The organism is Noviherbaspirillum suwonense (assembly GCF_900182955.1).
Classification (GTDB): Bacteria; Pseudomonadota; Gammaproteobacteria; order Burkholderiales; family Burkholderiaceae_D; genus Noviherbaspirillum_A; species Noviherbaspirillum_A suwonense.
Genome location: NZ_FXUL01000006.1, coordinates 1 through 115343 on the forward strand (window position 1 = coordinate 1; position 115343 = coordinate 115343).

96 protein-coding genes and 1 tRNA gene are annotated in these 115343 nt (G+C 62.3%); 44 read left to right on the forward strand and 53 right to left on the reverse strand.

Annotation, left to right across the window (positions count from 1 at the left end):
* Window positions 1–927 precede the first annotated feature (927 nt).
* Window positions 928–1080: a hypothetical protein gene (locus QOL82_RS10010; protein WP_283442118.1), complete on the forward strand. Its 153-nt coding sequence runs from the start codon at window positions 928–930 to the stop codon at window positions 1078–1080.
* A 3-nt stretch (window positions 1081–1083) separates the two neighbouring features.
* On the opposite strand, the gene QOL82_RS10015 is transcribed toward QOL82_RS10010, so the two are convergent.
* Window positions 1084–1818, reverse strand: coding sequence for a PulJ/GspJ family protein (locus QOL82_RS10015; RefSeq protein WP_283442119.1), 735 nt, complete (start codon window positions 1816–1818; stop codon window positions 1084–1086).
* 202 nt (window positions 1819–2020) lie between these two features.
* On the opposite strand from QOL82_RS10015, the gene QOL82_RS10020 reads away from it, so the two are divergent.
* The 3 genes from QOL82_RS10020 (at window position 2021) to QOL82_RS10030 (ending at window position 3906) form a co-directional block, all read left to right on the forward strand.
* Window positions 2021–3148 (forward strand): methyltransferase, encoded by a 1128-nt coding sequence (locus tag QOL82_RS10020; protein WP_283442120.1) that lies wholly within the window; start codon window positions 2021–2023, stop codon window positions 3146–3148.
* Between the two features lie 85 nt (window positions 3149–3233).
* Complete coding sequence (locus QOL82_RS10025; RefSeq protein ID WP_283442121.1) at window positions 3234–3449, forward strand: hypothetical protein; 216 nt, start codon at window positions 3234–3236, stop codon at window positions 3447–3449.
* 67 nt (window positions 3450–3516) lie between these two features.
* The gene (locus QOL82_RS10030) at window positions 3517–3906 is read left to right on the forward strand and encodes a hypothetical protein (RefSeq protein ID WP_283442122.1); all 390 of its coding nucleotides are present in this window, start codon (window positions 3517–3519) and stop codon (window positions 3904–3906) included.
* Window positions 3907–3930: 24 nt separating this feature from the next.
* On the opposite strand, the gene QOL82_RS10035 is transcribed toward QOL82_RS10030, so the two are convergent.
* The 4 genes from QOL82_RS10035 to QOL82_RS10050 form a co-directional block, all read right to left on the reverse strand.
* Entirely contained in the window at window positions 3931–4887 is a 957-nt protein-coding gene (locus QOL82_RS10035) for a methyltransferase (protein WP_283442123.1), read from the reverse strand.
* Between the two features lie 65 nt (window positions 4888–4952).
* The gene (locus QOL82_RS10040; protein WP_283442124.1) at window positions 4953–5642 is read right to left on the reverse strand and encodes a DUF599 domain-containing protein; all 690 of its coding nucleotides are present in this window, start codon (window positions 5640–5642) and stop codon (window positions 4953–4955) included.
* 6 nt (window positions 5643–5648) lie between these two features.
* The gene (serC, locus tag QOL82_RS10045) at window positions 5649–6728 is read right to left on the reverse strand and encodes a 3-phosphoserine/phosphohydroxythreonine transaminase (protein ID WP_283442125.1); all 1080 of its coding nucleotides are present in this window, start codon (window positions 6726–6728) and stop codon (window positions 5649–5651) included.
* Window positions 6729–6880: 152 nt separating this feature from the next.
* On the reverse strand, window positions 6881–7294 hold the full coding sequence (locus tag QOL82_RS10050; protein ID WP_283442126.1) for a hypothetical protein: 414 nt from the start codon (window positions 7292–7294) through the stop codon (window positions 6881–6883).
* 293 nt (window positions 7295–7587) lie between these two features.
* On the opposite strand from QOL82_RS10050, the gene QOL82_RS10055 reads away from it, so the two are divergent.
* Both QOL82_RS10055 and QOL82_RS10060 read left to right on the forward strand, forming a co-directional pair.
* Window positions 7588–7761 carry a CsbD family protein gene (locus tag QOL82_RS10055; protein WP_283442127.1) on the forward strand — a complete coding sequence of 58 codons (174 nt, stop codon included), beginning with the start codon at window positions 7588–7590 and terminating at the stop codon, window positions 7759–7761.
* A gap of 85 nt (window positions 7762–7846) precedes the next feature.
* Window positions 7847–8746, forward strand: a complete 900-nt coding sequence (locus QOL82_RS10060) for a YihY/virulence factor BrkB family protein (RefSeq protein WP_283442128.1) — start codon at window positions 7847–7849, stop codon at window positions 8744–8746.
* 60 nt (window positions 8747–8806) lie between these two features.
* Here QOL82_RS10060 and QOL82_RS10065 read toward each other — a convergent pair whose 3' ends face one another.
* From QOL82_RS10065 to QOL82_RS10105, 9 genes are all read right to left on the reverse strand, one after another.
* Complete coding sequence (locus QOL82_RS10065; protein ID WP_283442129.1) at window positions 8807–9385, reverse strand: nucleotidyltransferase family protein; 579 nt, start codon at window positions 9383–9385, stop codon at window positions 8807–8809.
* A gap of 26 nt (window positions 9386–9411) precedes the next feature.
* Complete coding sequence (locus tag QOL82_RS10070; RefSeq protein ID WP_283442130.1) at window positions 9412–9759, reverse strand: hypothetical protein; 348 nt, start codon at window positions 9757–9759, stop codon at window positions 9412–9414.
* Between the two features lie 87 nt (window positions 9760–9846).
* Complete coding sequence (gene phbB / locus QOL82_RS10075) at window positions 9847–10587, reverse strand: beta-ketoacyl-ACP reductase (protein ID WP_283442131.1); 741 nt, start codon at window positions 10585–10587, stop codon at window positions 9847–9849.
* A 68-nt stretch (window positions 10588–10655) separates the two neighbouring features.
* The gene (locus QOL82_RS10080; RefSeq protein WP_283442132.1) at window positions 10656–11831 is read right to left on the reverse strand and encodes an acetyl-CoA C-acetyltransferase; all 1176 of its coding nucleotides are present in this window, start codon (window positions 11829–11831) and stop codon (window positions 10656–10658) included.
* 190 nt (window positions 11832–12021) lie between these two features.
* Entirely contained in the window at window positions 12022–12900 is an 879-nt protein-coding gene (gene ypfJ / locus QOL82_RS10085) for a KPN_02809 family neutral zinc metallopeptidase (RefSeq protein ID WP_283442133.1), read from the reverse strand.
* Window positions 12901–13015: 115 nt separating this feature from the next.
* Window positions 13016–13711 (reverse strand): cysteate racemase, encoded by a 696-nt coding sequence (gene cuyB, locus QOL82_RS10090; RefSeq protein ID WP_283442134.1) that lies wholly within the window; start codon window positions 13709–13711, stop codon window positions 13016–13018.
* On the reverse strand, window positions 13708–14706 hold the full coding sequence (cuyA, locus tag QOL82_RS10095; RefSeq protein ID WP_283442135.1) for a D-cysteate sulfo-lyase: 999 nt from the start codon (window positions 14704–14706) through the stop codon (window positions 13708–13710). The genes cuyB and cuyA overlap by 4 nt, the downstream gene beginning before the upstream one ends.
* A gap of 50 nt (window positions 14707–14756) precedes the next feature.
* Window positions 14757–15386 (reverse strand): alpha-ketoglutarate-dependent dioxygenase AlkB family protein, encoded by a 630-nt coding sequence (locus QOL82_RS10100; RefSeq protein WP_283442136.1) that lies wholly within the window; start codon window positions 15384–15386, stop codon window positions 14757–14759.
* 13 nt (window positions 15387–15399) lie between these two features.
* Complete coding sequence (locus QOL82_RS10105; RefSeq protein ID WP_283442137.1) at window positions 15400–15621, reverse strand: RNA-binding S4 domain-containing protein; 222 nt, start codon at window positions 15619–15621, stop codon at window positions 15400–15402.
* Between the two features lie 191 nt (window positions 15622–15812).
* On the opposite strand from QOL82_RS10105, the gene QOL82_RS10110 reads away from it, so the two are divergent.
* On the forward strand, window positions 15813–16208 hold the full coding sequence (locus QOL82_RS10110) for a hypothetical protein (RefSeq protein WP_283442138.1): 396 nt from the start codon (window positions 15813–15815) through the stop codon (window positions 16206–16208).
* A 72-nt stretch (window positions 16209–16280) separates the two neighbouring features.
* Here QOL82_RS10110 and QOL82_RS10115 read toward each other — a convergent pair whose 3' ends face one another.
* Window positions 16281–17675, reverse strand: a complete 1395-nt coding sequence (locus QOL82_RS10115) for an LVIVD repeat-containing protein (RefSeq protein ID WP_283442139.1) — start codon at window positions 17673–17675, stop codon at window positions 16281–16283.
* A gap of 79 nt (window positions 17676–17754) precedes the next feature.
* Between QOL82_RS10115 and QOL82_RS10120 the strand changes: the two genes are divergently transcribed.
* The 3 genes from QOL82_RS10120 to QOL82_RS10130 all read left to right on the forward strand — a co-directional run bounded on the left by QOL82_RS10120 (window position 17755) and on the right by QOL82_RS10130 (window position 21449).
* The gene (locus QOL82_RS10120) at window positions 17755–19131 is read left to right on the forward strand and encodes an NTP/NDP exchange transporter (protein ID WP_283442140.1); all 1377 of its coding nucleotides are present in this window, start codon (window positions 17755–17757) and stop codon (window positions 19129–19131) included.
* A complete protein-coding gene (locus QOL82_RS10125; protein WP_283442141.1) occupies window positions 19112–20083 on the forward strand; it encodes an aldo/keto reductase in 972 nt (323 codons plus the stop codon). The genes QOL82_RS10120 and QOL82_RS10125 overlap by 20 nt, the downstream gene beginning before the upstream one ends.
* A gap of 190 nt (window positions 20084–20273) precedes the next feature.
* Complete coding sequence (locus QOL82_RS10130) at window positions 20274–21449, forward strand: YbfB/YjiJ family MFS transporter (RefSeq protein WP_283442142.1); 1176 nt, start codon at window positions 20274–20276, stop codon at window positions 21447–21449.
* Between the two features lie 306 nt (window positions 21450–21755).
* On the opposite strand, the gene QOL82_RS10135 is transcribed toward QOL82_RS10130, so the two are convergent.
* Together QOL82_RS10135 and QOL82_RS10140 are read right to left on the reverse strand one after the other, a co-directional pair.
* Window positions 21756–22793, reverse strand: a complete 1038-nt coding sequence (locus QOL82_RS10135; RefSeq protein ID WP_283442143.1) for a glycosyltransferase family 9 protein — start codon at window positions 22791–22793, stop codon at window positions 21756–21758.
* Entirely contained in the window at window positions 22783–23544 is a 762-nt protein-coding gene (locus QOL82_RS10140; protein WP_283442144.1) for a glycosyltransferase family 2 protein, read from the reverse strand. The genes QOL82_RS10135 and QOL82_RS10140 overlap by 11 nt, the downstream gene beginning before the upstream one ends.
* Window positions 23545–23680: 136 nt before the next feature.
* Here QOL82_RS10140 and msbA point away from each other — a divergent pair, with 136 nt between their 5' ends.
* Window positions 23681–25420, forward strand: coding sequence for a lipid A export permease/ATP-binding protein MsbA (gene msbA, locus QOL82_RS10145; protein ID WP_283442145.1), 1740 nt, complete (start codon window positions 23681–23683; stop codon window positions 25418–25420).
* Window positions 25417–26463 (forward strand): lipopolysaccharide heptosyltransferase II, encoded by a 1047-nt coding sequence (waaF, locus tag QOL82_RS10150; protein WP_283442146.1) that lies wholly within the window; start codon window positions 25417–25419, stop codon window positions 26461–26463. Before msbA ends, waaF begins: the two co-directional genes overlap by 4 nt.
* Before the next feature lie 60 nt (window positions 26464–26523).
* Here the strand turns inward: waaF and rng are convergent, their stop codons facing one another.
* From rng to QOL82_RS10195, 9 genes are all read right to left on the reverse strand, one after another.
* Window positions 26524–27987: a ribonuclease G gene (rng, locus tag QOL82_RS10155; protein WP_283442147.1), complete on the reverse strand. Its 1464-nt coding sequence runs from the start codon at window positions 27985–27987 to the stop codon at window positions 26524–26526.
* Window positions 27984–28604, reverse strand: a complete 621-nt coding sequence (locus QOL82_RS10160) for a Maf family protein (protein WP_283442148.1) — start codon at window positions 28602–28604, stop codon at window positions 27984–27986. The genes rng and QOL82_RS10160 overlap by 4 nt, the downstream gene beginning before the upstream one ends.
* 36 nt (window positions 28605–28640) lie before the next feature.
* Window positions 28641–29111: a 23S rRNA (pseudouridine(1915)-N(3))-methyltransferase RlmH gene (gene rlmH / locus QOL82_RS10165; protein ID WP_283442149.1), complete on the reverse strand. Its 471-nt coding sequence runs from the start codon at window positions 29109–29111 to the stop codon at window positions 28641–28643.
* Between the two features lie 12 nt (window positions 29112–29123).
* Window positions 29124–29741, reverse strand: a complete 618-nt coding sequence (gene rsfS, locus QOL82_RS10170) for a ribosome silencing factor (RefSeq protein WP_283442150.1) — start codon at window positions 29739–29741, stop codon at window positions 29124–29126.
* A complete protein-coding gene (locus QOL82_RS10175) occupies window positions 29741–30397 on the reverse strand; it encodes a nicotinate-nucleotide adenylyltransferase (RefSeq protein WP_283442324.1) in 657 nt (218 codons plus the stop codon). The genes rsfS and QOL82_RS10175 overlap by 1 nt, the downstream gene beginning before the upstream one ends.
* Window positions 30385–31299: an oxygen-dependent coproporphyrinogen oxidase gene (gene hemF / locus QOL82_RS10180; protein ID WP_283442151.1), complete on the reverse strand. Its 915-nt coding sequence runs from the start codon at window positions 31297–31299 to the stop codon at window positions 30385–30387. Before hemF ends, QOL82_RS10175 begins: the two co-directional genes overlap by 13 nt.
* A gap of 287 nt (window positions 31300–31586) precedes the next feature.
* Window positions 31587–32381 (reverse strand): ankyrin repeat domain-containing protein, encoded by a 795-nt coding sequence (locus tag QOL82_RS10185; RefSeq protein WP_283442152.1) that lies wholly within the window; start codon window positions 32379–32381, stop codon window positions 31587–31589.
* 198 nt (window positions 32382–32579) lie between these two features.
* Entirely contained in the window at window positions 32580–33854 is a 1275-nt protein-coding gene (gene purD / locus QOL82_RS10190) for a phosphoribosylamine--glycine ligase (protein ID WP_283442153.1), read from the reverse strand.
* A 93-nt stretch (window positions 33855–33947) separates the two neighbouring features.
* The gene (locus tag QOL82_RS10195; protein WP_283442154.1) at window positions 33948–34673 is read right to left on the reverse strand and encodes a YebC/PmpR family DNA-binding transcriptional regulator; all 726 of its coding nucleotides are present in this window, start codon (window positions 34671–34673) and stop codon (window positions 33948–33950) included.
* 170 nt (window positions 34674–34843) lie between these two features.
* Here QOL82_RS10195 and QOL82_RS10200 point away from each other — a divergent pair, with 170 nt between their 5' ends.
* From QOL82_RS10200 to QOL82_RS10220, 5 genes are all read left to right on the forward strand, one after another.
* The gene (locus tag QOL82_RS10200) at window positions 34844–36370 is read left to right on the forward strand and encodes a helicase HerA-like domain-containing protein (RefSeq protein ID WP_283442155.1); all 1527 of its coding nucleotides are present in this window, start codon (window positions 34844–34846) and stop codon (window positions 36368–36370) included.
* 180 nt (window positions 36371–36550) lie between these two features.
* Window positions 36551–37462: a DMT family transporter gene (locus QOL82_RS10205; protein ID WP_283442156.1), complete on the forward strand. Its 912-nt coding sequence runs from the start codon at window positions 36551–36553 to the stop codon at window positions 37460–37462.
* Between the two features lie 9 nt (window positions 37463–37471).
* Window positions 37472–38251: an SDR family oxidoreductase gene (locus QOL82_RS10210; RefSeq protein ID WP_283442157.1), complete on the forward strand. Its 780-nt coding sequence runs from the start codon at window positions 37472–37474 to the stop codon at window positions 38249–38251.
* Between the two features lie 28 nt (window positions 38252–38279).
* Window positions 38280–39254 (forward strand): quinone oxidoreductase family protein, encoded by a 975-nt coding sequence (locus QOL82_RS10215; RefSeq protein ID WP_283442158.1) that lies wholly within the window; start codon window positions 38280–38282, stop codon window positions 39252–39254.
* An 8-nt stretch (window positions 39255–39262) separates the two neighbouring features.
* Window positions 39263–39433, forward strand: a complete 171-nt coding sequence (locus tag QOL82_RS10220; protein WP_283442159.1) for a hypothetical protein — start codon at window positions 39263–39265, stop codon at window positions 39431–39433.
* 61 nt (window positions 39434–39494) lie between these two features.
* Here the strand turns inward: QOL82_RS10220 and QOL82_RS10225 are convergent, their stop codons facing one another.
* Window positions 39495–41198 carry a bifunctional protein-serine/threonine kinase/phosphatase gene (locus tag QOL82_RS10225; protein ID WP_283442160.1) on the reverse strand — a complete coding sequence of 568 codons (1704 nt, stop codon included), beginning with the start codon at window positions 41196–41198 and terminating at the stop codon, window positions 39495–39497.
* Window positions 41199–41301: 103 nt separating this feature from the next.
* The gene (locus QOL82_RS10230) at window positions 41302–42516 is read right to left on the reverse strand and encodes a nitrate/nitrite transporter (protein ID WP_283442161.1); all 1215 of its coding nucleotides are present in this window, start codon (window positions 42514–42516) and stop codon (window positions 41302–41304) included.
* A gap of 267 nt (window positions 42517–42783) precedes the next feature.
* Between QOL82_RS10230 and nirB the strand changes: the two genes are divergently transcribed.
* The 11 genes from nirB to QOL82_RS10285 all read left to right on the forward strand — a co-directional run bounded on the left by nirB (window position 42784) and on the right by QOL82_RS10285 (window position 57064).
* Window positions 42784–45222 carry a nitrite reductase large subunit NirB gene (nirB, locus tag QOL82_RS10235; RefSeq protein ID WP_283442162.1) on the forward strand — a complete coding sequence of 813 codons (2439 nt, stop codon included), beginning with the start codon at window positions 42784–42786 and terminating at the stop codon, window positions 45220–45222.
* 39 nt (window positions 45223–45261) lie between these two features.
* Window positions 45262–45609 (forward strand): nitrite reductase small subunit NirD, encoded by a 348-nt coding sequence (gene nirD / locus QOL82_RS10240; protein ID WP_283442163.1) that lies wholly within the window; start codon window positions 45262–45264, stop codon window positions 45607–45609.
* A complete protein-coding gene (locus QOL82_RS10245; RefSeq protein WP_283442164.1) occupies window positions 45606–48410 on the forward strand; it encodes a nitrate reductase in 2805 nt (934 codons plus the stop codon). The genes nirD and QOL82_RS10245 overlap by 4 nt, the downstream gene beginning before the upstream one ends.
* A gap of 68 nt (window positions 48411–48478) precedes the next feature.
* Entirely contained in the window at window positions 48479–49471 is a 993-nt protein-coding gene (gene ybiB / locus QOL82_RS10250; RefSeq protein WP_283442165.1) for a DNA-binding protein YbiB, read from the forward strand.
* Complete coding sequence (gene cobA / locus QOL82_RS10255) at window positions 49455–50210, forward strand: uroporphyrinogen-III C-methyltransferase (protein ID WP_283442166.1); 756 nt, start codon at window positions 49455–49457, stop codon at window positions 50208–50210. Before ybiB ends, cobA begins: the two co-directional genes overlap by 17 nt.
* A gap of 62 nt (window positions 50211–50272) precedes the next feature.
* Window positions 50273–51469 (forward strand): BaiN/RdsA family NAD(P)/FAD-dependent oxidoreductase, encoded by a 1197-nt coding sequence (locus QOL82_RS10260; protein ID WP_283442167.1) that lies wholly within the window; start codon window positions 50273–50275, stop codon window positions 51467–51469.
* A 93-nt stretch (window positions 51470–51562) separates the two neighbouring features.
* Entirely contained in the window at window positions 51563–51775 is a 213-nt protein-coding gene (gene rpsU / locus QOL82_RS10265) for a 30S ribosomal protein S21 (RefSeq protein ID WP_005665410.1), read from the forward strand.
* A gap of 116 nt (window positions 51776–51891) precedes the next feature.
* Window positions 51892–52341: a GatB/YqeY domain-containing protein gene (locus tag QOL82_RS10270; protein WP_283442168.1), complete on the forward strand. Its 450-nt coding sequence runs from the start codon at window positions 51892–51894 to the stop codon at window positions 52339–52341.
* A gap of 30 nt (window positions 52342–52371) precedes the next feature.
* On the forward strand, window positions 52372–54177 hold the full coding sequence (dnaG, locus tag QOL82_RS10275) for a DNA primase (protein WP_283442169.1): 1806 nt from the start codon (window positions 52372–52374) through the stop codon (window positions 54175–54177).
* Between the two features lie 178 nt (window positions 54178–54355).
* Complete coding sequence (gene rpoD / locus QOL82_RS10280) at window positions 54356–56884, forward strand: RNA polymerase sigma factor RpoD (RefSeq protein WP_283442325.1); 2529 nt, start codon at window positions 54356–54358, stop codon at window positions 56882–56884.
* 101 nt (window positions 56885–56985) lie between these two features.
* Window positions 56986–57064 (forward strand) — tRNA-Ile (locus QOL82_RS10285).
* Between the two features lie 193 nt (window positions 57065–57257).
* Here QOL82_RS10285 and QOL82_RS10290 read toward each other — a convergent pair.
* The 3 genes from QOL82_RS10290 to QOL82_RS10300 all read right to left on the reverse strand — a co-directional run bounded on the left by QOL82_RS10290 (window position 57258) and on the right by QOL82_RS10300 (window position 63962).
* Window positions 57258–59372 carry an ATP-binding protein gene (locus QOL82_RS10290; protein ID WP_283442170.1) on the reverse strand — a complete coding sequence of 705 codons (2115 nt, stop codon included), beginning with the start codon at window positions 59370–59372 and terminating at the stop codon, window positions 57258–57260.
* An 11-nt stretch (window positions 59373–59383) separates the two neighbouring features.
* Window positions 59384–60526, reverse strand: a complete 1143-nt coding sequence (locus tag QOL82_RS10295) for a hypothetical protein (RefSeq protein WP_283442171.1) — start codon at window positions 60524–60526, stop codon at window positions 59384–59386.
* 142 nt (window positions 60527–60668) lie between these two features.
* Entirely contained in the window at window positions 60669–63962 is a 3294-nt protein-coding gene (locus QOL82_RS10300; RefSeq protein ID WP_283442172.1) for a sacsin N-terminal ATP-binding-like domain-containing protein, read from the reverse strand.
* Between the two features lie 114 nt (window positions 63963–64076).
* On the opposite strand from QOL82_RS10300, the gene QOL82_RS10305 reads away from it, so the two are divergent.
* The 3 genes from QOL82_RS10305 to QOL82_RS10315 are packed head-to-tail and all read left to right on the forward strand — an operon-like array spanning window position 64077 to window position 69493.
* Window positions 64077–64289 (forward strand): helix-turn-helix transcriptional regulator, encoded by a 213-nt coding sequence (locus tag QOL82_RS10305; protein ID WP_283442173.1) that lies wholly within the window; start codon window positions 64077–64079, stop codon window positions 64287–64289.
* Window positions 64286–65215: a UvrD-helicase domain-containing protein gene (locus QOL82_RS10310; protein WP_283442174.1), complete on the forward strand. Its 930-nt coding sequence runs from the start codon at window positions 64286–64288 to the stop codon at window positions 65213–65215. The genes QOL82_RS10305 and QOL82_RS10310 overlap by 4 nt, the downstream gene beginning before the upstream one ends.
* Before the next feature lie 30 nt (window positions 65216–65245).
* Window positions 65246–69493 (forward strand): DEAD/DEAH box helicase, encoded by a 4248-nt coding sequence (locus tag QOL82_RS10315; RefSeq protein WP_283442175.1) that lies wholly within the window; start codon window positions 65246–65248, stop codon window positions 69491–69493.
* Between the two features lie 13 nt (window positions 69494–69506).
* On the opposite strand, the gene QOL82_RS10320 is transcribed toward QOL82_RS10315, so the two are convergent.
* Window positions 69507–70652 (reverse strand): DNA methyltransferase, encoded by a 1146-nt coding sequence (locus QOL82_RS10320; RefSeq protein WP_283442176.1) that lies wholly within the window; start codon window positions 70650–70652, stop codon window positions 69507–69509.
* Window positions 70653–71509: 857 nt separating this feature from the next.
* Between QOL82_RS10320 and QOL82_RS10325 the strand changes: the two genes are divergently transcribed.
* The gene (locus QOL82_RS10325) at window positions 71510–72142 is read left to right on the forward strand and encodes a hypothetical protein (RefSeq protein ID WP_283442177.1); all 633 of its coding nucleotides are present in this window, start codon (window positions 71510–71512) and stop codon (window positions 72140–72142) included.
* Between the two features lie 532 nt (window positions 72143–72674).
* Here QOL82_RS10325 and QOL82_RS10330 read toward each other — a convergent pair.
* Window positions 72675–72935, reverse strand: a complete 261-nt coding sequence (locus QOL82_RS10330; RefSeq protein ID WP_283442178.1) for a hypothetical protein — start codon at window positions 72933–72935, stop codon at window positions 72675–72677.
* Window positions 72936–73514: 579 nt separating this feature from the next.
* Between QOL82_RS10330 and QOL82_RS10335 the strand changes: the two genes are divergently transcribed.
* Together QOL82_RS10335 and QOL82_RS10340 are read left to right on the forward strand one after the other, a co-directional pair.
* Window positions 73515–77366 (forward strand): NACHT domain-containing protein, encoded by a 3852-nt coding sequence (locus tag QOL82_RS10335; protein ID WP_283442179.1) that lies wholly within the window; start codon window positions 73515–73517, stop codon window positions 77364–77366.
* Window positions 77367–79313: 1947 nt separating this feature from the next.
* Complete coding sequence (locus QOL82_RS10340; RefSeq protein WP_283442180.1) at window positions 79314–81020, forward strand: metallophosphoesterase family protein; 1707 nt, start codon at window positions 79314–79316, stop codon at window positions 81018–81020.
* A gap of 195 nt (window positions 81021–81215) precedes the next feature.
* On the opposite strand, the gene QOL82_RS10345 is transcribed toward QOL82_RS10340, so the two are convergent.
* From QOL82_RS10345 to QOL82_RS10370, 6 genes are all read right to left on the reverse strand, one after another.
* Window positions 81216–81950: a hypothetical protein gene (locus QOL82_RS10345; protein WP_283442181.1), complete on the reverse strand. Its 735-nt coding sequence runs from the start codon at window positions 81948–81950 to the stop codon at window positions 81216–81218.
* Window positions 81947–82807, reverse strand: coding sequence for a hypothetical protein (locus QOL82_RS10350; protein WP_283442182.1), 861 nt, complete (start codon window positions 82805–82807; stop codon window positions 81947–81949). The genes QOL82_RS10345 and QOL82_RS10350 overlap by 4 nt, the downstream gene beginning before the upstream one ends.
* 153 nt (window positions 82808–82960) lie before the next feature.
* Window positions 82961–83200 (reverse strand): hypothetical protein, encoded by a 240-nt coding sequence (locus tag QOL82_RS10355; RefSeq protein WP_283442183.1) that lies wholly within the window; start codon window positions 83198–83200, stop codon window positions 82961–82963.
* 128 nt (window positions 83201–83328) lie between these two features.
* Window positions 83329–83985: a hypothetical protein gene (locus QOL82_RS10360; protein WP_283442184.1), complete on the reverse strand. Its 657-nt coding sequence runs from the start codon at window positions 83983–83985 to the stop codon at window positions 83329–83331.
* Between the two features lie 139 nt (window positions 83986–84124).
* Window positions 84125–85426 (reverse strand): tyrosine-type recombinase/integrase, encoded by a 1302-nt coding sequence (locus QOL82_RS10365; protein ID WP_283442185.1) that lies wholly within the window; start codon window positions 85424–85426, stop codon window positions 84125–84127.
* Window positions 85427–85860: 434 nt separating this feature from the next.
* Window positions 85861–86730: an SDR family oxidoreductase gene (locus QOL82_RS10370; RefSeq protein ID WP_283442186.1), complete on the reverse strand. Its 870-nt coding sequence runs from the start codon at window positions 86728–86730 to the stop codon at window positions 85861–85863.
* Between the two features lie 114 nt (window positions 86731–86844).
* Between QOL82_RS10370 and QOL82_RS10375 the strand changes: the two genes are divergently transcribed.
* Entirely contained in the window at window positions 86845–87741 is an 897-nt protein-coding gene (locus QOL82_RS10375) for a LysR family transcriptional regulator (RefSeq protein ID WP_283442187.1), read from the forward strand.
* Between the two features lie 152 nt (window positions 87742–87893).
* Here the strand turns inward: QOL82_RS10375 and QOL82_RS10380 are convergent, their stop codons facing one another.
* Window positions 87894–88523 (reverse strand): hypothetical protein, encoded by a 630-nt coding sequence (locus tag QOL82_RS10380; protein WP_283442188.1) that lies wholly within the window; start codon window positions 88521–88523, stop codon window positions 87894–87896.
* 654 nt (window positions 88524–89177) lie between these two features.
* Between QOL82_RS10380 and kdpF the strand changes: the two genes are divergently transcribed.
* The 8 genes from kdpF to corA all read left to right on the forward strand — a co-directional run bounded on the left by kdpF (window position 89178) and on the right by corA (window position 99148).
* On the forward strand, window positions 89178–89267 hold the full coding sequence (gene kdpF, locus QOL82_RS10385) for a K(+)-transporting ATPase subunit F (RefSeq protein WP_283442189.1): 90 nt from the start codon (window positions 89178–89180) through the stop codon (window positions 89265–89267).
* Complete coding sequence (kdpA, locus tag QOL82_RS10390) at window positions 89267–91096, forward strand: potassium-transporting ATPase subunit KdpA (RefSeq protein WP_283442190.1); 1830 nt, start codon at window positions 89267–89269, stop codon at window positions 91094–91096. Before kdpF ends, kdpA begins: the two co-directional genes overlap by 1 nt.
* A 21-nt stretch (window positions 91097–91117) precedes the next feature.
* Entirely contained in the window at window positions 91118–93184 is a 2067-nt protein-coding gene (gene kdpB, locus QOL82_RS10395; protein ID WP_283442191.1) for a potassium-transporting ATPase subunit KdpB, read from the forward strand.
* A gap of 11 nt (window positions 93185–93195) precedes the next feature.
* Complete coding sequence (gene kdpC, locus QOL82_RS10400) at window positions 93196–93768, forward strand: potassium-transporting ATPase subunit KdpC (protein ID WP_283442192.1); 573 nt, start codon at window positions 93196–93198, stop codon at window positions 93766–93768.
* Window positions 93769–93800: 32 nt separating this feature from the next.
* Window positions 93801–96566 (forward strand): two-component system sensor histidine kinase KdpD, encoded by a 2766-nt coding sequence (gene kdpD / locus QOL82_RS10405; protein ID WP_283442193.1) that lies wholly within the window; start codon window positions 93801–93803, stop codon window positions 96564–96566.
* Entirely contained in the window at window positions 96563–97261 is a 699-nt protein-coding gene (gene kdpE, locus QOL82_RS10410; protein ID WP_283442194.1) for a two-component system response regulator KdpE, read from the forward strand. Before kdpD ends, kdpE begins: the two co-directional genes overlap by 4 nt.
* 137 nt (window positions 97262–97398) lie before the next feature.
* Entirely contained in the window at window positions 97399–98127 is a 729-nt protein-coding gene (locus QOL82_RS10415) for a TorF family putative porin (protein ID WP_283442195.1), read from the forward strand.
* A gap of 55 nt (window positions 98128–98182) precedes the next feature.
* Window positions 98183–99148 carry a magnesium/cobalt transporter CorA gene (gene corA / locus QOL82_RS10420; RefSeq protein ID WP_283442196.1) on the forward strand — a complete coding sequence of 322 codons (966 nt, stop codon included), beginning with the start codon at window positions 98183–98185 and terminating at the stop codon, window positions 99146–99148.
* On the opposite strand, the gene dapA is transcribed toward corA, so the two are convergent.
* Together dapA and QOL82_RS10430 are read right to left on the reverse strand one after the other, a co-directional pair.
* On the reverse strand, window positions 99126–100028 hold the full coding sequence (gene dapA / locus QOL82_RS10425; RefSeq protein ID WP_283442197.1) for a 4-hydroxy-tetrahydrodipicolinate synthase: 903 nt from the start codon (window positions 100026–100028) through the stop codon (window positions 99126–99128). The genes corA and dapA overlap by 23 nt on opposite strands.
* A gap of 47 nt (window positions 100029–100075) precedes the next feature.
* Window positions 100076–100540: a hypothetical protein gene (locus tag QOL82_RS10430; RefSeq protein ID WP_283442198.1), complete on the reverse strand. Its 465-nt coding sequence runs from the start codon at window positions 100538–100540 to the stop codon at window positions 100076–100078.
* A gap of 250 nt (window positions 100541–100790) precedes the next feature.
* Here QOL82_RS10430 and QOL82_RS10435 point away from each other — a divergent pair, with 250 nt between their 5' ends.
* Window positions 100791–101228 carry a universal stress protein gene (locus tag QOL82_RS10435; RefSeq protein WP_283442199.1) on the forward strand — a complete coding sequence of 146 codons (438 nt, stop codon included), beginning with the start codon at window positions 100791–100793 and terminating at the stop codon, window positions 101226–101228.
* A 109-nt stretch (window positions 101229–101337) separates the two neighbouring features.
* On the opposite strand, the gene QOL82_RS10440 is transcribed toward QOL82_RS10435, so the two are convergent.
* From QOL82_RS10440 to QOL82_RS10490, 11 genes are all read right to left on the reverse strand, one after another.
* Window positions 101338–102390: an alpha/beta hydrolase gene (locus QOL82_RS10440; RefSeq protein ID WP_283442200.1), complete on the reverse strand. Its 1053-nt coding sequence runs from the start codon at window positions 102388–102390 to the stop codon at window positions 101338–101340.
* 194 nt (window positions 102391–102584) lie between these two features.
* Window positions 102585–103583 carry a DUF2272 domain-containing protein gene (locus QOL82_RS10445; protein ID WP_283442326.1) on the reverse strand — a complete coding sequence of 333 codons (999 nt, stop codon included), beginning with the start codon at window positions 103581–103583 and terminating at the stop codon, window positions 102585–102587.
* A 124-nt stretch (window positions 103584–103707) separates the two neighbouring features.
* The gene (locus tag QOL82_RS10450; protein WP_283442201.1) at window positions 103708–104808 is read right to left on the reverse strand and encodes a purine-nucleoside phosphorylase; all 1101 of its coding nucleotides are present in this window, start codon (window positions 104806–104808) and stop codon (window positions 103708–103710) included.
* 112 nt (window positions 104809–104920) lie between these two features.
* Window positions 104921–106000 carry a purine-nucleoside phosphorylase gene (locus QOL82_RS10455; RefSeq protein WP_430438464.1) on the reverse strand — a complete coding sequence of 360 codons (1080 nt, stop codon included), beginning with the start codon at window positions 105998–106000 and terminating at the stop codon, window positions 104921–104923.
* 322 nt (window positions 106001–106322) lie between these two features.
* Window positions 106323–107165, reverse strand: a complete 843-nt coding sequence (locus QOL82_RS10460) for a carbohydrate ABC transporter permease (RefSeq protein WP_283442327.1) — start codon at window positions 107163–107165, stop codon at window positions 106323–106325.
* A gap of 86 nt (window positions 107166–107251) precedes the next feature.
* Window positions 107252–108151, reverse strand: a complete 900-nt coding sequence (locus tag QOL82_RS10465; RefSeq protein ID WP_283442202.1) for a carbohydrate ABC transporter permease — start codon at window positions 108149–108151, stop codon at window positions 107252–107254.
* A 109-nt stretch (window positions 108152–108260) separates the two neighbouring features.
* Window positions 108261–109577 (reverse strand): ABC transporter substrate-binding protein, encoded by a 1317-nt coding sequence (locus QOL82_RS10470; RefSeq protein ID WP_283442203.1) that lies wholly within the window; start codon window positions 109575–109577, stop codon window positions 108261–108263.
* A gap of 105 nt (window positions 109578–109682) precedes the next feature.
* Window positions 109683–110762: an ABC transporter ATP-binding protein gene (locus QOL82_RS10475; RefSeq protein WP_283442204.1), complete on the reverse strand. Its 1080-nt coding sequence runs from the start codon at window positions 110760–110762 to the stop codon at window positions 109683–109685.
* Window positions 110763–110813: 51 nt separating this feature from the next.
* Entirely contained in the window at window positions 110814–111779 is a 966-nt protein-coding gene (locus tag QOL82_RS10480) for a C-terminal binding protein (RefSeq protein ID WP_283442205.1), read from the reverse strand.
* Window positions 111780–111792: 13 nt separating this feature from the next.
* A complete protein-coding gene (locus QOL82_RS10485) occupies window positions 111793–113520 on the reverse strand; it encodes an IlvD/Edd family dehydratase (protein WP_283442206.1) in 1728 nt (575 codons plus the stop codon).
* Window positions 113521–113579: 59 nt separating this feature from the next.
* On the reverse strand, window positions 113580–115091 hold the full coding sequence (locus QOL82_RS10490; RefSeq protein ID WP_283442328.1) for a UxaA family hydrolase: 1512 nt from the start codon (window positions 115089–115091) through the stop codon (window positions 113580–113582).
* Between the last annotated feature and the right edge of the window lie 252 nt (window positions 115092–115343).

Below are 115343 nucleotides of genomic sequence, written 5' to 3' on the forward strand. Positions count from 1 at the left end.
CAGGACCGTGAAACGACTTAGCGCCGATGATAGTGCTGCAACCAGTGTGAAAGTAGGTCATCGTCAGGCTGTTACACCAGAAGACCCCCGTCGCCATCAGGCGCCGGGGGTCTTCGCTTTGGGGCGATGGAAAGCAGGAAATAAATCTTGTTTCCTGATTGTCGGTCCACGATCTACGTTTCGTCGGTAGTCGGTAGTCGGTAGTCGCTAGTTACTGATCGCTATTCGCTATTCGCTATTCGCTATTCGCTAGTCACTGATCGCTGATCGCCTAGCGCTCATTCAATATTATCAACGTTGGATTTTTTGCCTCGTCTATCCCATGTCAGATCGTTGGTGTCAGACGGCGATCGTTGAATAATTGCTCGAGTGGACCACCTTGCGTAGCTCATGTTAGCCAGCTGCCGTTGAACGGGGTGTCGTTGACGACGTTTATAACGCTAAAACCCGCAACACTGGTCCAGCTTCAGAACTGATGCCGCTTCCAGATAGTAGACAAAAATAAAACTTTGAGCGAACATTGAGATTGTGTAATTGGCAATGTTTTCTCTTGGAGACAATCATCCCTGGTACCCAAAGCTATTATCCATAGCCGGGTACGGTTAACTTTGCAGTTGGGATAGTGACTTAATCAGTACTGATTCCTGCTGCGAAAGAATCCTGCTGCGCAAGGTCTTTCGAATGCTGAAATTCACTCTTGCAGAATTCCAGCGCAATACGCACGGCCCTTTTTGAATACCTTGTCGAAGTACCTGCCTAAGGACCGTTCTAATAAATTCGATGTCCGCGTATTTAAAGTGTATCGAAAAGAAAACAAGATCGCGCCGCAGAGACTTTACTTTTAGAATTTTTGATAAGTTGTTGACCCGAATAAAGAAATTCTTATAATGTTTGTAGGCAAATAATTCTTAAAGGTAATAAAAAATCATGAATATGCATGAGCATTCCGGAACCAAATTTCGCCTTCAAAAAAAATCTCTGGGACTGCATTTGAATAAATTGCAGGCGTCGCTGTGCCTGGCAGCTTCAGTGGCCATCAGCGTTGGACTGATCGTCTGGGGCGCTGAAGCGTTTATTTAAGGTTCACACTGCGCCAAGCAGAAAGACTTTAATCAATGGGCTGGCCGCACTTTCGAGTTGCAGCGACACTTCCAGTCCGGTCAATGGCACCGCAGTGCTCGTAGCGGTGCCAGGCACCCTTGTCGTGGCGACGGCGGCCATTTGCGGCGCGTTGATGTCGACCGGACGCCAGGTGGTGGCATTGCTCGCCCAGACCCTGATCGTCATCGCGCTGACGCCCGCTTCAAGCGCCACTTCTTCCTTTATCAGGCTATCGTCATTGATGAGCCATGCCGCATCCAGTTCGGTCAGATCACGCGTCGGCCTGGATTCCCTGCGCGACAGCACGCCGTTGCGGACCCGGTAAGCGACAACCTGGAGGCGCACCGGCTGGTTTTCCGTAAATACCTTGCGGATCAACACGAGGCGCTGTTGTTCGGCAACCAGCGGGGGCCTGTTCGGAAACATTTCCGGGCTGATGATATTGGCGCAGTCGCGTTCCAATTGTGCGAATGCCAGCTGCACGCCACGGGTGCGCTCCATTTCCGCCGTCAGCGCTACCCGGCTGCGAACGATGCTGTCCAATCCACGCCAGCCGAGTACGGCAACCACAGCGAGAACGGTGATCGCGATGAGCAACTCGATCAACGTCAGGCCGGTTTGGCGAGGATGTCTTGAAGAACGGCGAGTAAGCATGGCCTGGGGCGCCTTACGTTGCTGGAAAAGCCAGGGAAGAAATTGACTCAGGATAAGTGTCATCCCGTGCAGTCAGGGCAGGCATTTTACCTTAAACGGTTTTTCGCTTTCCTTGCGCCAGCGTAGCGTCCGCAGGCATCCATTGACGGATGTATTTCGGCGCAATATGCGTGTCATGCGCGGAAACGGGCGCAAATCGATCCCGCAATGGCCTGGCAAGCCGGTACCATTGCCGCACGCGAAATTCGCGTTAGACCAGACCACCATGCAAACACCTTTTCCCACTATCAGCTGGAGCGAGCCCGGCTCCGAATTCAGCATGCGCTGGCGTTCCGAAAGCGGATTTCAGCCGCCGAAGAAAATCATCGTCGGCGACGACCGCCTGACTGCAGATACCGCGGTACGGCTCGCATCGGAAGGGTCGTCGATACTTTGGCGAGGCGACTATCACAATGCGCGACAGCTTTTGCAAGCGATGGCGCGTCGTTTCGACCGGAAGCCGCGCAAGCCCGCAGCGACGTTGCGCGAGGCATTCAACCTGCACCGGCAGGCGCAATCGCAGAAGGCGCGCATCCTGGGCATGCTGCTGATTCCCGTCGATGCCGGCCATGTGATTCCATTGCGTCGGGCGCCCGACGTCAGGAGCGCGTGCATCGAGGCGTATGGCCCCGCCGACGAGGGCTATGTACTGTCCCTGCGCGAGTTGCTTGGCGTAATCGGCGCACATGAATGGCGGCGTAACGGGGTGCCGATCGCCGCGCTGGGCGGCGATCGCATCCATCCGCACTATGGCGTGTTTTCCCCGGTACGCGGCGAATACCTTGAACTGGTCGAGCAGGCGCCGCTTCCGTCTGCCGAACTGGCCTTCGATATCGGCACCGGCACCGGCGTGCTCGCCGCCATCCTGGCGCGTCGCGGCGTGAAGAAGATCGTCGCGACCGATATGCAGGAAAGGGCGCTGGCCTGCGCGCAGGACAACCTGGAACGCCTGAACCTGACGCAGCAGGTGACGCTGGTGCAGGCAGACCTGTATCCGCCGGGCCGCGCCGGTCTCGTGGTCTGCAATCCGCCCTGGCTACCCGGGCGGCCCAGTTCCATCCTGGAACAGGCAGTCTATGATCCTGACAGCCGCATGTTGAAGGGTTTCCTGGATGGACTGCGCGACCATCTCCTTCCTGGTGGCGAAGGCTGGCTGATCCTGTCCGACTTCGCCGAGCTCCTCGGCCTGCGCTCGCGCGACGACCTGCTTGCGATGATCGATCGTGCCGGTCTTGTCGTTCTCGGACGCACCGATATACGTCCACGCCATCCGAAGTCGACTGACGCGTCGGACCCGCTGCACGCGGCCAGGCGGCAGGAAGTCACCTCGCTCTGGCAGTTGGCGGCGAAATAATCCGGCTGACTGCGGCTGCCTTCAAGCCTGCAAGGCCGGTGCGTCCTGCCGTATCATCTTCATTTTTCCATTTTCACTCGATCTCATGCCAGCCAAGCCCGCCCGTTTCCTTACCTTCAAATGCCGGTCATGCGAAAAGCCAGTCCAGGTTTTTCTGCAAAAAGTGTCCGCCTGTTCTCATATCCAGCCTTACCAGGGCATCTGCAAATGCGGCGAAGTCCGGCGGCATGCGACCGGCGAAAAGAATGCCGTCGAATCCTACCTGGCGGCTGGCGATGGCAACTGGTCGCATCATCACTGAATCATGGCAAAAATGTAAGCAAGCGTAAGACAAGGACACTTTTATCGAATTGCCAGTTCTAAGGGACATGGACAATTCCGTTAAAGGCGCTGCGAAACGCCTGCTATTTTCGCTGTCGGTTCTCGCCGCGCTCGGCGGTTGCGCAGTCTATGACCCTGGCTATGGCGGCTACGGCGGTTATGCGGGCGGCTACACTTATTACGACGCCCCGGCCTACCCGGTGGCGCCTGTCTATGGTTACGGCCCCGCGCCGCTTTACTCGGGACCGACCTATGTGCCAGCGCCGGTGCTGCAATTTAATTACCGGTCGGGCGGCGGTTATCGGCGCCATGACGGGCGGGGACATGGATGGCATGGCGGCGAGCGTCGTTTCCACGATCGCCCCAACTGGGGGCAGAATCGCGGGCCGGGCGGCTACCGCGGCCGGGGGCCTGGCGGCGGACGCGACAGGCATTGACGCGATCTGGTCAGGTTTGCCGTGTCAGTCCGGTTTGCGCCATGCCTCCAGGCCGATGGCGGCAATCCGGTCCACTTCGTGATAGGCGGGCTCCAGCAGCTCCTCGCCAAAGACATCCGGGTCGATCTCGTCGTAGCGCCAGTCCAGGCCAGCTCCGTCCAGGATGGGCGCCAGCTCCGCAAGCAGCGGGTCCCTTCCGTCGACGATTGCAACACCGGTATAAAACAGCAACCGGCCGCCTGGTGCGAGTCGCGTCACTGCCTGGGTCACCATGCGCAGGCCCAGCGAGCGGCCAAGGTCATCGCCGCCGTGGCGATAAGTGCGTGCTTCCTTGTCGACCAGGTAAGGCGGATTCGCAATGATCAGGTCGAACTGTCCGTCCACGACTGCCAGGCTGCCGCCCATGGCGAGCGTGGCGCGCAGCCCCAATCCCTTGGCATTGAGCCGCGAATAGCGTAGCGCCAGCGGATTGATATCGTTCAGCACAAGATCGGCTTCCTCGCATTGCCTGGCCAGCATCAGCCCGCCAGCCCCGGACCCGCAGCCGATATCGAGTATGCGTGCGCCGCTTGCCAATGGCCTGTTGGCAAGCGCCTGCCGCATGAATCGTACGAAACGGTAAGTGTCGGGACCGAAGAAGACGGCGTCCTCCTGCTCGGTCGGATACGCGGAATGCAGGAACAGCGCATCGTCGATGCTCGACACCCTTAGTTTGCTGCGCCATTGCCGGCCATCGGATTCAAGCACGGCCGAATCGACCAGCATGCTGGCTAACGCCGCCGGAAGCAGCTGCTTCCCGACGGGCAGGTTCCAGCCGAACAGATCGCGCAGGGTCGATCCGGTTTCGCTATCGCGACGCGCGAGCACATGCGCATGGCTAAGCGGCGTGATGGTCCTGAATCGATAATCCTGCGCGCGAAGATGGGCAAGCAGTTGGTTCAGCGCAGCGTCGTCGCCGGACAGGGGAGTGGAAGCGTTCATGGGCCTGGATGTGGGGGATTGCCGGCAATCATGCCAGAAGTCGGTGCGTCCATCTTGCGGTCACGCTAGCGACCGACGATGGCCTGCAGGGCGCTCGAATGAAACTCGCGGAAATACAGCACGGCTACCACCACGGTGGTGGCCACCATGAAAACGGTGGGCTGGAGGAACCAGGTCATCGCGGCAATCGCGAAGTAGTAGCCGCGCAGGCCGTCGTTGAAGCTTTCGCCGGCCAGCGCCACCAGCTTGCCGCTGCGGTCGGCGAAATCGGCCCTCGCGGCGTCGGTCCCATCCTTGTAGTCGGAGACATTGGGCGCGGCCCCGATCAGGATCGAACAGAAATTGAACTGCCTTAATGCCCAGGTGAAGCGGAAGAAAGCGAATACGAACACGCAGATCAGCACAATGATCTTCAGGTTCCATACCTGCACCGGCACGTGCGCCGAGAAGGGGATTTCCTCGACGACGTTCGCCACCTTGCTGGTGCTGCCCAGCAGCGCGAACAGGCCGCCGATGATGATGATCGTCGTCGATGCGAAGAAGGTCGGCGACGACGACAGGTTGGCCATCAGCGCGACATCCGAGATACGGTTTTCGCGGTAAGTCAGCCGCAGCATCCAGTCGCGCCGGGATTCATTGACATGACGCAGCAGGCTGCGATGCGACATCGACCAGTAGTCGGCGAAACGGTCATAGCCTATCCACATTAGCAGGAACCAGGCCACGGCGACGACGTCGATGAGCGGGAGGATCATGCGCCGCTAGCCATGCGTGCGTTCGAATTCCTTCATGTAGGCGACCAGCGCCTGCACGCCTTCGACCGGCATGGCGTTATAGATCGATGCGCGCATGCCGCCGACGACCCGGTGGCCTTTCAGCTGCACCATGTTGTTTTGCTGGGCGCCCTTGAGGAAAGCGTCGTCCAGCGCGGCGTCGGCCAGGCGGAAAGGAATGTTCATCCGCGACCGGTCGCCGCGGGCGACCGGGTTGCTGTAGAACCGGGACTGGTCCAGGTAATCGTAGAGCAGCGCAGCCTTGGCGATATTCCGCTTCTCGATCGCCTCGATGCCGCCCTGTTCCAGCAGCCATTCGAATACCAGGCCGGCGATGTAGATGCTGTAGGTCGGCGGGGTATTGAGCATGGAATCGTTGTCCGCCTGCTCCTTCCAGTTGAACGCCGACGGCGTGATCGGCAATGCATGGCCGAGCAGGTCATCGCGCACCACGACCAGCGTCAGGCCGGCCGGGCCGATGTTCTTTTGCGCGCCGCCGTAGATGACGCCGTACTTCGCTACGTCGACCGCCCGCGACAGCAGGTGGGAAGACATGTCGGCGACCAGCGGCACGCCGTGCGTGTCCGGCACCCAGTTGTACTCGACCCCGCCGATGGTCTCATTGGTGCAGATGTGGACATAGGCGGCATTGGGATCCAGCTGCCAGGTGTCCTGCGCCGGCACGTAGGTGAAATCGCGGTCGGCCGCGGTGGCCGCCACGTTCACCTTGCAATATTTGCCTGCTTCCTTGATCGACTTCTTCGACCATTCGCCGGTATTGACATAGTCGGCCGACGTTTTTTCGCCCAGCAGGTTCATCGGGATCAATGCGTTTTCCGCCATCGCGCCACCCTGCAGGAAGAGCACGCGGTAGTTGTCCGGCACGGCCAGCAGCTTGCGGAAATCGGACTCCGCCTTGCTCGCGATGCCGATGAATTCCTTGCCGCGGTGGCTCATTTCCATCACTGACATACCGCTGCCATGCCAGTCCAGCATTTCGTCGGCTGCGCGTCGCAGCACCGGTTCCGGCAGCACCGCAGGGCCGGCGCTGAAGTTAAATGTTCGCATGGGTTTCCAGACTGGTTCGATGAGGGATGTAGTCGAACATTATGACGGAACACGCTCGGCGCGTGCAAGGCTGCAAGAAACGGCGAAAGGCCGGCATCGCGCCGGCCTGTTATTGCGTGATCGCCGCCAAACGGCAGCAACCCAGTCGATGCCTACTTGGACTTGGCGTCCTTCCTGGCTTTCGTCTGCTTGTTTTCCTTGTCGAGCGCGGCGCTCTTGGACTTGGTGTCGAGCGAACGATTCTGGTGATCTTCGCTTGCATCGACCTTTTCCGGCGCCTTCTCGATGCGGGTGATGCTGTTCGGATCGACGGATACCGGGTCGCTGGCCGGGAAAGTCATCTCGACCGCATTGTCGAGCAGGCGCTCCTGCGCATTCTGCTTTTCGCTCGGCTTCTCGTTGACAGGCAGCTCCGCCACCGGGTCGCTGGCCGGGAAAGTGCCTTTCAACGCATGGTCCAGCATCTTTTCATCATGCGACTCGCTGGCGGGCGTCTTGCCTTCGTCGGCATTTTTACGATTGTTTGCCGGATGGGTATCGTCCGGCGTTTTCTTTCTGTTCGGCATGCGTGTTCTCCTTGACTGGACACAGGGTGCCAGGATCCCGATCTTACTGAAAATGGCTTGACCCCTTGCCAACGATATGCGGGCTTGTTAATCATGCACAAGCCCTTAAACAACTGACATGCGTGGGTGCGATAGCGAACAGAACTTCTGGCGACTTATGGCCTATTGTCGAGTCAGGCGGTACACGCTCTTACCTCCGTTGCGGCAGGATTACCCTGCTGCATACGAAGGAAGGATCAACGGCTCCAGCCATGGCGCCGGTACCTTTCTCGAAAATAGTAAAGGAGAATCATATGAATACCGATCAAGTCAAAGGCACTGCAAAAGACATCGCAGGCAAAGTGCAAGAAGGCGTTGGCAAGGCCATCGACAGCAAGGAACAGCAAGCCAAGGGCCTCGAGAAGCAAGTCGAAGGCAAGGGCCAGAAAACACTTGGTGATGCCAAGGAAATCGTCAAGGGCGAGTAATGCTCATAAGGCCGCCGCTGCCCAGGCGTGGCGGCCTTGCCACCCTGCGCCGGCGCATTCCTATTGAACCGGTGCGCGTGCTGGCATGAATGTCGTTTCCCCCCAGGCGCAATACGTCCTCACCCACCCCGGCGCATTCGCGCTGCAGACCTTGAAAGCATTCAAGGCGAACCAGGGCTTGCTGCTGGCCGGCGCAGTCGCTTACTACGCGCTGCTGTCCATTGTGCCCTTGCTCATCCTGATCGTGATCGCACTGTCCCACGTGGTCGACGAACGCGAGCTGCTCCAAACACTGTCCCATTATCTCGAATGGCTGCTGCCCAGCCAGTCAAGAGCCATCGTCGGCGAACTCTCGAACTTTACCCAGCACCGCGACGTGATCGGCTGGCTGCTGCTGATTACCATGCTGTTCTTCAGCTCGCTCGCATTCACCGTGCTGGAAAATGCAATGTCGGTGATATTCACGCATCGCGTGGCAATCCGACGCCGGCATTTCATGGTGTCGGCCATGATGCCTTACTGCTATATCATTCTTCTCGGCCTGGGCCTGCTGCTCGTGACCATGGTGTCGGGCGTGCTGCAGGTGGTTGGCGAGGAGAGCGTTGAATTCCTTGGCCACAGCTGGTCGCTGCATGGTTTTTCCGGCGTGTTGCTTTATCTGCTGGGCGTGCTCGGCGAGATCTTTATCCTGACATCGATCTATTTCGTCATGCCGGTTGGCCGCCTGTCGCTGGCCCATGCGCTGATGGGCGGCGTGACAGCTGCGCTCCTGTGGGAAATAACCCGCCATGCGCTGTTATGGTACCTGTCCACGCTGTCGCAGGTCGCCGTGGTCTATGGGTCGCTGACGACTGCCATCGTGGTGCTGCTGAGCCTGGAGCTGGGAGCGACGCTGCTGCTGCTGGGCGGACAGGTGATCGCGGAATACGAGCGGCTGGAAAAACCCGGCGCCACGGTGGCGCCGACGCCGATGCATACGGACTGACGTGCGGTCCGGCCGGGCTGCTGAAAACGCGTCGCGGACGCGACGCGCCTCGGCGAAGGCTTAATGAAACTGCAGGTCCTGCGGCCTGTCGATATCGAGATGGATGCCCGGATCGTCCACCTCGACCAGGCGCACGGGAAATGACTCGAACAGGCGGCGTGCGCCGATGTCGCCCGACAGCTGCAGAAGCGCAGGAAGGTGTACCTTCCCGAAAGCAACCGGATTGCCACGCCGGCCCTTGTAAACCGGCGCGGCGATTTCCGCTCCCTCCCGCAATGCGTCCAGCAGCGCGCGTATGGTGGCTGGCTTGATGTAGGGCATGTCGGCCAGCGCCACGATCCAGCCAGCCGCGTCGCCGCTATGCTGCACCGCATGCGAGAGCGATGCGCCCATGCCTTCGACGGCCTCGGCGCAGGTGGTCACTTCGCAGCCGATGGCCCGCAGTTCTGCGCGCAGCTGGCTGGCATCTGGCCGGACCACTGCGAGGACCCGCGGCATGATGGCGAGCAGGTTGGCCGCGGCAGTCACCGCCACCGCGGTGCCGTCATGCAGCGGCTGCAGCAGCTTGTTGCGTATGCCGAGCGGGTCGAAGCGCGACCCGCTGCCGGCCGCGAGCAAGATGGCTGTGTATTCGGACATGCAGGCTGGTGGCGGTGAAGGCAAGGTCAGAAGAGTTCGTTGGCGTTGCTTCGTCGTTCGCGGGCATCTTCGAGCATGCGCCGGTCATGGATGCGCTTGCGGTTGATGGCTGCATGCTGTGCCGCAGTCATGGGGCTTGCCGTCATCAGTTCCTTCAGGCGCGCACTGTTGTTGTAGACGTCCTTAACCTGCTTTTCCAAGATATTGCCTCTCTTCTGGGTCAGGGATGGTGTTGCGCATCGTGCCGGCCCGCGCAGCCGATGCGCATGCAGGGCTTGCCGGTCATGCCTTGAAGAAAGGACATAGGATGCCGTAGTTGGCGGCATTCGTCCATGGGGCATGCCGGCGCCGTGCCTGTCGAGCGTTGGATGCATTCATATTGTCATCGGCGAGTCCTTTCAACATGAAAGGCCGCACCCGGAATGCGGCGCGGCCTTCGCTTTTTACCGACACGAAAACAATCAGTACATGTGCTGGCCGCCATTAATAGCGATGTTGGCGCCGGTCAGGAAGGCCGCTTCATCCGACGCCAGGTACGCAACCAGACCGGCCACTTCCTCCGGCTTTCCGAGGCGGGCCATCGGGATCTGCGGAATGATCTTGGAATCGAGCACTTCCTGCGGGATCGCCATGACCATCTTGGTGCCGATGTAGCCAGGCGAGATCGTGTTTACGGTCACGCCCCGGCGCGCCACTTCAAGCGCGAGCGCCTTGGTGAAGCCATGCATGCCGGCCTTGGCCGCCGAGTAGTTGGTCTGGCCGAACGCGCCTTTCTGCCCATTGACCGACGAGATATTGATGATGCGTCCCCAGCCGCGTTCGCTCATGCCATCGCATACCGGCTTGGTCATGTTGAACACGGAATCGAGATTGGTGCGGATCACCGCATCCCATGCGGTCTTGTCCATCTTCTTGAAGGTCATGTCGCGCGTGATGCCGGCATTGTTGACCAGCACGTCTACCGGACCGAGGTCCTTGGTGATCTGCGCAATGCACTGCTGCGCCGAATCGTAGTCCGACACGTCGCAGGGGTAGGCATAGAACTTGTACCCCTGCTGCTCCATGCTGGAGAGCCACTCGGTCGACTTGGTGTTGCCCGGCGAATAAGTCGTCACGACCTGGTAGCCCAGTGCCGCCATTTTCATGCATACCGCTTCGCCGAGTCCACCCATGCCGCCTGTTACCAATGCAATTCTAGCCATCTGTCGTCTCCTTCATTTTTTCCAAGGGAAGTGCGTGAACCGTATTTCTTCTGCCTCCAGCGTTGCCTTCAACGTTCCACTGCCAGCGCCACGCCCATGCCGCCGCCGATGCAAAGGCTCGCCAGTCCGCGCTTGGCGTCGCGGCGCACCATTTCATGCAGCAGCGACACCAGGATGCGGCAGCCCGATGCGCCGATCGGGTGGCCGAGCGCAATGGCGCCGCCATTAACGTTGATCTTGCTGGTGTCCCAGCCCATCTGGCGGTTGACCGCGATCGCCTGCGCCGCGAAAGCCTCGTTGATTTCCATCAGGTCGAGGTCTTCATGGGTCCAGCCGGCTTTCTGCAGGCACAGCTTGGTCGCCGACACCGGGCCCATGCCCATGATGCTGGGGTCCAGGCCGGCCGATGAATACGCCTTGATGCGCGCCAGCGGGGTCAGGCCCAGCTGCTCGGCGCGGCTGGCCGACATCATCATCACCGCGGCGGCGCCGTCGTTGAGGCCGGACGCATTGCCCGCGGTCACGGTGCCTTCCTTGGAAAAGGCCGGACGCAGCGCCGCCAGCGACTCGAGCGTGGTGCCATGCTTCGGGTATTCGTCATTGTCGAATGTGACCGTGCCCTTTTTCTGCGGGATCTCGAGCGGCACGATCTCTTCCTTGAAGCGGCCGGCTTTCTGCGCCGCTTCCGCCTTGCTTTGCGAGGCAAGGGCAAACTCGTCCTGGTCCTGGCGCGAGACTTCATACTTCTTCGCGACGTTCTCGGCGGTCACGCCCATGTGGTACTGGTTATAGACGTCCCACAGGCCGTCGACGATCATCGTGTCGACCAGCTTGGCGTCGCCCATGCGGAAACCGTCGCGGGAATTATTGAGCACATGCGGCGACGCGCTCATGTTTTCCTGGCCGCCGGCAATGATGATGTCGGCATCGCCGCAGCGTATTGCCTGGGTTGCGAGGTGGGTTGCCTTCAGGCCGCTGCCGCAGACCTTGTTGATGGTGAAGGCGGGAATCGTGTCGGGCAGGCCGGACTTGATCAGCGCCTGGCGGGCGGCGTTCTGGCCGACGCCGGCTGTGAGCACCTGCCCCATGATGACTTCGCTGATGGTTGCCGGGTCGACTCCGGTTTTTTCGAGCAGGGCCTTGATCACGCTGGCGCCCAGATCAGCGGCAGCGACCTTGGAAAGCGATCCACCGAATTTGCCGACCGCTGTTCTCAATGCTGCAACAATTACGACATCGTCCATTTCTGTCTCCATGAGGTGCGACGGAAGAAACCGAAGTGCATCGCAAGACGGTTGCAAATATGATATCCGTAGTACTACAGGCAGTGTGCAGATTTTTTCGACAAATAGTTGACGTAAATAAAGGCGTTATCGGTGTCCGGCCGATGCGCAGTCATATGCCGCAGGGGCATGCCGCGTATCGGCCAACGAATTACAGGCTGCGGGCGTCGAAGGTATTGCAGGCGCTGACCTGGCCGCTTTCCAGTCCGCGCTTGAACCAGCGCACACGCTGGGCCGACGTGCCGTGCGTGAAGGAGTCGGGGACGACATAGCCCTGCGCCTGCTTCTGCAGCGCATCGTCACCAATGGCGGTGGCCGCATTGAGCGCGGTTTCCACGTCGCCGCTTTCAAGGATGCTGCGCGCCTTGTCCGCGTTCTTTGCCCAGACGCCGGCGAAGCAGTCGGCCTGCAGTTCGACCCGCACCGACAAGGCGTTGCCCTGCGTCTGCGTGCTGTTGCTCCGCATCTGGTCGACCTTGTCCATGATGCCCATCAGGTTCTGCACATGGTGGCCGACCTCGTGTGCAATCACGTAGGCCTGCGCGAACTCGCCGCTGACCTTGAAGCGCTCCTGCATCAGCCGGTAGAAGCTGAGGTCGATGTAGATCTTGCGGTCGCCCGGGCAATAGAAGGGGCCGGACGCGGTCTGGCCGGTGCCGCAGGCGGTCTGGGTGCGTCCCGAGAACAGCACCAGCCGCGGCTTGCTGTAGGTCTGGCCGGCCTTCTGGAAGATGGCGGTCCAGGTGTCCTCGGTGTCGGCGAGCACGGTCGAGACGAACCGGGCTTCGCGGTCGTCCGCGGGCGGCGCCTTGGCCGGTCCCTGCGTCGCTTCCGGCGCTGGCGCGCCGCCGCCATTGATCACATTGATCACGGTGCCAGGGCTGACCCCGAAGAAATAGGATGCAACCAGCGCGATGACCACGGTGCCGATGCCGACCGAACGCCCGCCGATGCCGCCCAGCCCGCCGCCCCCGCCACTGCCGCGACGGTCTTCCACGTTGTCGCTCTCGCGATTGCCTTCCCATTTCATGATGACTCTCCGGTGCAGGTGATTGATGACTCTCGGTATACGCGGCAGTGTACCGGCGCCGGCGTCGCCGGACAGTGCGGCACGCCACACAGTCCGGCTGTCCGGCATGCCGGATTCAGTCGCGGCAGTGCGCGATGCAGGCCTGCGCCAGCGCCAGCGTCGGGTCGATGCAGACCGGCAGCAGCGGCGAGCCGATCCGCTCCAGCCCGACCGGGACTTCGGTGCAGGCCAGCAGCAGGCGCGTGGCGCCGCGCACCGCCAGCGCGGCGGCCAGCGCGTCGAGCAGATGTCCGCCTTCGCTGACCGCGCCGCGCTTGATCGCATAACAGCCGGGCACGAACAGCGTGTCCATCTGCTGCGCGTCGGGCAGCAGGCATTCGATGCCCGCGGCCTCCAGCAGGTCCTGGTACAGCCGGGTGGCCAGCGTGCCATGGGTGGCGATGATCCCGACCGGGCCGGCGACCTGCTCGCGCTGCAGGGCCGCCAGCGTGATGCGGGCGATATGCAGTACCGGCGCGCTGCTTTCCGCCTGCAGCGCGTCATGCCAGTGATGGGCGGTGTTGCAGGCGATCGCGATGCAGGTGGCCCCGGCCGCGTTGAGGCGGGCCACGCCTTCCTGCATCGCCGGCAGCGGCGACGGCCCGTCGCCGGCCAGCGCGCGCTGGCGGTCCGGCACCTGCGGCACATTCCATGCGACGACCGGCACATGGTCCTGGTCGCGGGCAGCCGGGGTATGGGCGATGATCTTGGCCATCAGGTCCACGGTGGCCAGCGGCCCCATGCCGCCGAGGATGCCGACCAGCCGGCTCACGGCGCAAATACCTCGCGATAGCCGAAGAGGCCGACCGAGCCGCCGGTATGCACGAACACCACGTTCTCGTCCTTGCCGAACTGCCCGCGCCGGATCAGGTCGATCAGGCCTGCCATGCCCTTGCCGGAGTAGACCGGGTCCAGCAATATGCCTTCCGTCTGCGCCAGCATCTGCACCGCTTCGATCATGCCGGGCGTCGGCACGCCATAACCGCCGCCGACGTAGTCGCAGTTGGCCTGCACGGTCTCGCGGGCCAGCGTGCCTGGCAGGCCGAGGTGGTCCCAGGTGGCCTGGGCCAGCGCATGCACATTGGCTTCCTGGCGCTCGCGGGGCGCGCGCACGCCGATGCCCAGCACCGGGATGCCGGTGTTCATGCCCTGCAGGCCCACCACGAGGCCGGCCTGGGTGCCGCAGCTGCCGGTCGCATGCACGACATGGTCGATGCGAAGCTGGCGCTCGTTCGCCTGCATCAGCATTTCCTGCGCGCAGACCACGTAGCCGAGCGCGCCGATGGCATTGGAGCCGCCGCCGGGAATCAGGTAGGGTTTCTCCCCCTGTTCGCGCAGGCGCTCGCCGACCGCGACCAGTTCCTGGTTCATGTCGAGGCCAGCGGGCCGGCTTTCCAGCGTGCAATTGAAGATTTTGTCGAGCAGCACGTTGCCGCTGTTGTAGTACTCGGGCGCGCCGTCGGCGACCCGGACTTCAAGGAGGGCAGTGCAGCCCAGCCCGAATTTCGCCGCTGCTGCGGCGGTCTGGCGCACGTGGTTGGATTGTGTCGCGCCCTGGGTCACCAGGTGCGTCGCACCCTGCGCCAGCGCATCGCCCAGCAGGAACTCGAGCTTGCGGGTCTTGTTGCCGCCGCTGGCGAGGCCGGTGCAGTCGTCCCGCTTGATATAGATGGTCGGGCCGCCCAGTTGCCGGGACAGGCGGGTCAGCGGTTCGAGCGGCGTGGGCGCGTGCGACAGCGTGACGCGTGGGAATCGGGACAGGTGCATGGGATCTTGGCCTTTCGGATGACAGGGGATAGATGGGCCTGGCCGGGGCTTCAGCCAGGACGGGGTTGGATGCGGCGAAACGTGAGGTTGATGCGCGGGCCTTTCTCGCGGGACTCCTTGGGCACCGCATGCTGCCAGTGGCGTTGCATTGCGCCGGCCATCAGCAGCAGGCTGCCGTCGGTCAGGCTGATATTCACCGGGGCATGCAGCCGTTCGCGATGCCGCAGCCGGAAGCTGCGCGTGGCGCCGAAGCTGAGCGACGCAATCACCGGCTCGCCGCCCAGCTCGCGCTCATTGTCGCTGTGCCAGCCCACGCTGTCATGCCGGTCGCGGTAGAGGTTGAGCAGCACGCTGTTGTAGCGCTGGCCGGTGGCGGCTTCCACGTCCTGCCGCAGCCGCGTCAGGGTCGGCGTCCATGGACAGGTGTCGAGCGTGATGCCGGAATAGGTATAGCGGGTGCCGGCGTCGCCATGCCACGATGTCAGGCGCGGCTGGTCATGCACCTTGCCCCATACCTCGATGCGTTCCTGGCGCCACGGCGTTTCGGCCATCAGCGTCGCGAACAGCGCCGCGCACTCGTCGGGCGGATAGAACGCATGCATGAAGCGCAGGTCGGCGTCGGGAACCGCGAGCGGTTCAAGCTGGCGCGGCGCCTCGAACAGGTCGGGGGTGACGGACATCGGCAGTCCGCCTTCAGTTGCCGGAAGCGACCCGGATCGTGACATCGCCGACGCTGACCACCTGGCCTGCGCGGACCTTGCAGGTCTTGCGCAGTTCGGTCTTGCCGTCGACCTTGACATCGCCGCTGGCGACGATCATCTTGCCGGCGCCGCCGCTGTCGCAGATGCCGGCCAGTTTGAGGAGCTGGTTGAGTTCGACGTAGTCGCCGCTGAGAGTGAAGGCTATGGTTTGCATGGCCCGATTATAAGCCGCCGCCGCATGGGCCTGTTAAGCGAAAATGGCAGTGTTAGATAACGCACAGACACTATCGGCGGGCCAGCGTATCGTTGGCATCAAGTTGAACGCTTAATCAGCGTTTGCATTTTCGGAACAGGTCGCCGCGGCAAGCTCTGCGGCACTCCGTAACCCACATAAGGAAATACCTGATGAAAAACATACGCAACCTGATCCTCGCCGCAACCATGATGGCCGCCTCCGCCGGCGTGATGGCGCAAGCCAACCAGACTCCTAACCCGGCCGGCCCGCCGACCGCAGGCACGGGCGCAACCACCACGCCAACCCGCGGCACCGGCACCGCGCTGTCCGATCCGAACGCAGTCAATGCGACGGCCGTGAACAGCTCGGGCCAGTCGAACGATCCGTATGTGCAGAAGCGCCAGAAGGATGCCGACGCCAAGGCCGAGTACAAGGCTCGCAAGAAGGAAGCCAAGCGCCAGGCCAAGATGGAAAAGCAGGCTGCCAAGTCGGACCTGAAGATGGAAAAGCGCGAATCGACCGCAGAGCGCAACGAAGCGCTGGCTCCCGCAGCCGCAGTGAAGTAAGCCGCTTCGCAGGCCCGGCATGAGCCGGGTCATGCGGGCCGTTTGACAGCAGGCCGCAGCATTGTCGTCCGATCAGGGCGGCAGTCCTGCGGCCTTTTTTCCGTCCTCGCTCAGGCGCAGGATGTGCATGCCGCTGCCGGCGCGGTCGACGCTGTAGATCAGGCCGCGTTCATCGATCTCGACATTGTTGGTCTGGGTCGCGGGACGGCAGTCCGGGTCGCCGCCTGCGCACTGGCTCGCGGTGCGCGCATTGACCGCCGGGATGTAATAACCGATTTCCTTCATGGAATACGGGTCGCGGATATCGACCGCGCGCACGCCTGCATTGAAGTGCGCAAGGAACACCACTTTCCGGTAATACACCGCGGCTGCGCTTTCATTCGACGAGTGGGTGCCGAAGCGTCCCGCGCGCCGGCAGAAATCGCCGCTTGCTTCAGGGACCGTGAAATGCGACACCACCCTGGGCCGGGCTTCCTCGCCGACATCGACCATCCAGGCCATCTGCCGGGTTTCGCGGCAATGGTCGGCGACCGCCTCGCCGACGACCAGCACGAAATCGCGCCTGCTGCCGTCGCGCATCGGCATGGCGGGCAGCGGCAGCGCGGTATGCGCGCCGATTTCCGGGCCGAGGTCGAGTCGGCCGACCTGCGGCGCCAGGAGATTGTCCGCGGTCGGTTCGGCCGGACCTTCCAGCAGCTTCCGGCGGTCGACGATCTGCAGCACGCCGTCGCTGTTGACGCCGTAGCCGAAGTAGACGCGGTTGCCCGCCTTGCCTAGCGAGATGGGGCCATGCAGCCCGACCGGCTGGGGGCCGGATGCGCCTGGCTGCTGGCCAGGCAGGCCGAACTGGCGCAGCAGCCGCGGCCTCGCCGGGTCGGCCAGGTCGACCACCTGCGTCATGCGCCGCGTGCGCCAGCCGGGCACGCCCGACACCAGGTAGGCCACGCCGCTGTCGCATTCCCAGAAATTCTTGTGCGTGCCGCTGATGCCGCCCAGCTGCGCGATGCGGCGCGGCGCGGCCGGTGCGGTCACGTCCCATACTTCATGCGCTTCATTGCCATAAGTGCGCAGCAGGTAGTAATGGCCGGGAAGGCCATGCGGCAGGCTGCCGCCGGCGCAGATCCGCGCCATCTGCGCGCCGCCGCTTTCGCCTTGCCCGGATGCGCCGGGAATGTGATGCAGCATGCGCGGCGACGCCGGGTCCGTGACGTCGACCACCGATGTGCCATTCGCTTCGCGGCGCCCGGTCAGCGGGTTGAGCGCGGCGCCGCCATGGTGGCCTATGTAGGCGATCCAGCGGCCGTCCTGCTGCTGTATCACCGGCTGGTAGGCGCTGCGTCCCTGCAGGTCGCTGTAGCCGGCCAGCGCCATGTTGCTGGCCTCGGCCTGGGTTTGTTCCTGTGCTGCGGCCAGCGCCGTCGCGGCGGCGCAGTAAAGCAGGCATGCGGCTATCGGTAACGGGCGCATCGCGGTTCCGGTCAGTGGAGGGTGAGCCGATTGTAGGGGAAGCGGCGGCCGCCTGCAGCCGCCCGCGGCCGCCGGTATCATGCATCCCATGCGATCGAACCGGCCTCGCCATGCCACGCTGACCGATGCCGCGCAGCGCCTGCTGCGCCGGCTGGTGGATGTGCGCCCGGGGGAGACGGCCGCGCTGCTGGCCGGCTTCGCGTACTTCTTCTGCCTGCTGTCGGGCTACTACCTGCTGCGGCCGCTGCGCGATGCAATGGGCCTGGTCGGCGGCGCGGGCCAGCTGCAATGGCTATTTACCGCGACCTTTGTCGTCATGCTGCTGCTGGTGCCCGTGTTCGGGCTACTGGCCAGGCGCTGGCCGCCCAGCCACTTCGTCGCCATCATCTACCGCTTCTTCGCGATCAACATCCTTTGCTTCGGCGCGCTGTTCGCGGCCGGCGTGCAGGAACTGGCGGTGTCGCGCATCTTCTTTGTCTGGATCAGCGTCTACAACCTGTTCGTGGTCAGCATTTTCTGGAGCGTGCTGGCCGACCGCTTCAGCAGCGCGCAGGGACGCAGGCTGTTCGGCTTCATAGCCGCCGGCGGCACCGCGGGCGCACTGGCGGGGCCGGCGCTGGCCGCATTGCTGGCGCAGAGCGCAGGCGTGGCGTGGCTGGCCGTGCTGGCGGCGCTGCTGCTCGAACTGGCGCTGCAATGCTGCCGCCGGCTGCAGCGGGAAGCGCCGGGCCAGACGTCCGCGCTCAAGCGCGACCAGGCGCTGGGCGGCAGCGTGCTCGCCGGGGTCAGGCTCATCATGCGCGACCGCTACCTGCTGGGCATCGTCGGCTACCTGCTGCTGCACAGCTTCGCATCGACCTTCCTCTACATGGAGCAGGGCCGCATCGTGGCTGCCAGCCTGGCGGGCACCGCGGCCCGCACGCAGCTGTTTGCGACGGCCGACCTCGCGGTCTCCTGTCTTTCCCTGCTGCTGCAGGTCGCGGTGACAGGGCAGGTGCTGCGCCGTTTCGGCGTGGTGGCCGGGCTGGTCCTGCTGCCGCTGGCAGGCATGGCGGCTTTCGTCGCCATTGCGCTCTGGCCAACGCTCGTCGTGCTGGTCGCGGCGCAGGGCATACGCCGCGCGGTCGACTATGCATTGTCGCGGCCGGCGCGCGAAGTGCTGTTCACGGTCGTCAGCAGGGAAGCCAAGTACAAGGCCAAGAGCGTGATCGAGACCGTGGTCTACCGCGGCGGCGACGCGGCCAGCGGATGGCTCGCGGCGCTGGCGGCATCCGCCGGCATCGGCTTCGGCGGCATGGCGATGCTGTGGCTGGCGCCGGTGGCAGGCTGGGTGGCCTTGTCGGCGTGGCTGGCGCGGCGGCAGGAATCGATGGCGTCGGCTGGCAGTCCGGCGCCTGCCCGAACTGGCAGTCCCCAACCCTTATCCAGGAGCGCAGATGAAAACCTTCCCCAATGACCATGGCGACCCGGCAAGCATGCCCCGCGCGCGTTTCCTGCGCCTCGGCGCGGCCGTGGCGGCGCAGCTTGCCATCGCGCCGCTGCATGCGCAGGGCGTGGCCGCGGCTCCCGCCGCAGCGACGCGCATGCACCAGCGCGCCATCCCCTCCAGCGGCGAACAGCTGGGCATCATAGGCTGCGGCACCTGGCAGACCTTCGATGTCGGCGCTGCCGCGGAAGACCGCAAGCGCCTGGCCGACGTTCTGCAGATCATGTTCGATGCCGGCGGCTCGGTGGTCGACAGCTCGCCGATGTATGGCCGCTCGGAAGCCGTCACCGGCGACCTGCTGACGCAGATGGGCAAGCATGACCGCGCCTTCGTCGCCACCAAGGTCTGGACCCGCGGCGCGGCTGAGGGCGTGCGCCAGATGGAGGAATCGATGCGCCTGCTGCAGCACAAGCGCATCGAGCTGATGCAGATCCATAACCTGGTCGACTGGCGGACGCACCTGAAAACGCTGCGCGCGTGGAAGGCGGAAGGGCGCATCAAGTACCTTGGCATCACGCATTACACCGAAAGCGCGTTCGGCGAACTCGAAGCCATCATGAAGGCGGAAAAGCTGGACTTCGTGCAGCTGAATTACTCGCTGGGCGACCGCGCCGCCGAAGCACGCCTGCTGCCGCTCGCGGCCGAGCGCGGCATCGCGGTGCTGGTGAACCAGCCGTTCGGCGGCGGCGGCCTTTTGCGCAGCCTTGCGGACAAGCCGCTGCCTGCATGGGCCAACGACATCGGCTGCGCCAGCTGGGCGCAGGTGCTGCTGAAATACGTGGTCAGCCATCCGGCGGTCACCTGCGCGATCCCCGGCACCAGCAGGCCGCAGCACATGCGGGACAACGTGGCGGCCGGGATGGGCATCGTGCCGGACGCAGCAATGCGGCGCAGGATGGCGGATGAATGGCGTAGCCGCTAAACTGGCAAACAGAATGCGTGGGGTCTAATAAGCGAAGCGCATTACACCACTGGTTCAATGACTACCGGCGCCTGTTCGCAACGGCTGGTGTAATGCGCTGGCGCTTATTGCACCCTGCACCCGGTTCGCGCTCGCTGTTTGCCATGCGATCATGCGCCTGCTTCCAATAACAATAACGGGACACCGCTTCATGCTCAATCGTCTTCCATTCACCTGGTGGTCGCTGGCGCTGGCCGGCTTGTGCGCAAACATGATAGGCATCGGCATCGGCCGCTTTTCCTATGTGCCGCTGCTGCCGCTGATCATCGATGGCGGCTGGGCCACGCCGTCCGGCGCGGCCCAACTGGCCGCCGCCAACCTGATCGGCTACCTGATCGGCGCGCTGGCAGCGCATCCGCTGGCGGTGCGGCTGGGCGCGCCGGCCGTGATCCGCGGCGCGATGCTGGCCCTGCTTTTCAGCCTGGTGGCTTGCGCCTTCCAGCCGGCGCTTGCATGGCTATGGATCTGGCGCTGCCTGGCCGGCGCCACTGGCGGCCTGGTCATCATTCTCGCGGCGCCGCATGTGCTGAGCCAGGTCGATGCAAAGGTGCGCGGCAGGGCGGTGGGGCTGGTGTTCTCGGGCATCGGCCTGGGCGTGGTGTTCTCCGGCTTTGCGGTGCCGGCATTCGGCGCCCGTCATCTGCAGGCGGCGTGGCTGGCGCTGGCGGCCTGCGCCGCCATTGCGATCGTCTATGCGTGGCCCAAGTTCGCCAGCGACGCCCGGCCGCGCCTGGCTGCGCCGCCCGGCCCGCTGCTGCCGCGCGGCGCAATGCTGGCGCTGCTGTGCGCGTATCCGCTCGACGCGATCGGCTACCTGCCGCATACGGTGTTCTGGGTCGAGTACCTGGTGCACGGCCTGTCGATGCCGATGTCGGTCGGCGGCGCATTCTGGGCCGTGTTCGGCGCAGGCGCGGCCATCGGGCCGCTGCTGACCGGCATGATCGCCGACCGCCTGGGCTTCCGCCTGACCGTCATCGGCTGCATGGCATGCAAGGCGTTCGCGGTGGCGCTGCCGCTCATGTCGACCTCCACCGCCGCGCTGTTCGTCTCATCGTTCATGGTCGGCGCGCTGACGCCCGGCCTGGTGGCGGTGGCGTCCGGCCGCGCGCTGGAAATCGTCGGCCCCGGCGCGCACCAGCGCAACTGGGCAATGATGACCTTCCTGTATGCGCTGATGCAGGCGCTGGGCGGCTATGCGATGGCGGCGCTGTACGGAGCGCTGCATTCGTTCGATCTGCTGTTTGCGATTGGCGCGTCGGCGCTGCTGGTGGCCGCGGTCATTGCCAGCCTGGGCGGCAGGCCGCAGGTCGCTGCGGCCCGGGATTGAGCGGACCGTCCGGCGCCGCTGCAAGCGACCTGCGGCACACGGGATGCATGCGGCCTTCCCAGTCGTGCGGGATTATTCGCAGCCCGGAAGCAGGTAAGGGAAGGGTTTATGCCAATCCTGGTTCATAAGGTGCGATGGAAATCTGCAGGGTGTAACAAGCGGAGTGCACTACATCATTCGCTACGAACAGGCGACGGTAATTGATTGGCCATTGGTGTAATGCGCTTTGCTTCTTACACCCTGCAAGCCACGCGGGCAAATCGGAACCCTCAATCTCATCCGGTATGCCATGACTTCGGATTGGTATTAATCCAACCCGCCCCGGCTTTCCAGCGAGTACTTGCGTTCACGCCAGCGCAGCACGACCTCGGCGACCTGCTCCGGCGTGATGCGCCGCATGCAGTCGCATTCGTCCGCATTGGCGCAATGGCCGCAGCCCTGCGGCTGGCACAGCACTTCGGCCTGCGTGCCGAGCGCGCCCCAACGCTCCGGGTCGATCGGCCTGATCGGCGGAAACAGGCCCAGCGTCGGCCGGCCCAGCGCCGCCGACATGTGCAGCGGGCCGGTGCCGCTTGCCACCAGGCCGTCGGCCGCGCCGATGAAGGCGGTCAGCACGCCCAGGTCCCAGGCGCCGCAGACATTGCTTACATTGGGCTGCGCCAGCAGGTCCGGCGCCTGCGCGGCAATCCACGCGCCTTCCTTTGCGCTGCCGGTAATGAAGATGGCGATATCGTCATGCGCCTGCAGCAGCCGCGCCAGCGCGGTGTAATGCGCGATCGGCCATTCGCGGCCATTGCCGTTGGACTTCGGATGCAGGACCAGGTTGAAGCTGCCGGCAGGCAGCGCCGGCTCGGCCCGGTAGGGCGGGGCGGTCAGCCGGTAGAGCGGCGGTATGTCCGCCAGCGCCGGCGTGACATCCATGCCCAGCGGCTGCAGCAGCGCGAAGTTCAGCTGCGCCTCGTGCAGGCGCGACTTGACCCGGCTGAAGTGCGCAAGGCGGTTGCAGGTCAGCCAGTGAAACCAGCGGTGGCTGGTGCCGACCCGGCGCGCAATGCCGGCGCGTTTCGCGGCCCAGGCGATGCGCCGGTCCGGCTTCGCATGGATGATGGTGTCGACGCCGGATGCCGCCAGCCAGGCGGCGGCATCGTCAAGCTGGTCGGACTCCACCACGTAATCGACCGCGTCGCAGCAGCGCACCAGCGGCGCCGCATAGCTGCGGCACAGGAAGCCGATGCGGATACCGGGATAGCGCTGCTTCAGGTAGCCTGCCAGCGGCAGCGTCAGCACCACGTCGCCGATGTTGTCGGTGCGGCAGATCAGCACGTGCGCGAGTTCAGGCTTCATTGCGGCCTTCCGCTTCGGTCAGCAGCATCAGCTTGAAATACTTGTGGTAGGTGCTTTCGGCGGTGGAGATGGCCACCATCAGGCCGGCCCGGCCGTCGAGAAAGCCGCGCTTGGCGACATAGGAACGCAGGAAGGCGGTGCATCCATGCAGGATGGCCTTGCCCAGCCCGCCGCGCTTGCCGGCTTCGAAGGCCTGGCGCGCGCCCAGCGACGAATACTGCTCCAGCTTGCGCAGGTAGGCGCTGTCGTCGCGATAGCTGTAGTGGATGATGGGATTCTTCAGCCGCCCCGCGCCGCGCTCGTCGACGACGATGCGTTCATGCACCAGGTCGTCGGAAAACCGGGCGCTGCCGCGCCGGAACAGCCTGACGATATGGTCCGGGTACCAGCCCGCATGGCGGATGAAATGGCCGCAGAAGCTCGACAGCCGCGGCAGCAGGTAGGCCTGGTGCGCGGGCTGCGCGATGGCGGCCAGGATCTCGCCGCGCAGCGCCTCGGTAATGCGTTCGTCGGCATCGAGCGACAGCACCCATTCGCCGAGCGCGGCGTCGAGCGCCCGGTTTTTCTGCGGCCCGAAGCCGGGCCAGTCGGCCTCGATCACTGTTGCGCCGGCGGCGCGGGCAATGGCGACGGTGCCGTCGGTGCTGCCCGAATCCACTATAATCCGCTGATCCGCGAAGCTGACACTGTCCAGGCAAGCCTGGATGTTGTCAGCTTCGTTTTTCGTAATGATGATGACCGACAGTTTCATGGGAGTGCAATGGAGGCGATGTTGCATAACCGCGGCGGCCGCCGCGCGGCATGGATTGTAATCGGTTTTACCATCGCTTCCCGCCGCTGCGCACCATGACCGGATTTCCCTTTCCCATGATCCACCGAGTTCAACCATGAAGATCCCGCCGCATTTCAGGCGGGCGCTTGCCATGTTCCGGCCCTACAAGACCAGGCTGGCGCTGGCTTTCCTCGGCATGATCCTGACGGCTTCCACCGAACCGATGTTCCCCGCCGTGATGCGGGTTCTGCTGGACCGCGGCTTCGTCGGCAAGCCCACGCTGCAGCTATGGATGGTGCCGGTGGCCGTGGTCGGCATCTTCGTCCTGCGCGGCATCTCGACCTTCCTCACCAGCTACATGATGACCTGGGTGACGACGATGCTGCTCAACGCGATACGGGCGCAGATGTTCGCCCGCGTGCTCGACGTGCCGGCTTCCTTTTACGCCAGCAGCTCGGTCGGCAAGGTCATCAACGGCATGATGTTCGAGGCGCAGCAGGTGATCGACATGGTGCGCAACGTGCTGACCTCGCTGATCCGCGACAGCCTGACCGTCATCGTGCTGCTGGCCTTCCTGATCTGGCTCAACTGGCGCCTGACCATCGTGGCGCTGGTGCTGCTGCCGCTGACGGCGGTGGTGGTGCGCCTGACCGGCAAGCGGGTGCGCAAGCTCACGCGCGAGTACCTGGAGATCAATGCCGAACTGACCCAGGTGATCGAGGAGACCACCCGCGCCAACCAGGTGATCAAGATCTTCGGCGGCCAGAAATATGAAAACGACCGCTTCGAGGCGCGCGCGGCCAAGCTGCGCCGCTACTCGATGCGCATGGCCAGCACGCTGGCCGCGACCGTGCCCATCACCCAGATCATGGCGGCCTGCGCGGTCGCGACCGTGATCGTCATCGCGCTGATCCAGTCCTCGCGCGGCCAGTCCACGGTGGGCGACTTCGTTTCCTTCATCACCGCGATGCTGATGCTGCTGACGCCGCTGAAGCGCCTGGCCGAAGTCAGCGGCCCGCTGCAGCGCGGCCTGGCGGCGTCGGAAGCCGTGTTCGGGCTGATCGACGCCAAGCCCGAGCGCACCACCGGCGAGACGCTGCCGCAGCGCGCCCAGGGCAGGCTGGAGTTCGCCGACGTCAGCTTCACCTATCCGGGGCAGGCCCAGCGGGCGCTGTCCGGCATCAACCTGAGCATCATGCCGGGCGAGACCGTGGCCTTCGTCGGCATGTCGGGCGGCGGCAAGACGACGCTGGTCAGCCTGGTGCCCAATTTCTTCAGCGCCAGCAGCGGCGAGATCCGGCTCGACGGCCGCAACATCGAGGAGATCGCGCTGCCCAGCCTGCGCGCGCAGATCGCGATGGTCAGCCAGAGCGTGGTGCTGTTCGACGACACCGTGGCCGCCAATATCGCCTACGGCGACCCGTCGCCCGACATCGCGCGGGTGCAGGCGGCGGTGCGCGCGGCCTACCTGAGCGATGTCGTGGCGCAGCTTCCTGCCGGACTGGACACGGTCATCGGCGACAACGGCAACCGGCTTTCCGGCGGCCAGCGGCAGCGGATGGCGATTGCGCGGGCCATCTACAAGGATGCGCCCATCCTGATCCTCGACGAAGCCACGTCCGCGCTGGATACCGAGTCGGAGCGGGCGGTGCAGGCGGCGCTGGAGACCCTGATGCAGGGCCGCACCACGCTCGTCATTGCGCATCGGCTGTCCACCATCGAGCGCGCGGACCGCATCGTGGTGCTGGTCGGCGGGCAGGTGGTGGAAGTCGGCTCGCATGAGCAGCTGCTGGAACGCGACGGCACCTATGCCAGCCTCTATCACCTGCAATTCGCCAAGGACATCGCCGCATGAGCGCCGGCGCGCCGCGCCTGCTGGTGATTTCGCCCAACTGGATAGGCGATGCGGTGATGGCGCAGCCGCTGCTTCAGCTGCTCCGGCGCCAGCACCCGGACAGCCCGATCGACGTGCTGGCGCCGGGCTGGGTCGCGCCGGTATGGCGCGCGATGCAGGAAGTCGACACCGTCATCGAGGCGCCGTTCCGGCATGGCGCGCTGCAGCTGCGCGAGCGCTGGGCTTTTGCGCGGCAGCTGCGCAAGCGTGCTTACGGCGCGGCCTACGTGCTGCCCAACACGCTGAAGTTTGCGCTGATCCCGTGGCTGGCCGGCATACCGAAGCGGGTCGGCTACCGCGGCGAAATGCGCTATGGCCTGCTGAACGTGGTGCACCGCGACGAACGCAAGCCGAAGCGGCCGATGGTGTCCTTTTACGCGGCGCTGGCGTCGGCGCCGGTCGCGGTTGCGCCGCCGCCGGGCGCATTGCCGCGGCCGGCGCTTTCCGCGTCGGCGGCGCAGCAGGCCTATGCGCTGGAACAGGCCGGGCTGGATGCGTCGCGGCCGCTGCTGGTGTTTGCGCCGGGCGCCGAATTCGGCTCGGCCAAGCGCTGGCCTGCCGTGCATTTCGCCGAGCTGGCCAATACCGTGCTGGAGAAGCTGCCCGACATGCAGATTGCCCTGCTGGGTTCGGGCAAGGACAGGCCGGTCTGCGACGAGATCGTGGCGCTGGCGCCAGCCGTGCACAACCTGGCCGGCTCGACCTCGCTGGACCAGGCGATCGCACTGATTGCCGCGTCGCGCGCGGTCGTCAGCAACGACTCCGGCCTGCTGCATATCGCGTCGGCGCTCAACCGCGCCATCGTGGCGCTGTACGGCCCGACCGACCCGGCCCATGCGCCGCCGTTTTCGGATGTCGCGCAATCGCTGTGGCTGCACCTGGAATGTTCACCCTGCAGGAAGCGGGAATGCCCGCTCGGGCATCACAACTGCATGCGGCAAATGAGCGCCGACATGGTGTGGCAGCCGCTGCAGGCGATGCTCCGGAATCCACCAGCTTCGTAGGGTGTAACAAGCGAAGCGCATTGCACCCTACGGCTACGGCTACGGCTGCGGCCGGGCGCTTTACATCAGCACGATGTCGTACTGTTCCTGCTGGTAGCCGTTCTGCACCTGCAGCGCGATCGGCTTGCGGATGAAGTCGCCGAGCTGCGCCAGGTTCTGCGATTCCTCTTCCAGGAACATGTCGATCACCATCTGCGACGCCAGGATGCGGAACTCGCGCGGGTTGAACTGCTTGGCTTCGCGCAGCAGCTCGCGCAGGATCTCGTAGCACACGGTGCGCGCGGTCTTGACCTGGCCCTTGCCGTCGCAGGCGGGGCAGGGCTCGCACAGGATGTGCGCAAGCGACTCGCGGGTGCGCTTGCGGGTCATCTCCACCAGGCCCAGCGACGAGAATCCCGACACCGACACCTTGGTCCGGTCACGCGACAGCGCCTTGTGCAGCTCGGCCAGCACCGACGACTTGTGCTCGGCGTTCTCCATGTCGATGAAGTCGAGGATGATGATGCCGCCGAGGTTGCGCAGCCGCAGCTGGCGCACGATGGCCTGCGCTGCCTCGAGGTTGGTCTTGAAGATGGTGTCGTCGAAATTGCGGCCGTGCACGTAGCTGCCGGTATTGACGTCGATGGTGGTCATCGCCTCGGTCTGGTCGATGATCAGGTAGCCGCCGGATTTGAGGTCCACCCGGCGTCCGAGCGCGCGCTGGATTTCCTCCTCGACGCCATACAGGTCGAACAGGGGCCGCTCGCCGGTGTAGTGCAGCAGCCGGCTCATCACCGACGGCGTATAGACCTGCGCGAACTCCTGCAGCTTCTGGAAGTTCTCGCGCGAGTCGACCTGGATGCTGGTGGTGTCGTCGCCGACGAAGTCGCGCAGCACGCGCTGCGCCAGGCTCAGGTCCTGGTACAGCAGCGCCGGCGCCGGGCGGCTCTTGGCCTGCCGGGTGACGCCGGCCCAGGTCTTGCAAAGGTAGTCCACGTCCATGCCGAGGTCGGCGTCCGACGCGTCCTCGGCCATGGTGCGGATGATGAAGCCGCCGCGTTCGTCCGGCGGCAGCAGCGCCTGCACCTTCTGCCGCAGCGCGTCGCGCTCGGCCTCGTTCTCGATGCGCTGCGAGATGCCGATATGCGGATCCTGCGGCAGGTAGACCAGCATGCGGCCGGCGATCGAGATTTGCGTCGACAGCCGCGCGCCCTTGGTGCCGATCGGGTCCTTCACCACCTGCACCATCACCGACTGGCCGTCGAACAGCAGCCGCTCGATCGGCTGCGGCGCGCTGTTGCTGCCGTCATGCGGCCGCGCTTCCCAGATGTCGGCCACATGCAGGAAGGCTGCGCGTTCCAGGCCGATGTCGATGAAGGCGGACTGCATGCCGGGCAGCACCCGCACCACCTTGCCCAGGTAGACGTTGCCGGCGCGGCCGCGCAGGTTGCTGCGCTCGATGTGCAGCTCCTGCACCGCGCCCTGCTCGATCAGCGCGACCCGCGTTTCCTGCGGCGTGACATTGATGAGAATGTCGGTGCTCATAGGATGCGTATGCCGGCCTGCTGCAGCAGCTGCGCGGTTTCGTGGAGCGGCAGCCCCATGATGCCGGAATGGCTGCCCGAGATATGGCTGATGAACTGCGCGGCCCGGCCCTGTATCGCATAGCCGCCCGCCTTGTCGTACGGCTCGGGCAGGGCGCAGTAGGCGCGCATGGTTTCCTCGCTCAGCGTCGCGAAGGTCACTTCGGAAGTGTGCGTGGCCTGCCAGAATTCGTCGAGGTGCCTGAGCGCGATGCTGGTCAGCACCTGGTGGGTGCTGCCGGACAGCATGCGCAGCATGGAAAGCGCCTCGGTTTCGTTGGCCGGCTTGTTCAGGATATGACCGTTCAGCGTGACCGTGGTGTCCGCGGTCAGCACCGGCCGCACACGCAGCCGGCGCGACAGCATGGTGGCGCTGGCAGTCTCGGCCTTTTCCCGGGTGACGCGTTCGACATAGGCCAGCGGCGTCTCGCCGGGCTCCACCAGTTCGGGCACGTCCGGCCCGCGGGCGGCGTTCTCGCGCAGCAGCAGCAATTCGAACTCGACGCCGATCTGGCGCAGCAGTTCGCGGCGGCGCGGGCTTTTCGAAGCCAGATAGATTTTCTGGTCTATGGGTCTCATGAGGGCTTGTGTTCCGGAGGCGGCTGCCGCATACGGTCAGACTCGGTGATAAGGATGGTTCTGGGTGATGGACCAGGCCCGGTAAAGCTGTTCTGCCAGTAAAACCCGCACCATGCCGTGCGGCAGCGTCAGGCTGGAAATCCGGATCAGCATGTCGGCCTGCTGCTTGAACTGCACGTCCAGTCCGTCAGCGCCGCCGATGACGAATGTAACATCAGTGCCGCCCTGTTGCCACTGCGTCAGGTTTTTAGCCAGCTGCATGGTGGTGACGTCGCGGCCATGTTCGTCCAGCGCGATCACTTTCGAGCCCTTGGGGATGGCCGCTTCGATGCGGACCTTCTCCATCGCCATTACGGTGTCGGCGCTGCGGCTGCCGGAGCGGTCCACCGGCTTGATCTCCTTCAGCACCAGCCGGCAGTCCGGCGGCATGCGCTTGGCGTATTCGGTGAAGCCGGTCTCGATCCAGGTCGGCATCTTGTGGCCGACGGCGGCGATGACAAGCTGCATCGTGCCGCCGGCTTATTCCGCCTTGGCGCGCTTGGCGGGCGCCTTGCGGGCGGCGCTGCGCGGCGCGGCCACCTTGACGGTCTTGCCGGCAGGCGTCTTGGCCGCGGTCTTGCGCGCGGTTTTCTTGGCGGCGGTCTTGACCGCGCCGGTCGCCGACTTCGCTGCGGTCTTGCGCGCCGGCTTGGCTGGTGCTTCGCCGTCGACGGCCGCCTGCTGCGTCACGGTCAGGTGGCGCGCCGGCTTCTTCACCACCGCGTCGTCCGCATCCGTGCTCTTCTTCGCGCGCTTGGCGGCGCCCATCTTCACTTCCTTGTCGCCCCAGATTTCCTCGAGGCGGTAATACGCCCGGATTGCCGGCTGCATGATGTGGACGATCATGTCGCCCAGGTCGACCAGCACCCATTCACCGGTGTCCTCGCCTTCCATGCTGACGATCTTGCCGCCGCTTTCCTTGACCTTGTCGCGCACCGAGGCGGCCAGCGCCTTGGTCTGCCGGTTGGAGGTGCCCGATGCGATGGCAATGCGGTCGAACAGGCTGGTCAGGTGGGTGGTGTCGTACACCACGATGTCCTGCGCCTTCACGTCTTCCAGCGCATCGACGACCAGTGATTGGAGTTTCTTGATATCCATTATGATTTATATAAGTTATGTTGTTCGATATAGTCTAGCACCGAGGCTGGCAACAACCGTTGAGGCCGCTCGCCCTGCGCCAGCAGGGAGCGGATTTCAGTTGCCGATACATCGACAGCCAGGTTCAGCGCCAGGAAGGTCAGCCCATGCGGCGTCTCGCGCAATTGCGAGGACGGGGCGGTGCGCCGCGTGAATTCGCGCGCCACGTCGGCCGGCAGCGAGTCCATGCTGAAACCGGGCCGCGAAGCCGCACAGATATGGGCAAGGTCGAACAATGTCCGCCATTCATGCCAGGTATTCAGGTGCAGCAGCTGGTCGGCGCCCATCACGAATGCGATCGACGCGTCTGGCCCGGCCTCGGCCCGCACCGCGCGCAGCGTGTCGATGGTGTAGCTGCCGTCCCGGCGCCGGATTTCCTGCTCGTCGACCACCACCGGCACCGGCTGCCGGTCGAAGGCCAGCCGCAGCATGGCGACGCGGTCGGCGGCGGACGCATTCAGCGGGTCTTTCTGCCACGGGTTGCCGGCCGGGATGATGCGCAGTTCGTCCGGCACCAGCAGCCTGGCGAAGTAGCTGCCCAGCGCGACGTGGGCGTTGTGGACCGGGTCGAAGCTCCCGCCCAGGAGCACCAGGCAACGCCGGCTCACGCGGTCCAGTCCCGGTGCACCAGGAAATCGGTGTACAGCGCCGCCTCCGGGGTGCCGTCGGCCGGATGCCAGTTGTAGCGCCATTTCACCACCGGCGGCAGCGACATCAGGATGGATTCGGTGCGCCCGCCCGACTGCAGGCCGAACAGCGTGCCGCGGTCGAACACCAGGTTGAACTCGACATAGCGGCCGCGCCGGTACGCCTGGAAGTCCCGCTCGCGCTCGCCGTAGGGCATGTCCTTGCGGCGCTCCAGCAGCGGCAGGTAGGCCGGCAGGAAATGGTCGCCGACGCTCTGCATCATCGCAAAGCTGTGCGCGAAATCCTGTTCGTTATAGTCGTCGAAGAAGATGCCGCCGACGCCGCGCGGTTCCTGCCGGTGCTTCAGGTAAAAATAGTCGTCGCACCATTTCTTGAAGCGCGGATGCAGGTCGTCGCCGAAGGGCGCCAGCGCGTCGCGGCAGGTGCGGTGGAAATGCTGCGCATCCTCGACCGCGGCGTAGTAGGGCGTCAGGTCCATGCCGCCGCCGAACCACCAGACCGGCTCCTGGCCCTCGGCCATCGCGGTAAAGAAACGCACATTCATGTGCACGGTGGGCGCATAAGGGTTGCGCGGATGCAGCACCAGCGACACGCCCATCGCTTCCCAGTGGCGGCCCGCCAGCTCCGGCCGGTTGGCCGCCGCCGACGGCGGCAGGTTGCGCCCGGTCACATGCGAAAAGCCGACGCCGCCGCGCTCGAACACGTTGCCTTCCTCGATCAGCCGCGAAATGCCGCCGCCGCCTTCGGGACGCTGCCAGCTGTCGACGATGAAGGATTGACCGTCGACCGCCTCCAGCGCGGCGACGATGCGCGCCTGCAGGCCGAGCAGATAGGTTTTGACGAGGGCGGGGGAAGGGGAGTTCGGGTTCAAGGCGGGACGGCGAAAGGAGTCGAGACCGGATTGTACCTTGCCGGGTAAGGCGGGGGAAAAATGGTGGTGCTCCAGTGCGCCGCGAAACGGGCCGGATGCCGGTGCCAGGGCAGGCTGCGCCGTTGCTTCGCCTTTCTTCGCCCGGCAGGGTCGCAATCGCCATCACAGGTCCGCTGTCGGTGCGGTGAAAGCGCGGCAGGCGGAGCGCCACCCGGAGCACGGTAACGTCGTTGCCAAACGAAAAACCGCATGGGTTTTAAGTTGGCAACGTACTGCTCGGCCTTGACTCAGCTATTCAGGTCGAGTGCGCCCCACCTGAGCAGCACTTCCCTGACGGTTGCAAAGCCGTACTGTGTGGCAAACAGCAGGGCGGTCATGTCGTTCTTCTGGACCGCGTTGACGGCGGCCCCCTTTGAAAGAAGTAACTCCACGATCGCGACGTGGCCGTTTTGTGCGGCGAACATCAGGGCGGTTACGCCGTCCTTTTGGGCGGTATCGACCTTGGCGCCCCTGGATAGGAGCAGGCGAACGATCGCCGTATGACCTTCCCGTGCTGCGAATAACAGGGCGGTCATGCCATTCGGCAAGGACCGGCCCACGTCCGCGCCGGACTTCAGCAACAGCCGCACGATGTCCTCGTGGCCTTCCGACGCAGCCTGCATGAGCGGATTTGGCGCATCTTTTGCCGGCCCCTCATTGATCGGCAGCCGGGCGGCGATGTGCTGCATCACCGATGCATGGCTGCCGTTCCGCACGGCCCTGATAAAGGTCGAGGCGTCCGGCTTGGCCGTTAAAGGCATTGCCGTCTTGTTGATCACAATGTTCTGCTGCCCTGGCCGGACAGAAAGCGGCGGTGGACTTTTATACGACGGCAAACTCGTGGCGTTCGGCGTAGTGGCCGCATGTTGTACGCATGCCGGTTCGCCTGGCCGGGACGGCTGGCAGCCTGTGTCGTGACCGGCTCGGACCAGCGGTCGCGCGGTGTGTTCCGGAAAGTCGTAGTCGAGAGAATGAATCTCGATTTCTGGGCGTACAGAAGGAGGGTGAAGCGAAGTCGTCAGCGTGGCGTAGAAGTTTTGCATGGTTGATTCCTGGGGCAGTTGATGTCGCACATAGCAAAAATTCATTGCCATGAGTCAATTCATTTTTCGTTAATGAATGAACTGCCTGGGTATCGCACTTTTCGACTAAGGATGCACTTTTTCTAAACAATTTGCTCGACTACCGGCCATATAACAAAAAAGCCGGCGCAAGGCCGGCTTCCGATACGCTAAAAAACCTCAGCCATGCCGCCTGATCGCCCGCCAGCCGATATCGCGCCGGAACTGCGCGCCGTCGAAATGAATCCGGTCCACCACTGCATATGCCTGCTTCTGCGCCATCTTCACGCTGTCGCCCAGTCCGACCACGCACAGCACGCGGCCGCCATTGGCGGTCAGGATGTTCCCGGTCAGCGTGGTGCCGGCATGGAAAGTCACCGCTTCCGGGGTTTCCTCGGGGATGCCGGTGATGACATCGCCCTTGCGCGGCGCATCCGGGTAGCCGGCTGCCGCCATCACCACGCCCAGCGCCGTGCGCCGGTCCCATTCCAGCTTGACCGCGTCCAGCGTGCCGTTGACCGCGTGTTCCATCACGGTGACCAGGTCGGTCTTCAGGCGCGCCATGATGGGCTGGGTTTCCGGGTCGCCCATGCGGCAGTTGAATTCGAGCGTGCGCGGCGTGCCGGCGGCGTCGATCATCAGGCCGGCATAGAGGAAGCCGGTGTACGGGATGCCGTCGCGCGCCATGCCCTGCACGGTCGGGATGATGATTTCCCGCATCACCCGCGCATGCAGTTCGGGCGTGATGATGGGCGCCGGCGAATAGGCGCCCATGCCGCCGGTGTTGGGGCCGGCGTCATGGTCCTGCAGCCGCTTGTGGTCCTGGCTGGTGGCCAGCGGCAGGATGTTCTTGCCATCGACCATCACGATGAAGCTGGCTTCCTCGCCGTCCAGGAACTGTTCGACGACGACGCGGGCGCCGGCGTCGCCGAGCCGGTTATCCGACAGCATCATGTCGATGGCCGCATGCGCTTCCGCCAGGTCCATCGCGACCACCACGCCCTTGCCGGCGGCCAGGCCGTCGGCCTTGATGACGATGGGCGCGCCCTGCACATCGATGTACGCATGGGCCGCCGCCGCGTCGGAAAAGGTCTGGTAGGCGGCGGTCGGAATGCCGTGGCGCTGCATGAAGGCCTTGGCGTAATCCTTGGAGCTTTCCAGCTGCGCCGCCTCGGCGGTCGGGCCGAACACCTTCAGGCCCTGCTCGCGAAACACGTTGACGATGCCGGCCGCCAGAGGCGCCTCCGGGCCGACCACGGTCAGCGCGACATGCTCGCGGCGGACGAATTCGGCCAGCTCCTTCGGGTCGGTCAGCGCGACATTGCGCAGCCGCGGGTCGAGTGCGGTGCCGCCATTGCCGGGTGCCACGTAGACAATCTGGATGCGTTCGGATTGCGCCAGTTTCCATGCGAGGGCATGTTCGCGGCCACCTGAGCCTACAACGAGAATTTTCATGAGAGATGTGATGCGTTTGACTTTGTCGAAGCCGATGGCGGCATGCCATCCTTTCGCGCCCGGCAACGGCAGCCGGGCGTGCGTGCAAGCGGATTATTCGTCGATGACGGCGTTGGTATAGACCTCCTGCACGTCGTCCAGGTTTTCCAGTGCGTCCAGCAGCTTCTGCATCCTTGCCGCATCGTCGCCGGCGAATTCGATCTCGTTCGACGGCTTCATCGTGATTTCGGCGAGCTCCGGCTTGAAACCGGCCGCTTCGAGCTTGGCCTTGATGGCGGCGAATTCGTACGGGTCGCACAGCACTTCGAAGCCGCCTTCCTCGTCCTGCATCACGTCGTCGGCGCCGGCGTCGAGCGCGGCTTCCATCAGCGCGTCTTCATCGGTGCCCGGCGCGAACAGCAACTGGCCGCAGTGCTTGAACAGGAAGGCCACCGAGCCTTCGGTGCCCATGTTGCCGCCGAACTTGGAAAACGCATGCCGGACTTCGGCCACGGTGCGGACCCGGTTGTCGGTCAGGCAATCGACGATGATCGCCGCGCCGTTCAGGCCGTAGCCCTCGTAGCGGATTTCCTCGTAATTCACGCCTTCCAGGTCGCCGCTGCCGCGCTGGATCGCGCGGGTGACGTTATCTTTGGGCATGTTGGCATCGGCCGCCTTTTCAACCGCCAGCCGCAGCCGCGGGTTGGCGCCGATGTCGCCGCCGCCCATGCGGGCCGCGACGGTGATTTCCTTGATCAGGCGGGTCCATATCTTGCCGCGCTTGGCGTCCGTGGCCGCCTTCTTGTGCTTGATATTGGCCCATTTGCTGTGTCCTGCCATGAGGCTGCTTTCCGTAAGGGTTTTTGCCAGCGCACGGACCTGGAAGATCGCGCGATTAAAACTGATGTCCGGTTTACAATCGCTTCCAGCCGTGCTTGAAAATTTCGGCGATTTTAACATATGGCACCTCCATCAAATTCCCGCAAATTCCCGATTACAGGCCCCAAATCATGCCCAATCCGCTCCTGATCGCAAAAAACAAGACCCACGATCTGCTGCTCCTGCCGCAGCTGGTCAACCGGCACGGCAGCATCACCGGCGCCACGGGAACGGGCAAGACGGTGACGCTGCAGGTCATCGCCGAGTCGCTGTCGAAAATCGGCGTGCCGGTGTTCATGGCGGACGTCAAGGGCGACCTGTCGGGCCTGGCCAAGGCCGGCGCGCCGACGCCGAAGATCACCGAGCGGCTGGCGTCGCTGGAACTGGAAGCGCCGCAGTGGGCCGCCTGCCCGACCACGTTCTGGGATGTCTACGGCGAGCAGGGCCACCCGGTGCGGGCCACGGTGTCCGATCTCGGGCCGCTGCTGCTGTCGCGGATGCTGAACCTGAACGACGTGCAGGAAGGCGTGCTGCAGCTGGTCTTCAAGATCGCCGACGACAACGGCCTGCTGCTGCTGGACCTGAAGGACCTGCGGGCCATGCTGCAGCATGTCGGCGAGAATGCCGCGTCCTTCCAGTCCGAGTATGGCAACGTGTCGGCGGCCAGCGTCGGGGCGATCCAGCGCGGCCTGGTCGCCATCGAGGAGCAGGGCGGCGACCAGTTCTTCGGGGAGCCGATGCTCAACATCGAGGACATGATGCAAACCGACGGCAACGGTCATGGCGTGATCAACATCCTCGCCGCCGACAAGCTGCTCAATGCGCCGCGGCTGTATTCCACCTTCCTGCTGTGGATGCTGTCGGAACTGTTCGAGCGCCTGCCGGAAGTCGGCGACGTCGACAAGCCGCGGCTGGTGTTCTTCTTCGACGAGGCGCACCTGTTGTTCGACGATGCGCCGCGGCAGCTGCTGCAGAAGATCGAGCAGGTGGTGCGGCTGATCCGCTCCAAGGGCGTCGGCGTGTACTTCGTCACGCAGAACCCGATCGACATTCCCGACACCGTGCTGGGACAGCTGGGCAACCGGGTCCAGCATGCGCTGCGCGCCTATACGCCGCGCGACCAGAAAGCGGTGCAGGCAGCCGCCCAGACCTTCCGCGCGAACCCGGATATCGACGTCGTGAAAGTGATCAGCGAAATGGGCGTGGGCGAGGCGCTGGTGTCCTTCATGGATGAAAAAGGCCGGCCGGAGCCGGTGCAGCGCGCCTTCGTGCTGCCGCCGGCGTCCCAGATCGGCCCGATCACGGCCGACGAAAGGCGGGCAGTCATCGCGGCGTCGCTGGTGGCCAACGTGTACGAGAAGACGGTGGACCGCGAGTCGGCCTATGAAACGCTCAAGGGCCGCACCGCCACCCGCACCCCGGTGCGCAACGAACAGGCGGTGCCCGGCCCGACGCCCGCCGCGCCGCCGCCTGCCGCCGGGCCGTCGATCAGCGACCGGGTGCAGGACGCGCTGGGCGGCCTGCTCGGCGGCGGCAACAGCCGGCGCAAGGACACCGTGGTGGAAGCCATCGTCAAGTCAGCCGCGCGTTCGATCGGGTCGAGCGTCGGGCGCGAACTGATACGCGGCGTGCTGGGCTCGCTGATGAAGCGGAAGTAAGCCTGGAAGGCGGCTGGGAACGGCGACGCGCCGGCGCGCGGTTGCAGCGCCGCCGTATCGCCGCGCAATTACGGGACTCGACGCTGCAGGCAGGCCAGGGCCGCGGACATTGCACGGCCGGAAGCGGGCTGACAATTCCCAGCGGCAAACTCCATTGCCGTTTTCTTTTACAATTCGCCAATGACTTCTTCCTTACCGCAGCCGGCGCAGCGCCAGGCTTTCCTGGCCGGCCTGGCGATCGCGGTGATCGGCGCCGTGCTGTTTTCCACCAAGGCCATCGTGGCCAAGCTGATTTACCGTTACCAGGTGGACGCGGTCACGCTGATCGGTTTTCGCATGCTGTTCTCGCTGCCATTCTTTGCCGCGGTCGCGCTATGGCATGCGCGGCGCTCGCCGGCCCTGTCGTGGGGCGACCGCATCCGCATCTCGGTGCTCGGCCTGCTCGGCTATTACCTGTCGAGCTTCCTCGATTTCCTCGGCCTGCAGTACATCAGCGCCGGGCTCGAGCGCCTGATCCTGTTCCTCACGCCGTCCTTCGTGCTGCTGATCTCGGTTTTTTTCCTGGACAAGAAAATCGGCCGCTACGAATGGCTGGCGCTGTGCGTTTCCTATCTCGGCACGGTGCTGGTGTTCCTGCATGACGCGCGCACCGGCGGCCCCGACGTGCCGCTGGGCAGCGCGCTGGTGCTGGCCAGCGCAGTGTCGTACGCGGTCTACCTGCTGATGTCGGGCGAGCTGGTGCGCCGGGTCGGGCCGATGCGCCTGGTCGCCTATGCGATGTGCGTATCGAGCTTTGCATGCATACTGCAGTTTCTGCTGCTGCGGCCGCTGGACACGCTGGCGCAGCCGGCGCCGGTCTATGGCCTGTCGCTGATCAACGCGGTGTTCTGCACCGTGCTGCCGGTGTTCCTGACCATGGTGGCGGTGGCCCGCATCGGCGCGCCGATGGCGTCGCTGTCGGGCATGGTCGGGCCGGTATCGACGCTGTTTCTCGGCGCGCTGGTGCTGGGCGAGCCGATCACGGCAATCCAGCTGGCCGGCACCGGGCTGGTGCTGGCCGGCATTTATTTACTCTCTAAAAAGAAAGCGTAGGCACGAGACATGGATCTGGGAATCAAGGGCAAGACCGCGCTGGTTTGCGGCGCATCGAAGGGACTGGGCCGCGGCTGCGCGGAAGCGCTGGCCGCCGACGGCGTCAATCTGGTGCTGGTGGCGCGCAGCGCCGAGGCGCTGGAGCGCACCGCCGAGGAAATCCGCAGCGCGCATGGCGTCAACGTCATCGCCGTCGCCGCCGACATCACCACGCCGGAAGGCCGGGCGCAGGCGCTCGCCGCCTGCCCGTCGCCGGACATCCTGGTCACCAATGCCGGCGGCCCGCCGACCGGCGACTTCCGCGACTGGGGCCGCGACCAGTGGATCGCCGCGCTGGACGCCAACATGCTGACGCCGATCGAGCTGATCAAGGCCACCGTGGACGGCATGATGGACCGCGGATTCGGGCGCATCGTCAATATCACGTCGAGCGCGGTCAAGGCGCCGATCGACATCCTGGGCCTGTCCAACGGCGCCCGCTCCGGCCTGACCGGCTTCGTCGCCGGCATCGCCCGCAAGACCGTGGCGAAGAATGTCACGATCAACAACCTGCTGCCGGGACCGTTCGACACCGACCGCCTGGCCGCCACCATGAGCGGCGCGGCCAAGGCGGCCGGCAAGTCCATCGACGAAGTCAAGGAAGCGCGCCGCAAGCAGAACCCGGCGCAGCGCTTCGGCACCGCGGCCGAATTCGGCGCGGTATGCGCATTCCTCTGCAGCGCCCATGCCGGCTACATGACGGGACAGAACGTCCTGCTCGACGGCGGCGCCTATCCCGGCACGTTCTGACCAGCAAACAAACCAGCGAGACGACACCATGACCAAAGCAATCAGGATCTTCAAGACCGGCGGACCGGAAGTAATGGAATACGTCGATGTCGAGGTTGGCGAACCGGGGCCGGGCGAAGCCCGGGTGCGGCACCATGCATGCGGCCTGAATTACATCGATGTCTATTTCCGCACCGGCCTGTATCCGCAGCCGCTGCCCGCCGGCCTGGGAATGGAAGGCGCCGGCGTGGTGGAAGCGGTCGGCAGCGGCGTCACGCACGTCAAGGCGGGCGACCGGGTCGCCTATGCCGGGCGTCCGCCGGGCGCCTATGCGGAAGCCCGCGTGATGCCGGCGGCGGCGCTGGTGAAGCTGCCCGACAACATCGACTTCGAGACCGGCGCGGCGATGATGCTGCAGGGCCTGACGGTGCAATACCTGTTCCGCCGCACCTTCCCGCTCAAGGGCGGCGAGACCGTGCTGTTCCACGCGGCCGCCGGCGGCGTCGGCCTGATTGCCTGCCAGTGGGCGAGGGCGCTGGGCGTGACGCTGATCGGCACCGTCGGTTCGGACGCCAAGGGCGAACTGGCGAAGCAGCATGGCGCCGCCCACGTCATCAACTACAACACCGAGAACTTTGTCGAGCGGGTCAAGGAAATCACCGGCGGCAAGGGCGTGCCGGTGGTCTACGACTCGATCGGCAAGGACACCTTCATCGGCTCGCTCGACTGCCTGTCGCCGCTGGGCACCATGGTCAGCTTCGGCAGCGCATCCGGCCCGGTGCCGCCGTTCAACCTGAACGAACTGGCGTCGCGCGGCTCGCTGTTCATCACGCGGCCGACGCTGTTCAGCTACACCGCGCAGCGCGAGGACCTGGATGCGATGGCCGCTGAACTGTTCGACATGGTCGGCAGCGGCAAGGTGAAGATCGAGATCAACCAGCGCTATGCATTGAAGGATGCCGCGCAGGCGCATATCGACCTGGAGTCGCGCAAGACCACCGGCTCCAGCATCCTGCTGCCCTGAGGCGCCAGATGACGACGCCAGAACCCGAGCCGGGCGGCAACCCGATGAACCACCCGGAAGAGCAGCCTGCAGGGAGCGACGGGCAGCCGAAGTTCGGCAGGCTGCTGATCGTGCTGGCGGCCGTGGTCGCGATCATCGTGCTGGTGACATGGGGGTCGGAGGCTTACTTCACGCGGTGACGGGGCGTCCGGCAGGCGCTGCCGCCCGGCTTGCGCTCGGGCGCCGCGCGGCTTCCCCGCGTCAGCGCGCGGCCACCAGGTAGAGCAGCAGCAGGTTGAGCACGATGGACACCGCGGCCACCGCGCGCCACAGCAGCGCCGGGTCGCGCCTGGCCAGCGGCGTCGGCGCCGGCGGCTGCAGCGGCCGGCTTGCGCCGCGTTCCAGCGCCAGCAGGAATTCCTCGGCGGTCTCGAAGCGGTCCGCGGGATCGCGCGCGACCGCCTTCAGCAGGACATTTTCCAGCCAGAGCGGCAGGTCCGGCCGATAACGGCTGGGCGGCGCCGGGTCGCCGAAACGCGGCCGCTGGAAAGGCTCGATCTCGCCGTACGGATAATGCCGGGTCAGCATCAGGTAGAGCGTGACGCCGGCGGCATAGACGTCGGTCTGGCGCGACGGCACCGCATTCCCGTACTGTTCCGGCGCCAGGAAGGAGGGCGTGCCAGCCTGCGGCGCGGGATTGCCGTCGCCGGCTTCCAGGCCGGACTGGGCGACGCCCAGGTCCAGCACCCGCAGTTCGCCGTCGTCGCCCAGGTGCACATTGGCCGGCTTGATGTCGCGGTGGATGATGCTGCGGCGGTGCAGCGCCCCCAGCGCGCGCACCAGCCGCGTGCCTTCCGCGACCGCCTCGGGCACCGTGAAATGGCGGCCGGCGTCCAGGTGCTGCTGCAGCGTGTGGCCGTCGTGCCAGGTGCAGAGGTAGTACAGGTAATTGCGCTGCTCCGGCGTCACCACCTGCGGGAAGAAGCGGGCCACGGCGCGCCGCGCCAGCCATTCCTCGTGCGCAAAGGCGGAACGCTCCTGCATGTCGCCGTCGCGTTCCGGCTGCAGGGTCTTCAGCACCAGCGGCTTGCCGCTCTTCGGGTCCACGACCCTGTACAGCACCGTGGTCTGCGATGCATGGACCAGCGCCTCGACCCGGTAGCCGTCGATGCTCTGGCCCGGCTTCAAACGCGGCGGCAAGGGCAGCTGGCGCGAGCCCGAGACCGCGTCGCGCAGGCTGGCGTCGGGCAGCGCTTCGACCTTCAGCGCCAGCGCGCTGGCATTGTCGCTGGAGCCGGCGTCGAGCGCGGCCTGGACCACGGACTGCGCGGTCCGGTTCGCGTCGGATGCGCCGAGCGCCAGTTCCGACAGCTGGCGGGTCAGTTCGTATTCGGTCAGCGCGGCCCAGACGCCGTCGCTGGCCAGCAGGAAAACGTCGCCCTGCTTCAGCTCGCCCATGCCGTGGTCGATCGCCAGCCGGGTGTCGAGGCCGATCGCGCGGGTCAGCACATGCTGCATCTCGGGGCGGTCCCAGACATGGTCGGTCGTCAGCCGCTGCAGCACGCCGTTGCGCAGCAGGTAGAGCCGGGTATCGCCGACATGGGAGAAATGATAGAAGCAGCCGCGCAGCACCAGCGCCGTCAGCGTGGTCGCCATGCCGGACAGCTCGGGGCGGGTCGTTCCCTGCTGCTGGACCCAGCCATTCATTGCCTTGAGCACCCGGTCGAGCGACTGCGTGACAGGCCAGGTGTCCGGCGTCGCGTAGTAGTCGGCCAGCAGGCCGCGCACCGCGTACTCGGCGGCCTCGCGGCCGCCGTCGTTGCCGGACACGCCATCGGCGACGGCGGCAATCAGCCCCTTGCTGGACAGCTCGGGTTCGGCCGGCGTCACCATGCCGACGAAGTCTTCATTGCGTTCGCGCAGCCCGGCGAGGCTTGCGTATCCGGGGGAAATGATCAGTGGCATCGGGGAAAGGGAGGGCCGCCCTGCGCGCCTGGACCGGGAGTCAGGAAGTGATTCATTCTAATGCAGCGCCCCGGCGCGGCGTGGCACGCCGGGGTCGCATGCCTCAGATCTTCGCAGTCGTCATTGCCGCGCTGCCCCAGGTGGTGCGCCAGCGGCCCTTTACCACGGTCAGGCCGACCAGCGCCAGCAGCGCCAGAGACGCGAAGATGCACAGCCCGAGCTGATAGCTGCCGGTCGCCTGCTTGGAGAAGCCCAGGCTGGACGCAAGATAGAAGCCGCCGATGCCGCCGGCCATGCCGACCAGGCCGGTCATCACGCCGATCTCCTTGCGAAAGCGCTGCGGCACCAGCTGGAACACCGCGCCGTTGCCGGTGCCCAGCGCCAGCATCGCCAGCACGAACACCACCACCGCCATGGCCGCCGACGGCAGGCCGATGCTGGCGATGAACAGGAAGGTCGCCGCCAGCAGGTACATGATGGACAGCGTCCTGATGCCGCCGATCCGGTCGGCCATGCGCCCGCCCAGCGGCCGCACCAGCGAGCCGGCAAACACGCAGGCCGCGGTGAAATAGCCGGCGGTCACCGGGGACAGGCCGTACTGGCCGTTGAAATAGATGGTGAGCGACGAAGCCAGGCCCGAGAAACCGCCGAAGGTCACGCTGTAAAAGAACATGAACCACCAGGCGTCCTTGTCCTTCAGCACCTGCAGGTATTCGACCATCGACTTCGGCGGCGGCGCCGACGGCGCATCCTTGGCGAAGATCAGGTAGACCGCCAGCGCGACCCCCAGCGGGATCAGGCAGAGGCCGAACACGCTCTGCCATCCATACGCGATCGCCAGCGCGGGCGCGAACAGCGCGGCGAACGCGGTGCCCGAATTGCCGGCGCCGGCGATGCCGAGCGCGGTGCCCTGGTGTTCCGGCGGATACCAGCGCGAGGCCAGCGGCAGCGCCACCGCGAACGCGGCCCCGGCCACGCCGAGCAGCATGCCCAGCGCCAGCAGGCTCTGGTAGGTATGCAGGTCGCCGAGCCAGGCCCATACCAGGCCGGCGATGACCACCAGCTGCCCGATCAGTCCGGCTTTCTTCGGCTTCAAATGATCGACCAGCACGCCCATGACGATGCGCAGCAGCGCGCCCGCCAGCAGCGGCGTCGCCACCATCAGGCCTTTCTGCGCCGGGGTCAGGCCGATGTCCTTCGATATCTGCACGGCCAGCGGGCCGAGGATGACCCACACCATGAAGCTCAGGTCGAAGTAAAAGAAGGAAGCCAGGAGCGTGGGCGTATGGCCGGCTTTCCAGAAAGAGGTTTTCTGCATGATGGGTCCGATCGACATTGGGGAGCGCCACGCACCATGCAATCGCTATGCCAGTCGATTTGCGTGCACAGCCGTGGCGACGCCCGCGCGTCGATGCGCCCCCGGTGTGCGCCGCACCATAAAGACGGGCTTTTCGCACATGCGCGGTGCACGATCCGCGACTTCCTGTTCGATGGCGTGCGCTTCAAGGCTGGCACTGCTCTTGCATTAAATCTTTATCGGAAACCAAATGGCTTTAATGGCGAAGCCGGAAAAGGAAGGGCTTTAATGAAGAAGCTGAAACTGGTCATGGTCGGCAACGGCATGGCAGGCGTGCGTACGCTGGAAGAACTGATCAAGATCGCTCCCGACATATACGACATCACGGTGTTCGGGTCCGAGCCTTACGCAAACTACAACCGCATCCTGCTGTCGCCGGTGCTGGCCGGCGAGCAGACCATCCAGGACATCATGCTCAACGATGTCGACTGGTACGCCGAAAACGGCATCACGCTGCATCTCGGGAAGACCATCAACCGGATCGACCGCGCGCGCCGCATCGTGGTGGCGGAGGACGGCACCGAGGCCCAGTACGACCGGCTGCTGCTGGCGACCGGCTCGACGCCTTTCATGCTGCCGGTGCCGGGCAAGGACCTCGCGGGCGTCATTTCCTACCGCGACATCCATGACACCAATGCGATGATCGCCGCGGCCGAAACGCACACGCATGCGGTGGTGATCGGCGGCGGCCTGCTCGGACTCGAAGCGGCCAACGGCCTGAAGCTGCGCGGCATGGACGTCACCGTCGTGCACCTGCCCGGCTGGCTGATGGAGCGCCAGCTCGACCCGGTCGCCGGCAAGATGCTGCAGAAATCGCTGGAAGACCGCGGCCTCAAGTTCCTGCTGGCGAAGAACACGCAGGAGCTGGTCGGCGACGGGAACGGCCATGTGCAGGCGATCCGTTTCAACGACGGCCTCGAAGTGCCCGCGCAGCTGGTGGTGATGGCGGTCGGCATACGGCCCAACACCGCGCTGGCCGAAGCCAGCGGCATCCACTGCAACCGCGGCATCGTGGTCAACGACACGATGCAGACCTACGACCCGCGCATCTACGCGGTCGGCGAATGCGTGAACCACCGCGGCACCGCCTACGGCCTGGTCGCGCCGCTGTTCGAGATGGCCAAGGTGGCGGCCAATCATCTCGCGAGCTTCGGCATCGGCCGGTACCAGGGATCGGTCACGTCGACCAAGCTGAAGGTCACCGGCATCGACCTGTTCTCGGCCGGTGAATTCATGGGCGGCGAAGGGACCGAGGAAATCGTGCTTTCCGACCCGATAGGGGGCGTCTACAAGAAGCTGGTGCTGAAGGGCGACAAGCTGGTCGGCGCCTGCCTGTACGGCGACACGGTCGACGGCAGCTGGTACTTCAAGCTGCTGCGCGAGGGTCGCGACATTGCCGAGATCCGCGACACGCTGATGTTCGGCGAAGCCAACACCGGCCGCCCCGGCGACACCGGGCATGAAGGCTTCACCATGGCCGCGGCGATGCCGGATGCGGCCGAGGTCTGCGGCTGCAACGGCGTCTGCAAGGGCGCCATCGTCAAGGCGATCAAGGAAAAGGGGCTGTTCACGCTGGAAGACGTGCGCAAGCACACCAAGGCCTCGGCCTCCTGCGGTTCCTGCACCGGCCTGGTCGAGCAGATCATCATGTTTACCGCCGGCGGCGACTATTCCTCGGCGGCCAAGGCCAAGCCGCTGTGCGGCTGCACCGACCATACCCACCAGGAAGCGCGGGACGCGATCCGCCATAACAAGCTGCTCACCGTCGCCGACGTCATGGGTTTCATGGGCTGGCGCACGCCGAATGGCTGCGCCACCTGCCGCCCGGCGCTCAACTACTACCTGCTCTCGACCTGGCCGCACGAGGCGGTGGACGATCCGCAGTCCCGCTTCATCAACGAACGCGCCCACGCCAACATCCAGAAGGACGGCACCTACTCGGTGATCCCGCGGATGTGGGGCGGCGAAACCAATTCGGCCGACCTGCGCCGCATCGCCGACGTGGTCGACAAGTATGCGATTCCCACCGTCAAGGTGACCGGCGGCCAGCGCATCGACCTGCTGGGCGTGAAGAAGGAGGACCTGCCGGCCGTCTGGAAGGACCTCGGCATGCCGTCCGGCCTGGCCTATGCGAAGGGACTCCGCACGGTGAAAACCTGCGTCGGCTCCGAATGGTGCCGCTTCGGCACCCAGAACTCGACGCTGCTCGGGCAGCAGCTGGAGAAGGCGCTGGCCCGGATGTATGCGCCGCACAAGGTGAAGATCGCGGTGTCGGGCTGCCCGCGCAACTGCGCCGAGTCCGGCATCAAGGACGTCGGCGTGATCGGGGTCGACTCGGGCTGGGAAATCTATGTCGGCGGCAATGGCGGCATCAAGACCGAGGTCGCGCATTTCTTTACCAAGCTGAAGACCCACGAGGAAGTGATGGAGTATGCCGGCGCGTTCCTGCAGATCTACCGCGAGGAAGGCTGGTACCTCGAACGCACCGTGCATTACCTGGCGCGCGTCGGGCTCGACCATGTGAAGAAGATGGTGCTGGAAGACCATGCCAACCGCAAGGCGCTGTACGAGCGGCTGATGTTCTCGCTCGACGGCCTGCCCGACCCGTGGCACGAGTTCGACAAGGCCATGGTCGACCCGCGCCAGTTCACGCCACTGACGGCGTGACCTGCCCATCGCATTCCGTATCACGTAAAAGGATCAAGCATGTCGAATCAATGGAAAGCCATCTGCAACGTCGCAGATATTCCCGTGCTCGGCGCACGGGTCGTCAAGCGGGCAGCGCTGCCCGACGTGGCGATTTTCCGCAACAGCCAGGACCACGTGTTCGCGCTGCTGGACCGCTGCCCGCACAAGGGCGGCCCGCTGTCGCAGGGCATCGTCTTTGGCGAGCGGGTCGCCTGCCCGCTGCATAACTGGAACATCGAGCTGCAGTCGGGCTGCGCGGTCGCGCCGGACGAAGGCTGCACGCAGAAGTTCAGCGTCAAGGTGGAGGAAGGCCAGGTATATCTCGATGCCGCCGAACTGAGCGCGGCGACGGTCGAGGCTGCATGAATGCGCCGGCGCCCGCTCCTCCCGCGTCCGGCACAGCCCCCGCACCCATCAGCGAAACGAAGACCACCTGCTGCTATTGCGGCGTAGGCTGCGGCGTCATCGTGCAAAGCGACGGCACGCAGGTGACCGGCGTGCGCGGCGACCCCGACCACCCGGCCAACTTCGGCAGGCTCTGCACCAAGGGCAGCACGCTGCACCTGACCGCCAGCCCGGCGCTGCAGCGGCAGGCGAGGGCGCTCCACCCGGAACTGCGCACCGCCCGCGACGGCGAGCGGCTGCCGGCGTCGTGGGACGAGACGCAGGATTTCCTCGCTAAGCGCATTGCCGAGACCGTGGCGGCACACGGTCCCGACAGCGTCGCGTTCTATATCTCGGGCCAGCTGCTGACCGAGGATTATTACGTGTTCAACAAGCTCGCCAAGGGCCTGATCGGCACCAACAATGTCGACACCAACTCGCGCCTGTGCATGTCGAGCGCGGTGGCCGGCTACAAGCAGACGCTGGGCGCGGATGCGCCGCCGGCCTGCTACGAAGACATCGACCATGCGGACCTGCTGTTCATCAGCGGCTCCAACACCGCGTATGCGCATCCGATCCTGTATCGCCGGATCGAGGATGCGCGCCGGGCCAACCCGGCCATGCGCATGATCGTCGCCGACCCGCGCCGCACCGACACCGCGCGCGACGCCGACCTGTTCCTGCAGATCCTGCCGGGCACCGACGCCGCGCTGTACAACGGCATGCTGCATATCTGCCTGTGGGAAGACCTGGTCGACCTGGAATTCATCGCCGCCCATACCGAGCGCTTTCCGGAGCTCAAGCGCTCGGTGCGCGAGTACACGCCCAAGCACGTGGCGGCCATCTGCGGCATCGCCGAGGATGACCTGTTCAAGGCGGCCCGCTGGTTCGGCGAGGCGAAGGCGGCCTTGTCGATGTATTGCCAGGGACTGAACCAGTCGTCGTCGGGCACCGCGAAGAATGCGTCGCTGATCAACCTGCACCTGGCGACCGGCCAGATCGGCAAGCCCGGCGCCGGGCCGTTCTCGCTTACCGGCCAGCCGAATGCGATGGGCGGCCGCGAAGTCGGGGGCATGGCCAACCTGCTGTCCGGCCACCGCGACATGGCAAACCCGGAACATCGCGCCGAGGTCGCGCGGCTGTGGGGCGTGGACGATGTGCCGTCGACGCCGGGCAAGACCGCCATCCCGATGTTCGAGGCGGTGCGCAAGGGCGAGATCAAGATACTCTGGATCGCCTGCACCAACCCCGCCCAGTCGATGCCGGACCAGAACCTGGTGCATGAGGCGCTGAAGAATGCCGAACTGGTCATCGTGCAGGAAGCCTATCGCGGCACCGCCACGGTGGCCTATGCCGACGTGCTGCTGCCGGCGACGACCTGGAGCGAGAAGGAAGGCACGGTCACCAATTCCGAGCGCCGCATCACCCGCTTCAAGCCGGCGCTGCCGGCGCCGGGCGAAGCGCGGCATGACTGGCGCATCGTGGTCGACCTGGCCCGGCGGCTCGAGGCCGTCATGGGCCTCGACAAGACGCTGTTCCCCTATGAAACGCCCGAGCAGATCTGGAACGAGCACCGCGAGAGCACCCGCGGCCGCGACCTGGACATCACCGGCCTGTCCTACCGGCTCCTGGAAGAGCAGGGGCCGCAGCAATGGCCTTACCCGGAAGGCGCGCTGGCCGGCAAAAAGCGGCTGTACGAAGACGGCGTATTTCCCACCGCGAGCGGGCGGGCCGCGTTCGTCGTCGCCCCCTACAAGCCGGTGGCCGAGCCGGTCGACGCCCGCTATCCGTTTCGCATGACCACCGGCCGCCTGCGCGACCAGTGGCATGGCATGAGCCGCACCGGCACGGTGGCACAGCTGTTTTCGCATGCGTCCGAGCCGGCGGTCGTGCTGGCGCAAAACGACATGGAGCGGCGCTTCCTGAAAGACGGCGACCTGGTGCACGTGACCAGCCGCCGCGGCTCGCAGCTGTTGCCGGCGCTGGCCGGCGACGACATGCGCAGCGGCCAGGCCTTCGTCGCGATGCACTGGGGCGAGGAATACGTGTCGGGCCGCGGAACGGACGGCGGCGGCAGCCATGGCGTCAATGCGCTGACCCTGTCCGCGGTCGACCCGCATTCCTTCCAGCCCGAACTCAAGCATGCGGCGGTCAAGATACTGAAGGCCGAACTGCCGTGGCGCCTGCTGGTGGTCGGCTGGGCCGACGCGTCCGACGTGCTGGCGCTGCAGGCCGCGATGCGTCCCTACATGAAGCGCTTCGCCTATGCGTCCTGCACGCTGTTCGGGCGCGACCGCGCCGGCGTGCTGTTTCGCGCGGCGGACGACTATCCGGCCGAGCCGGCGCTGGTGAAGGAAATCGAGGCGCGCTTCGGCATCGAGGGCGCGCAGGTGCTGCGCTACGACGACACCCGGCGCGGGAATGCCCGGCATATCCGCATCGTCGACGGCAAGCTCGAGGCGATGTCCCTGGCTGGCGACACGGCCGCCGAATCCTGGCTGCGCGAATACCTGGAAGGCGAACAGCCGGTCGCGGCGCTGGGCCGCCTGCTGCTGTCGCCCTCGTCGACGGCGCCGCAAGGCTTCAAGGCGCGCGGCCGCATCGTCTGCAACTGCTTCAACGTCGCCGAGACCGAGATCATGGAAACGCTGGGACTGCAGGCGGCGGGTTCGCCGGACGAAGCGCTGTGCTCGCTGCAGGACAAGCTCAAGTGCGGCACCAACTGCGGTTCATGCGTGCCGGAGCTGAAGAAGATGGTGCGCAGCATGGCCGTGCCGGCCTGAGCCCGGTCCGCGGCCGGGCGCCGCGGGCCCGTTTTCCCCTGCAAACCGATTTGCGGTAATCTGCGCCGATGACTATTCACGACCATACCCCATTCCCCGCGGCACGCTTCATCAAGGAAATAGGCCGCGGCAAGAAGGGCGCCCGCAGCCTGTCGCGCGACGATGCCCGCGACCTGTACGCAGCCATGCTGGAAGGCCGCGTATCCGACCTGGAAATGGGCGGCCTGATGCTGGCCATGCGCATCAAGGGCGAGTCGGTGGCCGAGATCGCCGGCTTCCTTGACGCCGCCGAAGCCTCCTTCGACCCGATACCTGTGCCGGCCGCCGACTACGCGCCCATCGTCATCCCGAGCTACAACGGTTCGCGCCAGATGCCCAACCTGACGCCGCTGCTGGCGCTGCTGCTGGCCCGCGCCGGCGCGCCGGTGCTGATCCATGGCGTCGAGACCGACCCCGGCCGCGTGACCACCGCCGAGATCCTGCATTACATCGACGTGCCGCCTGCCCGGAGCCTGGACGAGGCGGCAGCGCTGTTCAAGACCGGGCTGCCGGTCTTCATGCCGGTGGCCGACCTGGCGCCGAGGATGGCGCACCTGCTGTCGCTGCGCCGCATCCTCGGCGTGCGCAACTCGACCCATACGCTGGTCAAGATCATGCAGCCCTTCTACGGACCGGCGCTGCGCCTGGTTTCCTATACCCACCCGGAATACCTGGCGATGCTGTCCGACTATTTCACGACCGAGGCGCCGGTCGGCCGCGGCGACGCCTTCCTGATGCGCGGCACCGAGGGCGAAACGGTGGCCAACGCGAAGCGTGCGCAGCAGATCGAATGGCTGCACCAGCATGAACGCACTACGCTGGTGCAGCGGCAGGAGCCGGTCGATGAAATGCCGCCGCTGCCTGCGCAGAGCGATGCGGAAACCACCGCCGCCTGGATCAATGCCGCATTGCGGGGCGACGAGCCGGTGCCGGCGCCCATCGCCGAGCAGGTGGAACAGTGCTTGCATATAGCGAAGTCGTTAAGGCAACGGCAGGATGCACATCATGAGCAGGGCAGCTAAGGTTTACCTGGTGGGCGCCGGTCCCGGCGACCCGGAGCTTCTGACCATCAAGGCCGTCAGGGCCATCGCCGCAGCCGACGTGCTGCTGCTCGACGACCTCGTCAACCGTGAGGTGCTGCAGCATGCGCGGCCCGGCGTGCGCGTGATCGAAGTGGGCAAGCGCGGCGGCTGCCAGTCGACGCCGCAGGACTTCATCGAGCGGATGATGGTGGCCGAAGCCCGCGCCGGCCATTGCGTGGTGCGGCTCAAGGGCGGCGACCCGTTCGTGTTCGGCCGTGGCGGCGAGGAATGCGCGACCTTGCGCGCCGAAGGCATCGCCGTCGAGGTGGTCAACGGCATCAGCAGCGGACTGGCGGCGCCGTCCTCGATCGGCGTGCCGCTGACGCACCGGCAGTACAGCCAGGGCGCGGTATTCATCACCGGCCACGGCAAGACCGCCGAGCACAACCCCGACTGGGCGACGCTGGCGAAGCTGGACCTGACGCTGGTGATCTACATGGGCGTCGCGCGCTGCGCCGAGATCCAGGCGGCGCTGCTGGCCGGCGGCAAGCGCGCCGACACGCCGGTGGCGGTGGTGCAGTCGGCCTCCGGCGCCGCGCAGGCGCAGCTGATCACCACGCTGGGACAACTGCCGGGGGCGCTGGCCGCGTCAGGACTGGGCAGCCCCAGCATCATCGTCATCGGCGACGTGGTGCGCTGCGCCGGGGCGCTACCGGCCGCCATCGCCGCCGCCGCATAAAGCATCGGCCGGACGGGGCCGGGAGCCGCTACAATCGCGGCTTCGTTTTCTGAAACCCTGTCATGTCCAACCATTTCGATGTCGCGGTGATCGGCGCCGGCGCCGCCGGCATGATGTGCGCCGCCGTCGCCGGCCAGCGCGGCAAGCGCGTGGTGCTGATCGACCATGCCAGCAAGCTGGCCGAGAAGATCCGCATCTCCGGCGGCGGCCGCTGCAATTTCACCAATGTCGACGCCGGCCCGCAGAACTTCCTGTCCAGCAATCCGCATTTCTGCCGCAGCGCGCTGTCGCGCTATACGCCGCAGGACTTCCTCGCGCTGATGAAGCGCCACGGCATCCCGTGGCATGAAAAGCACAAGGGCCAGCTGTTCTGCGACCGCTCGGCCGAAGACATCATCGCCATGCTGCGCGCCGAATGCGATGCCGGCGGCGTCGCCTGGCGCATGCCGGCGAAGGTCGAGTCGCTGCACAAGGAAGGCGGGCGCTTCGCCATCGGCACCGACGGCGGCGCGCTGAGCACGGACAGCGTCGTCATCGCCAGCGGCGGCCTGTCGATCCCGAAGATCGGCGCGACCGACCTGGCATTCCGCATCGCGCGCCAGTTCGACATCCCGGTCATCGAGCCGCAGCCGGCGCTGGTGCCGCTGACTTTCGACGCGGCCGGCTGGCAGCCGTTCGTGCCGCTGGCCGGCATTGCGCTGCCGGTGGATATCGAGACTGGCGCGAAGAAGACCCGGATGCATTTCCGCGAAGACCTGCTGTTCACCCACCGCGGCCTGTCCGGCCCGGCGGTGCTGCAGATCTCCAGTTTCTGGCAGCCCGGCGCGGCGCTGACGGTCAACCTGCTGCCGGACATCGATGTCGCCGAGGAATTGCTGAAGGACAAGGGCGCGATCCGCAAGAACCTGGGCAACCACCTTTCCCAGTGGCTGCCCGCGCGCCTGGCCGAGGGGTTGCTGAGCGCCAACGGTTTCGATGCGTCGGCCCGCCCGGCCGACATGCAGGACAAGCAGCTGCGCCGCCTGGGCGACGTGCTGAACCGCTGGACCATCGTTCCCGACGGCTCGGAGGGCTACCGCAAGGCCGAAGTCACTCGCGGCGGCGTCGACACCCGGGCGCTGTCGCAGCAGAGCATGATGGTCGGCAAGGTTCCGGGGCTGTATTTCATCGGCGAGGCGGTCGATGTCACCGGCTGGCTGGGCGGCTACAATTTCCAGTGGGCCTGGGCGTCCGGCGTGGCGACGGGAAAGGCCGTTTAAAAACACGCAATTTAAATCACCAAAGTGCCTTCCTTTTGAAAAAAAGGACTGTTATACTCGCCGTCTTCCAATTCAAACCTCTGGTTTTTGTACATGACCACTATTCGCCTTAAAGAAAACGAGCCGTTCGAAGTCGCGATGCGTCGCTTCAAGCGCACTATTGAAAAAACCGGCTTGTTGACCGAATTGCGGGCGCGCGAGTTTTACGAGAAGCCGACCGCAGAGCGCAAGCGCAAGCTTGCCGCCGCAGTCAAGCGCCATTACAAGCGCATACGCAGCCAGCAGTTGCCGAAAAAACTGTACTGATTACCCACCGCACTTGTTGCGGTCGAGGTGGCAACCCGCTCCGGAAGCTCCGCAGCGGGTTTTGGCATTTATTGATCCGTTTTGGTCCGCCTTGCGGATCGCTGAGAGGATGATTCATGAGCCTGAAGGAAAAGATCACCGAGGACATGAAGGCGGCAATGCGCGCACGGGACGCCCAGCGTCTCGGCGCCATCCGCCTGCTGACCGCCGCCATCAAGCAAAAAGAGGTCGATGAGCGCATCGACCTCGACGACGCGCAGGTGCAGGCCATCATCGACAAGATGATCAAGCAGCGCCGCGACTCGATCAGCCAGTTCGAGACCGGCGGACGCCAGGACCTGGCCGACGCCGAGAAAAGCGAGCTGGCGGTGCTGGCCGAATACATGCCGGCCGCGCTGTCCGACGACGAAGTGCGCGCCGAAGTCGCCGCCGCCGTGGCCTCGACCGGCGCCGCCGGCCCCCAGGACATGGGTCGCGTGATGGCCGTGCTGAAGCCCAAGCTGGCCGGCCGCGCCGACATGACCAGCGTGTCCGGCCTGGTCAAGTCCGCCCTTGCCAAGGGCTGAGACAGGCCGCCGTTTCGCTAGTGCGCCGCCGTGATACCGCAATCCTTCATCCAGGACCTGCTCGCCCGCGTCGACATCGTCGACGTGGTGGGCCGCTACGTCCAGCTGAAGAAGGGCGGCGTCAACTACATGGGCCTGTGCCCGTTCCATAACGAAAAGTCGCCCAGCTTCACGGTCAGCCCGACCAAGCAGTTCTATCACTGCTTCGGCTGCGGCGCGCATGGCACGTCGATCGGTTTCCTGATGGAATATTCCGGCCTCGGCTATGTCGACGCGATCAAGGAACTGGCGCAGAACGTCGGCATGGTTGTCCCGGAGAACGACGACCGCCTTCCGCCCGCCAAGCGCGCCGAGGCGCAGGCCAAGAGCATGGCCCTGTCCGATGCGATGACCCGGGCCGCCGACTTCTACCGCCAGCAACTGAAAGCCGCGCCCCAGGCGATTGCCTATCTGCAAAAGCGCGGCCTGACCGGCGAGATCGCCGCCCGCTTCGCGATGGGCTATGCGCCGCCCGGCTGGGACAGTCTGCGCGCCGCCTTTCCCGACTATGCCGACCAGGCGCTGGTCGAGTCCGGCCTGGTCATCGACAAGGCGGCGGAAGAGGGCGGCAGCCCGCACAAGCGCTACGACCGCTTCCGCGACCGCATCATGTTCCCGATACGAAATACCAAGGGCCAGGTGATCGCTTTCGGCGGCCGCGTGATGGACAGCGGCGAGCCGAAATACTTGAATTCGCCGGAGACGCCCCTATTTCAGAAAGGCAGCGAGTTATACGGTTTGTTCGAGGCGCGGCAGGCGATCAGGGAAGCAGGATACGTGCTGGTTACCGAGGGATATATGGATGTGGTGGCGCTGGCGCAGCTCGGTTTTCCGCAGGCGGTGGCAACGCTGGGCACGGCCTGCACCCCGATTCACGTCCAGAAACTGATGCGCCAGACCGACCATGTCGTGTTCAGCTTCGACGGCGACGCGGCAGGCCGCCGGGCCGCCAGGCGGGCGCTGGATGCCTGCCTCACGCATGCGGGCGACAGCAAGACCATGAAGTTTCTGTTTCTCCCGGACAAGCATGACCCGGACAGCTACGTGCGCGAGCACGGCGCCGAAGCATTCGAGACGCTGGTGCGCGAGGCAATGCCGCTTTCCCAGTTCCTGCTCAATGAAGTGATGGCCGAAGGCGAGCTGCAGACCGCGGAAGGCAGGGCTCGGGCGCAGTTCAATGCGAAACCGATGCTGCAGGCCATGGCGCCGTCGTCGCTGCGGCTGCAACTGGTGCGCAGCCTGGCCAACGCGACGCAGACGACGCCGGCCGAGATCGAAGCCTTGTTCGAACTGAGCAAACCGGTTGCCGTGGCGCCGCAGCGGGCCGCGCCGCCGCGGGCCGGCAGCCGCTCCGCGCCGGAAGGCCTGGAGAAAAAAGTGATCCGGCTGCTGATTGCGCAGCCCGTGCTGGCGGCCCAGATGGACGATGCGTCGCTTGAGGCGTTGGCCCAGGTGTCGCCGGACGGCGGCGCGCTGTTGTCGCAGCTGGTCGAAGAAGCGCGCGCAATGGGCGAGCACGCGAACTTTGCGATGCTGGCCGAGCGCCTGCGCGCCGCCGGCCCGGAATTTGATGCATTGATCGGCGCAATTGCCGCCGACGCTGAATATGATGTGGAGAGCGCGGGCGTGGAACTGGCGGGTGCGGTGCGCCAGACCAGGCTCAAGCTGCTCAGTACGGAAATGGAAAGGCTGGCGTCGGGAGCAATGACGCCGGAGTCGCACATTCGTTACCGGGAATTAATGGCTGAACGCGAGCGTCTGAAGCAGCAGGCAGTCACGGAAGCCGGTTCGCGATGACTAGCTAATGTTGCTTGAGTGATAGTATGCTATGACATTTGCATAACACTTTAATCAGTATCTTAAGGGGTATCCAAGTAACGGTTTTAACAGTTCAGGAGAGCGTGGCCCTGGCAGCACCGAGCTACGCAATCAATCCGATGGCGGGACGAGCCCGCGAACTTTGGTAGTTGATTCCATGGCGAACGCGATGAAGAAACCCGTAAAGCACCAGGCGGCCCCGGCGCACGAGGGCCAGACAGCGCCGGCGGCGCCGGCAGGCAAGGCAGGCGCTTCGGCGTCCGGAGCGGTTTCCCGTGCGCCAGCGGCCCCATCGGGCGGCAAGACATCTTCAACGAAACGAGCATCCACTTCGGCGCCCGCGACGGCTGCGGTAAGCGCGCCCAAACCTGTCAAGGCGGGCAAGACGGTGGACAAATCCTCACCCAAAGCGGCCGTAGAGCCGGCTTCTGCGCAATTGAAAGCTCCCGTGACGACCAAGAAAACTGAATCCAGAATTGCCGGCCAGGCGGCAAAGCAGGCGCCGCAACAGGCGGAGACCAAGCCGGACACGCCCGCCATGGGCAGCGTCAGCCAGACGACCGACGCCGCCACGCTGGCCGCCATCGACACCTCGGGCTATGTGCTGCCGTCGGTCAAGGTGCCCGGCCGGCGCGGCCGCAAGCCCAAGGAATTCCAGCCCGAGAACGACGAGGTCGCCGCGCTGAACGCGGTCGAACGCGCCGAAATGAAGGCCGTGGACAAGGCTAAGGCGAAGGACCGCAAGGCCAAGGAAAAGGCGCTGCTGAAAGACGCGTTTTCGTCCGACACCGAGGCCAGCGAGGAAGAACTCGAACGCCGCCGGCAAAAGCTGAAAACCCTGATTAAGCTGGGCAAGGAGCGCGGTTTCCTGACGTATTCGGAAATCAACGACCACCTGCCCGAGAACATCGTCGATCCGGAAGCCATCGAAGGCATCATCGGCACCTTCAACGACATGGGCATCGCGGTGTACGAGCATGCGCCCGACGCCGAGCAGCTGCTGCTGTCGGACAGCGTGGCCTCCGCCGCCAGCGACGACGACGCGGAAGCCGCCGCCGAGGCCGCGCTGTCGACCGTCGACTCCGACTTCGGCCGCACCACCGACCCGGTGCGCATGTACATGCGCGAAATGGGCTCGGTCGAGCTGCTGACGCGGGAAGGCGAGATCGAGATCGCCAAGCGCATCGAAGACGGCCTGAAGGACATGATCCAGGCAATTTCGGCCTGTCCGACCACGATCGCCGAGATCCTGGCCGCGGCCGACCGCATCGCCAAGGACGAGACCAAGATCGATGAAATGGTCGACGGCCTGGTCGACCAGAACCAGTCCGACATCATTCCCGCCCCGGCGCCCGCGGCGGAAGCCGATGAGGACGACGAGGAGGCGGACGAGGAAGAAGAGGGTGAGGAAGAGGAAGAAGCCAGCAGTTCGGCAGGCGCCGCCGCCGGCTTCTCGGCCGAACAGCTGGAACAGCTCAAGCGCGACGCGCTGGGCAAGTTCGCCGTCATCGCCGAGCAGTTCGACAACATGCGCAAGGCCTTCGAGAAGGAAGGCTACAACTCCAGGCCCTACGTGAAGGCGCAGGAAACCATCTCGAACGAGCTGCTCGGCATCCGCTTCACCGCCAAGGTGGTGGAAAAGCTCTGCGACACGCTGCGCGGCCAGGTCGACGAAGTGCGCCATATCGAGAAGCAGATCCTCGATGTCGCGGTCAACAAGTGCGGCATGCCGCGCAACCACTTCATCAAGGTGTTCCCGGGCAACGAGACCAACCTCGACTGGATCGACGGCGAAGTCAGCGGCAGCCATGCGTACAGCGTGATCCTGGGCCGCAACGTCCCGACCATCAAGGAACTGCAGCAGAAGCTGATCGACCTGCAGGCACGCGTGGTGCTGCCCTTGCCCGACCTGCGCAACATCAACAAGAAGATGGCCGCCGGCGAAATGAAGGCGCGCAAGGCCAAGCGGGAAATGACCGAAGCCAACCTGCGGCTGGTGATCTCGATCGCGAAGAAGTACACGAACCGCGGTTTGCAGTTCCTGGACCTGATCCAGGAAGGCAATATCGGCCTGATGAAGGCCGTCGACAAGTTCGAATACCGTCGCGGCTACAAGTTTTCGACCTATGCAACCTGGTGGATCCGGCAAGCCATCACCCGCTCGATCGCCGACCAGGCGCGCACCATCCGCATCCCGGTGCACATGATCGAGACCATCAACAAGATGAACCGCATCTCGCGCCAGATATTGCAGGAAACCGGCGCCGAGCCGGACCCGGCAACGCTGGCGCTCAAGATGGAAATGCCGGAAGACAAGATCCGCAAGATCATGAAGATCGCCAAGGAGCCGATCTCGATGGAAACGCCGATCGGCGACGACGACGATTCCCATCTGGGCGACTTCATCGAGGACAACAACACGCTGGCGCCGGCCGACGCCGCGCTGCATGCGTCGATGCGCGGCGTGGTCAAGGACGTGCTCGACTCGCTGACGCCGCGCGAAGCCAAGGTGCTGCGCATGCGCTTCGGCATCGAAATGTCGACCGACCACACGCTGGAAGAAGTCGGCAAGCAGTTCGACGTCACCCGCGAGCGCATCCGGCAAATAGAGGCGAAAGCGCTGCGCAAGCTGCGCCATCCGTCCCGCTCGGACAAGCTGAAAAGTTTCCTCGAAGGCAGCGGCTAAGCATTTAATCAGCCGTAGTTTTCGTTGTACAATGCTGCCCGGCCCTGAAGTTCAGGGCCGGTTAGTTTAAGCGGGGCAGCATGCCCGCAACGCAGCAGATAGGGCCTCTAGCTCATGCTTGGTTAGAGCAGCGGACTCATAATCCGTTGGTGCCGTGTTCGACTCACGGGAGGCCCACCATTAAATCAAGGGGTTACGGCCATTTTGCTTGTAACCCCTTTCGTTTTTTCTCCTGTGTAGGCGCCATGTAGGTTTTCGGACGACATCTCTTCCTCAGAGGCGATAAGAAGCTACCATCACCGCCAGCGCGATCGCCTTTTGAGTAATTGCGCGCTACTGCCTTTCCTCGAACAAGAAGCGCTGGCGTCAGCGGTCACTTGTGACCTTTTATCCACGTTTTTCCCGTGGCCGGATTTTTGAACGTCTCCCATGCTGCGGGTTGTGAACCAAAAACTGCATTCATCGCTTTTGAAACAAGGTTGTAAGCAAACTGACGGCGGTCTTCCAAGTGTTCCGGCAGGTGGCCCATCAGGAACTGTTGAACTCCAAACCAAGGCATACCATTCGGAGATTCAAGTTTCTGGCGGATGTCAACATCTCCTCGCAAGGCATCGATTGCTCTCTGCTCTAAAATTGCCATTACGTCTACAGGGTCGGAATCTCCGAAAGTAATATCAGCGGGAAAGAGTGTGCCTGAAGCATTTTCTTCTGAGAGCTGGGCAGCCGTAGCGTTCTGCCTCATTCCTGAGAAAGTGTTGCGCAGCGTAAGAGCATATGTATTCCCTGCAGGCTGGTTGTAGTCAGAGTCCCGCATTGAATATATTTTTTCGAACAACAGTGCCCGGAGGCTAACTGGATAAGGTTTGTCTCCTACTGAACTCCAGAACACGCCCTGGCCCGGGATCGGCTCGTTAAGTAGCGAACTCAATAGGTCGTCACTGAAATGGGCGTTGGCTCGTTTCAGGGATGAGAGATCAGCTGCGGACAACAGGTGGAAGATGAACCAGTTGTCCCCCTGGCTGAGGATCTCGACTGGAATGCTGCCAGGTTGCTGCGTGATCAGAAGCGCTCCCAGGTCGTACTTACGGCCCTCCTTTACCCACGCAATGTAAGGCTCGGCAGCAGGTGCGTTCTCGTTCAACACTGACTGCGCTTCTTCGACGACGGCGATCGTCGGGATGGTCTTAGGGTCGGCAGCTGTAAACTCTTGCTGGTTCCGGTCGAAGATCCGGCGCAAGATCAGGCCTGAGAGCACTAAGGACTGGCCTCCGCGCATTTGGGAGACGTCAATAACACATAACTTTCCTTCGGAAAGCGCATGAACCAGCATGTCCATTAGCTGACTGCTCTTGTCATGCAGCATCTTTACGATCGCTGTCATGTTCCCCCGGGCTGCCAGTGCCTCGGCCTCCTGTCGCTGAGGGTCGAGATCAAGCAGTCCGCAGACGTCGTCGAGCGGCGTGGTATTGCCGTTGGTGTCTATCAGATTGACCAGCGACTCCCAACGATCTTGTGGCAGCCCTCGCAGCTTCCGAACGTTCTGCTGTTCCTGACGCTCTGGTCCGAGCGCAATCGAAATCACATCCCCCGGGCGTAAGCGGCGGATATCAAGCTTGATGCCGCCAGCAACGAATGATTGGTAGAAGGGACTTGGATTTTTTCGGTCGGTGAAAACGACGACCTTGTCTTCCAACGCTGGGACGTCGCACAGACCGGGACGGCCTTTATCATCTGGCCAGAAATACTCCCCATCCGGGTCGAATATGATCGTGCCCACAGGGACTTGCTTGCCGGCGCGTTTGGTGACAACTGGTGTTGTCTCGTAGAGCTTCGAGAACAGTAGTTTGTTGAGGTTGGATTTACCGAAGCCCGCTCTGGCAAAAATGAAGCTACGTCTGGACACCAGGGACTCTATCGGGAAGCGGACCAGCACCTCCGGTGTGACCACCTGCATCCATTCCTGCGATTGGAATGACTTGTTGCCTGCCGCGTAGATGTACTCCCCGAGTGCCAGATGGCCTATGGGTGCGCCATCAATATTATGCCCAGCGATCTCACGCAACACCTCGTCGCTTGGAAAGGCTACCTTGCTACCAACATGGGGAAGTCGACGATGGGAGGGAACGAATGTCAGCCCGTTGCCGTTCTTGCGTAGAACACCCAGCACGCGAATGTTGATCCGGTACTTAAGATATTGCTCACGCAGATCTTCTGGGATAGGTCTTTCTTCGCGGACTGCACGGATGTTGAACTCCTCGCCAGAGCCAAAAGATAACTTCCCCTCGGAGGAAAAGGACGCAATGCGACCCAACACCGCCTCATCCGGTGTCTCTAGTTGGACGAGGAGGAATTGCCCGTGCATCGGGATGTTCTGGAACTCGTTTCGGTACGGCAAAACAAGGTCGGCGTGGAATTCCATACCTCCCTGCTGGAAGCCACGAAAGATTCCGACGACCTGTTCTCTCGGAAAGAGTTGGATTTCTGGCATGTTATATTTTCTTATCCGTACCGACGCTGTGCGGGATCGGTGTCCTGCAGCTGAAACGCATCCAATGTGCCCGCATCGTCGCCTAGGCTGGAACGTACACCTTCGTAGATGAAGTCCTGCAAAATATCGAAGTCGAAATCGACTAGTGCCGCATTTTCATGCGCTTTCTGCAGGCAACGCGGATAATGGGGCACTGGAAAGCCGTTAATCGCGTCGGCGAGCATTGACCCGAGAATTGCCTGAGATTCCCCAACTTGCGGAACAAAGATGTCGATTGGCCACACAGGATCACGGCGGTGTGAGCCAAATTTTACCAAAAACATCTTGCCACCGACGAACTTGTTGATCTCGCCGCCCTCGCCGGTTCGGTCATCGCCTCGTGCAAACTCCGACCAAACGTAAGCCTTTTCCTCTACTTCACGAGGTACCTCTACGTAGGCCGGGTAGTCGGTCTGAAGAACACCTTCCAGAGCCATTGCCAAGCGATACCGAGAAAGCACCTTGCTGTGCTTGGCCACACCAGCGAGATATACTCTGCGCCGGCTCTTACTCCACTGTTCATCAATACGGCTTTTCATCCCTTGAAGTAGTCGCTGGAACAGGTCTTTGGCGAATACCTTGCTTCGCAAAAGTCCATCACAGACGATCAAGGTATCCGTGCCAAAGTCCTTCTTCAGGATGGTGAATAAGATGGCCCATTCGACTAGCTCTCTGTAGACCTGCACCCAGCTGGGCGAAACTGGTTTCCCTTTATCCGTCGGCCGGATCATGTGGGAGAGCGCCTGCAGGCTATCCACCCCCAGGAAAGCCATCATTTCACCCATTGCCGTTTTGGGGTCACCGTTCGCAGCGAACTGGCGGTCGTTGAGCTTCTGCACGGGAGTCGTGGGCGAAACCGCCTCCAGGCAGTACTCGTTGTTGCTGCTATCTACCACCCGGACCAGCTGGATCAAGAAAGGGTCGAACTGAAGCTGATTATTTCCCCCATCGGTTCCGACCAGTGAGATTGACGTCGTGGCGCGCGGTTGGATTCGGCGCGTGGCACTCTTCAGGGAACGGATCTCTTCTCGCAGAGCATCTAGCACCCCTTGATCTGTGCCGATGCAGTCTGCTATTGCCTCCTTCAATTGGGTCTGGCTTGCTGGGTCAATCATTCTCTCCCTGCCTTTCTTCTGTTCGCACACGCGATGCCAGCCCTTATGGGGCACCGATAGTGTAGTGCTGCATGAATCTCACATATCCTACCCTAGGTCTTATTTAGGGTAGCAATGTCCGACATTGAGGTTATAAGTTGAATCATTTGGTGTAGCCCCGTAAAAGGAGCCGCTCGGTAACGGCGATTTGGCTCCACCCATGGTCGAACGTAAAGGTTCGCGCGAGACCAGCGGGATTCTGAATTCTGAGTACACAAGCTTGCGTTGGGTCAGTCGCGTGCTCGACGACATACAACCAGTACGCATCGCCTTTTTTACAAGCGCAGTCGAATTGCGTGTGTGACAACCCCACGGGCCGATCTTGCAGGCTCCCGGTCATCGACTTCACTTCGACCCACCGAATCTGATTGCCACTGCCATCGGCCTCGTAGAGATCAAAACCGGGATTACCTTCTGGCGTGCGGCGCAACATCGGCTCAAGGCCAATGATCAGGTCGATGGCGTGCCCTTCAATCTGCATTCGCGTAGCTTGATCGAGACCATCGCGGTCTGGGCCATCATCATCCGGATGTACGCCGACGTAGGAAATGAATGGACGCCCTCCTGCATGACCGGGCGTTCTCTTTCCCTGACCTCCACTGTTCCCACTGCCTTTGCCACCAAAGGCGCCGTAGTCACCTGGGCCTCCGTGCGCACCTCTGTTACCCTGACTGCCGTCGCGCGACGTTCCGGTCCAAGAGTGGCCTTGACCACGCCCAGGACCATTGCCCGCACCGTCTCCTCCGTCTGGATTTGGGCTGCCGCGCGGGGTCTCTGGCATGTCGTTCCCGTACAGCCTTGGCGCATCGTCGTACACGTCACTGTCGTTGGATGGCGCATCGGCCTCCGGCTCGGCATCTATCGATGGTTCGGGTGCTGCGCTGGCACTGCTCAATCGGGATGCCAGCTCGGCAAGGATAGCGGGGTCTCTGCGTAGCAGATCGAGAATCGCCGGGTCGATGCCCACCTCCTTGGCCAATTGGTCGATGATCGGCGGCTTGAAAGCGAGCTTGGTCAGGAGAAAGGGGCTGGGCTTCCAGCCAAGGGTGTCGAACACTACGAGGCCTGGAGGTACCAGTTCGCCTTCGGCGTTCGGCACCCAAGCCACCTGATTGAGCGTCCGGACGAAAGCTGCGTCGAATCGGGCCGTCTTTGTCTCGTGAAAATAGCCCCATTTGTAGGAGCCGTAGAAGGCAGCGGTGTTGCGAGCCTCGAGATCGGCCAGCGCCTCCCACAGAACTTTCACTCTGGCTACTGCCTCCTCAGATTTCAGCGTGGGCAAGAAGTCCAGGAACTGCGTCAGTCCGCGAAGAGTGAAGTCTTCTGGCGGGTTTTCCCAACTTGCGCGCTCGAGACCAGCTTCTCTGCGGATTCGCTCCTTCTCCGAGTAGCCCAGACTCGACGGTGTTGCTTCTGGAATTAGATAGCGGCTTGCTCCACATGATACCAGCAGGTCGCGAATGTCTTCACCGTGCAGGCAGTCGTATTCGTTGTCGACGATCAGGATGTCGGGCACGCCCGCAAAGAGCTGCTGCAAGCGATCGGTGGCGATATACATTTCGCCGGGCTTGGCGATATAGGACTTGCCGTCGCCGGTATCCACCACCATCACAAAGGTGGTATCGCGCAGGGCGGAACGGAGCTTTTCCTTCTGCGCTGTTGAGTCGGTGCTGAAGGCAGCACGGATACGCTCGATGTCTGCCGCGTAGGCATCTTCGCTCACATCCACTTCTTCCTGTTGGTACTTTGGCAGGATGTTCCAGATCACGTCATCCACCGGATCGGGTTCGGTGATGCCCAGCGAACCCAGGAACAAGCGCACCTCGGGTGTTGCGCACACCGCGCGGCGCATTGTTCGGAAACTAGTGGCAATGGCGCCGGGCAGGAAAGCTTTGGCTTTTCCGTTATCGCGGGCGACGACGTGGGTACCATCTTCAAGGCGGATGAGTGGAACAGTGTCGAGATGGCGACGCAGAGCCTTCTCCTGGCCACTTAGGAATTCGTACAACCGCAACACCCATTCATCGGATTGCGCCTCAAGGAATGACTTAGTCAGGCTCGGCACTAGCTTCGTTGGTGTGATCTCGTCGATGTTAAGTTCGCGCATCAGGTACTGGCGAATCTCGGGCACCTTGTCCTGAGTAATATCGCCAGACAGCCAAGCGGCGACCTTCGAACCAAACAGCGTCCCAACCTGCTCCGGACTGAACAGCTCGCGCAAGTCTTGTGTGCGTGCTAGCTTCGCTTGATAAGCGGTGACGTGCCTGCCGTCAAAGGTCGGAAGTAGCATCTCCTCTTGAAATGCCTGCCGGACGGCATCGAACATCGGTGCGAACCGAGAATGTTGTTGGAACTTCTCACGGTCAAGCGGTAAGCAGCGCAGCGCCGAGACATCCAGCATGGCCTTGTCCCGCATCCAGCGCATCGCTTCAACTAGTAAGCTAGACGTTTCCTTGACCAGATGCTGGTTCCACGGCTCGCCGGGCGGGATGTTGTCGCGACTGGGCGTGGTGCGGTACGGTCCTTGCACGAGAAAGCCAAGGTGGCTCTCAACCACGGTCGGAAAGAACACCACCAGCGGCGACTTAGCCAGCGGCTGCACAGACCAGCGACCGGGCACGTCCTTTGCCGCCACGACCAGCGAGAAGGCAATTTCCACCCGCCCGACCTTCTGCTGCTCAGCAGAAAACACGTCGCGGTGGAAAACCAGCCAGTTCTGATCGACTTCCGGCCGATCATCCTCTTTGCCGATTACCGTGATGCGCTGGACATTAGGTCCGAGCGATTCGGGAGTATTGCGCAGGTAAAACCCAGACGCGCCGCCCTCGACGCTCCAATTGATTTCGTCAATGTGCCGCAGGAACAGCAGCGCGCTGGGGCCCAAGTGTCGGAACCCTGCCGTGATGTCCCGCGCTGCGGTATTGTCCTCCGGTTTCAGGGGGAGGATGATCTGCGTCTCTCCCGCCGCGCGCGCCGAGCGTTCCAACCGTTTAGGAAAGACGTAATTCTCAATGGCGAAGTCCTCGTCGCCAGAGTGAATTTCCGGAAGATCGGTGATGGTATAAACGGACTTGAAGCCGAGGCCGAAGCGGCCAATGGAGGATTCGTTCTTGGTGCTCTCGGCGATGTCACAGACGCTTCGGACGTCGGCCTCGTCGAATGGCTTGCCGAAGTGAGAGAGCGTCAGGCGGGCCGGGCTTAGGTTGAACGCGACCTTGCGCGATCCGTGCCAGTCGCCGCGCTTACCAAGGGCGTCCTCAGCGTTTTGCAACAATTCAAAGATAAAGTGCGTGCGGTCGTCGTATAGCCCAGCGGCCAGCCGCCCAGACTTTTGAGCGCCCTTAGTGCCGTAGCTCTTATGGTTTTCCTCGAAAATTGCCTCGTAGTTGGATGCCACCACCGCTCCCTGTAAGTCAGGCATCTCTTCCAATGCCAAGTTTGCACAAGTCTGCAATGTTATGACAAGATGTAACACTTAACCAAGCGCAACAACGATGACATAGGAAAGCGGATGAGCGACCAGCCGGACGAAATCCTCACAATTGACGAGGTCGCCGCTTACCTAAAGGCAGGCAAGCGCACGGTTTATCGCCTTGCAGCGAGCGGAAAGCTCCCAGCGTTCAGGCTCGGAGGCACATGGCGCTTCCGTCGCGGCGATTTGGATCAGTGGATTGGCGATCGCATAGGCAAGGCGACAGTGGATGACAAAGAGGGCGCGGAATGACAGCCAGCACTCCTGCTCTCCAGTCCAAGGCCAATTGCCAGCAACTCGAAGCCATCCTTGCCACGGACGGCCCGCTGCTTGTCATTGCCGGGCCGGGGTCGGGTAAGACCTTCACGCTGGTCGAGCGCATCGTCCATCTAATCACTCAGAAGGGGGGCGCCCCGGAGTCGCTTCTAGTCATCACATTCACCGACAAAGCCGCGCGTGGGCTGACCACGCGAATCTCCAATCTACTGGCCGAGCTAGGCATCCAGTTCAATCTGAACGAGATGTACCTTGGCACGTTCTACTCCATCTGCCTACGGCTGCTGGAGGACTACCCCGAGTTCACTCGGCTCAAGCGCAGCTTCACGCTGTTCGATCAGTTCGATCATTTCGATCAGTTCGACCAGCAGTACTTCCTGTACCAGCACATCACGAACTTTCGCGAATTGCCCAACGCCCAGCGCGTCATAGGCGACGACCATATGGGCCGCTGGACGAAGTCGGAGAACCTGCTCAAGTGGCTCAACAAGGTCGGCGAGGCGCTCGATGCAACTAAGCTCGCAGCGGCCTCCGAACTAGAAATCCGCGCCCTGGCCGTCTGCTTTGCCAAGCACCAGGAACTGCTGCACGAGCACAACTCGCTGGACTCCTCCGGCATCCAATACGAAGCCTTGCAACTGCCGGAAAAGCGCCCGGCGGTGCTGACGCACGCTGTGCACAGCTACTATCCGGACTTCGTCTTCCAACGGGGGGAGCAGGACGGCAGCGTAAAGTACGTTGATCGTCGAAGTGAAGGCCAACAACCAGATCGAGGATGCCGTGAGGCAGGCCAAGAAGGGCTTCGCCCAACAGATCGCAGTGGCCAGGGGAATGGAATACCACATTCCCAAGTCATCAGATGCGGACAAGCGACTGCTGTAAGGACTCTCGGTTACTGTTGATTTCGTAATGTTAGGCACACGACAAATATAATGACCAAAAAAAGAATTTCGAAAAGCACGCTTTCAATGTTCCTCCGCACGAAGTGCGACCGGGAGCTCTATTTGTCCCTGCACGAAGATTCGGAGCTTCAGACGCATGGAATGCCAGTTCCACTACAAGCTCGGCCTGGTATTGGAGTGCTGCAAACCGCAGGTAGAGATTTTGAGGATGAGCGAAATGATCAGTTGATTCGGTCCTTCGGCAGTCTGGTCATTTATCAGCTTGGTAAAGGAGGAGTGAACAAGCCAGTCAAAGCTCCACTCGCTTCCTTGCTTAGCAGGGTCACATCCCTGCCATCAATAATTTTGCAAGGGAAGTTCGAGCCTTCAGCTTTTCAGAATGCCGCAATGGCGAATATCGGGCTTCAGCCAGGGCAAGCTACTCTAGTGCCTCCAGTTGCAGGCCTAATTCCTGACATCATAGTAGTACGTCAGGCCACAGCGGACGACGAAGAGGTAGGCCAGAACGGATGCCGGAAACCAATTGACTTGGCAACTGAAACGCGTCGTGCGTTGAGCATCATAGACGTGAAGCACACCAGCGAAGCAAATCCCAGCTACTCTGCCGAGGTTGCGCTTTACGCAATTTTTCTAGCTAATTGGATCGCCGATCAGGGGCTGCAGAACGACTATTTTGTTACTATCCGCAGCTACTTGTGGACCCGATTCAAGCAGGGTCAAGCTGCGCTCGATGCTTTAATGTCCAGTACTACTTCGGCAACACCGGACCAGTATTTGGACGCACTGATTTCCGATAGTGAGGACGCCAATCTTCGTTTCTATCTGCCCACTGTGTTGCATTTCTTCCGGGAAGATCTACCCCGTACCATTACCATTGGCGATGCTTCAGCCAATGGTTGGGAAAATCTCGAATGGCACGTCGATGGTCGCTGTAGCGCCTGCGACTGGCTCGGTCATGAAAAGTGGGCGAATTCGAAGGACAAGGTGCGAATTTCGGCACAGCCGACCCACTACTGTTACTCTGCCGCGAAGCTGACCGGGCACCTAAGTCAGATTGCGGGCATGACTCGTGGTGCAAGAAAAACGCTGCAGATTCATGCTATTCAGAACACAGCGAGCGCAGCCGCAGCTCTCTCTGCACATCCTGCGTTCCAACAACACAGTCATCTTAAGAAAGAACGAAGCCGCATCCCCGCGCGGGCTACTGCACTGATTTCGTCAACGACCACAGTAGACAATTCGGCTGTGTTGGCAAGCTTGTCTCCTTGGCCACAGTTGCATGTCGCTATTACGGTTAACTTCGACCCCAGTGCAGGACTAATGACAGGCTTGTCCACATTTGGCAGGGCAACGGCTTATGTAAGTGGACAAACTCCGCGACAATTCCCTACTAAGTGTTTTGTCGTGGATCAGAAGAGTCTCGCAGATGAGTGGATCGCCCTTGAGGGGCTGCTGTCAACTCTGTCCGACATGGTTGACCAGTCCGAAGCATTCATTCGTTCAGCCGGGAAAACACCTTTAACTGCGCAAATCGCCTTCTGGGAAAAACGCCAATTTGAAGAGCTTTGCGCGGCGATGGGGCGGCATTTGCCTAAGGTTTTGAGCCTCACCAACCGCAAGACTAAGGCACTGGCATGGCTCTTCCCGGCTGACGAACTCATCGAAAAACCTGATGGTGCGGTCAGTCCGTGCGTCGTTTTCATCGATGAAATTGTGCGCCGAGTCGTTTTCGCACCGACACCGCATGTCATCACGCTGCTCGATACTGCTGAGACTTACTATTCTGGATCGGGGCCGGTCCGCCAGGGAGATGCTTTCTACCGTGAATTCTTGACTAATGGGATTCCGCGGGAGCGAATCTATGAGATCTGGAGCAATGTGACCACAATCAAGCGCGGCTCTGTTACTGTCCCACGAAATACTGTTATTCAGGAATTTGGTAATGCACTTGAAAAGCAGTGCCGAGCATTGAACAGTATCGTCGAAAGGCTGCGCGCGGATTTCAGGGGCCAACTCAAGGCTAACGCACCGAAACTGACTCTTTCGATTCCACAGGGCGCTCGGGATGTCGCGTTCGATAGCAAGCTCTGGGTTTGGTGGGAGGAGCTGCAGTATCACACCAGAAAGCTAGAATCCCACCAGCGACTGGCGCTCGACGCCGATGCACTGGAGGCGAACTACGAGGCAATTCGACTCACCAACGGCCAACCGACCGGATTGCCGAATGAGTACGTTTTTGACGTGTTGGCTGGATCAACCGAGGCAAAGCTTGATGATAACGAAGGCTATCTTGCCCTTGGCAAGGAGGGGCACCCTGGCCTTCCGCTGCAACGCGCACGAGACATAATCGCTACCAGCGCGCCCGCATATTCTGGATCAGATCAGACGCTGGCCACGCCAATGTGGTCGGCACTTTCGGTAACGCTCGTATCGTTCGACCGTGGCAGGCGCAAAGCTGTGCTGAAGCTGTCCAATTGGCGCGAGTCTGCTTTCTTCCCGTACCTCCTTGCAAATTCGACTATCGATTTGATGAACGACATCTTCATTACCAAAGGGCAAGGTTCATTCAAATGGTACGAAACGGTGAAGGAGATTTTGAGTGCCGTTGGCAGCCCTTCAATTGCGGTCGCCGATAGCAATGCGGCAGTTGCAATGGGGGCTAGACCGCCACGGCCTGGTTTGGACCCCGTGACTCCGCTCGCACGAGTCCTGTGGGAGGCTGACACGGTCCACGCCACTTCCGTAATTGCCCCAACCCAAGCCGCATCAGTTGCTGCTTACGCTAGGGCAAAGCACAACTTAAACAACAGCCAAACAGGTGCCGTCTTGCATGCGGCGGAAAAAGGGCTGACGATCATTTGGGGCCCACCTGGCACAGGGAAAACCCAGACACTCGCAGGCTGTATTCACGGCCTGGTTCATGATGCTGTGCGCCGAAGCCAGCCACTAAAGTTCTTGGTGGCCGGCCCGACCTACAAAGCAGTGGAAGAGATCATTGGTCGCGTAGTGACCTCGTTGGACAATGACGTGACCTGTGCGGCCGAAATCTTCGTAGGGTACTCGTCTTCACAGACCCCGATGTCATTCACGGCAACCAACTCCCACCTGCGTGTTGAGTCGTTCAATCTGCACCAGGGTAACCAAGAGACTCAAGATTGCCTTGCCAGCTTAGCGAATACCAACGTCGTCACAATTGTCGCCACATCAACGATGCAGTCCCATAAGCTCGCGGCGTGGACATACGGATGTTGTGTTGGGCCGATCTTCGATGTCGTCATCGTTGACGAAAGTTCTCAAGTTCAGGTGACAACGGCCATTTCTCCATTAGCCACGCTGAAGGAGGACTCTCGCTTGATCATCGCCGGAGACCATCTCCAGATGCCGCCTATAATGGCGCTTGAACCACCTGTCGGAGCCGAATACTTAGTGAGCAGCATCCAAAAATACCTACTGTCCCGGCCATTCGCTGGCAAAGTCAATACATGCCCACTCGAAGAAAACTACCGCTCGGCGGAAGACATCGTAGCCTATGCGCGAACGATTGGGTATCGGGCAACACTGAAAGCTTCAAACCCGGCGACGGCACTCCGTTTCCTAGCCTCGGCACCAACACCGACAACGGGCTTTCCGAGTTCGCTACCTTGGTCTCCTCTGTGGCCGCAAGCTTTGGATGCAGACAAGAAGATATTGGCGTTACTACATGACGACGATCTTTCGTCGCAGAGCAATTCGTTTGAAGCAAAGATGGTCGCGGCACTGACTTGGTGCCTGAGGAATACCGTGAGTGCAGAACTCGATGGACGAGGCACTGCCACTCACATATCACCTACACCTGATCAGTTCTGGGGACAGTGCATCGGTATTGTCACTCCACACAGAGCACAGCGCGCGCTGGTGGTACGTGAGCTAAGGGCGCTTTTCCCTGCCGACCCACCCGATCTAATCGACTCTGCGGTTGATACTGTGGAAAAATTCCAAGGTGGTCAGCGGCACACCATCATCGTCACTTTCGGTGTTGGTGACGCGGACGTGATAATGGGTGAGGAAGCATTCCTCATGCAGCTCGAGCGCACCAACGTGGCGATTTCACGCGCAATGGCCAAATGCCTAGTGATCATGCCGATGACGCTTGCTGGACACGTTCCTCATGACAAGAAGGCGTTAGAGACAGCGCACGCAATCAAAGACTATGTAGATGAATTCTGCAATCAGGAAATTGCGGATCGAATCATGTCTAGCACAACGTCAAAGCAAGCGAAGCTTCGTTATCATCAGTAGTACTTGTGTCGAGTTAAATGCGCTCAACGTGAAAATCAAACTCGACGGCGGCGGCAGAATCAGTTTTCATTTGATTCGCCTGCCGCTTTCCAGCATCGGCTGAATCGGCGGCTCGAACTGAAACCAAGCGCCAGTTGATTCCGGACTCCTCCAGCGAATTTCTGAAAATATCCTTCGCATTTACGGAGGCCGAAGGAATAATGCCGAAGCGGACATACATGTGCAGCGTATCAGAAAGGCTCTGCCCGACGTTTCTCCATACAGCACCTAGAGATTTGGCAAAGGTGTTTCGGCTGCCATGGTCAAGTTGTGGACCAGCCGAATAATCTACTTGACTAGGGCCACCAAGAAACCAGCTTCTCAGCCACTGGTCTTGAACATATGTACGCATCCCGTAGTAAGGCGGCGACGTAATTATGATCGATGGGGCTGAAGTGATGGCCTCAAACGATTTTGGCAATTGGGCATCACCATGCAACACTTGGGCTGTCGAACTAGGTGATTTCTGAGGCAAGCCAGTTAAACGTTCAATCTTGCGGCGAAGGACGCGCAAAACGTCGATTTTCAGCGGCTTGAGCCCTCTTTCTTTCCAAAAGCGAACGGCATAATCTGGCTTTGATGCATAGGTTCGCGGCATCTGGTTTGAAAAGTACCCCGCGTTTACTATATTTTTCGGAAGTGGTCCGTGAAGACATCCAAGAATAGCCGCACGGAGAATGACGGATGCGTCGGTATCTTGATTTAGCAGCAAAAGAGATTCACGTAGAGCGCAAATATCTCGCAGTGTTCTCGGATGATAGGCCGCTCGAAAGAATGGCGTGTCCGGTATGTCGTTTGGCTTAGTATCAACGATCAAGCGTGACGCCAAGCTGATAGGTGCTTCAAAGTCGCACGCAGCCAGCTTGGCCTTTGCAATGGCGACAGCAACAGGGGAGGAGTCTATTCCCCAGGCACTCAATCCAAAATTGCGGGCGGCAAATAGAGTAGTGCCTCGACCGCAGAATGGATCAAGAACAACAGGGTTGTCCTTTTTATGTTTCCGAAGGACCTTAGATGGGTACTCAAGTGGAAACATTGTGAAATAGGGACAAATTGCGTTCAGTGCGTTTTCTTTGCTGTATGCGAGCGCCACGTTCTTGTTTCTTGTGATGTTTGTCATTCCGAGTGTAAGGGTCAGTTTACACGCCTATCCTCCATCAGGGAACAGTTAGACGGCATATATGCGCAGCCTCTCGGTTAGGAGGGAGTATTCCGTTTCTCTACGGGCAACAAGACCCGGCAGCATTTTCTCACTTCCGTAGACCCGCAAGCGCAGTTCCTGCTCTGCCTCTCCGCTGGTTTATACGGCGTCGAAATGTCGACGTCTGCCGCCACCCAATTTTGAAAATAAACGTAAAGTCTGCGAATGGCGCTGACCGTCTGACTGAACTAACGCTGTGGTATGTGTCGATTGCCGACAAGTCAAACCGATTTATCTAAACGGCAGGGGCAACAATTGGAGCCGCCTCTACAGGCGGCCCGCACAGTGGCCAGTTTATGTGGATCAGTGAGAAGATGTGTTGCGGACAGACCCTAGTTGCCCGGTATCGGGCATGCCCGTAAAAGCTGTATGCATGGCCCCTGTAATTTTTCAACGCAAGCCGTCCGAATACGACCGTTTATGTACCTCGGCTGGATATGTGTACATAAATTAGTCTTTACTTGTTTCGAACAATCTGCATACTCCGTACCCAAAAAAGGATTCACCAAGAAAGCATTTAGGCCTAGAACCTTTGCCTATGCACGAGTTTCTTCCTCAGTCCAGACGACAGACAACTAGCTGGGCGAAATTCACCCAGCGCTTCGCGGACAAGCTGTACCGTATCATTATTGAAAGCATATTTGGACACATCGCTACTGTTAAGCGTCTCAGTTTTACTAGGCTGCAGAACAAATTGGAGCAAGATGATGTGCTCATTATCACAGAGTTAAACGGTCTAGGGCAGGACCATGCCACAGGCTGCTAGGAGGCCCACTATGTTTAACAATCAGAAGCAACTTCAAGTGCTAGTCGAGCAAGCTCGCGGCGAATTACTTAGAATCGGTAAGTCGTTGGTCGATGACGGTTGCATTGAACTATGGAATCTGGTCAACGAAATCAGTGAGATCCGGAGAAGCTCCCTAATCGAGGAATTTGGAACTGCTTTCGCTGGATTTTGCTCGCAGATCGGTAGGCTCGCAGGCGCAATGTCCACCATGGGCAAGATTGGAGGAGCAGCCTGCAACGCTGCCGAAGAAAATGGAGGTGTAGCTGATATTAAATTCTCTCATTTTTCCGTAATAATGGATGCCGGCACTGAATCCTTTGAGCGTACACAGCAACTATGTTGTCTGCTCGAAGCATGCGTGCAAGAATTCAGCCGGCTGGGTGCCGAACTACAGTGGCTCTGTGAAAAAGACATTCAGTTTGTAGTGTGCGATGCGCATGTCCTAAACGATCATCCCGAGCTTGTCCAAGCCGATGCTATCAGGGCACGCCTTGCAGCATCGACAGATCACCTAGAAACGCTTTCGAATGGATGGTGGCTTCTTGCCGAAGAGGCGAAGAAAAAAGAGGACGCCTATAAAACAGCACTAGCTGCTTATTCTCCCCCACACAAAATCCACTGACTAGGCGCGCGGTAAGCCAAGGTTTGCTAACGACTGTGAGATCGACCTCTCGGTTCAGACGGGCCACGGCTCAGGCGCCTGTCACCAGCGTTACTGCTTGCGTTTTCCAGCCCGTGTGTTCCGGTGAAGCCATGATATCTACTGCCAAGACGTAGTGTAGCAGGCTGATGTTCCATGTGACGCAGCAGGTACAGATAGACCGCATGGGCAGGATGGCGCCGTCCGGTATCGGGCTTCTTGTACATAGCTTCAATGCCCATACGCTTCATCAGTTTACTCGCGTTTCTGCGGCCGATTGGACAGCCATTCTGACGAAGCAAGTCTCTCAGCATCGACTTCAGCAAACGGGTATCCCAGAGTAGTTCGTCGATTATGCGAATGAGCGGCAGATCCCTTGCGGACCTTCTGACGGCGATAGTAGGCAGTGGACCGTACCAAAGAAAGGATCTGGTATTACCATGTTACCGGCGAAGTATGGCTACGGTCGATCATTTCTTTGCGCTCAGCGATTACCGGCTTGGTGACGCGCTCCCTAAAAATCGATTTCCAGCGCGTGCTGCTCAATCTTCGCGTACAAATTTTTTTGGTCCGGCTCGTTCTCCATTTTGCTGACAGCACCGTCGAATACGTCAGCGGCCCGCTCCAGCAGCTGACGTTTCCATTCTGTCACTCGGATTGAATGGACTTGGTATTGCTCAGCCAGTTCGGTGAGCGTCTTATCGCCACGTAATGCTACTACGGCCACGTTGGCCTTGAAGCTGCTTGAGTGATTCCATTTGCTTCTCTTTGTCATACGCTTGCGCCGCTACCCGGACCACAGACCGCGCTTATAAAGCAAGGATTCTATTTATCTAACTGTTCGAATCTCTGGGCCACTTCTGGTCATTGTGTCCGGCCTTTCGAGGATAATTAGGTCCGGTGAAAGACGTAGGGCTGCCTTTGTTCTGTGTTTTGAGGAAGAATAGAACGGAATAGTGTCCCGACTGAATAGCTACTGCCGCTAGGCTGCAATAGCATACTTATGCTAGCAGTTTAATTCCGCATAACCCTAATTTGAGCAGGGAAAAGTGAATTGACAACAATTGATTTTACGAGGATTCGCAGTACTCCAAAGAGCCGAAACGACTGCTTCGAAATGCTGGCAGTTCACCTGTTTCATAACACTTACTGCCCGCCCGCCAATTCAACCTTTGTTAGTCTACGTGGCGATGGAGGTGACGGGGGAGTCGAGGCCTACTTTCGCTTGCCGGACGGGGCTATAGTAGGAGTCCAGGCAAAGTATTTCTTCCAACTAGGGATTTCTGAGCTCCGCCAAATTGCCGATTCGCTTGAAACAGCTCTAACAAACCATCCGAGGCTATTGGAGTATTGGGTGTACATTCCCTTTGACCTGACCGGACGAGTTGCTGCGGGAACGAGGGGCCTGAGTCAAGCAGAACGCTATGAAGAGTGGAAGCAACAGGTTGAGAGTTTCGCAGCTGGCAGAAACTCTAAGCTTACCGTGACGCTCTGTACTGCAACGGTTATTCGCAGGCAGGTGCTCGCCTGCGATCCGAACGGAGGAATGCGTAGGTACTGGTTTGATGACTCAGTGCTAACGAACACACAGATTCAACGCTGTTTAGACGAGGCAGTAGCCTTTGCGGGCCCTAGGTACACGGCGGCGCTCGACGTTGTCACTAGCGCTCATATAGTGCTGGACTTCTTCGGCGGAGTTGGCGACTTCCAAGCTTGGCGAGACGAGTCGCTTTCTTCAGTCATAGCTGAGCTTCGTTCGCTTATGGGATGGGGTAACAAGGCGCTCGACATCCTTGGCGATCTTGATGCCACCACTGCTCGTAATTTGATGCAACAAGTCATTGCAGCATGTAAAGGGATGACAGACCTGTCTTTCGTCGCATCCGGTTCTATCGAAGTGAGGCAGATGTTGACAAGCGCTTTACCCCTGCTACACAAAGCTCGCGACGCTCAAGAGCAGGCCTTCTACGACAAGCATGGCCTAGAACAAGACACGCCGGGATTTCGCCAATTCCAAGCCGAGTACATGTGCGCATTTCCTGCAGCGGAGATGGATGCAGCGCGTACGTGGGTGGAGCAGGCTCAATTACTTCAGGATGCGCTTTCATCACCAGAAATAGGTGCGGCTACAATGCGCTCTTTGCTACTGGTTGGACCCGCCGGTATCGGGAAGACCCATTCGATCGTAAGTGCCGCGCTCCGCCGACTCGACCAGGGCGGGAACTCACTAGTCGTCTTCGGAGACGACTTCGGCAGAGAAGAACCTTGGGAGGTAGTACGCAGCAAACTCGGATTTGGCGCCGATGTCTCGCGTGCGACCCTCTTTGAGTGCCTGCAAGCGTCCGCTGAGAATACGGGCTTGCCATTCGTCATCTACATTGATGCGCTCAATGAGAGTCCCCGCGATGCTCGATGGAAAAGCAAGTTGCCGGAGTTGCTGGCACAGTGTGCACCATACCAGGGCATCAAAATCTGCGTTTCTACCCGCGATACGTACCGAAACTTGGTCGTCGACGCGCGGTTTCCGGGCTATGCCTTCGAACATGCTGGCTTTCAAGGTCAAGAATTTGAAGCAATTCAAGCGTTTGCAACGTACTACGGCTTGGACACTGAAATCACGCCACTATTTTCGCCTGAACTTGGCAACCCACTGTTCCTACACTTGGCCTGTAAGACGTTGCGGGACGAAGGGCGAACTTCGCTGGATGTCTCACTTCCGGGATTTGTTGCGCTTTTGGAGGGGCATCTTAAACATTGTGATGACCTCATCAGACAAAGACTGGTCTACTCGAACCCTCGAAACATTGTGCGAGCTGCAATGCTACGGCTTTCTGAGGTCCTGACGGACAACGTTCCGCAGGACCGCACTTGGGAGGTCTGCACGGTAGAGCTGCAGAGGATTGTCGGTAAGGAAGTTACCGCTGAAGCCCTGCTTCAAGAACTCGAACATGAAGGACTTGTAATTCTGTCTACGGATGAACGCGATACATGGTTCATTCGATTGGGGTATCAGCGTTATGGCGACATCCTTCGGGCCACCAGTGTCGTCGAGGGACTGATGGGGCCGAGAGGGGTAGATGTTCCTGCGCTTGCATCGAAGCTCACAGGGCTGACGCCTGATGATGAGAGCCTGTTGGAAGCATTGGCAGCTGTTCTGCCTGAAAAGGCATGTTTAGAAATTACCGACAAAGCGCTCGGAATTGATGCGACGCTTGCACATCGGCTCTTTATTCAAGCTCTTGCCTGGCGCTCACGGGACAGCATCAACTACGACATTGACGACCATGTGCTCAGTGCATTGCACACGCCAGGGCTGTGGCAAGAGGTCTACGACGCATTTTTCCGCCTCAGCCTAGTTCCATATCACCGATTAAATGCCTCAAACTGGCTGAGCCCGTTCTTGCGGCGTTCGTCGATGGTTAACCGCGACGCGTATCTCTCGGTAGCTGCATTCAAATCGTTTGATGCCAAGGGAGCGGTTTGGTCTCTTATCAATGCAGCTTTACTCGCGGAGATTCGGCGCTGGCCGGTAGAAAGCAGGGAATTGGCAGTTGTAGCACTGGCTTGGCTAACAACGTGTTCCGACCGACGAGTTCGAGATTTGTCCACAAAAGGGCTCGCGCGGTTAGTGGCTTACCAGCCAAGCCTTGGAAGGAAACTGACCGACGAGTTTCAAGGATGCGATGACGACTATGTGCTTGAAAGCATCGCCCTTGCAATCTACAGCGCGTGCCTCCTAGAGCGTAGCGTGGTGGACGAGTTCGTTCCCGCACTTGAAGGGTTGTTGAGTGCTACGTTTGATTCCCCGAATGTCCTCATACGGGACTCTGTTCGTCTGCTGGGGCAACTTGTGCAGCGCAACAAACCTCGTCCTTCGTTGCAGAAGAAGCTGGATGCCTATCCTTCGAAGGTCGCTACATGCAAATCATGGCCGACGCTGCCCGACGCGAAGCCGCTACTAGATTTGGAAGGCGTGCCGTCGAACATGAAACTATGGGGTTCACACATGTTGCCCGACTTCTGGCGATACCAGGTCGAACCGAAGATTAGAGACTTTGACCTAGATAGTGCAGGTATTGGTCAAGCTAACGTAGCCTGCTGGTTGATGGTAGAGGTTTTGCGGCTTGGCTACCCAGGATACGAGCAATGCGCCCTCAAGACTGACCGTGGCATTGTAAGAGAATTTGGGAATGGACGCGGTCGCAAAGGATTCGCGGACCGTCTAGGAAAGAAGTACTACTGGATACTTCTCCATCGCCTTCTTGGTCTACTTGCGGACACCGTACCACCGAGGAGGTCCTACTCGGGCGGGAAGGCCGGCTCTGCACATCTCTGGTCACTCAGTGTGCGTAAGTCCGACGTCACCGATGTTAGGGATATCACTCCACCACGGGAATATCCAGATGAACTTGTCCAAGGGCCTCGGTACCCCTTCCCCGACCAATCAGGGGACATTAAGCAGTGGGTAAGGACGGATGATTTTACCCCTCACGAAGAATGCATCGTTCGAACTTCAAGTAGTGGAGTGCAGTGGATAGCGCTTTCTCTGAGCGCCAAGGATAGCAATAGTTCTCCAGGGGATGATTCATGGACCAAGCCTTATTGCAGCGTAGACCTGTTCTATACAAGTGTTTTTGTCGAAGGTAATGTGCCGGCATTTGGTGCTCGTAGCAAAGCAAGAGACGTATTCGAAAACCAAGGGGCACGTTGCTATCAAGGTTTTCTAGCCGAATATCCAGACGGCCTCGTGTTTAACCAGCTAGCAGAGGAGGGTGAGTTCTCCAGAGGGCCCAAAGGGATGGACTACTCGGAAGTCGCCCTTTTGCGCGGCGGAGAGTGGGAGTATGACTTTTCCTATACTAAGCCTGAGCGGCAGGAGCATCTTCACGTCCCTTGCCAAGATTTGGTGAAGGTACTAAAGCTTTCATGGGATAGACAGCGAGGGTGGATCGACACTAGCGGTGAACTCTTGGCCTTTCATTCGTATGCGAATCGACGGAGTGCTCTGTTCATTCGTCGCGACGCTCTTAACACCTATTTGTCAATCACCAAGCGCAAATTGGTGTACCGGCGCTTTGCCAATCGGGGCTTTTCTGCAAATGGCGCATCAGATAGCTCCCAAATTGATATCCTTACTTGGCTGTCGTACGAGCCGTCAAAGGCGCCCAACGTGCTAAGCGAAATCAGGCGCCCATTCGGCTGCTAACTAGCTACAACATCAACGTTGACAATACCTTGCTCACGCAGAACAATTCTTGATCAAGCCGTGAGCGAGGTTGCGCATGAAGCGCTAATTTCGGTGATCACAGAGCAAAAATTCGGCGAACGACCGCCACGCGAGAATTTGGCCTTGAAATGACAACTGACTACGTCTCCATATGGCATCCATAGACACGCATCTTTCCCTATTGCAGCTACGATTGGCTCGGCGGCTATCAAAGGGTAAATAGCAACGAGGTCGCCTTGTCTAACGTCTGGCGCAAACAAAGTGCTGGGAGTATTTCGAAGCAGTTTGCTTTGAACTCCCGATAAATACCGTAACGTTTGCACGCCTCTTTTAAGGCTATACCATCCAGTGCATTTATCCGGTCCATTGTGTGTTCTCTCATCCACAGCATCTTTCATCACTCTACGTAACGACAACCAGAGCGTAACGACAACCAGAGCGTAACGACAACCAGAGCGTAACGACAACCAGAGCGTAACGACAACCAGAGCGTAACGACAACCTGCAACTCCGGTTTTTGCAATGCCTCTTATATTCAGTCGTGACTTCAACCTTTTCCATCATAGATGTGGAGAGGAGTTGCTGTCATGCAGGTTTTATATCAAGAATACGTAGAATATCCTGGTGTAAAATTTTTTAGATGCAAGCCTCTTTGGGCTGTCTTAACGCCAGAAGCCTGCTCCAGAAACGTCAGCACTAAGGCAGTAATTCAGTGTGCGCGCTGCTTGGTTGGAAAACATCATGTTGCAATGAATATGCCGCAGCTTCAGGAAGAACACGATCGGAAGGGACGCGGTTACAGAGGAGTCGAACCCGCAAGACGATGCGTGCGATGCGACACGGCTACTTTTCGCCTTCTTGGCGGGACAATTTGCGTATCTTGCTACAACCGACAACGAGAACTGCAGATTGGGGTTAACGCTCGCGGTGGAGTGCCGCGAATAGCTGCGACACGGCTGCATCGAGCGGTATGTCTAGTCGATTTAAATGGAGACGCTCTGATAATAGAATTGGATTTCTGCAGGGGCCCGAAAGAAGCAGAACGAGTTATTCAGCGCCAGTGGCCAGGCGGGAAGTTGGCGGAGTATGAGATCCAGCCAGCTAAAACTAACACCACAAAGGATGCACTGGGCCAGCCGTTGGATGCTGGTATGGCGTCTGTCGAATACGCTGAGGGCCGACTTCTGCGTTGAGGCAGCATAGGGAGCGATTGCCTGCTAGGCGCTCCAGAAATCTTCAGCGCGGACCTAGGGCAGCCACTTTGCCAGCGGCAAAGTTACACAGATTCTGAAAACCATGCGGTTCCCATCAGCGTAGATGGCCACGGCTGTTGGCGTGACAACGTGTTTGTCGAGCGGCTATGAAAATCTGTCAAGTGCCAGGAGGTGTACTTGCGTGCTTACGAGACTGTAAGTGCGGCCAGGAGCGGCATTGGGCACTACAGTTGTTCTACAACAGCACACGCCGGCTAGTGCGCTTGACGCGAACACTCCGAATGCGCTTACTTTGCCAACTTGCATGCCTTGATATAGGCACCGCAGGCGGTGAGCCGGGTTACCCACCGCGCCGCACGCTCTTGCACTACGGATGGGGCGGCGAGCGCCGTCGTGCATGACCATTCATCCGCAAGGCTCACTTAACTAACTCCAATTTCTTTTCAGACAAACGGGAACTCTTCGGCTACGTAAGCAGTTGGCACTGGCACCATGGCGAAATTTTGCTGAACTGAAGAGCAAGGTAGGTCACAACAAATTGGCAGCAGTTCGCGATTGCAGCTGGCAAGCAGTGTCCATGCCGTAGGAATTGGTTCATTTTTCCAGAGAAAATTTCCCGCGATGCCATAATGATGACCTGTAGTTAAAAGAGTTATGCGATTTCATCACATATCACACTGGTATTATTCCATTTAAAAGCAAGAAAATTAATATGCTTAAACCTCACCATACAGGCGGTCCGCTAAAGTTGTGGTCACATTTACTACTGGGCACAATTGCGTCTATCGTTGCGGCCGTGATGATTGTGCATGGAATTCGGAATTTGGTTTCCATATTCATTCATGCGATAAGCGGAGAAATCAACAATGGCGGCCCACCGATTTATATCCTTGTCCTAGGACTGTTGTCTCCAGTAATTATATGGTACGGCTCCAAGATCAAAACACTGTTGTCATTCGTAATAAGGTATTTGGAAACTGTAGCGCTGGGTCTGGCGGCGTTCTTCATCGGGTTTTTCGAACGAAATGCGCGCTTTGAGGGAAATGTTGTGTACTGGATTGTCCGCGCTGTTTCTTTCGCCCTTATTATTTGGGCGGGTAAGTTGGCATATTTCAGCCTCAAGCAGGAAATGAATAAAGACTCATTGCAATGGGCATCGTCTTTCTTCATCACGTTAACAATATATTTAACATTTTCACTAACAAGGCTTGTCGCGGGAAGATCCGATGATTGGAAGTCCTTGGCCGAGCGTGTGCAATTACGATTGTTCAGTCAAGAAAAAATCGAACTTGACGGCTTCACTAAGATACCTCTGATTCATCTGTCCGATCTTCATGTAACGTGTAGTAACACGGCGCCTCTCGCGGAAAATCCCCGGATCGGGGTGCCGGATGCGACGCTCAGCGCGCTGGCTGAGTCCATTAGTGCCCTGAACGCAATGCCGGTTATTGTCAGCGGTGACGCGACTGATACGGGTGACGCCACGGAATGGGAAAGGTTCAAGCGCTATTTCGGTCCCTTCAAAGACAGGATGGTCGTTGCCCCAGGCAATCACGATTTGAACATTGTTGGATACGGCAAAGGTAGTCTCTTGACAGTCACCGACCTGCTTTATTATGAAGGCAGGATAAACAGACTTCGCGCTTATTTATGCGCAGCCAACGACATTATGGGGAACCGTGTACGTACCCTGCGAAGTGATGTCAAAGGGAGGCCTAAGGCGCTTTGTTCACTCCAAGTGGCGCTGGACGACATCAAGGATGAGAGAGGCTCCCGGCAGTTTGAGGAACTGAATGCTCTGTTTCCGTTGGTCGTCAGGGTTCCATCGCCACACGCTGTCCTGTACGCCATCGTTTGGAATACGACACGTACATCTTCGCTTCCAACGTTAAATTCGCTCGGTAAGATTGACTCCGGACAGATGGAACGCCTATCGGGCATTGCAGAATTGTTGCAAAAGGAGACTGCTGAGCCGCTAGCGCTCATCCACGTGCTACACCATAAGGTCGGCATGCCTGTTGAGTTAGAGTATCACTTCGGCACCCTGACGAAGTGGGAGCACAGGGTGCAGTTCGCGAGCATGACTATGCAGAACGCTTCGTCACTGTTGCGAACGATTGAGAGCCTAGGAGCAGACACGGTCATTCTTCATGGCCACCATCATACGCGGTTCGCGGCGCATGTGATGACAAGGTCGGAGCCTATGATCGATGTGATTTCGGCGCCTTCCTCCACTCTGCATTGTGAGGGGCATGTTCAAGGTGAATCATGCGTGCAAACCCCAGGATTCGATGTCGTTAGTGTGGGTGTCAAGCACAGAAATGCTCGGGTGGTATGTAATCCTCAATGGAACGCCAGTGTGTCAGCGCCTAGCCATACCGTCTTGACGAATCTGCAGAGAGATGAAGAGAATGTTTGAGCAGGATGCCGCGCAATCGGTTGCGGCAATTTTCGGCAATACCATTGTCATGGTGGTTGCGCCACGGTGCAACTCGACACGAATTTACTCGTGCTGGTCACATCCGGGCGCGACGGTTAACGGCACGAAGTTCGGTGCAGGAGACTTGCGTAGTATTGGTCACCATCCTACATACAGGTGGCATAGTCGACTAAGTCATCGCGAATTTATAGCCAAATAATTCTGCGTCTGTGCGGCCAGACGGTACTTAGCGTCGCTATCCGTCTGGCGCTGTGCATTAGCACGCGCTTCGATCTTCCGTAGCCTGTTTTCAGCTCCGCTGGCTAACATTTGCTTTATTTTTTCTAGTTGTTCATGAGCCTTGGTGTCCGGTGGTACTGCGCTAGTTGGTAAAGGCAGCAGTGCAGTCACGGTGGGAACCGGCAGCAGTCCCGCATTCGAGGCTTTCGATAAAACCGCTGGACGGCGCGTCGAGTCCCATCCGAGCGACGCAATCCATATGGTGCTTACCGCGGCTGCTCTCGCTGCAGTCGTTAGCCGCTGGTACGCTTCCTTGAACGCCATACGCGCACCTACTTCATCACCCAGCTCTAAAACCGGCTCGCAAAGCGAGAAAGCCTCGGCAATTTCAGTAGTCCAGACAACCGTATCGTTTTGGTCGCGGGAAGTCAGAGCAATGGCCCAAGCTTCTTCAGCGCCAGGCCGGCCGTCCATCAGTTTGCAACGAGTCGCGATGCTGGCCGGCACGGGAGCAAACTCGCCGTTCTCTTCGCAGTAGGAGCGCATTGCTGCCTCGATTATGTGCAGCGGGTACGGCGCGAGTGCGGCGATCCACGCCTTTGTAATCGCTGGTTCTGGCATTGGCTTGGCATACATAGCTAGCGCACTGGCCAGCAATTGCAGGAATTGCGGCTTTTGCGAATCGATCATGATACCTCCATGTCGAAGGTGTTGCGGTCTACCGTCGTACTGCCCAAAATCTCAGCCATAATTCGGCCATTTGTTTCCTCAATCGTCTCAGATTGGGCGGTCGGACGCGCATTCCCAGCGTCCAATGCGATGAATCGATCTATCTTGTCAGCGTTGCGTAGAATCAGATCAAGACCGTTGTACTTTGTTCTTTGCTCGTTTATCCCCATGTTGTGCGGAGACTTGGAACAGCCACGGATCGCTTTACAAATGTCGGCAGATGAATAGCTTTGCAGCGCTTTCTTGATCAACCCTGTTCGATTAGCGTCTAACACAGACTTGGGCGAGTCCATAACTTCTTGCCAGTACGCGAAAATTTGTTTCACGCTGTCGTGCGAGGCATGCTCGACAGCGGATTTGGCTACTGTTCCTGTTCCTGTTCCTGTTCCTGTTCCTGTTCCTGTTCTTGTTTCCATATCGAGCTTTAAAGGATTCTCAAAGGGTTTCAAAGAGGAGCCAAATTCGTCCAAAACTGAAGCAGGGAAGAGTGGAGAAAACTGTCGCAATGCGGTAGCCAGCAAAGCTTTCACAGCTTCTGGTGGGGTGATTGTATTGAATAGTTTGCTCGCGGCCTTGCCGACATTAGGATTCTCAAACTGGTTCCACGCTAGATAGCGCCTAATCATTACCCAAAAAGACCTTTCACAACGGTATATGAAACCCTTTGTGCATAACTCTTGGAAGGCTTTCGATACCCTTTCGACATCCCAATGAAGGTCATCGGAGGCATAAGCATTGGTAAGGCGGAAGCAGCCAAGCATGTTGCCATGCGGGCAAGTCAATAAGTACAATGCCAGAGTGCGCGAATCTTCAGACATGTTAAGGATGTCCTCGCTAGTCCAGAAGCCAGTGTAAACCTTGCCATAATTACGCATTACACACCTCAAGTTGCAGTAGCGCAAAATATCTCGAACGCATCGTGAAATTTGAATCGTCCTTGCTGGAAGAATAGGTTTTTATGGTGAATAGCATTACTTCTCACCATTCAATAATTTTGCGATTGCGGTCACGGACCAGAGAAGAAATTTGCCGTGTTTAATTGGACGGATGCCGAAGCACTCGCCGGTAAGGCAATGGTTTTTGAGGATTGTCTGATTTGCACAGCTCATCGCGTGGGCAAACTCAGCGGTCTTAATATAGTCCCGGCCTTGAGCAACAGCAGCGAGGGCAGGCGGAATTGCCGGCACCTGATGGTTTTGAATGGTTTGCATCATCTTTCCTTTGATGGACTTGATGACGCCGAAATCTACGCAGTGCAACCGATGTGGCTGGTTGCCGCAACCAGGCAACCTAGTAACCACGGGGAGGCCAGGCATTTTAGGCAACTACGCAACGCAACCTATTTCTTTGAACTACTCCAGGGCATGGTCATCGCTTTCGCTTTGTATGGGGCGAACTCCTCTTTAGCTTTTTTTATGAGCCGGGCGATGAACTGGCGCGTTACACCGTATTTTTGCGCCAACGTGTCATGGGTTGCATTAGGCTGGTTGTATTCTTCTAGTAGGCGGCGCAACGCGGACTCATCCCATACCCTTTTTGGCTTTTCTTTTACCTTTGGCACACTTTGCTTACGATAAAGAGTCATACTGGCTATATTCAACAGTTGACTTGTTTTTTCATCAATGGCTTTAAGTTGATCTTGTAATGCGGTGATGTTGTCCTGCTGAATCTTGTAATCAATCGCTGTCGGAGTGGCCTTGGACTCCCACTCTTTGATTGCTTGCTCTATTCCAGCTTGTTCTACTTCTATTAAGTAGTCTTCCTTATTAATTCTTTCAAGAAATTTTTCCAACTCATCTTTTCTCAGTGGATTGTTTTGTAAATCAACAGTATTGATAAGCATCTCCCTTGCTTCCAGCCCGTGCCTATCTAAAAGGCTTTTTAAAAGTGGGCTTTCATGAAAAATCTTTCTAAGAGAAATTGGAATGTCCGCCATTGACGTATCGACCTTTGGCTCTGTTGCGGCAGTTAGTGACTTGGATGACTCTTCTTTCATTTGTATTCCTTGATAGATCGGCGCATGAGAATGGCCGAAAAGGTGTGGCGCTTCGTATTTGAAGCCGCCGGGAAAAAGTTTTCGCGTATCATGGGTTCGTTGGCCTGCCCTAGGACTCTTAAAACTATTCCTAATGCATTTAAACAGCCGCTAACAGCCGCAATCCATCTGGTGCTTTAAGGAAATTGACCTTAGCTTGCTCTAAAATCCATGCTTCAATCTTTTCATGGTGTAAGCGCAGCAGGTCGAGCGGTCGGATCGTGTAATGCTTCTCGGCCGTCGCGCTCGGCTTATGCCCCATGATTTGCGCCACCACGCCTGCAGGTATGTCCAGCCATTCAGTTAGCGATTTGAATGAACGACGCAATCCATGTAGCGTCAGGCCCTCAATGCCGGCAACCTTGCAGACTCCGGTTAGCTGATAATTCGGACTGGTTAGGTGGCTGCCTTTCGCACTGGAGAACACCCATTCATTACGGCGGGGCAGGGCAGCTATCACGCTTGCCATGTATGGCGTAAGTGGAATCTCTCTTGTGCCCTCCACTTTGTCGCGGATGGTCAGTCCTTTCCATTTGGTGTTCACGTCCTCCCACCGAATTTCAAGCACCTCGCCTGGTCTCGCGCCAGTCAACAAGATAGTTTGCAGACATGCGGCTACTACAGGATTGTTTAGCTTATTTACCGCATCAAACCATGCGGCCAGCTGCGTACGCTGCAAAACATCGGTTTTCGTTCGCGCCTTCCCAAGTGCTTCACGACTCTTTTTCGTCTTGGCTGGATTCGCCGCCGGGAGGATCGAGGCATATTCTTTCTGCTCAGCGCACCAGGCTAAAAATACCTTCAGTAGCCGCCAAGCCAGACGTGCAGCAGTTGGGCGGGTCTCGGCCTCCTTCGCCGCCCATTCTTCCACTGTGTCCGCATTCAGATCGCAAAGCTTTATGCTCATCAGGGAGTATAGCGGTCCTGCTATCGTCACGCCGCGCCCACGGGTGCCACGCTTACAGAGTACGCCGCCAGCCTTGGCTTTGGCAATATGGTCTAGGTAATGGCGTTCGCCCCATTTGCTTTTTCTGGCCTTAAGGTAGGCAGCCCATGCGTCTCCGACTGTCAGCGCTTGAGAACAGATACGTGATTCTTCGGCCTCTGCCTTTGCGCGCAGTGACGCTCGTTCACTTCTTGGGTCAATGCCTTGATCGACGAGCACTTTGTATTTCGTCGCTTCGGTTTGAGCCTTACTAACGGTCCAAGTGCGCGCATCCCCAATCGTAACGCGGATTGTCTTGCTGTAAAGACGAGCTTCGAAGATGTATGACTTGGCACCAGCGGCAGTCACGCGGAGTCCCAGGCCCGGTGTCTTGGCATCCCAAAAAATGAACTGCTGTTTTCCTGGCTCGCACTGAAAACCAGTCACCCTATCCGCTGTGAAATTAACTTTAGCCATTGCTCCCTTTTCTGTGTAGGCACCATGTAGGCAAATCTTAGCAAATTAAGGGAAACAATAGTAATTGTTGACAGGCAATCCTAGTCAAAAATTTTAATTCTTCACTATGAAAACCGCCTTTGTGGCAAATCATCGGAAAGGTTGGGAAATGGTTATTGTCCGGACTCATAATCCGTTGGTGCCGTGTTCGACTCACGGGAGGCCCACCAGAATTAAAAGGGCCCGGATGAAAATCCGGGCCCTTTTCTTTTGGGTGATTAAATCGTGTGTGCATCCTGCCATGCCGACTGCCTGGCAGGTCCGAAAGCGCAGACCACTTGTGCCCAGGCCGCCTAGCGTTCCCGTCGATAGTCCACGGTGATTAAACACTAGAAAGCATCGCCGCCCGCACGTCCGAGACCCGCTAACAAAACCTTGCCATCGCCCCCGGGTTGTCAGGCAGTCGCAGCAGTTTCCGCAGCGAAGTCCCGGTACGAGCGCAGCGGCCTTCCCAGCAGCGCGGTCAGTCGGGCAACGTCGCCTGTCTCGGGGACCATGCCGTCGCTGAGAAAACGCTCGCTCATCAGGCGCATGTCGTATGCCATCCAGCTTGGCATGAACTGGCGCAGGGTCTGTTCGAACCCGGCGGTGTCGTCGCCGCCGTAGACGACCGGGCGTTCCAATACGTCCGACCAGATGGCGGCAACGGCAGCGCCGGTCAAGGTATCCGGGCCGACGAGATTCATTCGCTCGAGTGGAAGTGGCCGGGTCGCGGCGTCGTGCCGGATCAGTTCGATCGCTGCGATCTCGCCGATGTCGCGTGTATCGATCATCGCCAGTCCCTTGTCGCCGATCGGCATCGGGTACGTGCCGTATCCGAACACGATGTCCTTGATCGTGCGGTCGTTGTCCATGTAATAGGCAGGGCGCAAGATCGTGCCGGAGAAACCCATCTGCTCGATCATCCTTTCGACGCCGAACTTGCCGGCGAAGTGAGGCACATTGACGAAGATGTCGCTGTGGATCACCGACAGGTACACGACCCGGCGTACACCAGCCTGCCGGGCGACATTGAGCGCGATGAGCGCCTGGGTGAATTCATCCGGCACGACGCCATTGAGCAGGAACAGCGTCGAGACGCCGGCGAAGGCCTTGTGCAGCGAATCGACATCGAGCAGGTCGCCCTGCATGAGGTCGACACCTGCTGCGAAGCTGGCGTTTCCGGGGTTGCGGACGAGAACGCGCACGTTGGCGCCGCGCTTGACGAGTTGTTCGACAACTTGGCGGCCGACGTTGCCGGTAGCGCCGGTTACAAGAATGGTCATGGCATTTGCTCCAGGTTGGTTGAGAAGTGTCGGATCGACGCTTTGAATATTAGGTGTCCCGCGGAAGAACCGATAGCCGCTATACTTGGACGCGCTGTCTCACTGGTGGAACACATGGATCTTCTTGCCCTTGCCGATTTCAACCTGGTCGCCCGCCATGGCGGATTCGGACTTGCCGCACGCGCCACCGGTCGTCCGAAGGCAACGCTGTCGCGCCGCGTGATGGAACTGGAGAGCAGCCTTGGCGTGCGGCTGCTGGAGCGAGGGGGACGCGCACTCAGGCTCACGCAGGAGGGGCAGATGCTGCACGCGACCACGGGCGGGCTGCTGACCGAAATCGATGAAGCGACCGCAGCGCTCGCTTCGGGCGGGGCCAGCCCCAGGGGCGGACTGCGCATCAGCGCGCCGCTGCTGTTTTCGCAAACCGCGATGGGGAAGCTGGCCGCCGGATTTGCGCTGGCCTACCCGGAAGTCCGGCTCGAGATCACGAACGAAGACCGGCCCGTCGACATGGTCGAGGAAGGTTACGACCTGGTGATCAGGGTGAACCCCGACAAGGACGAGAACCTGGTAGGTCGCATCTTCCTGCGCGACCGGATGGTCGTCGTGGCAGATCCGAAGCTGCAACGACCGCTGGGCTCCACGGCTGTACCCGCGGTGGTGCGCGGCCAGAGTCCGCCTGCCTTGTCCTGGGCGGTGCGGGGATCGAACGGGAGCGTAAGCATTACAGCCAATCCGGTGCTGCACCTGGCGTCGCTCATCATGGTCCGTGATGCCGTCCTGGAAGGTGTCGGTGCGGCGTGCCTTCCCATATCGCTGGTCAGCCACGACTTGAAGGCGGGCCGGCTTGCGAGCTGGGGCGAGATCGATGGACCCGAGATCGCCTTGTGGGCGCTGTATCCATCGCGACGCTTGTTGAGCGCACGCGTTTCTGCCTTCCTCGACTATTTGAAACGTGCATTTCCTAATGGCACACCGGACGAACTAGCGGCCTTTATCCGCCCGTCATAGGGGCATGCCGGCCGGCCGCACGGCATTGCCGCGGACGAAACCGGCGAAGGCCCGCATGGCGCCGACAGCCGCCGCCGACACGCGCTGCAGGCGTAGTCCGATCCACGCCGCGTTCGATACCGCGCCTGCTCAGCAATCCCGAAAACCGCGTTTCACGCCGGCGAAATCGTCACCTGCGGCGCCCCGTTCGGCGGCAGCAGCATGAAATCGAACCGGTAAGGATGCGTCGTATGCTCGCAGGTGCCGGGATCGGCATTGCCCGGGCTATGGATGATGGTCGCCTGGCCCTGCACGCCGATGAAAGCGTCCCCGGTTCCGCCGGACACGCCATTGGTGTTGGTCGATTGCGGACATTGCCCATTCACCGGACCCAGGATTTCCGCGTACGCGCCGTTCATGTTGAACGCACTGTTGTGCACGACCCCACCATTACTCGTCCGGACAGCGCCGTCCCTGAAACGGACCGTGCTGGCGCATTGCACTGTGCTGAAGCTGGGCATCAGGGTGCAGGACGAGGTCAGCGTGCCTACCACGGGGCCGCTGGCATGGTAGAGATGCAGTTCCGCTTCCTGGTAATAGACCGAGCCGGCCGGACTGAGGCCAAGGTGGCGGTTGGCTGCCGCGAGGGCAAGGTAATAGCCAGGGCTGAAGCCGGAGGACACGTTTTCTTCGGTGGTGGCATAGAGCGTCACGGCAAGGGGAGCGGCCGTCGCCATGGAGGGCGCTATCGCAAGTGCGGCAAGCAGGACGGCGAGGAATGAGGACAGGAAGGCGCGTTTCATCTGGGTTCTCCGGGAAGATGGGGAAAGGCGCTCAGGTGCCGCCTCGCTTTTTGGTAGTTCGAATATCGACCAATAGTTACAATATATTGCAAAAGATGTCACTTGCAAGCGATTCTTCCTGTCGAATTACGGGGACTTTTCCAGCGGAGGCGATCAGCGCATCGCCTCGTATCACACCCGAACGCTGATATCGCCTATCAATCCGGCCATGGCATTCCATGCGGAGAATCTCCATCGAACCCGCGCCACGCGGCGGCGTCCCAGTAATGCCGCCAGGGATTCCGGACCGGTATCGACAGCTTCAAAATGCGTTCGGTGGCCTTTGCTTCGCACACAACCGCCCCCGGCGATGCCTTGAAACCCGCCGCCTTGCCACGCACTTCGCAACGTCTCCCCCACGTCCCACCACCCCAATTTTTATATTTTCTTTACGCCCCATCCCCAAGTCTTTACGAAATCTTTAGGTGCGTTCCGCTAACCTTTAATGCATCAAACACCGCTGCACGGTTCGGCGATTAGTGCGGTTAAACCGTAACGAACACGTGCGGATTTCAGGGGAAATGTAATGGATATCGTCTATATCGGCGCGATTCTCGCAGGCCTGCTTGCCTGCTGGGCATTTGCCGCCGGCTGCGAAAAACTGGGAGAAAAACAATGACACCGTTCTATGTGATCGGCGCGTTCGTGGCTGCGGGCCTGCTGGTGTATCTGCTGGTCGCGCTGCTCAAGGCGGAGGACCTGTGATGACCACGCAAGCGATTGCGCTGCTCGTCGCCTTCCTTGTCGTGCTGCTCGTGCTCGCCTATCCCCTTGGCCGGTACCTGGCCCTGGTCGGCGAGGGCGGCGCGATGCGCGGGCTGGGCTGGCTGCACAGGATCGAGCAGCTTTTCTACCGGATAGCCGGCACGTCCGCGGATGCCGCGATGGGCTGGAAGCGCTATGCGGTCGCGCTGCTGGTATTCAATACCGTGGGCGCGCTGTTCGTCTACGCGGTCCAGCGCCTGCAGGCCTGGCTGCCGCTCAATCCCCAGGGCTTGCCCAATGTCGGCCCGGACTCGTCGTTCAATACGGCGGTCAGCTTCGTGGCCAACACCAACTGGCAGGGTTATGGCGGCGAGTCCACCATGAGCTACCTGACCCAGATGCTGGCGCTGACGGTGCAGAACTTCCTGTCGGCGGCGACCGGCATGGCGGTCGTCTATGCGCTGATCCGCGGGTTCAGTTCCCGCTCGGGCAAGTCGATCGGCAACTTCTGGGTCGACGTCACCCGCTCGACGCTGTACGTGCTGCTGCCGCTGTCCGTCATTTTCGCGGTCTTCCTGATGGGGCAGGGCGTGATCCAGAACTTCTCGGCCTACGAGGACGTGACGCTGCTCGACCCGGTCACGTACAGCCAGCCCAAAAACGGGCCGGACGGCCAGCCGCAGAAGGACGCATCCGGCACCCCGGTAATGGAAACCCTGACCGCGAAGACGCAGACGCTGGCGATGGGGCCGGTGGCGTCGCAGGAGGCGATCAAGATGCTGGGCACCAATGGCGGCGGCTTCTTCAACGCCAACTCGGCACACCCTTACGAGAACCCGACGCCGCTGTCGAACTTTGCGCAGATGCTGGCGATCTTCCTGATCCCGGCCGGCCTGTGTTTCGCCTTCGGCCGCATGGTCGGCGATATCCGGCAGGGATGGGCGGTGCTGGGCGCGATGACCATCATCTTCGCGGTGATGACGGTGGTGGTCATGACGGCCGAGCAGCAGGCCCATCCGGCGTTGCAGGCGCTGGGCGTCGACCAGGGCATGAGCGCGCTGCAGTCGGGCGGCAACATGGAAGGCAAGGAAACCCGCTTCGGCATCAGCGCGTCGGCGCTGTTCGCCGCGGTCACCACCGCCGCTTCCTGCGGCGCGGTCAATGCGATGCACGACTCCTTCATGCCGCTGGGCGGGATGGCGCCCATGGTGCTGATGCAGTTCGGCGAGGTCGTCTTCGGCGGCGTCGGCTCCGGCCTGTACGGCATGCTGGTGTTCGCCATCCTGGCGGTCTTCATCGCCGGGCTGATGATAGGCCGCACCCCGGAATACCTGGGCAAGAAGATCCAGTCCTTCGACATGAAGATGGCGTCGATCACGATCCTGGTCACGCCGGTGCTGGTGCTGGCCGGCACCGCGATCGCGGTCATGGCCGAGCCCGGCCGGGCCGGCATCGCCAACCCGGGCGCGCATGGCTACTCGGAGGTGCTGTACGCCTTCACCTCGGCCGCCAACAACAACGGCAGCGCATTCGCGGGCCTGTCCGCCAACACGCCGTTCTACAACGTCATGCTGGCCATTGCGATGTGGTTCGGCCGCTTCGCGATGATCGTGCCCATCCTCGCCATTGCCGGCTCGCTGGCGGGCAAGAACCGGCTGGAAGCCAACGCCGGGACGATGCCCACGCACGGGCCGATGTTCATCGCGCTGCTGGTGGGCGTGGTGGTGCTGGTCGGCGTGCTGAACTATGTGCCGGCGCTGGCCCTCGGCCCGATCGTCGAGCACCTGCAGCTCGTCGCGCCGCATCAACCGTCAAACATTCAATATTAGACATTGGACAGGGAGCTTTTCATGTCACGCAAAAGCTTTACGCTTTTAGAAGCCGCGCTGGTCGGCCCAGCCATCGTCGACGCGTTCAGGAAACTGGACCCGCGCACGCAATGGCGCAGCCCGGTCATGTTCGTGGTGTATGTGGGCAGCATCATCACCACGCTGCTGTTCGCGCAATCGCTGGTGGGCCAGGGCGAAGCCAGCCCGGGATTCATCCTGGCCATCGCGGTCTGGCTCTGGTTCACCGTGCTGTTCGCCAATTTTGCCGAGTCGCTGGCGGAAGGGCGCAGCAAGGCGCAGGCGGCGTCGCTGCGCGCGCTGAAGCAGGCAGTCATGGCGAAGAAGCTCAACGAGCCCAGGCATGGCAGCGGCTGGCTGCCCTGCAATGCGAGCGACCTGCGCAAGGGCAACGTGGTGCAGGTGGAGGCGGGCGACGTGATCCCGGCCGACGGCGAAGTCATCGAAGGCGTGGCGTCGGTCGACGAGAGCGCGATCACGGGCGAGTCCGCGCCCGTCATCCGCGAATCGGGCGGCGACTTCAGCGCCGTCACCGGCGGCACGCGGGTGCTGTCCGACTGGCTGGTGGTGCGCATCTCGGTCAATCCGGGCGAAGCCTTCATCGACCGCATGATCGCGATGGTGGAAGGCGCGAAGCGGCAGAAGACGCCGAACGAGATCGCGCTGACGATCCTGCTGGTGGCGCTGACCATCATCTTCCTGGTCGTCACCGTGACCCTGCTCCCGATGTCGCTGTTCTCGGTCGAGGCCGCCAGGGCCGGCGCGCCGGTCACCATCACGGTCCTCATCGCGCTGCTGGTCTGCCTGATCCCGACCACCATAGGCGGGCTGCTGTCGGCCATCGGCGTGGCCGGCATGAGCCGGATGATGCAGGCCAATGTCATCGCCACCTCGGGCCGCGCGGTGGAAGCGGCGGGCGACGTCGACGTGCTGCTGCTCGACAAGACCGGCACCATCACGCTGGGCAACCGCCAGGCGTCGGACTTCGTTCCCGCGCCGGGCGTGACTGCCGAGCAGCTTGCCGACGTCGCGCAGCTTGCGTCGCTGGCCGACGAGACGCCGGAGGGCAGGAGCATCGTCATCCTGGCCAAGCAGCGCTTCAACATCCGCGAGCGGGCAATGGAGTCGCTGCATGCCACCTTCGTGCCGTTCTCGGCGCAGACCCGGATGAGCGGCATCGACATCGGCGGGCGCGCCGTGCGCAAGGGCGCGGCCGATGCGATGCGCCAGTTCGTCGAGGCGGCGGGACGCCCGTTCCCGGCCGAGGTGCTGCGCTCGGTCGACGACATATCCCGGCGCGGCAGCACGCCGCTGGTGGTGGTGGACGACGGCCGCGTGATGGGCACGGTGGAACTGAAGGACATCGTCAAGGGTGGCATCCGGGAGCGATTCGCCGAACTGCGCCGCATGGGCATCAGGACCGTGATGATCACCGGCGACAACAAGCTGACGGCGGCGGCCATCGCGGCCGAGGCGGGCGTGGACGACTTCCTGGCCGAGGCCACCCCGGAGGAAAAGCTCAGGCTGATCCGCAGCTACCAGTCGCAGGGCAGGCTGGTCGCCATGACCGGCGACGGCACCAACGATGCGCCCGCGCTGGCGCAGGCCGACGTCGCCGTCGCGATGAACTCGGGCACGCAGGCGGCGAAGGAGGCGGGCAATATGGTGGACCTGGACTCGAACCCGACCAAGCTGCTGGAGATCGTCGAGATCGGCAAGCAGATGCTGATGACGCGCGGGTCGCTGACGACGTTTTCGATCGCCAACGACATCGCCAAGTATTTCGCCATCATCCCGGCGGCCTTCGTGACCACCTATCCGCAGCTCAAGGCGCTGGACGTGATGCAGCTGAGCAGTCCGTCGTCGGCCATCATGTCGGCGGTGATCTTCAATGCGCTGGTGATCGTGGTGTTGATACCGCTGGCGCTGAAGGGCGTGCGCTACCGGGCGGTGGGCGCGGCGTCGCTGCTGCGGCGCAACCTGCTGGTCTACGGGCTGGGCGGCATCCTGGTGCCGTTCGCCGGCATCAAGCTCATCGACATGATCCTCGCGGTCATGCACCTGATCTGAAAGGCACTGACATGAAAACCCTGCTTCGTCCCGCGCTCGTGCTGTTCGCGCTCCTGACCCTGCTGTGCGGCCTGCTGTATCCGTATGCGGTCGCCGGCATCGGCCGGCTGGCCTTTGCCGGACAGGCCGAAGGCAGCCTGGTGCTGCGCGACGGCCAGCCGGCTGGCTCGTCCCTCATTGGGCAAGCGTTCTCGTCGCCGCAGTACTTCTGGGGCCGGCCGTCGGCCACCAGCCCGATGCCCAACAACGCGGCCGCCTCGGGCGGCTCCAACCAGGGGCCGCTGAATCCGGCGCTGGCCGACGCGGTCAAGGCGCGCATCGCCGCATTGAAGGCGGCCGACCCGGACAATGCCGCGCCGGTTCCGGTCGACCTCGTCACCGCGTCCGGCAGCGGGCTGGACCCGGATATCAGCATTGCGGCCGCCTACTACCAGGCCGGCCGCATCGCCCGCGAACGCAGGCTCGGCGTGGACGCGGTGCGCAAGCTGATCGACGAGCGCAGGCAGTCGGCCTTCCTCGGCTTCCTGGGCGAGCCGCGCGTCAACGTGCTGGCGCTGAACCTGGCGCTGGACCAGCGCCGCTGATGCCGCATCCACCTTACGACTGCTGACCGGCCATGTCCTCGAACCAATACCAGCGTCCCGACCCGGACGCGCTGCTGGCGCAGGTGCAGCGGCAGGAACGCCGCGCCGCGCGCGGCAGGCTGCGGATCTACTTCGGCGCGTCGGCAGGCGTGGGCAAGACCTATGCGATGCTGTCGGCCGGGCGCAAGCTGCAGGCGGAGGGGCAGGACGTGCTGGTCGGCGTGGTCGAGACCCATGGCCGCAGCGAGACGGCGGCACTGCTGGAGGGCCTGCCGCTGCTGCCGCACAAGACCATCGAATACCGGGGCAGGACGATCACGGAATTCGACATCGACGCGGCGCTTGCGCGGCATCCGTCGCTGATCCTGGTCGACGAGCTGGCGCATTCGAATGCGGCCGGCTCGCGCCATCCTAAGCGCTGGCAGGATGTCGACGAACTGCTCGACGCCGGCATCGACGTGTTCACCACGGTCAATGTGCAGCACCTGGAAAGCCTGAACGACGTGGTCGGCGGCATCACCGGCATCCGGGTTGCCGAGACCCTGCCCGACACCGTGTTCGACGGCGCCGACGAAGTCGTCCTGGTCGACATACCGGCGGACGAGCTGCTGGCGCGCCTGAAGGTGGGCAAGGTCTACCAGATGCAGCAGGCTGAACGGGCGTCGCGCAATTTTTTCCGCAAGGGCAACCTGATCGCGCTGCGCGAGCTGGCACTGCGCCGCACCGCGGACCGGATCGGCGACGACGTGCAGGCCTACCGCGTCGAGAAGTCGATCGACGCGGTGTGGAAAACCGGGTCGAGCCTGCTGGCCTGCGTCGGCCCGCGGGCAGGGGGCGAGCACGTGATACGCAGCGCCGCGCAGCTGGCGGCCCAGCTGAATGCCGGCTGGCATGCGATCTATATCGAGACGCCGCCGCTGCAGCGCCTGCCGCCGGCGCAGCGCGAGCAGATCCTGAAGACGCTGAAGCTCGCGCAGGACCTGGGCGCGACGACGGCCGTGCTGTCGGGCAGCGACATTGCGAAGGCCATCGCGGACTATGCGATTGCCAACAATTTTTCCAAGATCGTCCTGGGCCGCGCCCATCCGACATGGCCGTGGCGCATTTCGCATCACCAGCGGGTCGCCATGCTGGCGCCGGCGCTGGACCTGATCGAAACCGGCGTCGCGGGCAAGGACGCCAGGGCGGGCGCAAGGGGCCTGGCCGGCGCGGCGCTTGCGGCATCGGTCCAGCGCACGCTGCAGCCGTCGCGCTACCTGTGGGCAATGGCGGCGAGCATGGCCACGGCCCTGGTCGCGACGCCGCTGCTGCCTTACTTCGACCTGGCCAATATCGTCATGCTGTTCCTGCTCACCGTCGTGCTGGTCGCGGTCCAGCTCGGCCGCGGACCGGCGGTGCTGGCGACCTTCGTCAGCGTCGCGGCCTTCGACTTCTTTTTCGTGCCGCCGCGGTTTTCGTTCGCGGTCAGCGACCTGCAGTACACGGTCACCTTCGTCGTGATGCTGGCGGTCGGGCTGATCACGTCGCACCTGACCGCGGGCCTGCGCTACCAGGCGCGGGTTGCGTCCTACCGCGAATCGCGTTCGCGCGCGCTGTACCAGTTCGCCCGCGAACTGTCCGGGACCCTGCAGACCGGGCAGATCTTCGAGATCACCTGCGCTTCCATCAGCCGCGCCTTCCATGCAAGGGCGACGCTGCTGCTGCCCGACAGCGACGGCCGCCTGCAGCTGGCGGAACCGGCGCAGGACCAGGCCGCGCCGACGTTGACGCCGGCCAGCGCGATGCTGGACATCGGCATTGCGCAATGGGCGTTCGACCATGCGGCAGCGGCCGGCATCGGCACCGACACGCTGCCGGGCAGCCCGCTGTTCTACCTGCCGGTGGTCGCGCCGATGCGCACGCGCGGCGTGCTGGCGATCGAGCCGGAGAACCGGCGCTGGATGCTGGTGCCGGAACAGCGCCAGCAGCTCGACACGTTCGCGACCCTGGCCGCGATCGCGCTCGAACGGGTGCATTACATCGAGGTGGCGCAGGATGCGCTGGTGCAGATGGAATCGGAGAGGCTGCGCAACTCGCTGCTGTCCACGCTGTCGCACGACCTGCGCACGCCGCTGACCGTGCTGGTCGGCCTGTCCGAGTCGCTGCTGATGGCCAGGCCGCCGCTGCCCGTCGCCCAGGCGGAACTGGCCGAAGCGCTGCACGACGAGAGCCTGCGCATGAGCAGCCTGGTCGCGAATTTGCTGGACATGGCGCGCATAGAAAGCGGGGAAGTGAAGCTCAACCTGCAATGGCAGCCTTTCGAGGAGGTGGTCGGCAGCGCGCTGCGCGCATGCCATGCCGTCATTGCCGGCCATGACGTGCAGACACGGCTTGCGCCCGGCCTGCCGCTGGTGCGCTTCGACGCCGTGCTGATCGAGCGCGTGCTGTGCAACCTGCTCGAAAACGCATGCAAGTACACGCCGCCGGGCTCCCTCATCGTCATTGCCGCCGAGGCCAGCGGCGACAGGCTGGACGTGGCGGTCCGGGACAACGGGCCGGGTCTTCCTGCCGGGCGCGAAGAAGCGCTTTTCGAGAAATTCACGCGCGGGCAGCGCGAGTCGGCCACGCCCGGCGTCGGCCTGGGGCTGGCCATCTGCCGCGCGATCGTCGAGGCGCACGGCGGAACGATCCGCGCCGGCCGGTCGGCCGAAGGCGGCGCGTCCTTCGTCTTCACGCTGCCGCTGGTGTCGCCGCCGCCGCTGCCCGGGCCTGACGAAGCGGGCCAGGACAGCCAGGACTCGTCAGGCGGCCCGACATGAACGATGCGATGCCCGTCGTGCTGCTGGTCGAAGACGAACCGCAGATCCGCCGCTTCACCGGCCTGGCCCTGAAGGCCGAAGGCTGGCAGGTGTTCGAGGTCGACACGCTGCGCCGCGGCCTGATCGAGGCCGGGACGCGCACCCCCGACATGGTCGTGCTCGACCTCGGGCTGCCCGACGGCGACGGCGTCGACTTCATCGAGGACGTGCGGAAATGGTCGGCGGTGCCCATCATCGTGCTGTCGGCCCGCACCAACGAGGCGGACAAGATCAGGGCGCTGGACGCCGGCGCGGACGACTACCTGACCAAGCCGTTCGGCGTCAACGAGCTGCTCGCACGCATCCGCTCGACCCTGCGCCGGCTGCGCCCGAATGCCGCCGACGCCCGCGGGGCGATAGGCTTCGGCGCCGTCCGCATCGACATGCAGGCCCGCATCGTCACCAGGGACGGCCTGAGGGTGCACCTGACGCCGACCGAGTACCGGCTGCTCACTGTGCTGGCGGTGAACGCGGGCCGCGTCGTCACCAACCGCCAGCTGCTGGCCGAGGTCTGGGGGCCGGCGAACGTGGACAACAGCCACTACCTGCGCATCTACATGGGGCACCTGCGGCAGAAGCTCGAGGAAGACCCGGCACGGCCGCGCTACCTGATTACCGAGACCGCAGTGGGATACCGCCTGCTGCTGCCTTCGTAAGCCCGCCGCACGGAAAGGCCGGCCGCCTCGCCAATGAGCAGGCAGCGCGCGCCGTCGTTCCCGATGCGGCAATCAACCCGGTCATGCCGCAGGCAACGCGGGTGGCCTGACCATCACATGAAAAGAGAAAACGCACGATGCAAAAAATGTTACTTGCGCTGTCGGTCTGCTGCGCCGCCAGCGGCGCGGCGCTGGCCCAGGAAAGCAAGCCAGACCATGAAGTCAGCTTCAATGCGGCGATCGTTTCCGACTACCGCTACCGCGGCATTTCGCAGACCCGGCTGAAGCCGGCGCTGCAGGGCGGCGCGGATTACACGCATAATCCGTCCGGCTTCTATGCCGGCACCTGGCTGTCGACCATCAAGTGGACGAAAGACGCTGGCGGCGATGGCAGCATCGAATGGGATATCTACGGCGGCAGGCGCGGCCAGATCACGGCCGACATTTCCTACGACGTCGGCCTGCTCGGCTACTACTACCCGTCCAACGGCTTGCGGCCGAACGCGAATACCGCGGAGATCTATGGACAGGTTGGCTACGGTCCCGCCTATGTGAAGTACTCGCATGCGGTGACCAACCTGTTCGGCTTCGACGACAGCAGGAACAGCGGCTATCTCGATATCGGCGCGAACATCGACGTGGCCGAGAAGCTGCAGCTCAATCTCCATGCGGGTCGCCAGACGGTAAGGCATCATTCCGCGTCCTCGTATTCGGACTGGAGGATAGGGTTGACCAGGAATTTCGGCTCGTTCACCGGGGCGCTGGCCGTGATCGGCGCCAGCACCGACAATTACGTCGGGCCGGCGTCCGACGCCAGGAACCTCGGCAGGACCGCCTTGCTGCTGACGATCAGCAAGGTGTTCTGACCGGCGCCGCTCTTGCCGCACGCATCCGCCACATTATTCTTTGAAGGAGCTCGTCTTGCTGATCAACTGCATCGCCTATCACGACGGAAAGAAAGTCCGGGATATCTCCATCGACGAGATCAGCGACTATCTCGCGCGCCCCGGCCATTTCGTCTGGGTGGCGTTGAAGGATGCGGACGCGGCGGAGCTGGACGTGATGAAGGCCGAGTTCGGGCTGCATGAACTCGCCGTCGAGGATGCCCGGCACGGGCACCAGCGCCCGAAGATCGAGGAATACGGCGATTCGCTGTTTGCGGTGGTCCATTCCGCCGAGCTGTCAGGCACGGAGCTGCTGATCGGCGAAGTGGACATCTTCGTCGAAAAGAATTTCGTGCTCTCGGTGCGCAACCGCAGCCAGCGGGGTTTCCTGGGCGTTCGAAGCAGGTGCGAGAGGGAGCCGCACCTGCTCAGGGAAGGTTCGGTCTTTGTCTTCTATGCATTGCTCGACGCAGTGGTGGACCGCTACTTCCCGGTCATCGATGCGCTCGAGTCGGAGCTGGAAAAAATCGAGGAGCAGATATTCGTCGACGGCGCGGAGCGGGCCAACGTCGAGCGGCTCTATCAGCTCAAGCGCCAGGCCACCGTGCTCAAGCACGCGGTCGCGCCGCTGCTGGAAGCCGTCTCCAGGCTTTACGGCAGCCGGGCGCCGGCGCTGTGCGGCCAGACGCAGGAATACTTCCGCGATGTCTATGACCACCTCTACCGCATCAACGCCTCGATCGATTCGATCCGCGACACGATCAGCACGGCCATCCAGGTCAACCTGTCCATGGTCAACATCGGCCAGAGCGAAGTCAACAAGCGGCTGGCGGCATGGGCTGCGATATTCGCGGTCGCCACCGCGCTGGTCGGCATATGGGGCATGAACTTCAAGTCCATGCCCGAGCTGCAATGGACTTACGGCTATCCGTTTGCGCTGGGCATCATCGCCGCGGTATGCGGCTACCTGCATTACCGCTTCAGGAAATCGGGCTGGCTGTAGCGTGGACCGGCAGCGCGGCCAGCCGTTCCAGCGCGGCGGCGAGCCTGTCGCGGCCTGCGGCGGACATCGGCGTCATCGGCAGGCGCAGTTCATCGCGGATGCGGCCCTGCAGCGCCAGCGCCGCCTTGACCGGGCCGGGATTGGGCTCGGAAAACAGCAGCCGCATCAGCGGCAGCAGCGCATGGAACAGCGTGCGGGCGGCGGCGATGTCGCCTGCGCGCACCAGGTCGCGCAGGCGGACATACAGGTCCGGCCGGATATGCGCGGCCGCAGAGATTGCGCCATGGCCGCCCAGGCACAGCGTGGCGAGGATGGACGGGTCGTCGCCGCACAGCACGTTCAGTCCGGTCTGGCCGATCAGGTCCATCAGCTGGGACTGGTTGCCGCCGCACTGCTTGACCGCGACGAAGCGCCGGTCCTCCGCGAGCGCAATGAACGTGGGCAGCTCGATGGCGACGCCGGTGCGTGCCGGGATGTTATAGAGAATGACCGGAAGGTCCGTTGCCGACGCGATTTCCCGGAAATGCGCGAGTATTCCCTGCTGCGACGGGCAGACATAGGATGGCGGCGAGACCAGCAGGGCCTGTGCGCCGGTCTCGCTGCAGCGGGCCGCTCTCCCGGCGACCGCGCGGGTGTCGCTGCCGGCAAGGCCCATCGCGATGCGGCAGTGCGAGCCGGCGGCTTCGCAGACCGCGGACAGCATCGCCGCCTGCTCGCTTTCCTCCAGGGTCGCCGCTTCGCCTGTGGTGCCGCAGACCACGATGCCGTCGATGCCGCTGCCGGCAAGCTCGTCTGCAAGGCATTGCGCGGCGTCGAAATCGACCGCGCCGTTGCGGAATGGCGTGACGATGGGTATCCAGATGCCGTCGGGGGCTGACATGGCGCGTGCTTTCCTGAGTGTGTGGAAGGGGGGAGGGCGGATGCGCTCTAGACGCGAACGATGGCGCCGAATTCGGCGCTGGGCAGCGTGCGCATGACGATGTCCATGATGCGGTCGGCGGCCGGCCTGCTCAGGCACAGCCATACCTTCATCTTCGTCGCATGGGCGACCGGCTGTATGCACATGAAGGACACGAGTTCGCCGCAGTTCCCCATGACCAGGTGCCTCAGTTCGGTGACGCCGCGCGCGTCGACCGTGATCTGCATCATGAAGGATTGCGCGGCTTCGCTGGCCGCAGCGGATGCAGGGGCAGCGGCCTGGCTGCCTGTCCATCCGGACGGGTCGGTGCTGCGCAGCCTGGGATGCGGGGAAAGGGCGTTCGGCGCGATGCCGGAAGAGCTTGGGGAAGGACGGACCAGCGACACCGGCAGGACCCTCGCCGGCTTTTTTACGGAGTCTGCAACGTGCAGGAAGAAAGGCGACTGCGTTCGCATCAAGGTCAGGCGATTCATGGAGAACCTACTCGTTATGTCGATGCGATGCAGGTTAGCCGATGGCGGATAAAAATTAGCTAAAAAGACAGGCGCGCAGCGTAAAGGGCTCGTAAAGACTTGCACATTTACAGAATCGTTACGGCGGATGCCGTTTTCTTTATCCAGAATTTACTGGCCCGGTGCTAGGCTTTCCTGGGCTTCGACGATCCGTGTCGGAGCGCAGCAGCCAATCAACCCGGGCACGGGAAACCGTGCCGATGGAGTACCCATGTTCCGGAACATACTGGTGGTCGAGCATTCCCTGCAAAGGTCGGACAAACCCTTTCTCGCGGCCGTCGAATTCTCAAGGCTGCATCGCAGCAGCATCGTCGATCTGTCGATCGTCGAGCCCCGGCTCTACAACGGCAGCGACGAGCAGGCCAGGCATGACGGCGCGCTGGTGGAGCGGGAGCGCCGCCTCGTTGCGCATCATGTCCTTGACGACCATGTCACCACTGCCCGGCAGGCGCAGCTGGCATGCAAGGCTTTCATCGTGCAGTCGCAGACGCCTTCGGTCGAGATCCTGAACGTGGCGCGCAGCGAAGGCTGCGACGTGATCTTCATCGCGGCGCAGAAGCGACAGGGATTCTTCGTCAAGCTCCTGGAGGAAAGCGAAATGGACTGGGTGATCCAGCACGCGCAGGTGCCGGTGCTGGTCTTCCCCTGACGCCAACGCCGGCTGCTGGCCGGCGCTCGCGTCTCCGCCCCCGGCGGAAGGGATGACGTGTTGAAAGCCCGGATCGCAGGCGTTGCGGCGATCCGGGTACGACGCAGGCTTACATGCCCTTTGCCGAGAATGCCGCCTTCAGCTGGTCGGCCGCCAGCTTCTCCGCTTCCTTTGCCTTGGGCACGACCGCGCCCATGCCGAAGAACTCGTGCGCGACGCCCTTGTACTCCTTGTAGGTCACCTTGACGCCATCCTTCTTCAGGCGGTCTGCGTAGGCCTTGCCCTCGGACAGCAGCGGATCGATCTCCGCGGCGATGATGGTGGCTGACGGCAGGCCTTTCAGCGTCGCGGCCTTCATCGGCACCGCGTAGGGATTGCTGCCGTCCTCTTCCTTCGCGGAGTAGTGCTTGAAGAACCACTGCATCATCGGCTTGTTCAGCGGCTTGGCCTGTTCGTTGCGCTGGTACGAAGGCGTGTTCATGTCATTGTTCACGACCGGGTAGACGAGGAGCTGGTGCACCGGCAGCGGCTCCTTCTTGTCGCGCGCCATCATCGAGACGACAGTGGCGAGATTGCCGCCGGCGCTTTCGCCGCCGACCGCGATCCGCTTCGGATCGCCGTTGATTTCCTTCGCATGATGGACGACCCAGGTGTAGGCGGCATATGCGTCATTGGCTGCGGCGGGGAACTTGTTTTCCGGCGCCTGGTGATAATCGACAGCCACCATGATCGCCTTCGCCATCTTGGCCAATGCGCGGGGCGACGCGTCATAGGTCTGGGTGTCGGCAATGACGAAGCCGCCGCCGTGGTAATAGACCATGACCGGGAATGGGCCCTTGCCTTCTGGCGTATAGACATGCACCGGGATGTCGCCGATGGGGCCGGGGACTGTCATGTCCCTGACGGTGACCCCGGCTTCCGGTTCCGTACTCTTGCCCATGTCCTGCAGCACCTTCTTGACCGCGTCGGCCGGCGTTGGCTGCTTGCGCGCCTCTTCCGGCGTCAGCGTCTCGATCGGCTTGCCGCCCAGCGAGGCGAGGGCGTCGAGCACTTTCTGCATGGCGGGGTCAGCCTTGGGAGGCTGCTGCGCGGACTGCGCATGGGTAAGGCCGGCGGCGAAGGTCAGGGCGACTGCGGAAAGGATAAGCGGGGTCTTCTTCATTGTTGGCTTCTTCTGTTTAGTGTAGCGATGGATGAACGGCGCAACCGCGGGCGGGCCGCGGGTGCGCATGCCGTTTAGAGCCGTTTTGACAACAAAGTTCTTGCTGGGCGACGATGGATGCCGGTCTTATGCAGATCGGTTGATGAAAGATAACGCAGTCGATCCTGCGCAATGCCGGGCCCGGCCCGGGGCTGCTATTGCGCGGTCAGCTGAAGCAGCACGCCCCAGTACTGCAGGTTGAGGTTGCCGTCCTCGCAGGTGCTGTCGCGGCCGCAGGCGCTGCCGGCAGTCACCGGATGCCGGGCCGGGTCGTGGCTGAGCGACAGCCGGTTTTCCTCGTTCAGCCGCAGCCTGCGGCGTGCAATCGACTGCACGACATTGCCGCCCACGGTCTCGATCTTCTTTGCGCCGGCATCGACCTCGACCACTACCTCGCAGTGCGCGGGCGCCGCAAAGCCGGGCCGCAGCGCAGCGGACTGCCATGCCGCAAAGTCCCTGAGCAGCGGCGTGCCGCGCGAGTAGCACAGCAGGTCGCCGACCGCGGGCACGGTCGTGCGCGGGTCGCAGGCGCGGTACGCATAGCCGTCCGGCTGCTGCAAGGCGCGCTGCACGTATTGCCAGTGCGCGGAGGCGAAGCGGAACTGCTGCGGCGTCAGGCCGGCCTTGTCCATCAGGTAGGAGATGAAGGCGGCCGACCATGGCGAGTCGTTCATCGCCGCACGCACCGCGGCCTGGCGCAGCGTGTCATTGCCGTCGTCGCCGGCGCGCGGGATCAGGTCGCGCAGGCGCGTCTCGCTGGCCCGGCCGGCGGCGAGCGGGTCGTCCAGCAGTCCCGGCACCGCGATCACCTTGCGGCCCCAGGCTTCGCCCGGCACATGCCTTTCCAGCGCCAGCCAGTACTCCCAGACCCGCCGCCATGCATAACGCCCGGACTGCGCGGCGTCGGCAGCGCCGGTGTCCGGGTCGCGCAGCAGTTCGGTTTCGGATTCGGTTGCGCCGGCTTTCCACAAGGCGCCGCCGGCATTGATGCGGTGGCCGCTGAACTGCGCATACTCATCCAGCGCGATTTGGGCGATGGCCCGCGCCAGCGGTCCCGGCGTCGCCGCGCGCGGGCAATCGGGCGCGGCGGCAAAGGCCGCCGAGGATAGGCTGACAATCAGGAAGCCGGACAGGATGGGCAGTGACAGGCGCATGGACAAGGGGAACGGAATGCCTGGGCGCTGGCGTCATGATCGCGCGCCCGTCGTGGCGGTGCGCCATCATAACGCCACCGCAGCGCAGCGCACCGCCATGCCGGCCCGGTGCGCTGCATTGCCGCTATTGCGCGGGCAGGCCCTTGCTCCAGTTGCCCCAGTTGCCGACGATCTCGCGGATCACCGGCGCAGTGGCCAGCTGCAGGTTCTTCGTGGCTGGCACGAAGCCGCCCTGTTCCGCGTAGTTCACCACCACGTCGCTGTTGCTCTGGCCGGGGTAGGGCCGGTCCATGTCAGAGCCGGAACGCAGGATCATCACGCGCTCGAAGTCGACCCGGCCGGCGGCAGCGCCGCGGCGCAGCGCTTCCAGCGTGGAGTTGTCTTCCTGCTGGGTGGTGCAGTAGGCGGCGGCGCCGTCGGTGAGCAGCTTGCTCCAGTCCTCGGCGCGGGTCGACAGCGTGGTGCCGGCAAACCAGGTGTCGCCGGACACCGTGTCGCACTGGATCACGGCCGGCGGCTGGTTGGCCGGGGCCTGCGGATAGCGGGCGCGGAAGGCCTGTGCCTCGGCCGAGTCGCTCAGCTGCACGCCTTTCGACAATGCATAGGCCCGGTCGGCCAGCGCCGCATTGAGCTTGAACACCTCGGTGTGGTAGTCGAACTTGGGCTTCTCTGTCGGCGAGGCGGTGCCGACGCCGAAGTAGCCATAGGCCCAGCCGGCCGGGATTTCGCGGGCGTCGATCTCATGGGCGATCGAGTAGTCGACCGCGTACTTCGCCCATGCCGCCGAGCCTACCGTGCCCAGCTTGGGGTTGATGCCGGCAATGCCGGCGATGATGAAGTAGGTCTGGCGCAGGTCGAGCTGGCTGTTGTACAGCAGCGCGGAGATCGTGGCAGCGGCATTCGCATAGCCCATGTCGGTGGTGACCTGGCAGACATCGTCGGTATTGCACAGCACGTCGGGATAGCGGCTGGACAGGCCCTTGACGGTGACCTTGCGGGTCAGGCTCAGCGGCTCCTTGAACGGCGCGGCCTCGCCGCCGAACATGTTGACCACGACGACCTTGGGCGCAAGGCGCGCAGGGGTTGAGGCGGGCGCGGATGCGCTGTTGTCGTCGTTGCTGCTGCCGCAGGCGGCGAGGACCAGCGACAGGCTCGCGAGCAGGGCGCGCTGGCGCCAGGCGCCCATGGCGGGAGAGGCGGCGGTCTGATTGTTATCGAGATTCATTGTATGTTTTTCCGGCTGGTTATTCGATTGGTGTGAAGCGGCATGGAAGCGTGCCTGCATGCGATGACATGCGATGGCGTGGCGGCGCGGCATTGCAGCCGGCGCGCCTGCGTCACGGCGTCGCCGGCACGCCGTTCTTCCAGCTGGCCCACTTGGTCACGATGTCGGTCACCAGCGGCTGGCCGGCCACGACCAGGTTCGCGGTCGACGGGCCGAAGCCGCCCGAATTGGCCTTCAGCGACTCGGCCGCCGTCTGGCCCGGATGCGGCCGGTCGAAGTTGGACGCGGTGCGCAGCACGGCCACGCGCTGCAGGTCGAGCAGGCCGGCTTCCGCGCCGCGCTGCAGCGCCTTGTAGGTCGCGTTGTCTTCCTGCGCCGTCATGCAGTAGGTGCCCTTGTTGTCCGTCATCAGCTTGTGCCATGCGCGGGCGCGCTGGCCCAGCAGGTCGCCGTGGAACCAGGTATTGCCGGTCATCGCGTCGCACTGCGTGACCCTGGGCGGCTGATTGCCCGGCGCGACCGCATACTGCGCACGGTAGGCCTGCGCGGTCGGCGAGTCGGTCAGGGTCGCATTGGTCGACAGCGCCAGCGCCTTCTGCAGCAGCGCCTCGTTGAGCTGGAATACCTCCGAGCCGTAATCCAGCGGCGGCTTCTCGCCCGGGGTCTTGGTATTGATGCCGAGGAAGCCGGTGTTCCATCCCGCCGGCCGCTCGCGCGCATCGATCTCCCACGACAGGTCCCAGTCCACCAGGTAGCGCGACCAGGCGGCGGTGCCGGTGGTGCCCTGCTCGGGGTCGACGCCGGCAATGCCGGCCACCAGGAAGTAGGTCTGGCTGAGGTCGAACTGGCCGCTGTAGACCAGCGCGGAAATGGATGCGGCCGCATTGGCCTTGCCCATGTCGGTGGTGACCTGGCAGACGTCGTCGGCATTGCAGTGGACCTGCGGATAAGCCGGCGACAGGCCCGGCACCGTGATGGCCTGTCCAAGCGCCAGCTTGTCTATCCACGGCTGCGCTTCGGCGACGAACATGCTGATGATCAGCACCTTCACCGGGCGCGGCGCGGTGGTCTGCGCGCCGACGCTGCTGGCATACCAGGCGAAGGTCAGCGCGCCTGCGGCGGCCATCGCGGCGGCCACGCGCTTGATCGGGCGAGGGGAGGAAATACCGTTGCTGCGTGATGTTGTGGTCATGGGTCTCTGTAATGAAGGTGAGCGCAAGGGTATGCATGCCGTGCTCGGGCCGGCAGCAGTAATTCCATGGAGGCCGTTCGGCCCCGGTTCAAAGCAGGGGCAATGCAGGTTCCGTGCCAGATTTAACAAAGGGCAATGGGACTTTTTGCACTTCATCGAGGCAGGCCATGCGCCTGCTGTCATCTGGTGGTGCAGGCTGGGGGATTCGGCGGAGTCGGGGAGTGGGGCGGGATAAAGCGGCAGGGAAGCCATGAACTGGGGAACACCATCCCCAGGGTGCAATGCGCGACGGATCGCACCCTGGGCTGCATCGGGGCCGGTATTACTCCTTCACCGCGCCCGTCATGCCCGACACATAGTATTCAACGAAGAACGAGTACACCACCGCCACCGGCAGCGAGCCGAGCAGCGCGCCGGCCATCAGCGCGCCCCAGTGGTAGACGTCGCCCTCGACCAGCTCGGTGACGACGCCGACCGGCACGGTCTTGACCTCCGACGAGGACACGAAGGTCAGCGCATAGATGAATTCGTTCCACGACAGCGTGAAGGCGAAGATGCCGGCCGAGATCAGGCCCGGCACCGCCAGCGGCAGGATGATCTTGACCAGGATCTGCCAGCGCGTCGCGCCATCGATCAGTGCGCATTCCTCGAGCTCGTACGGGATGGAGCGGAAGTAGCCCATCAGCAGCCAGGTGCAGAACGGAATCAGGAAGGTCGGATAGGTCAGGATCAGCGCCCAGCGGGTGTCGAACAGGCCCAGCTTGAAGACGATCGCGGCCAGCGGGATGAAGAGGATGGACGGCGGGATCAGGTAGGCCAGGAAGATGCCGAGTCCGACCTGCTTCGCGCCCTGGAAGCGAAGCCGTTCGATCGCGTAGGCGGCGAATACGCTCGCGGCCAGCGACGTGAAGGTGGCGACGGTGGACACGACCACGGTATTCCACATCCATTCCGGATAAGGCGTATCGAACACCAGCTTCTTGAAATGCGCCAGCGTCGGCGCCACCACCCAGAACGGGTTGCCGGACTGCGACAGCAGCTCGGCGTCCGGCTTGAAGGCGGTGATGGCCATCCAGTAGAACGGGAACAGCAGCACGAACACGAACAGCAGCAGGGGGATATAGACGGTGACCCAGCGCCGCGGCAGCGACTGCAGGTAGTCCATGCCCTGGCTGTCGGGCTTGTCGGCCCGGACGGCTTTCGCGGGCTTGCCCTTCGCCGGCGTCAGCGTGGTTGCGGTGTCAGCCTTGCTCATTTGTCGCCTCCCTGTTGCCAGCCGCGCCGCTGCAGGCCGAAATACGAGAACATGATCGCCGCCAGCAGGAAGGGGATCATCATGGTGGCCAGCGCCGCGCCTTCGCCGAGCGAGCCGCCCGGTATCGCGCGCTGGAACGACAGCGTGGCCATCAGGTGCGTCGCATTGAGCGGGCCGCCGCGGGTGAGCACGTAGATCAGCTGGAAGTCGGTGAAGGTGAACAGCACCGAGAAGGTCATCACGACCGCGATGATGGGCGTGAGCAGCGGCAGCGTGATGAAGCGGAACTGCTGCCACGGCGTGGCGCCGTCGATGGCGGCGGCCTCGTACAGCGACGGCGAGATGGTCTGCAGCCCGGCCAGCAGCGAGATGGCGACGAAGGGCACGCCGCGCCAGACATTGGCGGCGATGGTCGACAGGCGCGCATTCCACGGGTTGCCGAGGAAGTCGATGTAGCGGTCGATCAGGCCCAGCTTGACCAGCACCCAGCTGATCACCGAGAACTGCGCGTCGTACAGCCACCAGAAGGCGAGCGCCGACAGCGCGGTCGGCACGATCCAGGGCAGCAGCACCACCGCGCGGAAAAAGGACTTGAACGGCAGGTTCTTGTTCAGCAGCAGCGCCAGCCACAGGCCCAGCACGAACTTGAGAACGCTTGCCACCGTGGTGTAGAACACCGTGTTGAACAGCGACAGCTGGGTCAGCGAGTCGCCGACCAGGTAGCTGTAATTGCCCAGGCCGATGAACTTGCCGCTGCCGCCTATCTTGGTGTCGGTAAAGCCCAGCCACACGCCCAGGCCCAGCGGATAAGTCAGGAACACCAGCAGCAGCACCGCGGTGGGCAGCATGAACAGCAGCCCGAGCGAATTGCGGTTATTGAAAAATCGAGAAAGCATCACGTCCTCCCGTAGCCCGGCCGATTGCGCACGGCGGATGGGCGCGCGCCATCGCGGCCGCGCGCACCGTTAACGCCCCGGCTCGCGCCGGGGCGGTCGACCCAAGGCGCTAGACCTTGTAGTAGCGTTCGGCCCGGGTCGCCGCGCGCGCCGCCGCCTCCTTCGGGCTACGCGCGCCGCTCGCGGCCTCCGCCACCATGTCCAGCACGATGTAGTCGGCCATCGCCGCCGCCGACGCCAGCCCCAGCGGCCCCGAGTAGCCGTTGTCGAGCATGATGCTGCCGCCGTCGCGGTAGACCGTGTGCTTCGGGTCCTCGGTCCAGATCGGGTTGGCTTCGTATTCGCGCAGCGGCTGGCTGACATAGCCGATCGCGGCCTTCATCCACGGGTTGTACTGCTCCGGCTCCATCATGAACTGCAGGTAGGCCTTGGCCGCGTTCGGGAACTTGCTGTGCTTGAACTGCATCATCTGCGTGATCTGCATCAGCTCGGTCGGCTTGCCCACCGGGCCGATCGGGAAGCGCGCATGCTGGATGTCCTTGGCCATTTCCTGCAGCTTTGGATCCGGCGAATTCTTGGCCGAGTAATACACCGAGATGCCGTTCGCGGTCATGCTGACCTGGCCGTCGAGGAAAGCCTTGTTGTTGGACGGGTCCTGCCAGGACAGCGTGCCCGGCACGAAGGTCTCGTACAGCTGCTTCGCATATTCGAGCGACGCCACGGTCTCGGGCGAATTGATGACGACATTGCCCTTGTCGTCGACCATCTTGCCGCCGTGCGACCACATCAGCCAGTGCGCCCAGTTGTTGCCGTCGCCGACCGCCTTGCCGAGCGCGAAGCCGCAGGGCGTGTTCTTGGCCTTCAGCGCCTGGCAGAGTTTCAGGAAGCCCGCGGTGTCTTTCGGTATCGCATCGAAGCCGGCCGCCTTCACCTGGCTTTCGCGATACACCAGCGCATTGCCGACGATGCCAAGCGGCATGCCTATCCACTTGCCGTCGCGCATGCCGTAGCGCTTGCAGACGTCGTACCAGCCGCCATGCTTCTTGCCCAGCAGCTCGGCGATGTCGGTCAGGTCGTTGAGCTTGTCCGGATACTGCTGCGGGTCGTCGAACCAGCCGATGATGATGTCCGGCCCGCTGCCGACATTGGCCGCGACCGCCGCCTTGGGCCGCACGTCTTCCCAGCCCTCGTTGTCGACCCGCACTTCCACGCCGGTCAGCTGGGTGAATTTCTTGGTGTTGGCCATCCACATGTCCTCGTCGCCCTGGACGAAGCGCTTCCAGCGCAGCACGCGCAGCTTGGCGCCCGCTTCCGGCTTGTAGAGCAGGCCGCCCGGCGTCTGCGCGAAGGCGGCAGGGCCGATTGCGGATGCGGCGGCGAGCGTTGCGCCGGATGCCAGAAATTCCCGTCTTGTAAATCGTGTCATGTCTCCTGCTCCTTGTGGTTAGCGGGTTGCTCCGATGCTGGTTCCGCCGCGGTGGGCCGCGGTCTCGTTGTCTGTGTCTTGGTCGTCCGGGACGGGTCGCCCGGATCAGTGCACGCGGCGCATCGCCTCGCCCGACGCCGCATCGAACAGATGGGTATGCGCATGGTCGGGCGACAGCCGTATGACTTCGCCCGGCCTGAAGTCGTGGCGCTCGCGGAAGATCGCGTTGATGTCGGTATTGCAGAAGCGCGAATAGACTTCGGTGTTGGCGCCGGTCGGCTCCACCACGGCGACTTCCGAGGCGATGCCACCGGGGCCGTCCAGCGCGAGGTGCTCGGGACGCACGCCGTAGATCACCGGCTGGCCGTCCGCGCCGTCCGCGCGGGCAGGCGCCGGCAGCCGCGAGCCATCGGAGAATTCCACCAGCAGGTCGTCGCCGCTGCGGCGAAGCGTGCCGGGAATGAAGTTCATCGCCGGCGAGCCGATGAAGCCGGCGACGAACAGGTTGGCCGGATTGTCGTACAGGTCCAGCGGGCGGCCGCGCTGTTCGACCCGGCCGTCGCGCATGACGACGATCTGGTCGGCCATCGTCATTGCCTCGATCTGGTCATGGGTCACGTACACCGACGTCGTCTTCAGGCGCTGGTGCAGCTCCTTGATCTCAGCGCGCATCTGCACCCGCAGCTTGGCGTCGAGATTGGACAGCGGCTCGTCGAACAGGAAGACCTGCGGATTGCGCACGATCGCGCGGCCCATCGCCACCCGCTGGCGCTGCCCGCCCGACAGCTGGCGCGGATAACGTTCGAGCAGCTCGCCCAGGCCCAGGATGTCGGCCGCGCGCTTGACCCGCTCGGCGATGGCCGACTTGTCGACCTTGGCCAGCATCAGCGAGAACGCCATGTTGTCCCTGACCGTCATGTGCGGATACAGCGCATAGTTCTGGAACACCATCGCAATGTCGCGCTCCTTGGGCTGCACATTGTTGACGACCCGGCCGTCGATGGCGATCTCGCCGTCGGTGATCTCCTCCAGCCCCGCCAGCATGCGCAGCAGCGTCGACTTGCCGCAGCCGCTGGGGCCGACGAGCACCGCGAACTGGCCGTCCGGTATGTCGATGTCGACGCCGCGTATCACCTGGGTGCTTCCGAACGCCTTCTGTATTCCCCGTATCTGAACCGATGCCATGCCTGCTCCTGGGTTGGTCTTGGTTGATGCTGCGCGAGGGTCGCGTCCCGGTCAGGACGCGCCGTTCTGTCCTTCCACCACCACGTACGAGGGCCGGCCATGCCGCATCCAGTCCACCAGGTTCTGCGCAGCCTTGCGGCGCAGCTCCTTTTCCGCCAGCGTCGAGTAGAAGGCCGCATGCGGCGTCAGCACGATCCGCGGATGCCGCAGGATGGCCGCGTCCATCTCCGGCGGCTCCATGGGCAGCACGTCCAGCGCAGCGCCGTCGAGCCGGCCGGCGTCGAGCGCGGCCAGCAGGTCGTCGAGCCGCACCAGCCCGCCGCGCGCGGTGTTGACCAGCACGCTTCCCGGCTTCATCAGCGACAGCATCGACGCGTTGACGATGTTGCGGGTCTCATCGTTCAGCGGCACATGGAGCGACAGCGCATCGGACTGCGCGAACAGCTCCTGCTGGCTGACCCGCTCGACGTAGGCGGGAAAGTCGCCGTCGATGATGTACGGGTCGCAGGCGATCACGCGCCTGAAGCTGTTGCGCCCGATATGCGCCATGCGCTTGCCGATGCGGCCCAGGCCCAGGATGCCCAGCGTCATGTCGGACACGCGCTCCATGCGGCCCGGGCTGCCGAAGTTCCAGGTGCCGTTGCGGATGTCGCGGTCGTACCAGGGCAGGTGGCGCAGCAGGGACAGCGCCATGGCCAGCGCATGGGTGGCGACTTCGCCGACGCCGTAGTCCGGCGAGTTGGCGACCCAGACGCCGTGCCGCTTCGCGTCGGCGGTGTTGATGGTGTCGAAGCCGGCGCCATAGCGGCTGACGATGCGGATCTGCGGGCAGGCCGCAAACACCTTGCTGTTCACCGGCGCGTACTGCACCAGCAGGCCGTCGCAGCCGTCGGCGGCGGCGATCACGTCATCCTCGCTGCGGCATTGCGCGGTGACGACCTCAACGCCCGCCGCCTGGTACAGCGCCTGTTCCAGCGCGAGGTCGGGAAAGTCATAGTCGGTAATCAGTATCTTCATGTCGGCCCCGCCTTCAGTGATTGTCCTTGGGCACGGCGGCCCCGGTCCTGCCGACCAGGAAGTCGAGGTCGGCGCCCAGGTTGGCCTGCTGCACATGGTCGACATACAGCTTGGTCCAGCCGCGCGCCGCCGGCGCGGCGGGCGGCTGCCACTCGGCGCGGCGGCGCGCCAGCTCGTCGTCGGACACATGCAGGTGCAGCTTGCGCGCCTCGACGTCGAGTTCGACCATGTCGCCGTCGCGCACCAGCGCCAGCGGCCCGCCGGCGGCGGCCTCGGGCGCCACGTGCAGCACCACGGTACCGTAGGCGGTGCCGCTCATGCGCGCATCCGACACCCTGACCATGTCGGTGATGCCCTTGCGCAGCACCTTGGGCGGCAGCGGCATGTTGCCGGCTTCGGCCATGCCGGGATAGCCTTTCGGGCCGCAGTTCTTCAGCACCAGAACGCAGTTTTCATCGACATCCAGGCTCTCGTCATCGAGCCGCCGGTGCATGTGCTCGCTGTCCTCGAACACCACGGCGCGGCCCTTATGCTTCAGCAGCGCCGGCGTCGCGGCCGACGGCTTGATCACCGCGCCGTCCGGGCACAGGTTGCCCTGCAGGACCGCGATGCCGGCGGCCGGCTTGAACGGCTGGTCGAATGCGCGTATGACTTCGCGGTTCCAGTTCGGCGCGTCCCTGCAGTTGTCCCACAGGCTCCTGCCATTGGCGGTCAGCGCGCTGCGATCGATGACGGACTCGAGTTCGCGTATCACCGCCGGCAGGCCGCCCGCGTAGTAGAAGTCTTCCATCAGGTGCTTGCCGGACGGCTGCAGGTCGAGCAGGCAGGGCAGCTTGTGGCCGAGCTCGTCCCAGTCGGCCAGCTTGAGGTCCACGCCGATGCGACCGGCGATGGCGAGCAGGTGGATCACCGCATTGGTCGAGCCGCCGATCGCGGCATTGACGCGTATCGCATTCTCGAACGCGGCGCGGGTCAGTATCTTCGACATGACCAGGTCTTCCTTCACCATCTCGACGATGCGCCGGCCCGACATGCGCGCCAGCACATTGCGCCGCGCGTCCACCGCCGGTATCGCCGCATTGCCCGGCAGGCTCATGCCCAGCGCCTCGACCATGCTGGCCATGGTGGACGCCGTTCCCATCGTCATGCAGTGGCCGTGCGAGCGGTGCATGCAGCTTTCGGCATCGAAGAATTCTTCCTGGCTCATGCGGCCGGCGCGCACCTCTTCCGACATCTGCCAGACGCCGGTGCCGGAGCCCAGTTCGCCGCCGCGGTATTTACCGTTGAGCATCGGGCCGCCGGACACGCCTATGGTCGGCACGTCGCAGGATGCGGCGCCCATCAGCAGCGACGGCGTGGTCTTGTCGCAGCCCATCAGCAGCACCACGCCGTCGAGCGGGTTGCCGCGGATCGACTCCTCGACGTCCATGCTGGCAAGGTTTCGGAACAGCATGGCGGTCGGCCGCAGCAGGGTCTCGCCGAGCGACATCACCGGGAATTCCAGCGGGAAGCCGCCGGCTTCCCAGACGCCGATCTTGACCTGCTCGGCAAGCGTGCGGAAGTGCGAGTTGCACGGCGTCAGCTCGGAATAGGTATTGCAGATGCCGATGACGGGACGGCCGTCGAACTGGTCATGCGGGATGCCGCGGTTCTTCAGCCACGACCGGTAGATGAAACCGTCACGGTCCTGCCGTCCGAACCATGCCTGGCTGCGGCGCGGCGCGTCTTTCTTGTCGCCCATCTTGTCTCCTGCTTGCGTTTTATTGTTTTACGTTCAGCATGCGGACCGCGGCGCCGGCGCTACATGGTCGGCCCCAGTATCCAGGGCGCGAACTCGTCCTCGCCCATCCCGTGTTCCTCGCTCTTGGTGCGCGCGCCGGAGGCCACCTCGACGATGCGGCGGAAAATCTGTTCGCCCGCCTGCTGCACCGTCAGCTCGCCGTCGAGTATCGCGCCGCAGTTGATGTCCATGTCCTCGGTCATCCGGCGATACATTGCGCTGTTGGTCGCCAGCTTCAGCGACGGCGACGGCTTGCAGCCGTAGACCGAGCCGCGCCCGGTGGTGAAGCAGATTACATTGGCGCCGCCGGCGACCTGGCCGGTGGCGGACACCGGGTCGTAGCCGGGCGTGTCCATGAACACCAGGCCATGGCTGGTCACGGGCTGCGCATACTCGAACACGTCGGCAAGGTTGCTGGTGCCGGCCTTGGCGACGGCGCCGAGCGACTTTTCCAGGATGGTGGTGAGGCCGCCGGCCTTGTTGCCGGGGGATGGGTTGTTGTTCATCTCGCCGCCCAGCCGCGACGTGTAGCCTTCCCACCAGCGTATCCGCCCGACCAGCTTTTCGCCGACCTCGCGCGACACCGCGCGCCGCGTCAGCAGGTGCTCGGCGCCGTAGATCTCCGGCGTCTCGCTGAGGATGGCGGTGCCGCCGTGCGCGACCAGCAGGTCCATCGCCGCGCCCAGCGCCGGGTTGGCCGTGATGCCCGAGTAACCGTCCGAGCCGCCGCACTGCAGCCCGACCGTGATATGGCTCACCGGCACCGGCTCGCGCTGCACCGCATTGGCCGCCGGCAAAAGCTCGCGCACCAGCTCGATGCCGCGCTGTATCGTGCTGCGGGTGCCGCCCGTCTCCTGTATGGTCATCGCCCGCAGCCGGTCGGACTCGACCAGGCTCTCCGCGCCCAGCAGCGCGCTGACCTGGTTGGACTCGCAGCCCAGGCCGATGAACAGCACTGCCGCAAAATTGGGATGGCGCAGGTAGCCGGCGGTGACCCGGCGCAGCAGGTCGATGGCTTCGCCCTGGGACGCCATGCCGCAGCCGGCCTTGTGCGTGATGGACACCACGCCGTCGACATTCGGGTAGGCCGACAGCGCATCGCCGCGGAAGGCGTCGGCGATCTGGCGGCACACGGTGGCCGAGCAATTGACGCTGCTGATGACACCGATGTAATTGCGGGTGGCGACCCGGCCGTCCGGGCGGACGATGCCGTTGAAGGTCAGCGCCGCATCGGGCCTGCTGTCGGCGCGCAGGTCGGCGCAGAACGCATAGTCGCGCTCGAAGTCGCGCATGGCCAGGTTGTGCAGGTGGACATGTTCGCCTGCGCGGATGTCGCGGGTCGCGAAGCCGATCACCTGGTTGTAGCGGCGCACCGGCGCGTTCGCGGGGATGTCGCGTGCGGCGACCTTGTGTCCCGCCGGTATGCTCGCCGCCACGACGCCGGGCGCGCCCGGCAGCGCAGAGCCGGGGGCGATGTCGCGCGTGGCGATCAGCACATCGTCATCCGGTCCCAGGCGCAGCGCCAGCGGCAGCGCGCTGCGTGTCGTGATGGAGTCGGGGGATATCAGAATTTCTTGTGCCACGGTGTCTCCTGTATCGGTGCGCTTGATTCAGCCCATCTGCAGCGGAGCGGCTCGTGGCCGCTTTTTTTCTGACCTAAAGTCTATTGCAGAAAATTCAATGGGTAAAGTGGTATTACCAATAATTCGTAGCGACGGGCGGTTGCGGCATGGTCGCGGCGCATGCGTGATGGGACGCAAGACGACGTCGGTGCGCCTGCGCGG

Bases quoted from the DNA above. Each gene is read 5' to 3' on its own strand.
- QOL82_RS10305 (WP_283442173.1), top strand. From the start codon at position 64,077: ATGAGCGACCAGCCGGACGAAATCCTCACAATTGACGAGGTCGCCGCT.
- QOL82_RS10345 (WP_283442181.1), bottom strand. From the start codon at position 81,950: ATGATCGATTCGCAAAAGCCGCAATTCCTGCAATTGCTGGCCAGTGCG.
- QOL82_RS10320 (WP_283442176.1), bottom strand. From the start codon at position 70,652: ATGACAAACATCACAAGAAACAAGAACGTGGCGCTCGCATACAGCAAA.
- rlmH (WP_283442149.1), bottom strand. From the start codon at position 29,111: ATGCAGCTTGTCATCGCCGCCGTCGGCCACAAGATGCCGACCTGGATC.
- QOL82_RS10450 (WP_283442201.1), bottom strand. From the start codon at position 104,808: ATGAATCTCGATAACAATCAGACCGCCGCCTCTCCCGCCATGGGCGCC.
- QOL82_RS10245 (WP_283442164.1), top strand. From the start codon at position 45,606: ATGAATGCGCCGGCGCCCGCTCCTCCCGCGTCCGGCACAGCCCCCGCA.
- QOL82_RS10465 (WP_283442202.1), bottom strand. From the start codon at position 108,151: ATGCTTTCTCGATTTTTCAATAACCGCAATTCGCTCGGGCTGCTGTTC.
- QOL82_RS10015 (WP_283442119.1), bottom strand. From the start codon at position 1,818: ATGACACTTATCCTGAGTCAATTTCTTCCCTGGCTTTTCCAGCAACGT.
- QOL82_RS10065 (WP_283442129.1), bottom strand. From the start codon at position 9,385: ATGTCCGAATACACAGCCATCTTGCTCGCGGCCGGCAGCGGGTCGCGC.
- QOL82_RS10295 (WP_283442171.1), bottom strand. From the start codon at position 60,526: ATGATTGACCCAGCAAGCCAGACCCAATTGAAGGAGGCAATAGCAGAC.
- kdpF (WP_283442189.1), top strand. From the start codon at position 89,178: ATGACACCGTTCTATGTGATCGGCGCGTTCGTGGCTGCGGGCCTGCTG.
- QOL82_RS10435 (WP_283442199.1), top strand. From the start codon at position 100,791: ATGTTCCGGAACATACTGGTGGTCGAGCATTCCCTGCAAAGGTCGGAC.
- QOL82_RS10110 (WP_283442138.1), top strand. From the start codon at position 15,813: ATGAAAAACATACGCAACCTGATCCTCGCCGCAACCATGATGGCCGCC.
- cuyA (WP_283442135.1), bottom strand. From the start codon at position 14,706: ATGCACCTGTCCCGATTCCCACGCGTCACGCTGTCGCACGCGCCCACG.
- kdpE (WP_283442194.1), top strand. From the start codon at position 96,563: ATGAACGATGCGATGCCCGTCGTGCTGCTGGTCGAAGACGAACCGCAG.
- QOL82_RS10470 (WP_283442203.1), bottom strand. From the start codon at position 109,577: ATGACACGATTTACAAGACGGGAATTTCTGGCATCCGGCGCAACGCTC.
- QOL82_RS10030 (WP_283442122.1), top strand. From the start codon at position 3,517: ATGGACAATTCCGTTAAAGGCGCTGCGAAACGCCTGCTATTTTCGCTG.
- QOL82_RS10230 (WP_283442161.1), bottom strand. From the start codon at position 42,516: ATGCAGAAAACCTCTTTCTGGAAAGCCGGCCATACGCCCACGCTCCTG.
- rsfS (WP_283442150.1), bottom strand. From the start codon at position 29,741: ATGGATATCAAGAAACTCCAATCACTGGTCGTCGATGCGCTGGAAGAC.
- rng (WP_283442147.1), bottom strand. From the start codon at position 27,987: ATGAGCACCGACATTCTCATCAATGTCACGCCGCAGGAAACGCGGGTC.
- QOL82_RS10070 (WP_283442130.1), bottom strand. From the start codon at position 9,759: ATGCATCCAACGCTCGACAGGCACGGCGCCGGCATGCCCCATGGACGA.
- QOL82_RS10340 (WP_283442180.1), top strand. From the start codon at position 79,314: ATGCTTAAACCTCACCATACAGGCGGTCCGCTAAAGTTGTGGTCACAT.
- rpoD (WP_283442325.1), top strand. From the start codon at position 54,356: ATGGCGAACGCGATGAAGAAACCCGTAAAGCACCAGGCGGCCCCGGCG.
- QOL82_RS10355 (WP_283442183.1), bottom strand. From the start codon at position 83,200: ATGCAAACCATTCAAAACCATCAGGTGCCGGCAATTCCGCCTGCCCTC.
- QOL82_RS10160 (WP_283442148.1), bottom strand. From the start codon at position 28,604: ATGAGACCCATAGACCAGAAAATCTATCTGGCTTCGAAAAGCCCGCGC.
- QOL82_RS10130 (WP_283442142.1), top strand. From the start codon at position 20,274: ATGCTCAATCGTCTTCCATTCACCTGGTGGTCGCTGGCGCTGGCCGGC.
- QOL82_RS10115 (WP_283442139.1), bottom strand. From the start codon at position 17,675: ATGCGCCCGTTACCGATAGCCGCATGCCTGCTTTACTGCGCCGCCGCG.
- QOL82_RS10315 (WP_283442175.1), top strand. From the start codon at position 65,246: ATGACCAAAAAAAGAATTTCGAAAAGCACGCTTTCAATGTTCCTCCGC.
- rpsU (WP_005665410.1), top strand. From the start codon at position 51,563: ATGACCACTATTCGCCTTAAAGAAAACGAGCCGTTCGAAGTCGCGATG.
- kdpA (WP_283442190.1), top strand. From the start codon at position 89,267: ATGACCACGCAAGCGATTGCGCTGCTCGTCGCCTTCCTTGTCGTGCTG.
- QOL82_RS10460 (WP_283442327.1), bottom strand. From the start codon at position 107,165: ATGGACTACCTGCAGTCGCTGCCGCGGCGCTGGGTCACCGTCTATATC.
- QOL82_RS10480 (WP_283442205.1), bottom strand. From the start codon at position 111,779: ATGAAGATACTGATTACCGACTATGACTTTCCCGACCTCGCGCTGGAA.
- QOL82_RS10455 (WP_430438464.1), bottom strand. From the start codon at position 106,000: ATGACCACAACATCACGCAGCAACGGTATTTCCTCCCCTCGCCCGATC.
- QOL82_RS10225 (WP_283442160.1), bottom strand. From the start codon at position 41,198: ATGCCACTGATCATTTCCCCCGGATACGCAAGCCTCGCCGGGCTGCGC.
- kdpD (WP_283442193.1), top strand. From the start codon at position 93,801: ATGTCCTCGAACCAATACCAGCGTCCCGACCCGGACGCGCTGCTGGCG.
- waaF (WP_283442146.1), top strand. From the start codon at position 25,417: ATGAGCGCCGGCGCGCCGCGCCTGCTGGTGATTTCGCCCAACTGGATA.
- QOL82_RS10055 (WP_283442127.1), top strand. From the start codon at position 7,588: ATGAATACCGATCAAGTCAAAGGCACTGCAAAAGACATCGCAGGCAAA.
- QOL82_RS10050 (WP_283442126.1), bottom strand. From the start codon at position 7,294: ATGCCGAACAGAAAGAAAACGCCGGACGATACCCATCCGGCAAACAAT.
- QOL82_RS10205 (WP_283442156.1), top strand. From the start codon at position 36,551: ATGACTTCTTCCTTACCGCAGCCGGCGCAGCGCCAGGCTTTCCTGGCC.
- QOL82_RS10010 (WP_283442118.1), top strand. From the start codon at position 928: ATGAATATGCATGAGCATTCCGGAACCAAATTTCGCCTTCAAAAAAAA.
- QOL82_RS10185 (WP_283442152.1), bottom strand. From the start codon at position 32,381: ATGCAAAACTTCTACGCCACGCTGACGACTTCGCTTCACCCTCCTTCT.
- ybiB (WP_283442165.1), top strand. From the start codon at position 48,479: ATGACTATTCACGACCATACCCCATTCCCCGCGGCACGCTTCATCAAG.
- nirB (WP_283442162.1), top strand. From the start codon at position 42,784: ATGAAGAAGCTGAAACTGGTCATGGTCGGCAACGGCATGGCAGGCGTG.
- ypfJ (WP_283442133.1), bottom strand. From the start codon at position 12,900: ATGAAATGGGAAGGCAATCGCGAGAGCGACAACGTGGAAGACCGTCGC.
- QOL82_RS10215 (WP_283442158.1), top strand. From the start codon at position 38,280: ATGACCAAAGCAATCAGGATCTTCAAGACCGGCGGACCGGAAGTAATG.
- QOL82_RS10350 (WP_283442182.1), bottom strand. From the start codon at position 82,807: ATGTCTGAAGATTCGCGCACTCTGGCATTGTACTTATTGACTTGCCCG.
- QOL82_RS10430 (WP_283442198.1), bottom strand. From the start codon at position 100,540: ATGAATCGCCTGACCTTGATGCGAACGCAGTCGCCTTTCTTCCTGCAC.
- QOL82_RS10060 (WP_283442128.1), top strand. From the start codon at position 7,847: ATGAATGTCGTTTCCCCCCAGGCGCAATACGTCCTCACCCACCCCGGC.
- QOL82_RS10100 (WP_283442136.1), bottom strand. From the start codon at position 15,386: ATGTCCGTCACCCCCGACCTGTTCGAGGCGCCGCGCCAGCTTGAACCG.
- QOL82_RS10195 (WP_283442154.1), bottom strand. From the start codon at position 34,673: ATGGCAGGACACAGCAAATGGGCCAATATCAAGCACAAGAAGGCGGCC.
- serC (WP_283442125.1), bottom strand. From the start codon at position 6,728: ATGCGAACATTTAACTTCAGCGCCGGCCCTGCGGTGCTGCCGGAACCG.
- dapA (WP_283442197.1), bottom strand. From the start codon at position 100,028: ATGTCAGCCCCCGACGGCATCTGGATACCCATCGTCACGCCATTCCGC.
- cobA (WP_283442166.1), top strand. From the start codon at position 49,455: ATGAGCAGGGCAGCTAAGGTTTACCTGGTGGGCGCCGGTCCCGGCGAC.
- QOL82_RS10140 (WP_283442144.1), bottom strand. From the start codon at position 23,544: ATGAAACTGTCGGTCATCATCATTACGAAAAACGAAGCTGACAACATC.
- QOL82_RS10260 (WP_283442167.1), top strand. From the start codon at position 50,273: ATGTCCAACCATTTCGATGTCGCGGTGATCGGCGCCGGCGCCGCCGGC.
- QOL82_RS10270 (WP_283442168.1), top strand. From the start codon at position 51,892: ATGAGCCTGAAGGAAAAGATCACCGAGGACATGAAGGCGGCAATGCGC.
- QOL82_RS10375 (WP_283442187.1), top strand. From the start codon at position 86,845: ATGGATCTTCTTGCCCTTGCCGATTTCAACCTGGTCGCCCGCCATGGC.
- QOL82_RS10445 (WP_283442326.1), bottom strand. From the start codon at position 103,583: ATGCGCCTGTCACTGCCCATCCTGTCCGGCTTCCTGATTGTCAGCCTA.
- nirD (WP_283442163.1), top strand. From the start codon at position 45,262: ATGTCGAATCAATGGAAAGCCATCTGCAACGTCGCAGATATTCCCGTG.
- QOL82_RS10220 (WP_283442159.1), top strand. From the start codon at position 39,263: ATGACGACGCCAGAACCCGAGCCGGGCGGCAACCCGATGAACCACCCG.
- QOL82_RS10475 (WP_283442204.1), bottom strand. From the start codon at position 110,762: ATGGCATCGGTTCAGATACGGGGAATACAGAAGGCGTTCGGAAGCACC.
- QOL82_RS10035 (WP_283442123.1), bottom strand. From the start codon at position 4,887: ATGAACGCTTCCACTCCCCTGTCCGGCGACGACGCTGCGCTGAACCAA.
- QOL82_RS10440 (WP_283442200.1), bottom strand. From the start codon at position 102,390: ATGAAGAAGACCCCGCTTATCCTTTCCGCAGTCGCCCTGACCTTCGCC.
- QOL82_RS10380 (WP_283442188.1), bottom strand. From the start codon at position 88,523: ATGAAACGCGCCTTCCTGTCCTCATTCCTCGCCGTCCTGCTTGCCGCA.
- QOL82_RS10325 (WP_283442177.1), top strand. From the start codon at position 71,510: ATGTTTAACAATCAGAAGCAACTTCAAGTGCTAGTCGAGCAAGCTCGC.
- purD (WP_283442153.1), bottom strand. From the start codon at position 33,854: ATGAAAATTCTCGTTGTAGGCTCAGGTGGCCGCGAACATGCCCTCGCA.
- QOL82_RS10105 (WP_283442137.1), bottom strand. From the start codon at position 15,621: ATGCAAACCATAGCCTTCACTCTCAGCGGCGACTACGTCGAACTCAAC.
- QOL82_RS10365 (WP_283442185.1), bottom strand. From the start codon at position 85,426: ATGGCTAAAGTTAATTTCACAGCGGATAGGGTGACTGGTTTTCAGTGC.
- QOL82_RS10120 (WP_283442140.1), top strand. From the start codon at position 17,755: ATGCATCCCATGCGATCGAACCGGCCTCGCCATGCCACGCTGACCGAT.
- QOL82_RS10370 (WP_283442186.1), bottom strand. From the start codon at position 86,730: ATGACCATTCTTGTAACCGGCGCTACCGGCAACGTCGGCCGCCAAGTT.
- QOL82_RS10200 (WP_283442155.1), top strand. From the start codon at position 34,844: ATGCCCAATCCGCTCCTGATCGCAAAAAACAAGACCCACGATCTGCTG.
- QOL82_RS10080 (WP_283442132.1), bottom strand. From the start codon at position 11,831: ATGGACGATGTCGTAATTGTTGCAGCATTGAGAACAGCGGTCGGCAAA.
- QOL82_RS10290 (WP_283442170.1), bottom strand. From the start codon at position 59,372: ATGCCAGAAATCCAACTCTTTCCGAGAGAACAGGTCGTCGGAATCTTT.
- kdpB (WP_283442191.1), top strand. From the start codon at position 91,118: ATGTCACGCAAAAGCTTTACGCTTTTAGAAGCCGCGCTGGTCGGCCCA.
- kdpC (WP_283442192.1), top strand. From the start codon at position 93,196: ATGAAAACCCTGCTTCGTCCCGCGCTCGTGCTGTTCGCGCTCCTGACC.
- QOL82_RS10485 (WP_283442206.1), bottom strand. From the start codon at position 113,520: ATGGGCGACAAGAAAGACGCGCCGCGCCGCAGCCAGGCATGGTTCGGA.
- QOL82_RS10025 (WP_283442121.1), top strand. From the start codon at position 3,234: ATGCCAGCCAAGCCCGCCCGTTTCCTTACCTTCAAATGCCGGTCATGC.
- QOL82_RS10210 (WP_283442157.1), top strand. From the start codon at position 37,472: ATGGATCTGGGAATCAAGGGCAAGACCGCGCTGGTTTGCGGCGCATCG.
- QOL82_RS10310 (WP_283442174.1), top strand. From the start codon at position 64,286: ATGACAGCCAGCACTCCTGCTCTCCAGTCCAAGGCCAATTGCCAGCAA.
- QOL82_RS10360 (WP_283442184.1), bottom strand. From the start codon at position 83,985: ATGAAAGAAGAGTCATCCAAGTCACTAACTGCCGCAACAGAGCCAAAG.
- QOL82_RS10135 (WP_283442143.1), bottom strand. From the start codon at position 22,793: ATGAAGCCTGAACTCGCGCACGTGCTGATCTGCCGCACCGACAACATC.
- phbB (WP_283442131.1), bottom strand. From the start codon at position 10,587: ATGGCTAGAATTGCATTGGTAACAGGCGGCATGGGTGGACTCGGCGAA.
- QOL82_RS10125 (WP_283442141.1), top strand. From the start codon at position 19,112: ATGAAAACCTTCCCCAATGACCATGGCGACCCGGCAAGCATGCCCCGC.
- QOL82_RS10040 (WP_283442124.1), bottom strand. From the start codon at position 5,642: ATGATCCTCCCGCTCATCGACGTCGTCGCCGTGGCCTGGTTCCTGCTA.
- QOL82_RS10330 (WP_283442178.1), bottom strand. From the start codon at position 72,935: ATGACAAAGAGAAGCAAATGGAATCACTCAAGCAGCTTCAAGGCCAAC.
- QOL82_RS10415 (WP_283442195.1), top strand. From the start codon at position 97,399: ATGCAAAAAATGTTACTTGCGCTGTCGGTCTGCTGCGCCGCCAGCGGC.
- msbA (WP_283442145.1), top strand. From the start codon at position 23,681: ATGAAGATCCCGCCGCATTTCAGGCGGGCGCTTGCCATGTTCCGGCCC.
- QOL82_RS10020 (WP_283442120.1), top strand. From the start codon at position 2,021: ATGCAAACACCTTTTCCCACTATCAGCTGGAGCGAGCCCGGCTCCGAA.